The 115,298-nt window shown below is 28.4% G+C and carries 115 protein-coding genes, 4 tRNA genes, 2 pseudogenes, 1 riboswitch and 1 other annotated feature; of the genes and pseudogenes, 21 read left to right on the top strand and 100 right to left on the bottom strand.

All coding sequences use genetic code 11. The annotated features are described in order from the left end of the window. Positions 1 to 49: 49 nt before the first annotated feature. From WAO56_RS04870 to WAO56_RS04855, 4 genes are all read right to left on the bottom strand, one after another. A tRNA-Glu gene (locus WAO56_RS04870) sits at positions 50 to 124 on the bottom strand. A 907-nt stretch (positions 125 to 1,031) separates the two neighbouring features. Then, positions 1,032 to 1,106 (bottom strand) — tRNA-Trp (locus WAO56_RS04865). A gap of 118 nt (positions 1,107 to 1,224) precedes the next feature. Then, complete coding sequence (gene groL / locus WAO56_RS04860) at positions 1,225 to 2,856, bottom strand: chaperonin GroEL (RefSeq protein WP_422145140.1); 1,632 nt, start codon at positions 2,854 to 2,856, stop codon at positions 1,225 to 1,227. 18 nt (positions 2,857 to 2,874) lie between these two features. Further along, complete coding sequence (locus tag WAO56_RS04855) at positions 2,875 to 3,153, bottom strand: co-chaperone GroES (protein WP_422145139.1); 279 nt, start codon at positions 3,151 to 3,153, stop codon at positions 2,875 to 2,877. A 211-nt stretch (positions 3,154 to 3,364) separates the two neighbouring features. Between WAO56_RS04855 and trhA the strand changes: the two genes are divergently transcribed. Continuing rightward, positions 3,365 to 3,997, top strand: coding sequence for a PAQR family membrane homeostasis protein TrhA (gene trhA / locus WAO56_RS04850; protein WP_422145138.1), 633 nt, complete (start codon positions 3,365 to 3,367; stop codon positions 3,995 to 3,997). A 132-nt stretch (positions 3,998 to 4,129) separates the two neighbouring features. On the opposite strand, the gene ligA is transcribed toward trhA, so the two are convergent. The 13 genes from ligA to WAO56_RS04785 form a co-directional block, all read right to left on the bottom strand. Then, positions 4,130 to 6,124: an NAD-dependent DNA ligase LigA gene (gene ligA / locus WAO56_RS04845; RefSeq protein WP_422145137.1), complete on the bottom strand. Its 1,995-nt coding sequence runs from the start codon at positions 6,122 to 6,124 to the stop codon at positions 4,130 to 4,132. Beyond that, a complete protein-coding gene (locus WAO56_RS04840; RefSeq protein WP_422145136.1) occupies positions 6,124 to 8,325 on the bottom strand; it encodes an ATP-dependent helicase in 2,202 nt (733 codons plus the stop codon). The genes ligA and WAO56_RS04840 overlap by 1 nt, the downstream gene beginning before the upstream one ends. A gap of 155 nt (positions 8,326 to 8,480) precedes the next feature. Further along, on the bottom strand, positions 8,481 to 9,302 hold the full coding sequence (locus WAO56_RS04835) for an undecaprenyl-diphosphate phosphatase (protein ID WP_422145135.1): 822 nt from the start codon (positions 9,300 to 9,302) through the stop codon (positions 8,481 to 8,483). Between the two features lie 60 nt (positions 9,303 to 9,362). After that, a complete protein-coding gene (locus WAO56_RS04830) occupies positions 9,363 to 10,436 on the bottom strand; it encodes an ABC transporter substrate-binding protein (protein ID WP_422145134.1) in 1,074 nt (357 codons plus the stop codon). After that, complete coding sequence (locus tag WAO56_RS04825) at positions 10,420 to 11,202, bottom strand: ABC transporter permease (RefSeq protein WP_422145133.1); 783 nt, start codon at positions 11,200 to 11,202, stop codon at positions 10,420 to 10,422. The genes WAO56_RS04830 and WAO56_RS04825 overlap by 17 nt, the downstream gene beginning before the upstream one ends. Next, a complete protein-coding gene (locus WAO56_RS04820) occupies positions 11,196 to 12,020 on the bottom strand; it encodes an ABC transporter permease (RefSeq protein ID WP_422145132.1) in 825 nt (274 codons plus the stop codon). The genes WAO56_RS04825 and WAO56_RS04820 overlap by 7 nt, the downstream gene beginning before the upstream one ends. Next, entirely contained in the window at positions 12,021 to 13,058 is a 1,038-nt protein-coding gene (potA, locus tag WAO56_RS04815) for a spermidine/putrescine ABC transporter ATP-binding protein (RefSeq protein ID WP_422145131.1), read from the bottom strand. Between the two features lie 8 nt (positions 13,059 to 13,066). Next, the gene (locus WAO56_RS04810; protein ID WP_422145130.1) at positions 13,067 to 13,606 is read right to left on the bottom strand and encodes a helix-turn-helix domain-containing protein; all 540 of its coding nucleotides are present in this window, start codon (positions 13,604 to 13,606) and stop codon (positions 13,067 to 13,069) included. A 153-nt stretch (positions 13,607 to 13,759) separates the two neighbouring features. Then, positions 13,760 to 14,398 carry a hypothetical protein gene (locus WAO56_RS04805; RefSeq protein WP_422145129.1) on the bottom strand — a complete coding sequence of 213 codons (639 nt, stop codon included), beginning with the start codon at positions 14,396 to 14,398 and terminating at the stop codon, positions 13,760 to 13,762. An 88-nt stretch (positions 14,399 to 14,486) separates the two neighbouring features. Continuing rightward, a complete protein-coding gene (locus WAO56_RS04800; RefSeq protein WP_422145128.1) occupies positions 14,487 to 15,287 on the bottom strand; it encodes a TPM domain-containing protein in 801 nt (266 codons plus the stop codon). Positions 15,288 to 15,295: 8 nt separating this feature from the next. Then, positions 15,296 to 15,859, bottom strand: a complete 564-nt coding sequence (locus WAO56_RS04795; protein ID WP_422145127.1) for a LemA family protein — start codon at positions 15,857 to 15,859, stop codon at positions 15,296 to 15,298. Between the two features lie 10 nt (positions 15,860 to 15,869). After that, entirely contained in the window at positions 15,870 to 17,039 is a 1,170-nt protein-coding gene (gene thiI, locus WAO56_RS04790) for a tRNA uracil 4-sulfurtransferase ThiI (RefSeq protein WP_422145126.1), read from the bottom strand. Next, positions 17,039 to 18,172, bottom strand: coding sequence for a cysteine desulfurase family protein (locus WAO56_RS04785; protein WP_422145125.1), 1,134 nt, complete (start codon positions 18,170 to 18,172; stop codon positions 17,039 to 17,041). Before WAO56_RS04785 ends, thiI begins: the two co-directional genes overlap by 1 nt. 93 nt (positions 18,173 to 18,265) lie before the next feature. On the opposite strand from WAO56_RS04785, the gene WAO56_RS04780 reads away from it, so the two are divergent. Both WAO56_RS04780 and WAO56_RS04775 read left to right on the top strand, forming a co-directional pair. Next, a complete protein-coding gene (locus WAO56_RS04780; protein ID WP_422145124.1) occupies positions 18,266 to 20,284 on the top strand; it encodes a cell wall-binding repeat-containing protein in 2,019 nt (672 codons plus the stop codon). Then, on the top strand, positions 20,284 to 21,201 hold the full coding sequence (locus WAO56_RS04775) for a ribonuclease H-like domain-containing protein (protein ID WP_422145123.1): 918 nt from the start codon (positions 20,284 to 20,286) through the stop codon (positions 21,199 to 21,201). Before WAO56_RS04780 ends, WAO56_RS04775 begins: the two co-directional genes overlap by 1 nt. Positions 21,202 to 21,220: 19 nt before the next feature. On the opposite strand, the gene uraA is transcribed toward WAO56_RS04775, so the two are convergent. Continuing rightward, positions 21,221 to 22,480 (bottom strand): uracil permease, encoded by a 1,260-nt coding sequence (gene uraA / locus WAO56_RS04770; protein ID WP_422145122.1) that lies wholly within the window; start codon positions 22,478 to 22,480, stop codon positions 21,221 to 21,223. Between the two features lie 127 nt (positions 22,481 to 22,607). Here uraA and WAO56_RS04765 point away from each other — a divergent pair, with 127 nt between their 5' ends. Continuing rightward, on the top strand, positions 22,608 to 23,024 hold the full coding sequence (locus tag WAO56_RS04765; RefSeq protein WP_422145121.1) for a Fur family transcriptional regulator: 417 nt from the start codon (positions 22,608 to 22,610) through the stop codon (positions 23,022 to 23,024). A gap of 39 nt (positions 23,025 to 23,063) precedes the next feature. Here the strand turns inward: WAO56_RS04765 and gpmA are convergent, their stop codons facing one another. The 17 genes from gpmA to WAO56_RS04680 all read right to left on the bottom strand — a co-directional run bounded on the left by gpmA (position 23,064) and on the right by WAO56_RS04680 (position 37,108). Then, complete coding sequence (gene gpmA, locus WAO56_RS04760; RefSeq protein WP_422145120.1) at positions 23,064 to 23,741, bottom strand: 2,3-diphosphoglycerate-dependent phosphoglycerate mutase; 678 nt, start codon at positions 23,739 to 23,741, stop codon at positions 23,064 to 23,066. Between the two features lie 44 nt (positions 23,742 to 23,785). Beyond that, a complete protein-coding gene (locus tag WAO56_RS04755) occupies positions 23,786 to 24,319 on the bottom strand; it encodes a folate family ECF transporter S component (protein ID WP_422145119.1) in 534 nt (177 codons plus the stop codon). Further along, positions 24,320 to 24,823, bottom strand: a complete 504-nt coding sequence (locus WAO56_RS04750; protein ID WP_422145118.1) for an ECF transporter S component — start codon at positions 24,821 to 24,823, stop codon at positions 24,320 to 24,322. A 58-nt stretch (positions 24,824 to 24,881) separates the two neighbouring features. Next, on the bottom strand, positions 24,882 to 25,520 hold the full coding sequence (locus WAO56_RS04745) for a V-type ATP synthase subunit D (RefSeq protein ID WP_422145117.1): 639 nt from the start codon (positions 25,518 to 25,520) through the stop codon (positions 24,882 to 24,884). Further along, positions 25,521 to 26,906: a V-type ATP synthase subunit B gene (locus tag WAO56_RS04740; RefSeq protein ID WP_422145116.1), complete on the bottom strand. Its 1,386-nt coding sequence runs from the start codon at positions 26,904 to 26,906 to the stop codon at positions 25,521 to 25,523. After that, positions 26,899 to 28,671 (bottom strand): V-type ATP synthase subunit A, encoded by a 1,773-nt coding sequence (locus WAO56_RS04735; protein WP_422145115.1) that lies wholly within the window; start codon positions 28,669 to 28,671, stop codon positions 26,899 to 26,901. The genes WAO56_RS04740 and WAO56_RS04735 overlap by 8 nt, the downstream gene beginning before the upstream one ends. Positions 28,672 to 28,686: 15 nt before the next feature. Next, entirely contained in the window at positions 28,687 to 28,995 is a 309-nt protein-coding gene (locus WAO56_RS04730; protein ID WP_422145114.1) for a V-type ATP synthase subunit F, read from the bottom strand. Continuing rightward, entirely contained in the window at positions 28,988 to 29,989 is a 1,002-nt protein-coding gene (locus WAO56_RS04725) for a V-type ATP synthase subunit C (RefSeq protein ID WP_422145113.1), read from the bottom strand. Before WAO56_RS04725 ends, WAO56_RS04730 begins: the two co-directional genes overlap by 8 nt. A 9-nt stretch (positions 29,990 to 29,998) precedes the next feature. Continuing rightward, complete coding sequence (locus WAO56_RS04720) at positions 29,999 to 30,553, bottom strand: V-type ATP synthase subunit E (RefSeq protein ID WP_422145112.1); 555 nt, start codon at positions 30,551 to 30,553, stop codon at positions 29,999 to 30,001. Between the two features lie 11 nt (positions 30,554 to 30,564). Continuing rightward, positions 30,565 to 31,035, bottom strand: a complete 471-nt coding sequence (locus WAO56_RS04715; RefSeq protein WP_422145111.1) for a V-type ATP synthase subunit K — start codon at positions 31,033 to 31,035, stop codon at positions 30,565 to 30,567. 11 nt (positions 31,036 to 31,046) lie between these two features. After that, positions 31,047 to 33,005 carry a V-type ATP synthase subunit I gene (locus WAO56_RS04710; protein ID WP_422145110.1) on the bottom strand — a complete coding sequence of 653 codons (1,959 nt, stop codon included), beginning with the start codon at positions 33,003 to 33,005 and terminating at the stop codon, positions 31,047 to 31,049. Further along, positions 32,992 to 33,318, bottom strand: a complete 327-nt coding sequence (locus WAO56_RS04705; protein WP_422145109.1) for a hypothetical protein — start codon at positions 33,316 to 33,318, stop codon at positions 32,992 to 32,994. The genes WAO56_RS04710 and WAO56_RS04705 overlap by 14 nt, the downstream gene beginning before the upstream one ends. A 194-nt stretch (positions 33,319 to 33,512) precedes the next feature. After that, positions 33,513 to 34,142, bottom strand: a complete 630-nt coding sequence (gene upp / locus WAO56_RS04700; protein ID WP_422145108.1) for a uracil phosphoribosyltransferase — start codon at positions 34,140 to 34,142, stop codon at positions 33,513 to 33,515. Between the two features lie 55 nt (positions 34,143 to 34,197). Beyond that, positions 34,198 to 34,632, bottom strand: coding sequence for a low molecular weight protein arginine phosphatase (locus WAO56_RS04695; RefSeq protein WP_422145107.1), 435 nt, complete (start codon positions 34,630 to 34,632; stop codon positions 34,198 to 34,200). Beyond that, positions 34,633 to 35,670, bottom strand: coding sequence for an L-threonylcarbamoyladenylate synthase (locus tag WAO56_RS04690; protein ID WP_422145106.1), 1,038 nt, complete (start codon positions 35,668 to 35,670; stop codon positions 34,633 to 34,635). It lies immediately after the preceding gene. Beyond that, positions 35,642 to 36,559 (bottom strand): cation diffusion facilitator family transporter, encoded by a 918-nt coding sequence (locus WAO56_RS04685; protein WP_422145105.1) that lies wholly within the window; start codon positions 36,557 to 36,559, stop codon positions 35,642 to 35,644. Before WAO56_RS04685 ends, WAO56_RS04690 begins: the two co-directional genes overlap by 29 nt. An 87-nt stretch (positions 36,560 to 36,646) precedes the next feature. Then, positions 36,647 to 37,108: a YbaK/EbsC family protein gene (locus tag WAO56_RS04680; RefSeq protein ID WP_422145104.1), complete on the bottom strand. Its 462-nt coding sequence runs from the start codon at positions 37,106 to 37,108 to the stop codon at positions 36,647 to 36,649. Positions 37,109 to 37,267: 159 nt separating this feature from the next. Here WAO56_RS04680 and WAO56_RS04675 point away from each other — a divergent pair. Both WAO56_RS04675 and WAO56_RS04670 read left to right on the top strand, forming a co-directional pair. Beyond that, positions 37,268 to 37,354: transfer RNA gene (locus tag WAO56_RS04675), tRNA-Leu, on the top strand. Positions 37,355 to 37,609: 255 nt separating this feature from the next. Beyond that, positions 37,610 to 38,269, top strand: a complete 660-nt coding sequence (locus tag WAO56_RS04670; RefSeq protein ID WP_422145103.1) for a Pr6Pr family membrane protein — start codon at positions 37,610 to 37,612, stop codon at positions 38,267 to 38,269. Positions 38,270 to 38,363: 94 nt separating this feature from the next. On the opposite strand, the gene WAO56_RS04665 is transcribed toward WAO56_RS04670, so the two are convergent. The 19 genes from WAO56_RS04665 to WAO56_RS04575 form a co-directional block, all read right to left on the bottom strand. Next, positions 38,364 to 38,645 (bottom strand): DUF4491 family protein, encoded by a 282-nt coding sequence (locus WAO56_RS04665; protein ID WP_422145102.1) that lies wholly within the window; start codon positions 38,643 to 38,645, stop codon positions 38,364 to 38,366. 115 nt (positions 38,646 to 38,760) lie between these two features. Then, positions 38,761 to 39,018: a hypothetical protein gene (locus WAO56_RS04660; protein WP_422145143.1), complete on the bottom strand. Its 258-nt coding sequence runs from the start codon at positions 39,016 to 39,018 to the stop codon at positions 38,761 to 38,763. A 189-nt stretch (positions 39,019 to 39,207) separates the two neighbouring features. Then, positions 39,208 to 40,449 (bottom strand): DNA polymerase IV, encoded by a 1,242-nt coding sequence (gene dinB / locus WAO56_RS04655; RefSeq protein ID WP_422145101.1) that lies wholly within the window; start codon positions 40,447 to 40,449, stop codon positions 39,208 to 39,210. A gap of 224 nt (positions 40,450 to 40,673) precedes the next feature. Continuing rightward, complete coding sequence (locus WAO56_RS04650; protein WP_422145100.1) at positions 40,674 to 41,927, bottom strand: cell wall-binding repeat-containing protein; 1,254 nt, start codon at positions 41,925 to 41,927, stop codon at positions 40,674 to 40,676. A gap of 131 nt (positions 41,928 to 42,058) precedes the next feature. Then, entirely contained in the window at positions 42,059 to 42,829 is a 771-nt protein-coding gene (locus tag WAO56_RS04645) for a hypothetical protein (protein WP_422145099.1), read from the bottom strand. A gap of 112 nt (positions 42,830 to 42,941) precedes the next feature. Continuing rightward, a complete protein-coding gene (locus WAO56_RS04640; protein ID WP_422145098.1) occupies positions 42,942 to 45,443 on the bottom strand; it encodes an ABC transporter permease in 2,502 nt (833 codons plus the stop codon). Then, positions 45,443 to 46,114, bottom strand: a complete 672-nt coding sequence (locus WAO56_RS04635) for an ABC transporter ATP-binding protein (RefSeq protein ID WP_422145097.1) — start codon at positions 46,112 to 46,114, stop codon at positions 45,443 to 45,445. The genes WAO56_RS04640 and WAO56_RS04635 overlap by 1 nt, the downstream gene beginning before the upstream one ends. A gap of 170 nt (positions 46,115 to 46,284) precedes the next feature. Further along, complete coding sequence (locus tag WAO56_RS04630; RefSeq protein ID WP_422145096.1) at positions 46,285 to 47,199, bottom strand: sensor histidine kinase; 915 nt, start codon at positions 47,197 to 47,199, stop codon at positions 46,285 to 46,287. Next, positions 47,189 to 47,875, bottom strand: coding sequence for a response regulator transcription factor (locus WAO56_RS04625; RefSeq protein WP_422145095.1), 687 nt, complete (start codon positions 47,873 to 47,875; stop codon positions 47,189 to 47,191). The genes WAO56_RS04630 and WAO56_RS04625 overlap by 11 nt, the downstream gene beginning before the upstream one ends. 17 nt (positions 47,876 to 47,892) lie before the next feature. Next, positions 47,893 to 48,255, bottom strand: coding sequence for a YccF domain-containing protein (locus tag WAO56_RS04620; RefSeq protein WP_422145094.1), 363 nt, complete (start codon positions 48,253 to 48,255; stop codon positions 47,893 to 47,895). Between the two features lie 142 nt (positions 48,256 to 48,397). Continuing rightward, complete coding sequence (locus WAO56_RS04615; protein WP_422145093.1) at positions 48,398 to 48,814, bottom strand: GNAT family N-acetyltransferase; 417 nt, start codon at positions 48,812 to 48,814, stop codon at positions 48,398 to 48,400. A 120-nt stretch (positions 48,815 to 48,934) separates the two neighbouring features. Then, on the bottom strand, positions 48,935 to 49,474 hold the full coding sequence (locus tag WAO56_RS04610; RefSeq protein ID WP_422145092.1) for a ClbS/DfsB family four-helix bundle protein: 540 nt from the start codon (positions 49,472 to 49,474) through the stop codon (positions 48,935 to 48,937). 27 nt (positions 49,475 to 49,501) lie between these two features. Beyond that, positions 49,502 to 50,308 carry a MerR family transcriptional regulator gene (locus tag WAO56_RS04605; protein ID WP_422145091.1) on the bottom strand — a complete coding sequence of 269 codons (807 nt, stop codon included), beginning with the start codon at positions 50,306 to 50,308 and terminating at the stop codon, positions 49,502 to 49,504. Positions 50,309 to 50,447: 139 nt separating this feature from the next. Then, complete coding sequence (gene nifJ, locus WAO56_RS04600) at positions 50,448 to 53,999, bottom strand: pyruvate:ferredoxin (flavodoxin) oxidoreductase (protein WP_422145090.1); 3,552 nt, start codon at positions 53,997 to 53,999, stop codon at positions 50,448 to 50,450. 80 nt (positions 54,000 to 54,079) lie between these two features. Beyond that, positions 54,080 to 55,009, bottom strand: a complete 930-nt coding sequence (gene hprK / locus WAO56_RS04595; RefSeq protein WP_422145089.1) for an HPr(Ser) kinase/phosphatase — start codon at positions 55,007 to 55,009, stop codon at positions 54,080 to 54,082. Then, complete coding sequence (uvrC, locus tag WAO56_RS04590) at positions 55,006 to 56,853, bottom strand: excinuclease ABC subunit UvrC (protein ID WP_422145088.1); 1,848 nt, start codon at positions 56,851 to 56,853, stop codon at positions 55,006 to 55,008. Before uvrC ends, hprK begins: the two co-directional genes overlap by 4 nt. A 36-nt stretch (positions 56,854 to 56,889) precedes the next feature. Next, positions 56,890 to 58,662, bottom strand: coding sequence for an aminopeptidase P family protein (locus WAO56_RS04585; RefSeq protein ID WP_422145087.1), 1,773 nt, complete (start codon positions 58,660 to 58,662; stop codon positions 56,890 to 56,892). A gap of 61 nt (positions 58,663 to 58,723) precedes the next feature. Continuing rightward, positions 58,724 to 59,335: a nucleotidyltransferase family protein gene (locus WAO56_RS04580; protein ID WP_422145086.1), complete on the bottom strand. Its 612-nt coding sequence runs from the start codon at positions 59,333 to 59,335 to the stop codon at positions 58,724 to 58,726. Positions 59,336 to 59,343: 8 nt separating this feature from the next. After that, positions 59,344 to 60,279 carry a hypothetical protein gene (locus WAO56_RS04575; protein ID WP_422145085.1) on the bottom strand — a complete coding sequence of 312 codons (936 nt, stop codon included), beginning with the start codon at positions 60,277 to 60,279 and terminating at the stop codon, positions 59,344 to 59,346. Between the two features lie 123 nt (positions 60,280 to 60,402). Here WAO56_RS04575 and ychF point away from each other — a divergent pair, with 123 nt between their 5' ends. Both ychF and WAO56_RS04565 read left to right on the top strand, forming a co-directional pair. Then, positions 60,403 to 61,494, top strand: a complete 1,092-nt coding sequence (gene ychF, locus WAO56_RS04570) for a redox-regulated ATPase YchF (RefSeq protein WP_422145084.1) — start codon at positions 60,403 to 60,405, stop codon at positions 61,492 to 61,494. Between the two features lie 226 nt (positions 61,495 to 61,720). Beyond that, positions 61,721 to 61,897, top strand: coding sequence for a hypothetical protein (locus WAO56_RS04565; protein ID WP_422145083.1), 177 nt, complete (start codon positions 61,721 to 61,723; stop codon positions 61,895 to 61,897). A 272-nt stretch (positions 61,898 to 62,169) separates the two neighbouring features. Here the strand turns inward: WAO56_RS04565 and WAO56_RS04560 are convergent, their stop codons facing one another. From WAO56_RS04560 to WAO56_RS04545, 4 genes are all read right to left on the bottom strand, one after another. Beyond that, entirely contained in the window at positions 62,170 to 62,451 is a 282-nt protein-coding gene (locus tag WAO56_RS04560; RefSeq protein ID WP_422145082.1) for a hypothetical protein, read from the bottom strand. A gap of 13 nt (positions 62,452 to 62,464) precedes the next feature. Continuing rightward, complete coding sequence (locus WAO56_RS04555) at positions 62,465 to 63,445, bottom strand: hypothetical protein (protein WP_422145081.1); 981 nt, start codon at positions 63,443 to 63,445, stop codon at positions 62,465 to 62,467. Positions 63,446 to 63,900: 455 nt separating this feature from the next. After that, a protein-coding gene (locus WAO56_RS04550) for an IS3 family transposase (RefSeq protein ID WP_422145080.1) occupies positions 63,901 to 65,057 on the bottom strand; the annotation gives its coding sequence in 2 pieces (ribosomal slippage) (positions 63,901 to 64,799 and positions 64,799 to 65,057; 1,158 coding nt in all). Positions 65,058 to 65,279: 222 nt separating this feature from the next. Next, a complete protein-coding gene (locus tag WAO56_RS04545; protein WP_422145079.1) occupies positions 65,280 to 65,480 on the bottom strand; it encodes a cold-shock protein in 201 nt (66 codons plus the stop codon). A 394-nt stretch (positions 65,481 to 65,874) separates the two neighbouring features. On the opposite strand from WAO56_RS04545, the gene WAO56_RS04540 reads away from it, so the two are divergent. After that, positions 65,875 to 66,258 (top strand): DUF1989 domain-containing protein, encoded by a 384-nt coding sequence (locus WAO56_RS04540; RefSeq protein WP_422145142.1) that lies wholly within the window; start codon positions 65,875 to 65,877, stop codon positions 66,256 to 66,258. Between the two features lie 151 nt (positions 66,259 to 66,409). Here WAO56_RS04540 and WAO56_RS04535 read toward each other — a convergent pair whose 3' ends face one another. From WAO56_RS04535 to WAO56_RS04520, 4 genes are all read right to left on the bottom strand, one after another. Then, entirely contained in the window at positions 66,410 to 67,756 is a 1,347-nt protein-coding gene (locus tag WAO56_RS04535; RefSeq protein ID WP_422145078.1) for a cell wall-binding repeat-containing protein, read from the bottom strand. Positions 67,757 to 67,975: 219 nt separating this feature from the next. Further along, complete coding sequence (locus WAO56_RS04530) at positions 67,976 to 68,236, bottom strand: HPr family phosphocarrier protein (protein WP_422145077.1); 261 nt, start codon at positions 68,234 to 68,236, stop codon at positions 67,976 to 67,978. Between the two features lie 62 nt (positions 68,237 to 68,298). Continuing rightward, positions 68,299 to 68,844, bottom strand: coding sequence for a rubrerythrin family protein (locus WAO56_RS04525; RefSeq protein WP_422145076.1), 546 nt, complete (start codon positions 68,842 to 68,844; stop codon positions 68,299 to 68,301). 91 nt (positions 68,845 to 68,935) lie between these two features. After that, positions 68,936 to 69,997: a rod shape-determining protein gene (locus WAO56_RS04520; protein WP_422145075.1), complete on the bottom strand. Its 1,062-nt coding sequence runs from the start codon at positions 69,995 to 69,997 to the stop codon at positions 68,936 to 68,938. Between the two features lie 294 nt (positions 69,998 to 70,291). Between WAO56_RS04520 and WAO56_RS04515 the strand changes: the two genes are divergently transcribed. Further along, on the top strand, positions 70,292 to 70,507 hold the full coding sequence (locus tag WAO56_RS04515; protein WP_422145074.1) for a (2Fe-2S)-binding protein: 216 nt from the start codon (positions 70,292 to 70,294) through the stop codon (positions 70,505 to 70,507). A 27-nt stretch (positions 70,508 to 70,534) separates the two neighbouring features. Here WAO56_RS04515 and metK read toward each other — a convergent pair whose 3' ends face one another. From metK to WAO56_RS04470, 9 genes and pseudogenes are all read right to left on the bottom strand, one after another. Further along, entirely contained in the window at positions 70,535 to 71,716 is a 1,182-nt protein-coding gene (gene metK, locus WAO56_RS04510; protein ID WP_422145073.1) for a methionine adenosyltransferase, read from the bottom strand. Positions 71,717 to 71,885: 169 nt separating this feature from the next. Further along, positions 71,886 to 71,979: riboswitch (SAM riboswitch) on the bottom strand. A gap of 38 nt (positions 71,980 to 72,017) precedes the next feature. Further along, entirely contained in the window at positions 72,018 to 72,497 is a 480-nt protein-coding gene (gene ispF / locus WAO56_RS04505) for a 2-C-methyl-D-erythritol 2,4-cyclodiphosphate synthase (protein WP_422145072.1), read from the bottom strand. Beyond that, on the bottom strand, positions 72,475 to 73,179 hold the full coding sequence (gene ispD / locus WAO56_RS04500; RefSeq protein WP_422145071.1) for a 2-C-methyl-D-erythritol 4-phosphate cytidylyltransferase: 705 nt from the start codon (positions 73,177 to 73,179) through the stop codon (positions 72,475 to 72,477). The genes ispF and ispD overlap by 23 nt, the downstream gene beginning before the upstream one ends. An 87-nt stretch (positions 73,180 to 73,266) precedes the next feature. Next, positions 73,267 to 74,367, bottom strand: a complete 1,101-nt coding sequence (locus WAO56_RS04495) for a PIN/TRAM domain-containing protein (RefSeq protein WP_422145070.1) — start codon at positions 74,365 to 74,367, stop codon at positions 73,267 to 73,269. Positions 74,368 to 74,400: 33 nt separating this feature from the next. Further along, on the bottom strand, positions 74,401 to 74,880 hold the full coding sequence (locus WAO56_RS04490) for a CarD family transcriptional regulator (protein ID WP_422145069.1): 480 nt from the start codon (positions 74,878 to 74,880) through the stop codon (positions 74,401 to 74,403). Positions 74,881 to 74,988: 108 nt separating this feature from the next. Beyond that, complete coding sequence (locus tag WAO56_RS04485) at positions 74,989 to 75,258, bottom strand: metal-sensing transcriptional repressor (RefSeq protein WP_422145068.1); 270 nt, start codon at positions 75,256 to 75,258, stop codon at positions 74,989 to 74,991. Beyond that, positions 75,258 to 75,461 (bottom strand): heavy-metal-associated domain-containing protein, encoded by a 204-nt coding sequence (locus WAO56_RS04480; protein ID WP_422145067.1) that lies wholly within the window; start codon positions 75,459 to 75,461, stop codon positions 75,258 to 75,260. The genes WAO56_RS04485 and WAO56_RS04480 overlap by 1 nt, the downstream gene beginning before the upstream one ends. 12 nt (positions 75,462 to 75,473) lie before the next feature. Continuing rightward, a complete protein-coding gene (locus tag WAO56_RS04475; RefSeq protein WP_422145141.1) occupies positions 75,474 to 77,303 on the bottom strand; it encodes a copper-translocating P-type ATPase in 1,830 nt (609 codons plus the stop codon). A 138-nt stretch (positions 77,304 to 77,441) separates the two neighbouring features. Further along, positions 77,442 to 77,774 (bottom strand): annotated as a pseudogene (locus WAO56_RS04470) (cation transporter); the annotation flags it as partial. A 210-nt stretch (positions 77,775 to 77,984) separates the two neighbouring features. Here WAO56_RS04470 and WAO56_RS04465 point away from each other — a divergent pair. Next, positions 77,985 to 79,430 carry a nicotinate phosphoribosyltransferase gene (locus WAO56_RS04465; protein ID WP_422145066.1) on the top strand — a complete coding sequence of 482 codons (1,446 nt, stop codon included), beginning with the start codon at positions 77,985 to 77,987 and terminating at the stop codon, positions 79,428 to 79,430. A gap of 49 nt (positions 79,431 to 79,479) precedes the next feature. Here the strand turns inward: WAO56_RS04465 and WAO56_RS04460 are convergent, their stop codons facing one another. From WAO56_RS04460 to WAO56_RS04440, 5 genes and pseudogenes are all read right to left on the bottom strand, one after another. Next, the gene (locus tag WAO56_RS04460) at positions 79,480 to 79,998 is read right to left on the bottom strand and encodes an adenine phosphoribosyltransferase (protein ID WP_422145065.1); all 519 of its coding nucleotides are present in this window, start codon (positions 79,996 to 79,998) and stop codon (positions 79,480 to 79,482) included. 8 nt (positions 79,999 to 80,006) lie between these two features. Further along, positions 80,007 to 81,313, bottom strand: a pseudogene (locus tag WAO56_RS04455) (TrkH family potassium uptake protein). A 176-nt stretch (positions 81,314 to 81,489) separates the two neighbouring features. Then, on the bottom strand, positions 81,490 to 82,854 hold the full coding sequence (gene trkA, locus WAO56_RS04450) for a Trk system potassium transporter TrkA (protein WP_422145064.1): 1,365 nt from the start codon (positions 82,852 to 82,854) through the stop codon (positions 81,490 to 81,492). A gap of 10 nt (positions 82,855 to 82,864) precedes the next feature. Continuing rightward, entirely contained in the window at positions 82,865 to 83,482 is a 618-nt protein-coding gene (locus WAO56_RS04445; protein WP_422145063.1) for a viroplasmin family protein, read from the bottom strand. After that, positions 83,482 to 83,982 carry a phosphatidylglycerophosphatase A gene (locus tag WAO56_RS04440; protein WP_422145062.1) on the bottom strand — a complete coding sequence of 167 codons (501 nt, stop codon included), beginning with the start codon at positions 83,980 to 83,982 and terminating at the stop codon, positions 83,482 to 83,484. The genes WAO56_RS04445 and WAO56_RS04440 overlap by 1 nt, the downstream gene beginning before the upstream one ends. A 333-nt stretch (positions 83,983 to 84,315) precedes the next feature. Between WAO56_RS04440 and WAO56_RS04435 the strand changes: the two genes are divergently transcribed. From WAO56_RS04435 to WAO56_RS04420, 4 genes are read left to right on the top strand one after another with little or no spacing between them, the layout of a single operon-like run. Beyond that, complete coding sequence (locus tag WAO56_RS04435; protein ID WP_422145061.1) at positions 84,316 to 84,933, top strand: DsbA family oxidoreductase; 618 nt, start codon at positions 84,316 to 84,318, stop codon at positions 84,931 to 84,933. A gap of 2 nt (positions 84,934 to 84,935) precedes the next feature. Continuing rightward, positions 84,936 to 85,781, top strand: coding sequence for an aldo/keto reductase (locus WAO56_RS04430; protein ID WP_422145060.1), 846 nt, complete (start codon positions 84,936 to 84,938; stop codon positions 85,779 to 85,781). Next, complete coding sequence (gene rlmB, locus WAO56_RS04425) at positions 85,781 to 86,518, top strand: 23S rRNA (guanosine(2251)-2'-O)-methyltransferase RlmB (protein WP_422145059.1); 738 nt, start codon at positions 85,781 to 85,783, stop codon at positions 86,516 to 86,518. The genes WAO56_RS04430 and rlmB overlap by 1 nt, the downstream gene beginning before the upstream one ends. Then, positions 86,505 to 87,029, top strand: coding sequence for an NYN domain-containing protein (locus WAO56_RS04420; protein ID WP_422145058.1), 525 nt, complete (start codon positions 86,505 to 86,507; stop codon positions 87,027 to 87,029). The genes rlmB and WAO56_RS04420 overlap by 14 nt, the downstream gene beginning before the upstream one ends. A 26-nt stretch (positions 87,030 to 87,055) precedes the next feature. Here the strand turns inward: WAO56_RS04420 and WAO56_RS04415 are convergent, their stop codons facing one another. Beyond that, positions 87,056 to 87,565: a tryptophan transporter gene (locus WAO56_RS04415; RefSeq protein WP_422145057.1), complete on the bottom strand. Its 510-nt coding sequence runs from the start codon at positions 87,563 to 87,565 to the stop codon at positions 87,056 to 87,058. 153 nt (positions 87,566 to 87,718) lie between these two features. Continuing rightward, positions 87,719 to 87,948 (bottom strand) — a binding site (T-box leader). Positions 87,949 to 88,060: 112 nt separating this feature from the next. Between WAO56_RS04415 and WAO56_RS04410 the strand changes: the two genes are divergently transcribed. The 4 genes from WAO56_RS04410 to WAO56_RS04395 all read left to right on the top strand — a co-directional run bounded on the left by WAO56_RS04410 (position 88,061) and on the right by WAO56_RS04395 (position 92,559). Next, positions 88,061 to 88,136: transfer RNA gene (locus tag WAO56_RS04410), tRNA-Thr, on the top strand. 119 nt (positions 88,137 to 88,255) lie between these two features. After that, on the top strand, positions 88,256 to 90,187 hold the full coding sequence (locus WAO56_RS04405; protein WP_422145056.1) for an aconitate hydratase: 1,932 nt from the start codon (positions 88,256 to 88,258) through the stop codon (positions 90,185 to 90,187). Between the two features lies 1 nt (position 90,188). Next, the gene (locus WAO56_RS04400) at positions 90,189 to 91,184 is read left to right on the top strand and encodes an isocitrate/isopropylmalate dehydrogenase family protein (protein WP_422145055.1); all 996 of its coding nucleotides are present in this window, start codon (positions 90,189 to 90,191) and stop codon (positions 91,182 to 91,184) included. Positions 91,185 to 91,194: 10 nt separating this feature from the next. Then, entirely contained in the window at positions 91,195 to 92,559 is a 1,365-nt protein-coding gene (locus tag WAO56_RS04395; RefSeq protein WP_422145054.1) for a citrate synthase, read from the top strand. A 68-nt stretch (positions 92,560 to 92,627) separates the two neighbouring features. Here the strand turns inward: WAO56_RS04395 and WAO56_RS04390 are convergent, their stop codons facing one another. The 14 genes from WAO56_RS04390 to WAO56_RS04325 form a co-directional block, all read right to left on the bottom strand. After that, a complete protein-coding gene (locus WAO56_RS04390; protein WP_422145053.1) occupies positions 92,628 to 93,011 on the bottom strand; it encodes a VOC family protein in 384 nt (127 codons plus the stop codon). Between the two features lie 13 nt (positions 93,012 to 93,024). Then, positions 93,025 to 94,602 carry a TcaA 3rd/4th domain-containing protein gene (locus WAO56_RS04385; protein ID WP_422145052.1) on the bottom strand — a complete coding sequence of 526 codons (1,578 nt, stop codon included), beginning with the start codon at positions 94,600 to 94,602 and terminating at the stop codon, positions 93,025 to 93,027. 26 nt (positions 94,603 to 94,628) lie between these two features. Beyond that, on the bottom strand, positions 94,629 to 95,237 hold the full coding sequence (locus WAO56_RS04380; protein WP_422145051.1) for a DedA family protein: 609 nt from the start codon (positions 95,235 to 95,237) through the stop codon (positions 94,629 to 94,631). Positions 95,238 to 95,349: 112 nt separating this feature from the next. Next, positions 95,350 to 95,967 (bottom strand): V-type ATP synthase subunit D, encoded by a 618-nt coding sequence (locus tag WAO56_RS04375; RefSeq protein ID WP_422145050.1) that lies wholly within the window; start codon positions 95,965 to 95,967, stop codon positions 95,350 to 95,352. An 11-nt stretch (positions 95,968 to 95,978) separates the two neighbouring features. Further along, positions 95,979 to 97,346, bottom strand: coding sequence for a V-type ATP synthase subunit B (locus WAO56_RS04370; protein WP_422145049.1), 1,368 nt, complete (start codon positions 97,344 to 97,346; stop codon positions 95,979 to 95,981). A gap of 12 nt (positions 97,347 to 97,358) precedes the next feature. Further along, positions 97,359 to 99,125 (bottom strand): V-type ATP synthase subunit A, encoded by a 1,767-nt coding sequence (locus tag WAO56_RS04365; protein WP_422145048.1) that lies wholly within the window; start codon positions 99,123 to 99,125, stop codon positions 97,359 to 97,361. Continuing rightward, positions 99,118 to 99,708 carry a hypothetical protein gene (locus tag WAO56_RS04360; protein ID WP_422145047.1) on the bottom strand — a complete coding sequence of 197 codons (591 nt, stop codon included), beginning with the start codon at positions 99,706 to 99,708 and terminating at the stop codon, positions 99,118 to 99,120. Before WAO56_RS04360 ends, WAO56_RS04365 begins: the two co-directional genes overlap by 8 nt. A 9-nt stretch (positions 99,709 to 99,717) precedes the next feature. Beyond that, positions 99,718 to 100,026: a V-type ATP synthase subunit F gene (locus tag WAO56_RS04355; protein WP_422145046.1), complete on the bottom strand. Its 309-nt coding sequence runs from the start codon at positions 100,024 to 100,026 to the stop codon at positions 99,718 to 99,720. Beyond that, entirely contained in the window at positions 100,027 to 100,449 is a 423-nt protein-coding gene (locus tag WAO56_RS04350; RefSeq protein WP_422145045.1) for an ATP synthase subunit C, read from the bottom strand. Between the two features lie 12 nt (positions 100,450 to 100,461). Beyond that, the gene (locus WAO56_RS04345) at positions 100,462 to 102,402 is read right to left on the bottom strand and encodes a V-type ATP synthase subunit I (protein ID WP_422145044.1); all 1,941 of its coding nucleotides are present in this window, start codon (positions 102,400 to 102,402) and stop codon (positions 100,462 to 100,464) included. Between the two features lie 2 nt (positions 102,403 to 102,404). Continuing rightward, entirely contained in the window at positions 102,405 to 103,424 is a 1,020-nt protein-coding gene (locus WAO56_RS04340; protein ID WP_422145043.1) for a V-type ATPase subunit, read from the bottom strand. Between the two features lie 47 nt (positions 103,425 to 103,471). Then, a complete protein-coding gene (locus WAO56_RS04335) occupies positions 103,472 to 103,744 on the bottom strand; it encodes a hypothetical protein (protein ID WP_422145042.1) in 273 nt (90 codons plus the stop codon). 256 nt (positions 103,745 to 104,000) lie between these two features. Continuing rightward, a complete protein-coding gene (locus WAO56_RS04330; protein WP_422145041.1) occupies positions 104,001 to 104,819 on the bottom strand; it encodes a J domain-containing protein in 819 nt (272 codons plus the stop codon). Then, on the bottom strand, positions 104,816 to 105,205 hold the full coding sequence (locus WAO56_RS04325) for a hypothetical protein (RefSeq protein WP_422145040.1): 390 nt from the start codon (positions 105,203 to 105,205) through the stop codon (positions 104,816 to 104,818). Before WAO56_RS04325 ends, WAO56_RS04330 begins: the two co-directional genes overlap by 4 nt. A 106-nt stretch (positions 105,206 to 105,311) precedes the next feature. Between WAO56_RS04325 and WAO56_RS04320 the strand changes: the two genes are divergently transcribed. Together WAO56_RS04320 and WAO56_RS04315 are read left to right on the top strand one after the other, a co-directional pair. Further along, the gene (locus WAO56_RS04320) at positions 105,312 to 106,226 is read left to right on the top strand and encodes an AAA family ATPase (protein WP_422145039.1); all 915 of its coding nucleotides are present in this window, start codon (positions 105,312 to 105,314) and stop codon (positions 106,224 to 106,226) included. Continuing rightward, the gene (locus WAO56_RS04315; protein WP_422145038.1) at positions 106,226 to 108,004 is read left to right on the top strand and encodes a hypothetical protein; all 1,779 of its coding nucleotides are present in this window, start codon (positions 106,226 to 106,228) and stop codon (positions 108,002 to 108,004) included. Before WAO56_RS04320 ends, WAO56_RS04315 begins: the two co-directional genes overlap by 1 nt. A 22-nt stretch (positions 108,005 to 108,026) precedes the next feature. Here WAO56_RS04315 and WAO56_RS04310 read toward each other — a convergent pair whose 3' ends face one another. From WAO56_RS04310 to nrdG, 9 genes are all read right to left on the bottom strand, one after another. Then, entirely contained in the window at positions 108,027 to 108,566 is a 540-nt protein-coding gene (locus tag WAO56_RS04310; RefSeq protein WP_422145037.1) for a DNA topology modulation protein, read from the bottom strand. Between the two features lie 80 nt (positions 108,567 to 108,646). After that, positions 108,647 to 109,552: a hypothetical protein gene (locus WAO56_RS04305; RefSeq protein WP_422145036.1), complete on the bottom strand. Its 906-nt coding sequence runs from the start codon at positions 109,550 to 109,552 to the stop codon at positions 108,647 to 108,649. A 1-nt stretch (position 109,553) separates the two neighbouring features. Next, a complete protein-coding gene (locus WAO56_RS04300) occupies positions 109,554 to 109,769 on the bottom strand; it encodes a helix-turn-helix domain-containing protein (RefSeq protein WP_422145035.1) in 216 nt (71 codons plus the stop codon). 8 nt (positions 109,770 to 109,777) lie between these two features. Beyond that, the gene (locus tag WAO56_RS04295) at positions 109,778 to 110,767 is read right to left on the bottom strand and encodes a hypothetical protein (protein WP_422145034.1); all 990 of its coding nucleotides are present in this window, start codon (positions 110,765 to 110,767) and stop codon (positions 109,778 to 109,780) included. A 140-nt stretch (positions 110,768 to 110,907) separates the two neighbouring features. After that, positions 110,908 to 112,110 carry an ABC transporter permease gene (locus WAO56_RS04290; RefSeq protein ID WP_422145033.1) on the bottom strand — a complete coding sequence of 401 codons (1,203 nt, stop codon included), beginning with the start codon at positions 112,108 to 112,110 and terminating at the stop codon, positions 110,908 to 110,910. Beyond that, positions 112,110 to 112,787: an ABC transporter ATP-binding protein gene (locus tag WAO56_RS04285; protein ID WP_422145032.1), complete on the bottom strand. Its 678-nt coding sequence runs from the start codon at positions 112,785 to 112,787 to the stop codon at positions 112,110 to 112,112. The genes WAO56_RS04290 and WAO56_RS04285 overlap by 1 nt, the downstream gene beginning before the upstream one ends. Beyond that, a complete protein-coding gene (locus WAO56_RS04280) occupies positions 112,784 to 114,091 on the bottom strand; it encodes an efflux RND transporter periplasmic adaptor subunit (protein WP_422145031.1) in 1,308 nt (435 codons plus the stop codon). The genes WAO56_RS04285 and WAO56_RS04280 overlap by 4 nt, the downstream gene beginning before the upstream one ends. A gap of 6 nt (positions 114,092 to 114,097) precedes the next feature. Further along, entirely contained in the window at positions 114,098 to 114,640 is a 543-nt protein-coding gene (locus tag WAO56_RS04275; protein WP_422145030.1) for a hypothetical protein, read from the bottom strand. 201 nt (positions 114,641 to 114,841) lie between these two features. After that, positions 114,842 to 115,298 (bottom strand): anaerobic ribonucleoside-triphosphate reductase activating protein (gene nrdG / locus WAO56_RS04270; RefSeq protein ID WP_422145029.1); only part of this gene is annotated, 457 nt, incomplete at its 5' end.

The following is a 115,298-nucleotide window of genomic DNA, read 5'->3' as shown; positions in this document are numbered from 1 at the left end:
CCCTGCTTGTAAGGCAGATGCTCTCCCAGCTGAGCTAACCGCCCATATATGGTGACCCTACCGGGATTCGAACCCGGGTTACCGCCGTGAAAGGGCGATGTCTTAACCGCTTGACCATAGGGCCTTATGTGACTAATTTAGTATAACTTATTTTTTTTTAGTTGTCAAATATTATTTATTTTTTTTGCAACACGTTATACTGTTTTGACGACAAAAATAATTATATGATAATTTAAAACAAAATGCAACATAAATAATATAAATTTCTCTTTATTTTATATAATTTTTTCACTTTTCTCTCCTTTTATTTCAAATAATAAGCAAAAACTAAACAATATATATAAATTTTTATAGTCTATGTCTTAAAAAATATACCTAATATATAATTTTAAGTTTAATGCTTTAAGAAAAATTAAAATATTTTGTAATGCTTAAATTACAACTTCTAATCTACCCTTTCCTAGTAAATTATAATCCCTATTTAATGTAGATTAATAAGTAAAATAATAATCAATATATCTTTACTAGCAAATATGCCCTTAGCATATGTAGAAAGTTTTTTATTGCTAAATTATTCTTATACTTGAAGAGCTAGAAACAAATAATAGCTAATAATAACCCCTACTATTACAAATATAAATAAAATTACCAGCAACTTAATTTAAAATACCGATTAGTTAAAAATAGATAATACATCTCTTATTAATAAAAAAATTAATGAAATAAGAATTATATTATGAATATTTGAAATATGAATAAAGATTATAATATTTTGCTACCTTAATTTTTTCCATATCCCTTACCCTATGCTTAAACTATTATAATAATAAGTATGACTAAGTATCGATTTAAATAGTTCAACTAACGTAGTTTTTAGCAGTATAATCAACAAACTAATGATTACAGGATAGAATATGTTAAAACCTAGAACAATTCTCTTAAATCTTAAATATTTAGTATATAAGAAATTATATTATGCTAATAAGCAAAAAATCCATTTAAACCTAACGGTTTAAATGGATTTTTTTATTTGGCAGGGACAAGAGGATTTGAACCCCTGACATCCGGTTTTGGAGACCGACGTTCTACCACTGAACTATGCCCCTTAATCATACTTTATTAGTATAATCTATTATGTTTTTTATGTCAACTATTATTTAAAAATCTAATATTTACAGTAAATATTAAAAAGGAAAAGCTGAAATACGCTTTTCCTCTTCTATATTACATATATCCCATTCCACCTGGCATTCCGCCACCAGCAGCTGCTACAGGATCTTCTTCTGTTACATCTGCTACAGCAGCTTCTGTTGTTAATAACATTGCTGCAACTGAAGAAGCATTTTGTAATGCTGATCTAGTAACTTTTGTAGGATCAACAATACCTGCATCTATCATATTTACATATTCTTCTTTATAAGCATCAAATCCAGTTCCCTTTTCTGAAGCTTTTACTTTTTCTACTATAACAGAACCTTCAAGTCCTGCATTAATAGCTATTTGTTTTAATGGTTCTTCTAATGCTCTTAAAATAATACTAACACCAGTTTTTTCGTCACTTTCAACTTCATCTAATAAGGTTTCAATTTTATCTAGTACGTTAATATATGCTGTTCCACCACCTGAAACAATACCTTCTTCAACTGCTGCTCTAGTAGCTGCTAAAGCATCTTCTAAACGTAATTTTCTTTCTTTTAATTCTGTTTCTGTTGCAGCTCCAACTTGAATTACAGCAACTCCCCCAGATAATTTAGCTAAACGTTCTTGAAGTTTTTCAGTATCGAATTCTGATTCAGTATTTTCTATTTGTTTTTTAATTTGAGAAACTCTATCTTTAATAGCTGAATCTTCACCTGCTCCATCAACTATAACTGTGTTTTCTTTAGAAACATTAACTTTTCTAGCAGATCCTAACATATCAATAGTAACATCTGAAAGCTCATAACCTAAATCTTCGCTAATAACTTCAGTATTTGTTAAAATTGCAATATCTGTTAACATTTCTTTTCTTCTATCACCAAAACCAGGAGCTTTTACAGCTACGCAGTTAAATGTTCCTCTTAATTTATTTATAACTAAAGTTGTCATAGCTTCACCTTCAACATCATCGGCTATGATTAATAATGGTTTGCTAGCTTTTACTACTTCTTCTAATACAGGAAGAATATCTTGGATATTTGAAATTTTCTTATCAGTAACTAAAATTAATGGATCTTCTAATTCTGCTTCCATTTTATCTGTATCTGTTACCATATATGGTGAAACATATCCTCTATCAAATTGCATTCCTTCTACAACTTCTAAAGTAGTTCCCATACTTTTTGACTCTTCTACTGTTATAACACCATCTTTTCCAACTTTTTCCATAGCTTCTGCTATCATTTGTCCTACTTGTTCATCTGCAGCTGATATAGCACCAACTTGTGCAATTGATTCACTTGTTTCAACTGGAATAGAAATATTTTTTATTTCTTCTACTGCTTTATCAACAGCTTTTTTTATACCCTTTTGTAAAACCATAGGATTTGCACCAGCTGCTAAGTTCTTTATACCTTCTCTAATAATAGCTTGAGCTAATAAAGTTGCAGTTGTTGTACCGTCACCAGCAACATCATTTGTTTTTGTAGCTACTTCTTTAACCAATTGAGCTCCCATATTTTCATATGGATCTTCTAATTCTACTTCTCTAGCAATAGTAACTCCATCATTAGTAATTAATGGTGAGCCAAATTGTTTGTCTAGTACAACATTTCTTCCCTTTGGTCCTAATGTAACTTTAACTGTATCAGATAATTTATTAACACCGTCAATTAAACCATTTCTAGCGTCAACACCAAATTTAATTTCTTTAGCCATTTATATTCTCCTCCTTATTTACTCAACAATTGCAAGAACATCTTCTAGTTTTACAATTATATATTCTTCATCATCTAATTTTACTTCTGTTCCTGAATATTTTGAATAAATTACTTTATCTCCAACATTAATTTTTATATTATTTTCATTATTTTCAATAGCATTAGAAACTGCTACAACTTCAGCTACTTGTGGTTTTTCCTTAGCTGAACTAGGCAATACAATACCTGAACTTGTTTTTTCTTCAACTTCTACCATTTTAACAACTATTCTTTCACCTATTGGTTTAAGTATCATTTAAAAAGCCTCCTTAGAATATTAGTCATTGTATTAGCACTCATTAATATTGACTGCTAATAATTACTCTTATATGATAACCTATTTAAAAAAATTTTTCAAGTATTTTATTTTCTGTAACTATAAATATTTGATGAGTTAAGGGAATAGTGATATTATTTATTAATATAAAGTAACTATATTTAAATTTAAAACACAGAAAGGATATAAAATGAAGGATAGTACAAAAATTGAAATTGCAAATGCCATAACCCATGGTTTAGGTGTCATTTTAGGGATATTATTTCTACTACTATTAGTTATTCCCAGTGCAAAGGAAGGAAACGCTTTAAAAGTAACAGCTTTTTCCATTTATGGAGCTTGCTTTATAACTATGTTTTTAAGTAGTACAATTTATCATTCTATAACAAATGAAAAGGCAAAAAAGGTTTTAAGAGTTTTAGATCATTCCTCAATATATCTTTTTATAGCAGGAACCTATATTCCAATTATTTTATTAGTTTTAAAAGGACCTTTGAGAATAATTCTTCTAATTCTAATTTCTGTTTTAGCACTTACAGGAATATTTTACAAAATTTTCACTTATGGTAAATATGATAAATATAAAAGATTATCTACTATTTTATATATAGCTATGGGATGGATTGCAGTATTCTTTATTAAACCTATTATAAATTCAACATCACTTATGTTTTTCTTCTGGATACTTTTAGGTGGATTGTTGTATAGTGGAGGTACTTATTTCTATAAAAGCGACTCTAAGTATGCTCATGTTATTTGGCATCTATTTGTTTTAGCGGCTGCTGTTACTCAATTCATTGCCATTTACTTCTATCTATTATAGTTTCTTTTATTATGATTTATCATATTGCAGTAGACTTCTTCCAATCAAAACTTTGTTTTTCTTGGGAAGTCCTTGTTTTTAATCATTATGAAATAAATTATTATAATAAGCAAAAAGACTAATCTTCTTCGATTAGTCTTTTATAAATTCTTCTAAATCCTCTTCATATATTATTTGTACGCCTAATTCTTGTGCTTTTGTAAGTTTACTTCCAGGATCTGTTCCTACTATAAGAAAGTCTGTATTTTTAGAAACTGATGACCCTGTCTTAGCACCTTTTTCTTTGAATATTTTTTCTAAATCTTTTCTTTTATAATTTTCAAAAGAACCGGTAATTACTATTCTTTTTTCATTAAACTTTTCACTTGCCACAAGTAGGCTTTCTTTTGGATTTTCAATTTTAATTCCTTTTGATAACAAGCTGCTTATTCCATTTACTATTTCTTCATCATGGAAGAATTCTACAATTGCCTCTGCAGTAATCTCGCCTATATCTTCAACTTGTATTAATTCTTCTACAGTTGCTTTTGATAGATTAGAAAATTCCTTAAACTTTTTAGCTAAGTCCTCACTAGTTTTTATTCCTACATTAGGTATTCCTATAGCATATATGAAGTTTTCCAATTTTACATTTTTGCTCTTTTCAATAGCTGTAAGTAAATTATTGGTTTTCTTTTCTTTAAAGCCTGGAATTTCAAGAAGGTCTTCTTCTTTTAAATCATATATTTGTGAAATTTGTCTAACATTTAAAATATCCAACATTTTTTCTACAGTTTTTTCACTTAAACCATCAATATTCATTGCATCTCTTGATGCAAAATGAACAAGTCTACTAACTAATTGAGGCTCGCAACTCATAGAATTTGGACAAAATATATGAACACCATCTTTTATTAAATCCGTATGACAGTAAGGACATTTTGTAGGTAATTCAATTGGAGTAGTTTTCCTACCATCATCTATTACTCCTAATATTTCCGGTATTACATCATTGGAACGTCTTATAAGTACCCTTGAATTTAATTCTACCTTTTTTCTTAATATATCATCATAATTATTTAAGGTTGCCCTTTGTACTGTTACATCTCCAATTTCTACCGGTTCTAGTATGGCAGATGGAGTAACCTTTCCGGTTCTTCCTACATTCCAAATTACATCTTTTAAAATTGTAGTTACTTCTTCCGGTGCAAATTTATAGGCAATTGCCCATCGTGGAAATTTATTAGTATAGCCTAGAACTTCCCGGGTTTTTAAATCATTTATTTTTATAACTGCACCATCTGTTAATATATCTATTGTTTTTCTATATTCATCTATATAGTTTATTGTTTCTTCTATTTCTTCTAAATTTTTAGCTATTCTAAAAAATTTATTAACTTTAAATTTATTTTCTTTTATAAAGTCAACCATTTCCAATTGACTAGAAAATTCTTTCCCTTCAATATATCCTATATTATAGAAAAATGCTGTTAAATGTCTTTTTTCAGTTTCTTTTGGGTTTAAATTTCTTAAGGCACCTGCTGCTGCATTTCGTGCATTTTTCAATTGTATTTCATTATTTTTATTATAATTTTCAAGTTCAGACAAAGGCATTAACCCCTCGCCCTGTACTTCCATAAGTCCCTTAAACTCTATTTCCAAAGGCACCGACCTAATAGTTTTAACTTGAGGTAAAATTTCTTCCCCTATAGTTCCATTGCCTCTCGTTGCTGCCATTTGTAATTTTCCATTATTATATGTTAAATTTATTGTTAAACCATCGAATTTTAATTCTATAATATATTTTAGTTCCGGTAGTTTATCTTCATTTATGGCATTGTAACTATTTACCATTTTCTCACATCTAACTACCCAGTCTTTCAATTCACCAAAGGTTTGGGCTTTATCTAAACTATATAGCGGATTTATATGATTATGCTTTACAAATCCTTCTAAAAGTACTTCCCCTACTCTTTGCGTTGGAGAAGTATCTTTTACATATCCTGTTTCTTTTTCTAAAGCTACTAATTCATCATATAATTTATCATATTCACTATCGGCTACTATTGGCTCATCTAAAGTATAATAATGATAATTAAGTTCTGTAACTCTCTTTATTAGTTCTTCTATTCTAGATATTTTATCCATTATAAAATCTCCAAAGGTGCTAAATTTTTATTTAATCTTTTTATACCCTTTCCATCAAAAGAAATTACTAATTCATCTCCATCGTCTTTTTCTGTTATAGATACTATTGTACCAATACCAAAGGACTTATGTTTTACCTTTTGCCCCATCTTTAAATCAATTCCTTCTAAGGTTTTCTTAGTTTGTTTTGTTTTTTTATAAAAAGGCTCTCTTAAATCATCAGCCATACTTTCCACAGATGAGGAATAACTCTCCCTAAAATTAGTATCAACTATAACCTTTGGTTTTTCTTCAAAAATATTATCTTTCATTTCCTCAATAAACCTCGATTCTTCCTTCATTATAGTTTTCCCAAAGACCCTTCTTGAACTGGAACTTGTTATAAATAACTTCTCTTCTGCCCTAGTAACTGCAACATAACATAGTCTTCTTTCCTCTTCAAGTCCATCTCTCTCATAGATAGACCTCTCACTTGGAAATAGACCTTCCTCCATACCAGTTAGAAACACAATCTTATATTCTAGTCCCTTTGCAGCATGGACCGTCATTAAACTTACTCCCTTGCCTTCTTCGTCGGTTTTGTCTACATCGGACAATAAACTAACAGAAGCTAAGTAGTCTTCTAGGGAAGGATTTTCTGCACCCTTTTCATAATCCATAATAGCTGTAATAAATGAACCTAAGTTTTCTATTCTGGTTTTGTCCTCTCGTAATTTAGATGCTTTTAACATACTTAAATATTCAGACTTTTCTAAAACCAATTCTACAAATTCTGAAACAGAATAGCTATTTATTTGCTCTTTTAAGTTTTCCATCATAAATAAAAATGACCTTAACTTTGCAGCTGTACCTTGTGCAACCATATGCAATAGGTCTCTTTTAATTAATTCATAAATAGAAATTCCAATATTGTTTGCTTCTGCCTCCAACTTTGCAATTGTAGCATCGCCAATTCCTCTTTTAGGGTAATTTATAATTCTTTTTAAAGAAATATTGTCATCTTGGTTAATAATAATTTTTAAATAAGCTATTAAATCTTTTATTTCTTTTCTATCATAGAATTTTAATCCACCAACTACATGATAATTTATACCTTCCCTTAATAGAGTTTCCTCAAAAATACGAGATTGAGAGTTTGTTCTATATAAAATAGCCATGTCTTCAAATTTATAGTGGTTGTACCTTAAATGTTCAATCCAATTTGTTACAACTATTGCTTCTTCTAAGTCTGAGCCTACTTTTTTATATATTACATCGTCACCTTCATCATTTTCGGTCCATAAATCCTTGTCTTTTCTTTCCTCGTTATTTTTAATAACAGAATTTGCAACTTTTAAAATTTTCTTTGTCGATCTATAGTTTTGTTCAAGTAAAATAATCTTTGCATCTTTAAAGTCTTTTTCAAAGTTTAATATATTGGTAATATCCGCTCCTCGCCAACCATAAATAGATTGATCCCCGTCGCCTACTACACAAATATTATTATTACCCTTAGTTAAAAAACGAATTAAATTATATTGACTTTTATTTGTATCTTGGTATTCATCAACGAAAATATATTTGAACCTACCTGAATACTTTTTTGCAATATCTGGACATGTTTCAAATAATTCCAATGTTTTTAAAATTAAATCATCAAAATCTAAAGAATTATATAGTTTTGTCTTTTTCTCATACTCTTCAAATAATTCACCAAAGATTTTAAGTTGAGGATTGTCCTTGTATATACTGTCTAAGTATTCTCTGCCTTCTCCTATATTTTTCGTATTACTTAATACAGATAAAAAAGCGTTAATTGGAAATTCCTTAACTTCTAGATTCTTTTCTCTTAAGATTTCTTTAACTAAGGAAATTTGGTCGGCCCTATCGTAAATTGTAAAATTGGATGTATATCCTATATGGGTTATTTCCCTTCTTAATATTCTTGTACAAATAGAATGGAAAGTTCCTATCCACATATCCGATACATCATATCCTAATAATTTTTCAACTCTATTTTTCATTTCAGATGCTGCTTTATTAGTAAAGGTAATTGCTAATATTTCATATTTATTACAAAGTCCCTGTTCTAAAATATATGCAATTCTTGTAGTTAAAACTTTTGTTTTGCCACTACCGGCGCCTGCTAAAACCAATAAAGGTCCCTCTGTCGTTGTTACAGCCTCTTTCTGTTTTGTATTTAAATTGTCTAATAAATTCATTACTACTCCTATTTTAAATCAAAAAAATAAGGCCTAAAAAGGCTTATTTTTCAAAATATATTCACTAAAAACCCTGCTTTTCCTACTTATTATTATACCATATATCAATTTTAAAATAATATAATATAAGAAAAAAGAGGTAATTTTATAACCTCTTATTGTAATACTGTAAAGTATAATATAACTAAAATACCTAAAGCTATTCTATACCAACCGAATATTTTAAAATCGTGTTTTTTAACATAGTTTATTAAAAATTTAATAGTTGCTACTGATACTATAAATGATACTAGTGAAGCTACTAAAAGTAAAGTAATTTCAAATCCTGTAAATGCAAATCCAAATTTTAATAATTTAATAAAACTTGCACCAAACATAACGGGAATCGCTAAAAAGAATGTAAATTCCGCTGCTATTGTTCTAGATAAACCAATGGAAATACCACCAAGAATTGTTGCACCTGACCTTGATACACCTGGGAATATTCCTGCTATCATTTGAAAAACACCTATTATTATTGCAGCTTGATATGTAATATCATTAATAGAATTAATTTTAGCTGTTTTTTCTGTATTTCTATTTTCAACTAATATAAATAGTATACCTACTATTATTAGTGCTAAAGCTATTGGAATAGGCTTATGGAATAATTCCTCAAATTTATCATCAAAAGGAATAATTAACGCCGCAGGTAAACAGGCAATAACAATTTTTATCCACATTATCATTTTGTTTTTATTAACTAAAATCTTTCCTTCCTTTTTTCTAAAGGGAAAAATCTTCTTCCAATATATTACTACTACAGCTAAAATTGCTCCTAATTGTATTACAACTGTAAACATAGACATAAATTGTTCTGAAACATTCATCTTTAAAAATTCATCTACTAAAATTATATGTCCTGTTGAACTAATTGGTAGCCATTCTGTTATACCTTCTACAATACCAAGTATAATTGCTTTTAAAATTTCTATCATATTTCACCTCTCATACATTTTTACATTATACAACAAAAAGAGCCTTTTGGCTCTTTTTTTCTAAAAATCCGCTGCTTTAACTTCAGCCCATATTTCACTATATACAGAATTTATATCCCTTGGGTTTTTAAATATCTCTAATTTTCCTAAAGTTGATAAGTCCGGATATGCTACCTTACTATTTTGTATTTCTTCATCTAATAATTTTACCGCCTCTATATTTGGAGAAGAGTATCCTATATATTCAGCAATTTTTGCTGCATTTTCCGGTTCCAATATATAGTTAATAAATTTTTCTGCATTTTTTACATTTTTAGCATTTTTAGGAATTGCCATAGAATCGAACCATAAATTTGTACCTTCCTTTGGCACAATATATTTTAAGTCCGGGTTTTCCGACATGGCATCCATTGCATCACCGGAATAGGCCGGTGCTAATGCAGCTTCATTATTAACCATTTGTCCCTTCATTTCATCTACTAAATAAGCTCTTACAATTGGTTTTTGCTTTATTAAGTCCTTTTTTGCAATTTCCAATTCCTTAAGATTTCTACTGTTCATAGAAAACCCATTTTTTATTAAAGCTATTCCTATTGAATCCCTAGTAGAATCCATCATTATTATTTTATGTGCATATTTTTTATTCCATAATATTTCCCAAGAATCTACTTTATCGTCAACTAATTTTTCATTATAAAGTATTCCTACAGTTCCCCAAAAATAAGGTATAGAATATTTTTGTTCCGAATCGTACTCCATGTTTAAATATTCTTTACCTATATTTTTAATATTCGGTATATTATCCATATTTATAGGTTGAATCATACCTTCCTCTATTAATCTTTCAACCATATAGTCTGAGGGAAAAATCAAATCATAAGTTGAACCACCTTCTTTTATTTTCATATACATATCTTCATTTTGAGTAAATTGCTCGTAAATTACCTTTATACCTGTATCCTCTTCAAAGGATTTTAATACAGATTCATCAATATACTCTCCCCAGTTGTATACATAGACCTTTTCACCTTTTATTGTTTTATTATTACAACTGGACAATAAAAAAATAGATAGTATTAATATCATTAGGATTTTTACTTTTTTCAAATAACACCTCCTATAAATTTTTTTCATCTTCAGAATCTTTCGAAGTTTTATATACTATAAACAAAAGTATTAAAATTGATAAAAACATTAAAGTTGATAAAGCATTAATAGCCGGATTTATTCCTCTTCTTGCCATTGAATACACTGTTACTGAAAGGGTATTAAATCCGTTTCCCGTAGTAAAATAAGATACAACAAAATCATCTAGGGATAATGTAAAGGCAAGAATAGCTCCTGAAATAATACCTGTTTTTATTTCCGGAATTATTATTTTCCTAAAGGTATAAAAGGGTGTAGCTCCTAAGTCCATTGCTGCTTCCGGTAAGGATTTACTCATTTGTTTTAATTTAGGTAATATAGTTAAAACAACATAGGGAGTTGTAAACATTATATGGGATAGTAAAACTGTTATAAACCCATTTTCCATTGCAACTAACCTAAATAAAACCATAACCGATACTGCTGTAACTATATCGGGATTTAATACAGGAATATAATTAATATTTAATACTAGGGATTTTTTCCAGTTTTTCATATAGTATATTCCTATTGCTGCCATAGTGCCTAAAGCAGTAGCTACTAATGTTGCTAATACAGCTATTATTATAGTATTGGAAAAGGAAGATAGAATTTCCTCATTTTTAAATAATTCCTCATACCATTTTAATGTAAAGCCACTCCAAGTAGTTTTTAATTTAGAATTATTAAAAGAAAAAATCATTAGAAAAATTATTGGTGCATATAAAAATAAAAAAACTAAAAATATATAAAAATTCTTCAATTTTTTTACCATAATCCACCTCCTATTTTTTCTTCACTACTATCAAACTTATTGGTAATCATCATAATTATTAAAATTATTGCCATTAGTACCATACTAATTGCTGAACCATAATTCCAATCTCCAACTACTCTAAATTGATTTTCTATAACATTACCAATTAAATTTATTTTATTGCCACCTAGTAAAGCAGAAATTTCAAATGTTGATATTGCCGGAATAAACACCATTGTAATTCCGGTTATTACTCCCGGTAGACTCATTGGAAAAATAATTTTCCAAAATGTTTGCATCTGTGTTGCTCCTAAGTCTGCAGATGCTTCCAGTAAGGAGTTATCTATTTTTTCAATTACAGTATAAATTGGCAAAATCATAAAGGGTAGGAAATTATAAACCATTCCAACAATAATAGCTCCCTTAGTGTAAATTAAATTTAAAGGTTCTATACCAAATCTACCAAGGAAGTTATTTATAATTCCATTTGTAGCTAAAATATTCATCCAAGCATAGGTTCTTAATAAGAAATTCATCCACATTGGTAATATAACAAGTAAAATCATAATGGATCTTTTTCTTAAGGATAGTTTTGAAATCCAATATGCCATAGGATATCCAATTATTAAACATACAATAGTACATACAAAGGCAATTTTTATTGAATTATAAAAAACCCTTAAATTAATTGATTTAAAAAATTTTATAAAATTATCTAATGTAAAACCTGCTATTTCACCGGATTTTAATGCATAATATAAAACCATAATTATTGGAATAATAATAAATATAGATATCCAAATAATATATGGATAGGCTAGTTTTCTAAATCTCATCTATATTACCTTCCTCATTATATGAATATTTTCCGGAGTGATTATCATTCCCGTCCTATCATTTACCTCTTTAGATAATGTTGACTGTACTAAATATTTAAATCCCTTTACATCTATATTCATTTCATAATGAACACCTTTAAATACAACAGATTCAACAACACCTACTAACATTCCCTTGTCTTCCGGGACTAATTCAATGTCTTCAGGTCTAACAACTACATCAACTTTTTCATTTTTATTAAAACCCTTATCTACGCATTTAAACTCATAATCTGAAAATGTTACTAGAAAATCCTCATTCATTATTCCATCAATTATGTTACTTTCCCCAATAAAATCTGCAACAAAAGCATTCTCCGGCTCGTTATAAATATCTATTGGACTACCAATTTGCTGAATTATGCCCTTATTTAATACTACAATTTTATCACTCATACTTAGGGCTTCTTCTTGATCATGAGTTACATATATAAAGGTAATACCAATTCTTTGTTGAATATTTTTTAATTCAACCTGCATATCCTGTCTTAGTTTTAAATCTAATGCACCTAAAGGCTCATCTAATAATAAAACCTTAGGTTCATTTACCAAAGCTCTGGCTATGGCAACTCTTTGTTGTTGTCCACCACTTAAGGCCTCTATATTTCTTTTTTCAAATCCCGATAAATTCACTAGCCTTAACATTTCAGAAACTTTCTTATCTATTTCTTTTTTAGGCATTTTTCTTATTTTTAATCCAAAAGCTATATTTTCATAAACATTCATATTTGGAAATAAAGCATATTTTTGAAAAACGGTATTTATATTCCTTTCATAAGGAGGTATATTACTAATATTTTTCCCTTCAAAAATTACTTCACCACTATCTGGTGTTGTAAAGCCCGCTATAATTCTTAAGGTAGTTGTCTTTCCACAACCACTAGGGCCTAATAAAGTTAAAAACTCCCCTTGTTTTATATTTAAATTCAAATTATCCAATATTAAATCATCATCAAATTTCTTTGAAATATTTTTTAACTCAATAGTATTATTCATAATACCTCCTAAAAATTTGGTGGATTTGTAATCCAAATTAATTTTGCTTTCTTTTCATTATTGTTAAGAATAACCCTTGTCTTATTACCCTTTGTATAAAAACATTCTCCACTATTTACAATATATTCCTTATTGTTTAAACAAAGTTTTACTTGACCTTCCAAAACATAACCAAACTCCTCTCCTTCATTAGGAGAATAGGTTTTACTTTTACCCTTTGCTTCAATTTCCAAGATTATTGGTTCCATATTGTTTTTTTGTGCATTTGGAACAATCCATTTAATTAAATTTAAATTTTCATCATCTATATTTTCAATATAGTCATCCTTAGTAAATACAATTTGTTCTTCCTTTTCCTCTTTGAAAAATTCCGACATATTAGTACCTAAAGCTTCCAATATTACAAAAAGAGAATCTACTGAGGGCGAAGTTAAATCCCTTTCAACTTGAGATATAAACCCCTTAGTTAAGTCTGCTCTTTCCGCTAATTCTTCTTGAGTTAAATTTAGCGAAATCCTTCTATTTTTTATTTTTTCTCCAATTTCCATAACAACCTCACCATATTAAACTTTTTGTATAATTTATTAAATTACAAGAATATTATAGCAATGAAAAATTTTTTTGCAATAGTTTTTTAAATTTATTATTTAATATATTAAACTTTTAAGAAATAAAAAATATTATAAATAAGAAAAAGCTTCTTATCTATAATATTTTTTAAGTTTTGAGTTTTTTGACCTTCTTCTAGTTTTAGGACTAACACTATTAGCAAGGTCCTGAACGTATTTTACTACTACTTCTTTTTTATCTATTTTTACATAGAAAGTTTCAAAAAACCTTATAATATCAAATTTTAATTGTTCCTTTTGTTTTTCCTTATATGTCCAAATATTATCTATGTTTAAATAAATATCTGTAAGTTTTTCAATATATTTGTCATTAACCTTAGAAATTCTAGTAATATTTTTTATAAACACCTGGGAAGTCTTAAAATATTCATCATTAATATGAGAAAAATATTCCTCTGCTATTTCATTAAAGAGATTTTTTTCATCTACAGAAATTAAGTTTGCTATTAGAGTTGAACCTATATTCCTATAATTATAATCCTCATTTTTAATTAAAGAATAAAATTCATTCCAATATTCATAAAATAGTTTTGGATTTTCTAAACTAGCCTTATTTAATATTTCATAACAATGTAAAACAATTTTAATGTCTGAATTATTTAATAATTCTTTTACAATCCTATCTCTTAAAATTTTCTTTTCTTGTACTTCTTTTACAAAATATTCTAAGTTATAATCATCTTTTTTTAATTCTTCAATAATTTCTACCATATCTAATCCTTTATTTATTCCTATAATTTAAAAATATTAAACAATAATAAAAAGGCAAATATATTTTATAATATACTTGCCTAAGTCTTTAAAAACTTCTTCCAGCTCCTCCACCACCAGATGAGCCTCCTCCTCCGGAGAATCCTCCACCGGTACCTCTGCCACCGGAGCCTCCAAATCCTCCAAAGCCACCGTAATAACCACCACGGTAGTATCTTCTTCTACTTCCACTACTAGGACCATTAAAATTATTGCTGCCAAATATAGAGCTAATAACAATTATAACAATTATTATTCCAATAATTTTACCTACAGAAAAATTATCCTCTGACGTTTTCTCTAAGTCTTCTACATAGTCTGAATAATTTCCCTCTATTTCAATGTTATATTCCTGTATTACCTGAGAAACAACTGCATTAAACCCTTCTTTTAGACCTTCATCAAAAGTGGATTTATTATCTCTGTCAAAATATGGAAGCATATATTCATCTATTATACGACCAACTTTTGCATCATTTAATATTCCTTCTAAACCATAGCCTACTTCTATTCTAACTTGGTATTTGTCATCTAAAGGTTCATAACCTAGTAGAATTAAAACTCCATTGTTTTCTTCCTTATCACCTATACCAAATTTCCTATACATTTGTAATGCATAATCTTCTCTGGGGATTCCTTCTAAATCATTTATAGTAGCTACTACTATTTGTGCCTTAGTTTTTCCTTCAATTTCTATATTTGTATTCATAATATGTTCTTTAGTGCTATTAGAAATAACATTCATTTCATCATAAACATAAAAATCGCTAGTTGGATTAGGAATAGCAAAAGATACATTGCTAATAAAAATAGTTAATAGCGTTACTAAGATAACTAATTTCTTTTTCATAAAAAATCCTAGTCGAAATTAACTTCCGGTGCGTCCTGTGCTGATTCCGGTGCTTCAAAATATTCAGCTTTTTCAAAACCCATTATTCCGGCGATTATTGATGTAGGAAATCTTCTTACTTTTGCATTATATGTTTTTACAACAGCATTATAGTCTTTTCTTGCTACAGCTATTCTATTTTCTGTTCCTGCTAGTTCATCTTGTAAACTTAGAAAGTTTTGATTAGCCTTTAAATCTGGATAAGCTTCAACTGCTATATTAATAGCCCTTGTTAAATTTTCATTTGCCTGTGCTAGTTCTTCCGGTGATTTTGCCTTATCGATTCCTGACCTTGCTTCAGTAATATTTGTTAAAGTCTCTTCCTCATGAGTAGCATATCCCTTAACTGTATTAACTAAACTCGGTATTAAATCAGCCCTTCTTTGAACTGCCGTTTGAACATCTGCATAGGAGTTATTTACATTTTCATCTAAGCCTACTAAGTTATTATATGGCCCAATAAGCATTAGGCCTATTCCAGCAAGTATAACCAAAATAATTATTATTGGTACTAAAATCTTCTTATTTTTCATTACTTTCTCCTTATTCCTCTATTTTAAATATTTCCATTTTCTCTATTGCATCATCTACTAATTTATCTATATCCAAATTCTTTTCACTTGCTTGTATATCTCTAAGTCTAGGTTTTGTTACAGGTCTTCTTGGTAAAAATACAGTGCAACAATCTTCAAAAGGTAAAATTGAAGTTTCATATGTTCCTATTTCTCTGGATATTTCTATTATTTCTGTTTTATCCATTGCAATTAAAGGTCTTAATATCGGCATTTCTACAGCTTGGTTTATTACAGAAACCCCTTGAATAGTTTGACTTGCAACTTGACCTAGGCTTTCACCTGTAATTAATGCATCATATTCATATTTTTGTGATAGTTTTTCACCTATTCTCATCATAAATCTTCGGGATAGTATAGTCATTTCCCTTTCTCTACATTTTTCATTAATCTCTTTTTGAATAGGTAGTAAATTAATACTATACATAGTAATTTTCCCTGTATAGTAGGATAATTGTTTAGCTAAATCCTTAACTTTTTCTACAGACCTATCTGAAGTAAAAGGATAACTGTGAAAATGTAGTGCCGATATTTCCACCCCTCTTTTAGCAAGTAAAAAACCTGCAACAGGACTATCTATTCCACCGGATAAAAGTAAAAGTCCTCTTCCGGAACTTCCTATAGGCAAACCTCCCCAGCCTTTAGTTCTATCTGAATAAATATAAACATTTTGTTTTACATCAACATAAATTTTAAAATCAGGATTATGAACATCTACCTTTAATAGATTTCCAAATTGTTTTAAAACCGCTCCTCCTAATCTAGGATTTAATTCCGGCGATTTAAACTTAAAACTCTTATCAACTCTATTTACTTCTACTTTAAAGCTAGCTTCCTCTGTAAGATTTTTTTCCCTTACAAATTCTACAATTCCTTTTTCCATTTTTTCAATGTCTTTTTCAACCTTTAAACAAGGGCTAATATATATTATTCCAAAAACCTTTTTAATTGATTTTATCATTTCCGGAAAATCTTCTTTATTTGCCTTAATATAAAGTTTCCCCTGTTCCTTATAATGTTTCTCAATATTAAATTCCTTTATAGAATTTAACACCTTCTTTACTGCTCTATCTTCAAAAACTCTTCTATTACTTCCCTTTAAGGTTAATTCCCCAAAACTAACTGATATATACCAGTCCATTAATTCCTCCTAATAATACTTCTAATTTCTTTAATATATTTTACCAAACTATTATAAAAAATATCTATTTCTTCAATTCTTGTATATTTTGAAAAAGATATTCTTATTGTACCATCTTCATAGCCTTTAGGTAAATTAATAGCTTCAACTACTCTGCTTTTTTTATTTCTTCCACAAGCAGAACCTGTTGAAATATATATTTCTTCCATTTCTAAATAATGTAACAAAACCTCTGCTCTTATATCTTTAAAAGACACACTTAAAATATAGGGACTGGAGTTTTCTAAAGTTGAATTTATAATAGTATCTTCTATATTTAATAACTTTTCCATTAAATATTTTTTAATATTATAAACTTTGTCAAAATTACTGTTCATATTTTCATATGCTACTTTAGACATTTCCCCTAAAGCAACTATTCCCGGAATATTTTCAGTACCGGGAGAAATATTTCTCTCCTGACCACCACCAAATAATATTGGTTTTATTTTTAAACCATCTTTTATATATATGGCGCCTATTCCTTTAGGTCCATGTATCTTATGGCCACTTATTGTGTATATGTCAATTTTACATTTATTAATATCTATAGGAATTTTCCCAAATCCCTGAATTCCATCAACATGAAAAATTGTGTTTCTATTTTTTCTTTTAATTATTTCGCCAATTTTTTCTAAATCCTGTATAGTTCCTAATTCATTATTAACATGCATAATTGAAACCAATTTAGTATTTTTATTAATTGCCTTTTCTAAATCTTCTAAATTAATATAACCCTTAGAATTTACTTTCAAAACAATAACTTTTCTTTCACTAATTTCATGGTATGGATTAAAAACAGAAGAATGCTCTATTTCAGTAGTAATATATTCATCATTTTTATTTCCTGAATAATTTCCTAAAATAGCAATATTATTACTTTCTGTTCCAGAAGAGGTGAAATAAATTTCCTTTTCCTTTACACCTAACGAATCTGCTAATAATTTTCTGGCATTATTTAAAATTTTTTCTGCCTTATGACCAAAATCATATAAGGCAGAGGGATTTCCGAAATTATTTTTCATTACATCTATCATTTTTTCTATTGCAATATCATCAACTTTTGTAGTTGCTGCATTATCTAAATATATCATAACTACCTCTTTATATTCTATAATATTATATTTTTTTAATGTTATAATAACTATATGTATTATACTACTAAAATAACACTTATGGAGGTTTAAATGAAAAAGAAAAAAATATTATCATTACTTTTACTATCAACTATTTTAGTTAATTCCTTTAATATTTCATATGCAGATGAATTGTCCGATGTAGAAACAAAGGACAAGACTGTTTCTACCTATGAAGAATTTTCAGACGAGAATGAAGAAGAAACCTTAGAAACAACAATTAAGGATGAAATATCCCCTACTAATCCTACTAATGCTAAAGAAGACTTAAGTCCAAATGAAAGTCTATATGGTGCAAATGTAGATAACTCTGTTGATGAAGGTTCTGTTTTAGAGGATTTTTTAAATTCCAGTAATATAATTAAAAGAATTTCCGGAAGTACCAGAGTAGAAACAGCCATATCTATAAGTAAGTTTCAAAATATTCAAGCAGATAAGGTAATAATTGCCGATGCAAGAAAATATGCAGATGCTTTAAGCGGCTCTAGTTTAACCTTTGGAGAATATCCTATACTTTTAGTTGATGGATCAATTAATAATTCCATTATAAATGAAATAACAAGATTAAAGGCTAGTGAAGTTATTATTTTAGGTGGAAAAAACTCAATTAGTTTAAGTGTGGAAAACCAATTAAATAATATAGAAAATGTGGAAAAAGTAACTCGTATTTCTGGAGCTGATAGGTTTGACACTTCTGTTCAAATAAGTAAGAAAACCCTTAACAACAATTTAATAATAGCTTCTGGTGAATTTTTCCCAGATGCACTATCAGCTTCTATATTAGCTAAAAACAAGGCTGATTTAGTACTTACTACTAAAAATAAAATTTCTAATAGTCTTCTATATTCTCTTCAGGAATTTACTGGAAATAGTATAAATTTAGTAGGTGGAACTTCAACCATTAGTAATGATGTACTAAATAAGGTTAAAAATACTACAAATTTAAACACTATTAATAGAATATCTGGTTCTAATAGATTTGACACAAGTGTAAAAGTTGCATCTAGCGTTACAAATAATGGAACTGTAATAATAGCTTCTGGTGAATCTTTTCCAGACGCATTATCGGCTTCTACATTGGCACAAAAGATTAACGCACCAATACTACTAGTAGAGAAATATGTTATTGATAATTCAGTTATTAACTATATTAAAAATAATGATATTACAAAGGCAATAGTACTAGGTGGTGTTAACACTATTGCTGCAAATACTATGAATAATATTGAAAGGCTTATTTTAGGACAGGACATAGTAAATAATGCAAAACCTATAAGTCTTGGTGAATATGTTGTAATTAACAGCGAACAAAATACCTATATTTCTCCGGATTTGAATTCTAAAGTAGTTGGAAAATTTACTAATAATTTAATCCTTAAAGTTTTAGAACAAAATGATACTTGGGCAAAAGTAAATTATGATACAACTACCGGTTGGGTAGAGAAAAAATATTTTTCAAACTATTCCCCAACAACTTTTGGAAAAGTTGTCAATAAGGTGCCATATATAAGTCAATTAAAACCTGTATATGCCCCAAATGGTTGTGAGCCAACCTCTCTTCTAATGGGACTACAAGGTAAGGGCTACACAGATACTGGATTAAGAGCATTTTTAGATAATATGCCAAAACATTCTAGTAATCCACAAAAAGGATATGTTGGAATACCTTATAATTCTGTATCTGATAAATTCCAAACAATAGATCCTGAGCCTTTAGCTAATTATGGAAAGAAATATGGTAATGTTGTTAATATTCAAGGTGCAACTATTAACGATATAATTCGAGAAATCCAAAATGGTAATACTGTTGTTGCTTATGTTACATTATTTTGGAATAATCCAACCTATAAAACATTGCCTATTGAAGGTAAAAATACTAGAAGGATTTGGAATAATCATGTTGTTTTAATTACAGGATACGACCCTAAAGCCGATTCTTTTTACATTGCAGATCCTTATAATCATGAAAAAGCTGGAGCTAATAGAAATAAATCATTTTATTATTGGAAAAATCGTAGCACTGTAGAAAGATTATATAATTATAGAAAGTTTGCAGTAGTAATAAGATAATGAAATATAGTAACGAATTTATAAATAATTTAAAAAAGGACGAAATTGTTCTTTCAATTAATACAACAGGTATTAATCGTAAAAAGAATAAAATATTTTTAATTAATTTAATAACAGGTGAAAATCAAATTATCCAATATTTTATTGATGAAAATTCTAAAGAAGACTTAGAAGAATTTATTAATATTATCGATAATAGAAAATTAATAACTTTTAACGGTGAATCCTTTGACCTACCATTTTTAAAAGAGCTGTTAAAGAAGAATTCTTTAGATTTAATATATAGGAGCAGTTTTGACACTTATTTATTTTTAAAAAAATATAATTTTAATCCTCTAAATAGTTATAGTATAAAAAATGTATATACAAATTTATCTAGTAAAAATTATAACTTAGGAAATATTAAGGATAATATAAAATTATACAAAACTTATTTAGAAAACAAAGATTCTAATTTTTTGGAAAAACTACTTTATGAAGGCAGACTATCTGTAATATACAGATACGAAATATTTAATTCTTTAATGGAAAAATTAATAAAAAATACTATAGATTTTAGTATTTATGGACTAAACTTTAAAGTAGCTCCTTATAATTTTAAAATAAGTAAAAATATTTTAAATATTTCCTTATATAATTTGCAAAAAAATACTTTAGACTTGGAATTTAATTCTAAATATTATTCAATTGCTAATAGTGAAAATTTTTTAATTTTAAAATTTAAAGCTCTTACTGGTTTAATTGATTTTAAAACAAATGCTACTTGTGTAATTTATCCAGATGTTTTTAATATAAAAAACATCTATCCTAATATTAAAGATAATCTTATACCTATATTTATAGATGAAAAATATAATATAGAGCTTATTAAAAATATTGTAATTAACAGTTTAAAAAATATAAAAAACTATGCCTAAAAGCATAGTTTTTATATTTTTATTCATTCATTAAACCTAATCTATCAAATATATAAAATAAAAGACTTAAAATTACCGCTACTAATGAGGACAATACCATTCCTGATAATTGTATTCCTGCAAAATTAACTTGTAAACCACTTAATCCTGTTACAAACACCACTGATGTTAATATTAAATTCTTAGATTTACTATAATCAACTTTTTCATCTACTAATAATCTTATTCCTGATGAACCTATCATTCCATATAATAAAAATGTAACGCCACCTATAACATCTCCTGGTATTGTTTGAATTAAAGCTGATAACGGCCCTATAAACGCCATTAAAATAGATATAACTGCAGCACCGGCTATAACATAAACAGAATATACTCCTGTAACTGCCATTACTCCAATATTTTCTCCATAAGTAGTAGTTGGTACTCCTCCCACCATTCCAGATACAGCAGTTGAAAAGTTATCTGCAAATATACTTCTATGAAGTCCTGGGTCCTTTATTAAGTTTTTACCAATAATATTACTAGTAACTACCTGATGACTAATATGTTCCGATGTAATAACTAAAATAACAGGTAACATTGTAAGTATAGCCTTCATATCAAAAGCCGGTAATCTAAATGTAGGTAGAGTAAATAACTTAGCTTCTAAAACAGGTGTAAAGTCAACTAAATCTAAGGCAAAAGCCACTAAGTATCCTACTATAATAGCTATTAAAATTGGAATAGTAGCTAAGAATTTTTTAAATATTACCGAGCCGATTACAGCTACCAATAAAGTAACTAAAAATACAACTATGTGCTCCATTGAAGCATTTTCAGTCATAATTTCTGCACCAATTTGTCCACCTTTAACTGTAGCTCCTGCAAGTTCAAAACCTATTAACGAAACTACTGCTCCCATTGCAGCTGGAGGTAGAACAACATTAATCCAATCAGTTCCAAACTTATAAATAATTAAAGCTAATAAACAACCTAAAATTCCAATAGCAACAAAAGCCCCTTGAGCATACTCTGCTCCCATTGAATTAATTATTATTCCAGCTGGTCCTAAAAAAGCAAAACTGGAGCCTAAGTAAGCTGGTGCTTTCTTTTTAGTAATTAGAATAAATAATAATGTTCCTATACCATTCATTAATAAAACAATAGCTGGATCAAATTTCAAAACAATAGGAACTAATACCGATGCACCAAACATAGCAAATGTATGCTGTATACTTAGTGGCACCAACATTCCAAAAGGTACTTTTTCATCTACATCTATAATTCTCTTTGACATATTTCCTCCTTTAATATTCTTTAATCTTTATCATTTTACAATGTAATATTGATTTTTACAAGCTTTCAATTTGACTTTCCATTTATGTAATGATAGACTTATTGTAATAATTACAAAGGGTGATAATATGGATACTAATAACTTGAAAAATATGTTGATTGACGCAAATATTAAGCCTACATTTCAAAGATTAAAAATCCTAGAATATCTTAATTTAAATCATACACATCCTACTGTTGATGAAATATATATTAATCTATGCCCTATTATTCCAACACTTTCTAAAACAACAGTATATAATACTTTGAAATCATTTGTTAAGGCAAAAATTGTAGATGAAATTAAAATTGAAAATACGGAAATTAGATACGATATAGTAACTGATCCCCATGGACATTTTAAATGTAAGAAATGTGGTACTATATATAATTTTAATTTTCCTTATAATTTAATAGATTCTGAAGAATTAAAGGATTTTGAAATCGATAGTAAAAATGTATATTTAAGTGGTACTTGTCCAAAATGTCAAGAAATTGAAATATAATAAAAAATCCAGTTGCAAATTTGCAACTGGATTTTTTATTTATAGATAATATTTTTTACTTACTGTTAAATCATCATTTAATTCTAATACTAAAGGTTCACCTGTTGGTATTTCCAATTTCATTATTTCATCATCAGAAATGCCTTCTATATGTTTCACTAACGCTCTTAGTGAATTTCCGTGAGCCGCAACTAAAACTGTTTTATTATCTAGTACTAAAGGAGCTATCTGATCTTCCCAAAAAGGTATTACTCTTTCCAGTGTAACTTTTAAATTCTCACCAAGTGGAACGGTTCCTTTTGGTAAATTTGCATATTTTCTATCAAATACCTGTTCTTCAGTACTTAATAGTGGAGGAAGTACATCATAGGATCTTCTCCATTGATGAACTTTTTCATCACCATATTTTTCTGCAGTTTCTTTTTTATTTAATCCCTGTAAAGCGCCATAATGTCTTTCATTTAATCTCCAAGATTTGATTTCTGGAATCCATAGTTGATTTGACTCTTCTAGCACAATATGACAGGTTTTAATAGCTCTCTTCAAAACTGAAGTAAAAGCTAGATCAAATTCAATTCCTGCTTCTTTAATTTTTTTACCAGCATTTTCTGCTTGTTTATATCCCTCATCACTTAAATCTACATCGACCCAGCCTGTAAATTTATTTTCTAAATTCCATTCACTTTGACCATGTCTAACAAAAACTATTTTTTTCATAATATCTGCTCCTTAATAAAATTATATAATTAAATAGATATTTATTACTTTAATACCCCACTTTTATTTAATATTTTCAAAAATAAATAAGTGATTAATACATCTATTGGATATTTCCCAATTTTAGTTATATATATTGCCTTAGTTAATAATAAATTTTTAGAATATAATATATAAATCCAAGTTGGTGTCATTATAAAAGAAACTAATATAAGTTGTATAAAAAATGCAACAACTATTCTTTTAAGACTAATTTGTTTCTTATGAAAAAACACACCATATATAAACCCTTCTACCATAGCATTTAAGGTAAATCCTATAAAAAATAAACCTTTAGGAAACATTACTGCTCCTATAATATCACCTATTCCCCCTACTATTACTGCCGGCATAGGTCCATATAAATAACCTACAACAACTAAGGCTAAAAATTGAAAACCTATCATTATAGTATTTCCAAATAAGGGTATTTCAAATAGACTCAACACTACATTCAAAGCTATCATTATTGCACATATAACTAAATTTCTTACATTTTTAAGCTCTTTAATATTAAACCACTCTTTTATAATTGACATTTACTCACCTTTTTTAAACTTCAATTTTAATATTCTTCTACCTATAATAAAATATATAACAGAGGAAATAACTCCTTGCAATAAATCATAAGGTATTGATGTTAAACCAGTAATAAAACTTCCTATTATTAACGATCCAGATATATAATACCCAATAACGAGAATAATTATCGCTAAAATTATTCCAATTAAATTTTTAATTCCATAAAATTTACTCTTATAGGCAAATTGTCCTACAATAAATCCCATTAATCCCTTTATAATTAAGGAAAATATTGCCCATTGTGCTCCACCGGACAAAATATCAGCTAGGGCTGATCCTATTCCACCAGATAAAGCTCCTATGGCAGGTCCAAATAAACTTGCTCCTAAAAAGATGAACAAATCTCCAAAATTTATGTATCCTGAAACTGCTGGAATTGGAATTCTTATAATTATTGTACCTATTATTACCAATGAAGTTAATAAAGCACAATAAATTAATTTTTTTAATTTATTATCCATAAACAAACACTCCAAATAATTCAAGAAAAAGCAAACACAACACTAAGTGTTGTGTTTGCTATTTTTCTTGAATAATATCTTTAACCTTCATTAATCTTGTTATTGTTGCTCTTTCATTTTCGTCTAATTTACTACGAATATATTTTATAGTTTCCTCTAAGTCTGGAATTGTTCTATATTCCAATGCATTTACTCTTCTTCTTGTCTTTTCTAGCTCTTTTGCCATTAACTGACAAGCTTTTTCTACTTCTGCTAATTCTAGAAGTTTATCCATAACCTTGTCTAAACCCTCTATTGCATAATCTAAATCAGCTGAAGTTTGAGCATAACCATAAGGATAAATACTTCCTGTATCATCTATTTCAGTCTTAATAAATTTCATAACAGGTATATTCACACTCATTATATTTTTTGTAGTAATATCAACATCTATATTTTCTTTTGGAAAAGAAACAGCTTCATCAAGAAATTCCGGACTCATTATAGCAGATGCAAGCAAAAAATCTTTAAAGGAATTACTTAACTCTTCTTCTACTTCAAGTCTTAATTCCTTATTTTTCCTAATTAAGCTAATAAAACGTCTCATTAACTCATCTTGCTTATCTTTCAATAATTTATGTCCCCTAGTAGAAGTAGCTAGTCTTTCTTTTAATTCCGATAAGACCATTCTAGTAGGATTTACATTTAGCTTAGCCATCTAATCATCCCCTTGAGAGTCATCCAAATATTTATCTAAATATTCATCCCTTATTCTCTTTAGTTCAGATCTTGGAATTAATCTTAATAATTTCCAACCAAGATTTAATGTTTCTTCTATGGATCTATTGTTATAATAACCTTGATTTACATATTCTTTTTCAAATTCTTCAGCAAATTTTGAAAAGGCCTTATCTGCTTCAGATAATGCACTTTCTCCAAGAATAACAGCTAAGTCTCTTGCTTCTCTACCAGATGCATATCCTGCATATATTTGGTTCATTGTATCAGCATGATCTTCTCTTGTTTTGCCTTTACCAATACCCTTATCTTTCAATCTTGAAAGTGAAGGAATAACAAAAATTGGAGGCTCAATACCGGACTTATATAAATCTCTTGATAATATTATTTGTCCTTCTGTAATATAACCTGTTAAGTCTGGAATAGGATGTGTAATATCCTCTTCAGGCATTGTTAAAATTGGTATTTGAGTTATTGAACCATTTCTTCCTTTAATTCTTCCAGCTCTTTCATATATTGTAGAAAGGTCGGTATATAAATATCCTGGATAACCTCTACGACCTGGAACTTCCTTTCTAGCTGCTGAAACTTCACGAAGTGCTTCTGCATAGTTAGTCATATCTGTTAAAATAACAAGAACATGCATTCCTTTTTCAAAAGCTAAGTACTCAGCACATGTAAGTGCCATTTTAGGTGTTGCAAGTCTTTCTATGGCAGGGTCATTTGCCAGATTCATAAATAATACAGCTCTATCAATAGCTCCTGTTTCAGTAAAATCATCTATAAAGAATTGTGCTTCCTCAAAAGTAATTCCCATTGCAGCGAAAACTACAGCAAACTTGTCACCTTTACCTAAAACTTTAGCTTGTCTAGCAATTTGTACTGCAACATTGTTGTGTGGAAGTCCTGAAGCTGAGAATATAGGTAGCTTTTGTCCTCTAACTAAAGTATTTAATCCATCTATAGTGGAAATTCCCGTTTGAATAAATTCAGAAGGATAATCTCTAGATACTGGATTAATAGGTGAACCGTTAATATCTATTTTCTTTTCAGGTATGATTTTAGGTCCATTATCCATTGGAGAACCTAAACCATCAAATACCCTACCTATCATATCGCCTGAAACACCTAACTCTAAAGGTCTACCTAAAAATCTAACAGTTGTGTCCCTTAAGTTAATCCCTGAAGAACCTTCAAAGATTTGAACCATTGCTTTATCTTCTTCAATTTCAATAACACGGCCTCTTCTTTTTTCACCATTTTGTAATTGAATATCTACAAGTTCTTCATATTTAACTCCATCAACACCTTCTACTACCATGAGAGGGCCTACTACTTCCGTTACAGATTTATAATCCTTAAGCATTTACAGTCCCTCCCTTTTCCACTAATTTTTTAAATTCAACTTTTAAATCTTCTTTTAATTCATCAAATTTATTTAATTCATTTTCTGGAATATTTTTAGCTCTTGCTATTCTATCTTTAATTGGCATAGTTTCTATTTCAGAAGTATAAACACCTTTATCTAAAGCTTCTAATGCTAAATCATAAAATTCTAAAATAACATCTAGCATTTTATACTGTTTATCCAATGAACAATAGGTGTCTACTTCATGGAAAGCATTTTGTTGTAAAAAGTCTTCTCTAATGGATTTAGTAATTTCAAGTTTTAATTGATCTCCATCTGAAAGTGCATCTCTACCTACAAGTCTAACTATCTCTTGAAGTCCAGATTCTTCTTGTAACAATGCCATAGCTCTAATTCTATCTCTTGAGAAATTCTCATTTACATTTTCATCTAAATATTTATCAACTTTAGTTTGGTATAGAGAATATGAGTTTAACCAGTTAATAGCTGGGAAATGACGGCTATAGGATAGTGCATAATCAAGTCCCCAGAAAACTTTTACAATTCTCAATGTTGATTGAGAAACAGGTTCAGAAATATCTCCTCCAGGAGGTGATACAGCTCCGATTACTGTTAAAGCTCCGATTCTATCATCATCACCTAAGCATTCAACTTTTCCCGCTCTTTCATAAAAGTCTGCTATTCTTGATGCTAGGTATGCAGGGTAACCTTCGTCACCAGGCATCTCTTCAAGACGTCCTGACATTTCTCTAAGAGCCTCTGCCCATCTTGATGTTGAATCTGCCATCATTGCTACTGAATATCCCATATCTCTAAAGTATTCTGATATTGTTATTCCTGTATAAATTGATGCTTCCCTTGCTGCAACAGGCATATTTGATGTATTTGCAATAAGTACTGTTCTTTTCATTAGTGATTCGCCTGTTTTTGGGTCAATAATTTCCGGGAACTCCATAAGTACGTCAGTCATTTCGTTTCCACGTTCTCCACAACCTACATATACAACTATTTCAGCATCGGCCCATTTAGCCAATTGATGTTGAACTACTGTTTTACCTGAACCGAAAGGTCCTGGTATAGCTGCAGCTCCCCCTTTAGTAACAGGGAAGAATGTGTCAATAACCCTTTGTCCTGTAACTAATGGTTCTGTTGGATCCAGTTTTTTCTTATACGGTCTACCTTGTCTAACTGGCCACTTTTGAATCATAGTTAATTCTTTTTCACCATTTTCAGTTTTAATAACAGCTACTACCTTATCAACTGAAAAACTACCTTCTTCTATTTTAGTTAAAGTACCTTCTACTCCCATTGGAACCATTATTTTATGATTAACTATAGGTGTTTCTTGAACAGTACCAATAACATCACCTGGCTTTAAAGTATCTCCTACTTTTGCAACTGGAACAAAATCCCATTTCTTTTCTCTGTCTAATGCATTTACCTCTACACCTTTTGTTAAGAAGTCTCCTGCTGCATCTTGAAGAGCTTGTAAGGGTCTTTGAATTCCATCAAACATCTGCTCAATTAAACCTGGTCCTAATTCTATTGATAACGGAGATCCTGTTGTTATAACGGTATCTCCAGGTCCTATACCAGTAGTTTCTTCATATACTTGAATAGAGGCTTTGTCGCCTCTCATTTCTATAATTTCTCCAATGAGCTTATCTTCTGAAACTTCAACAACATCATATACGTTTGCATCTTCCATTCCTTCAGCTACAACTAAAGGTCCGGAAACTTTTATTATTTTTCCTGCTTTCAATATAAGCTCTCTCCTTTATAAAATATTAGATCCAACCGCTCTTTCTACGTTTTTATTAATATTTTCCATACCAATATTCAAAGTTCCTTGATTTGATGGTATTAATATTACGGCTGGCGTAATTTCTGCATTATATCTTTCAATAGTCTCCGGTATTAAACTAGCTAGTTGCTCTGTAATAAATATTACACCGTAACCATCTTTTGCTATACCGTCAACTACTTTTCTAGCTTCCGTAGCTTCATAAGCTATATATACATGAACTCCTAAAGCTCTAAAACCAAGAACTGAATCTCTATCTCCTACTACGGCTACTTTATACATAACACTCACGTAACCTTTCTCTAGTAAATTTTGCCGGTAGATTATTAAGCTTAGAAACAAAAATAATTCTTAGGTTCTTAACTTCATTTTCCTTTGCCAGTAAATAAGCAAAAGCAACTTCAGGACCATATGTAATTTTTTTTGCCTCTTTTATAACTTCTACCAGATAATCATCCATACTTTTTTCAAAATCTGAAAGACTTTTTGTCATATTATATTCTTTTAGACTTTCTCTTAAATGATAATAAATTCTAGAACTTTTAAACAAAGCACTGTTTTCATCAATTTTACTAAAAAGGAAATCTCTATACTTATCCTTCGGTATAGCCCCACCTTCGATTATAACTCTGTCTAAAAAATTCAAATCTCTCTTTTGATTCTGACATCTTAATAGTGTTCTAATATTAGTAAAATCTATTAAATCTTCAACATAGATTTTAAATAAATCAATATCTAATTCTTCTGCTACTTCCTTTAGATTTTTAAAATATTCCTTATCTATTAAAATATCTATATTTTGTGGATCCTTATATTCTAAGAACTCATCATATACTGCATTTATAACTCCAGAATATCTATCATCTAGAGATGATCTATCACCTGTTGCAAATTCTTCTTTTAATTTTTCAAAATCAAAATTTCCAAAATTAATATACATTCTAGAATAATTTAATCCACTTATTTTTTCTTTAAGAATAACTTTTAAATTGTGATACTCATATTTCATTGATATTAAATCAACTACTTCAGGACTAGGTAATAATTCATAAAAAGTTCTGAAGGTATTATTTAATGCATCCTTTAATGCAATTTCATAATCTTCACTTCTTTCTAGCTTACTTACACTAGCTTGATATACGGTATCGTTTAAAAGCCTTAAAGCATCATCTAAGGAGTCAGATTCTATCATTCTTTCTAATTGACTTTTAGTAAGTAGGCTTTTTTCATAGATTCTTGTTGTTGTAGAACTTTGGATAAACTTATTTCTATCCATCATTCCCTCCTATTCCGAAAATAACTTTTCAGCTATATAGCTTTCCAAGTCATCTTTCATATAGTCTACTAAACTTGAAAAGTCATTATTTAATACAGAATTTCCCTCTAATATAGAAAATCCACTTTCTACATATTTATCTGAAATCTTATTTTTTAATCCTAATGATTTTACAACATCTACTCTGTTTTTTTGAACCATTATTTCAACATCATCTCCAACATTTGAAGATTTTATTGTTTTAAGTAGAATATCTGTATAGGATTTATCATCAATATTTTTAAGTTTTTCTTTAACTATATCTATTATTTTAGAAATTACCTCTTGTTTAGCTATAAGTAAAGAATCCCTTGCCTTCAAATTAGCATTATTAGTTGTTTTATCAACTAATTGTTCAGCTTCTTCATTAGCTTTGGAAATTATTTCCTCTTTTCTTTCCTTAGCTTGTTTTTCCATTTCAGATATATGTTTATTTTTATTATTTTCAGCTTCATTCAAAATCTTTTCACTTTCAGCTTCAGCATCTTGTAAAATAGTTTGAATAATATTGTCTAAATTTGACATTTTCTCACATCCTATATTTGTTGTGAAACCATTAAGAATGAAATAGCAAATGCTAATATTGCATACATCTCAACCATTACTGCAAAAACTATACCTTTAGCTTGTTGCTCTTCATTTTTAGCTAATATATTTAAACCAGCTACTGATACTTTAGCTTGTGCTATTGCTGAGGTTAAACCACCAATTCCAACAGGTAATGCTGCTCCAACATAATATAATCCTTGTGCTAAAGTAACTCCTTCAGGTATTTTAAATAAGATTAAAAGTCCAATTACGAAACCATATAAACCTTGAGTACCTGGTAATAATTGAAGTACTAAGGACTTACCAAACTTTTCCGGTTCTTCTATAACTATACCTGCAGCTGCTTCCCCTGCCATTCCAACACCTTTTGCTGATCCCATACCAGATAAAAATACTGCTAATGCTACTGCTAATGCTGTAAAAACAACTCCACCATTTTCAATAAAAAATTCAGTCATTATAATTCCTCCTAATTATTTTCTTTTTTAATATTAAAATATTTAGATTTTTCTACTAATCCCTTAAAGGCTTTACCTCCACCTTCATAGAATTTATTAAACATTTCTACATAAATAAGTCTTGCTGAGTGAACATAAGCACTTAAGTATGATAAGAATATATTGAACAATTGGAAAACTAGGAAAATTACTACACCTGCTAATATCCCAGCTATTCCTGCTCCAAATAACATACCAACTATTTGGTTTACTGCTAATGCAATAAAACTTCCTGAAAGTCCTAATGCCATTAATCTTAAATAAGATACAAAATCTCCAACATAACTTGTAATACCATAAACCTCGTTTAAACCTAGGAAAAATTTTCCAACAGGTGTTTTAGCTTCCCTACCATTTGTTAATAGTATACCTATTAAGCCAGCAATTAATAATCCTGCACCTATCTTAGTTATAGAGCTACCTACAACTCCAGCATATCCTAATAGGGCCATAATCATTCCAATTAATGCCATATACCAAAAACCAACATCAAATATTGCTCCTAATACATCTTTATCTCTAATTTGCATATAGGCTTTGATACCTAAGGCGAAAAATATATGAATTCCTCCAAATATTAAAGATACAATTATTACTGGCATCGGTTGTTCACCTGGATTTAATAATGCTTTATAAGGTAAAGACATACCAAATGCAGAAGCATATATTAACCCCCAGAACATTGTTGTAATACTTAGGTAATTGAAAAATTTAATATTATTTCTCATACCCTCTTTAAGATTGAAAAATTTCAATGCTATTAAGGTACCTATAAATAAGAAAGCACCATATCCAAAATCGCCAACCATCATACCTGCAAAAAATGCATAAAATGGTGCAAATAAAGGTGTAGGATCTATTTCATTATATTTTGGTAAAGAGTACATTACTGTTAAAGATTCAAAAGCTCCTGCAAATTTTCCATTCTTTAATATAATTGGAACATTTGGATCATCTTTATCTGCTTCTTCTACTTCTAAATAATACCTATCTTCTAATATTTTATTTACTCTTGTTTTAAATTCTTCTTCTAAATCTGTAGGAACATAACCTTCTATTACATTTACTCTGTCTGTTTTAACAAAGTTTTCTACTGAAGTTTCTCTTAATCTTACATTTGTTAAAAATTCATAGTAAACTTCAATATCTTCTAAAAATTTGACATTATCTTTAATAATATCCTCTTGTTGTAATATTATTTTATTACTATTTTCTAAATCTTTTTGTAACTTAGAAATATCTTCTTTAACTATGCCACTAGTATTTATTCTTACGCTGTTAAATCCATTTTTTCTTAATATTTCTAAATCCCTACTTTTTTCTTCCAAGTTGCTAATAAATACAATATAGACATTTCCCTTGTCTTCGCTAACAACCTCAATTACAGCATTGTCTATATCCTTATAGTCATTTCTTAAATTCTCCATATAACGACTTGGAACAACACCGGTAGTTACAAAAACCTTTTTGAATCCATATAGTTCAGCTATAGGAATATTAATTGAACTCCAAACTTTCAACTCATCTATTTTGAGTTTCTTATTATGTATCTCTTGTTTGTTGTTCTCAATAATATCACTTGCTCTTAGTAGATTTTTATAAATTGGTTTAAAATCAAACTTACTACCTTTTTCTTTAATTTCTTCAAAGGAATAGGTAGCCACGCCTTCTTTTAAAGATTTAAGCATACCATCTTTTTCCTTATATTTCGATAATAGATCAATTGACCAATTTACTTTAGTAAGCTCTTCATTTACAGCATTTACTTCATTATCTACTATAACCTGTTCTAGTGATTCAAATTTTTCTTCATCTGACTTAGACAAATTATTAAAATGTACAAATTCAAAGTCTTGAAGTTCTTTTAGAAGATTACTCCTATCATAATTAAATGCAAGTAAATTAAATTTACTCATTTTAACTATTGCCATAATTCTTCACAATCCTCTCTACAATAGAATCTGCAATACTATTTAAATCATCACCATTTGTATTTAAAATTTTTTGAGATTCATTTTCTGCATTTTTCAATATAGGAGCTTCTATTTCTTTACTTTTCTTCTTAGCAAGCTCAAGAATCTTTTGTCTTTCAAGTTCAGCTTCTTTAACAATTTCATCGTATTTTTCCTTACCTTGAACTTTCATCTGTTCTTGAATTTCAAACGACTTATCCTTTGCATCATTAACTAAAGTCTCAGCTTTAATCTCAGCATCTTTAATTTTATTGATTGCATTGGATGACATATATTCACCCCCTTGTTGATAACGATTTCAGAATTTTACATACTTATGGCAATGACTAGATTACAACATTTGTAGAAGTATGTTAAAATAAACATCCCCCCCCCATTATAAATCATTACCATAAATAAATATTAACACATTAAAAACTAATTATCAATTTTAATTTTTCATACCAATTACAAATATATTTCATATTATTTTGTTCCAAATAATCTATCACCAGCATCTCCTAGTCCTGGTAAAATATATCCATGGTCATTTAATCTTTCATCTAAACCTGCTACATAAATAGGTACGTCCGGATGTGCATTATGAACTACTTCAATTCCTTCAGGAGCTGCTATAATATTAACTAATTTTATAGACTTAGCACCTCTGTTTTTTAAGTATTGAATAGCGGCAGCTGAAGAACCTCCTGTTGCTAACATTGGATCAAGCACTAATACTGTTCTATCTGCTATATCTGTTGGAAGTTTGCAGTAGTATTCTACCGGTTCTAAAGTTTCAGGATCACGATATAAACCAATATGACCTACTCTAGCTGCAGGTAAAATACTTAATATTCCATCTACCATTCCTAAACCAGCTCTTAATATTGGAACTATTGCCACCTTTTTTCCTGATAAAACTTTTGCCTTTGTTTTTTGTAAGGGAGTTTCTATTTCGATTTCCTTTGTTTCAAAATCCCTTGTAACTTCATATGCCATTAACATGGCTATTTCAGAAACTAAATCCCTAAATTGTTTTGAACCTGTATTTTTATCTCTTAAATATGTTAATTTGTGAGTAATTACAGGATGATCAAAAATCGTAACATTATTCATACTATTCCTCCTTTTTTAAACACTAACTATATATTATCACTTATGCTTTATAATGTTAAAGCTTTGTTAATAATTTTTTTATTAAACTATATATTTCATCTCTTGTTATATCATAAAAAGATTTGTCATATCCATAAGGATCTGTTATTTCTCCCTTTTCATCATCTACAAATTCTTTTAGTAAAAATATTTTTTCCTCATTTGGAAAATATTGTTTTAATATATCTAAATGACTATTACCCATAACTAAAACAATGTCAGCCCAATCGATTTTTTCTTTGGAAACCTGTGAAGAAATATGTCCTGTTATATCTATTCCTATGTCAGACATTGACAATATTGCATTTTTACTAGCATAATCTCCACTTGCTGCTATACCGGAGGATTTTGCTATATGAGTTAAGCCACTTTTTTTTGACATATCATTAAAGATGTATTCAGCCATTGGACTTCTACATGTATTTCCGGTACAAATAAATAATATATTCAATTATACTCTCCTTATATTATATGAAGAGGACTTTTTAAGCCTGTTCATAATACCTATTCCAATACCTTTTTCTTCTATACCTTCACAAATAATATGCTCTACTTTTAATTTATCAGCTAATCTTAAATTTCTAAATAAATTATGTGCCATTTCATTTAATCTATCTTTACTTCCTAAACTAAGAAAAATATCATGTTCTTTTAAAACACTACTATTCTCTTCAAATAGAAGATAAGCTATTTTCCTATTTGTATTTTTAGAATAGTTGTTTATATAATCTTTAACACCTTTATTATCCCCAATAATAACCTCCATACTAGCCTTTGGAGCATAGTGTTTATACTTTTGGCCAGGTGACTTTGGGATAATATCTTTAGAAAGTAATGAATTATCGTACACCACTTCTGCTAAATATTCTTCCAAATCATCTTTATCATAAAATCCTGGTCTTAGTATTGTATATGGTTTTTCAGTAACATCTAATACAGTAGACTCTATTCCTATACTCGATTGTCCACCATCTATTATTAAAGGTATTTTACCCTTTAAATCCTCATAAACATCATTTGCAGTAGTAGGAGATGGCCTACCTGAAATATTTGCTGATGGAGCAGCTACAGGTACTTTTGAAGCTTTAATTATCTTTCTTGCAACAATATGACTTGGCATTCTTATAGCAACGGTTTTTCCTCCTGCTGTAACAACTAAAGGAACAATTTTACTTTTATTGAAAATAACTGTTAAAGGTCCTGGCCATAAGTTTTCCAATAAGATTTTTACATCCTCTGGTAATTCCAAAATTAAATTATCTAATTCCCCAATTTCAGAAATATGAAGAATTAATGGATTATCTTGAGGTCTTCCCTTTACTTCAAAGATTTTTTTACAAGCCTCACTTGAAAGTCCATTTGCCCCTAATCCATACACAGTTTCTGTTGGTATTGCTACTAACTCATCTTTTCTAATTAAATCCGCTGCTTTTTCTATATATTTATAATTACTTTTTAAATTATCGACTTTTAGTATTTCTGTTTCCATTACTATCACTTTCTAAACAATTTATTGGATCCATATGAATTACAATTCTAACACCACATTGGTCTAAAATCTTATTTTCCAATTCATCAGCAACATCATGTACTTCCTTAAAAATTAAATTACATGGAAAATCTAAATGAACTGAACCAAAAACATTACCCTTTCCATATTCATGTAATTCTAAACTATGGACTCCTTGAACATTTTTCCCACTTAATAATATTTTTTCTATTTTATCTTCTAATTCATCAGGTGGGGCTTCTCCTAAAATTACATTTATAGAATCCAATGCAATATCATAACCGGATTTTAATATAATTATAGAAACTATAACTCCAATAAAGCCATCAAGATTAATATCCCCATATTTATATATTAAAATCGAAATAATAATTCCAGAAGTTGAAAAAATATCGTTTAGAGCATCTTTTGCCACACTAATAAGAGCTATTGAATCAATCTTCTTACCAATATGTTTATTATATCTGTACATGAAAAATTTAACACATATAGAAAAAACCAAAATTATTATCGATAGTAGATTAGTTTTAATTTCTTCCGGATAAACTATTTTTAAAACCGATTCCTTTAAAAGACTTATTCCTGTGAACAAAATAAAAAAGGAAACTACTAAAGAAGAAATGTATTCCGATCTTCCATGTCCATAAGGATGCTCCTTATCTGCAGGCTTTGCCGATAAAAAACTACCAATTAAAGTTACTATTGAACTCATTGAATCGGCTAAATTATTAAAGGCGTCCGAAACAACAGCTACAGAATTTATTACTAAACCTATAATTAATTTTGTTGTAAACAATAATAAATTTAAAAATAAGCCTATTATTCCTGACTTTTTAATATATCTATTTCTAATTTCCTTATTTTTCACATTTAACCTTCCTAAATTATATTTAAGCAATTTTATCATTACTTTTGCATAATAAAAAACCTAAATTTTTTAGGTTTTTATTTAAGATTATTTACTAATATCTACCCATGAAATATAGTTAGATAAAGTTTCTAATTCTTCAATTGTTAATTCTATAGAACTATTTTTACTTCCACATGCAGGATGAACCATGTCATATTCCTTTAATGAATTATCTAAATACACCTCAACATTATCCTTAATTCCAAAAGGACAGACTCCTCCTACTTCATGGCCTATTCTTTCTAAAGTTTCTTCTGGACTAAGCATTTTAGCCTTAGTTTTAAATTCATCTTTAAACTTTCTATTGTCTATTTTTTTATCTCCTGCCATAACTACTATTATAGCATTATCATTAACTTTAAAGGCTAATGACTTAGCAATTTGTCCTTCTCTACACCCTATTTGTTCAGCTGCCATTGAAACTGTTGAAATCAATTCATCATGAACCGATATTCTACTATCTAAATTAAATTTTTTAACATATTCCCTTGCCTTATTTAAACTCATAATTCCTCCGAAATATTATACCATATCTATAATTTCTAATTAATTATTTTCTATATACTATTTATATAATTGAACATTATTTATAAAATATTATATCACACCTATACTTTTTTATTGTAAAAAATATTGGTATATGCTATTATAATAAAGTATTGATTTGCCGGAGTGGCGGAATTGGCAGACGCGCGGGACTCAAAATCCCGTGGTGGCAACATCGTGCGGGTTCGACCCCCGCCTCCGGCACCATTAAACAACTAAATGTTGGAATTATAATAAATAAAATTGTAATTCTTAAAAAAATTTGTAGTAAATTATAAAAGACACGATTTTAAAAAATAGTGTCTTTTCTTATGCTTAAATACTATTTTCCATATTTATATAAAAATGTTTTCCCCTTATTTAATAACTTTTATCATTTTTACTTTTTCATCTATAGAAAGTATAATATATTTAATAGTACTTATAATATAAATTATATTTACAATACTAAAGGGTGATATTATGAATTCCAAAGCTGTCAGTAAAATTTCTTTAATCTACAAGATAATTTTTTCCCTTATTATTATTTCAGGATTTTTAATACGCTCACAATTCAATATATTGGTACTTTTTTCCTTTACAATTCTAAGTAATATATTTGTACTTGTTCTTACAATAGCAACTATTTATTTTAATTTTCAATCTAGAAACAAATATAGTGAAAATTTCCAAAAATTACGCTCCTTAAGTGTTATGTTAATTTTAACTACAGGTCTTATTTACCATTTTGTTATTTTACCTGAAAGCATTTCACAAGATTCTAATTATAATGTTTTTTTATACCATAATATTGTAGGACACTATGTCGTACCTTTAGGTATGTTTATAGATTGGCTACTTTTTGACGATAAAGGTCATATTTCCAGAAAAGAACCTTTAATATGTTTAAGTATTCCAATAGTTTATTTTCTACTATATATTATTTACTATACAGTTGGAAGCCTAATAAAAAGTAGTAATCTTTCTGCAATTTATTTTTTTATGGATGTAAATACTTTAGATTATATTCATCTTATAAAATGGGCTTTAGCCTTACTTTTATGTATTTTATTAGTTAACTATTCTATATATTTTCTAGATAAATTTCTATATAAAAAAGAAAATAAAAAACTAATAAACTAACTATTTCCAATGATTGTTCAAATATTACAAAATGAAACCATATGAAAATTACTCTCATATGGTTTTTATTGTCCCCATATACTCTTTTCTTGTTTTACTTCTTCTTTTTTGGATTTTTGGGAAACCACCCTTTTCTTACTCTTTCCCTTTGTTCAAATAATTCCAATATGCTCCATAAGCAAGTAAACCCCAAGACGCTTAAAATTGCTGACCAAAAGATTTCTTCAATATAAAAACCAAGAGCTATAAATATAAGACCTAAAATTGCAAAAATAGGCCAAATTTTTACTCCAAAATAGTATTCACCTTTAATAACTATTGGATGAAATATTCCTATAATTAAAAAAGTAACTAGTCCTATTACTACACCTTTCATTATGACCTCCTAAAAAAATAGTTACTATAATTTTACCCAGTATAGTAAATGATAATTTAAAACTTATAATTCTTATAAAGTTTCCTAACTAATTACCATATCTTTCTCTTCCCCACTAATTTGGAAGTAATTCTTTTAAGGTAATAATTTTCTTTAAGTCATAATCTACCATAATTTCCATATTTTCATTTTCAATATTTAATTGCATTAAAAATTCTCTACAGGCACCACAAGGCATTCCTCCCAAGTCCTTAGGTCTTTCATTTCGAAATACTATTAAACGATTTATTTTACTTTGCCCACTATTCATATACATATTTAAAGCTGCAACCCTTTCAGCACACAAGTCCATTACACCACAGGTACTTTCAATACAAAAACCCCTATAAATTTCTCCATTTCCTGCTTCAATAGCACAAACAACATGATGGGCATATACAAAAGGAGAAACTTCCCTTGGTTTATATTGTTTTTTGCTTCATAATAAAGTCTTTTCCATATTTCCATAAATTATTCCTTTCTATTTTTGAATTTCACTATATATTATTATAGTATATTAATACTAATTAAAAGTATAAGGCATAATAACCTTTTCTCTACTATCTGTTGGCATTTTTGAATTTTGCAAAAGATTACAGTAGGTAATACAATTTGTTCCATGTTTTTTTCTTATTGAATAAATAGTATTTTCTAATTTTATATTTCTTTCATGTTCTTTTATATTTTCGAACATACATACTTGAAAGGCATAATTATCATCTATTAAATCTATTGCCCTTATTGTAATAGTACGCAAATTACTACTCCAATCATATTGTTTAAACAATTCCATTGCAGCATTTGTTAATTCTAAAGATGAAAATGTAGGATAGGCTAATTTCTTTTGAAATGTTTTTCTAGTTAATAAATTACTTCTTATATTTATTGCAACTCCTGTTGCTAATAATTTATATTCTATTAACTTTCTTGAAATGTCTTGGGCTAGTTCTTGAAAAACATCCCTTACTTCGTCATTATTTACTAAATCAGATTTAGTTGTTATTCCATGTCCTATAGTTTTTACCGGTGGCTTGTAGTGGTAATCCCTTACTTTAGAATCATCTATTCCATTAGCCCATTTCCATATTTTAACCCCATTTATTCCTAAGATATTTTTTAATATATTAGGCTTTGTTTTAGCTATGTCTCCAATTGTTTTTATTCCGATTTTATTTAATTTATTTTTAGTGGACTTTCCTACCATTATTAATTCATCACATTTTAAAGGCCAAACAATATTTTTAAAATTTTCCTTATTAATAATAGTTATTGCATCTGGCTTTTTCATATCACTACCTAGTTTTGCAAAAACCTTATTAAAACTAACTCCTATACTTACAGTTAAACTTAGTTCTTTTTTTATTCTATTTCTTATTTCCTCTGCAATTTTTTCTCCCGATTCAAAGAGTTTAGTCGAACCTGTAACATCTAGCCAGCATTCATCCATTCCATAAGGCTCTACTTGATTTGTATAATCATAATATATATTGTGGGCTTTTCTTGAATAATATAAGTACTTTTCATAATGTGGAGGTAAAATTATTAAGTTAGGACATTTCTTTTTTGCCTCCCAAATAGCCTCGCCTGTTTTAACTCCCATTTTTTTAGCTTCTAAAGTTTTAGCAAGAATAATACCATGTCTATTTTCCTCGTCCCCTCCTACAGCTAAGGCCATACCCCTATACTCTGGATAATCAATTAATTCTACTGATGCATAAAAAGAATTCATGTCGCTATGTAATATTATCCTATTATTTTTCTTCATAGAATCATTCCTAAATAAAATTATCGAACATTTGTTCGTATATTTATTATATAATATTTGCTATAATATTCCAATAAAAAAGAGCCATTCTGACCTGAACCCCCAAATCCTTGTCCGGATTTAGGGGTTCAGGTCAGAATGGCTCTTTTTATAACTTATTTACATGTATGTTTTTTTATTATCTCCATAAATCTTTCATCATTAGAGTCCTCTTGTAGTTCATACTACACCTTTGAATCTCCATTTAACCCTATTATTTTAAAGCCTCTTTCTAAATCAATATTAATTGTTAATTTATCATTTATGGAAATTTTATCAGGTAGTATAGATTTAGTAATGTTATCCCCTTCAAGTTTTCTATAGTTTAAACTTTTCAATATATCTGAAATTTCTTTTATTTCTTCTTTGTCCCCTATTTCCAAAATACATTCACTTAAGCGATGAGTTATAGAGATATTATCTGTTGTTAAGTCCAAAGTTGCAAATATATTTTTTTCTACTATATCTTCTAATTCTTTTTCAACATTTTTTGAAACAGAATTTTCTCCACCAACAATTATTATATTTTTAATATTTTTATTGGTATTAATATATTCTTTAGTTTCTTTTGACAAGTTTTTTGGATTTGTAAGTAATATAGCTCCATTATTCATACTTGCCACTGATGCGGAAGCTAATCCATCTGGGTAATCTGTTCCATCAACTAGAACAATAGTGTCTATATCTTGATTTAAATAGGTTTTATATGCTTTCGCCACTTCTACAGCTGTACCATACCTATTAGAACCTGCTAATCTATGATATTCACTAATATTCGGAACAGATTCTAAGCCTCCAATTACCATATAGGAACCTTCCCAGCCACCATATGGCATTAGTGATGTTATGTTATTATAGTATAGATTTTTATGTATCATTTGCCCAATAAAAGGTGCGGAAGATAAGGAATCTGCAAAATTATAAGCATTTATTGACGCCACACTACCAGAACCGCCTGGTGAAGTATTTCCTATTAGTTTGTCTCTTTCTTTGGAAATGGCAACTGCTGTTTCTAATCTATCCTTACCAGCCAATCTTTTTATAGTTACAGCTAATTTTCCAATATCATTTTCTACTTTTTCACCAATAGTACCTGTACCACCAAGTAAGTAAATTGTTTCTACCTCAAGTCTCTTTATCTCATTTCTCACTAAATTTGGTAGTGAATTTTTAGAAATTAGTAGAATAGGAGCTTCTATTTGCGTAGCTAAGGTTCCACCAACTAATGCGTCCGGAAAATCTTCTCCACTGGCAACTATTACATATTTACTTCCTTTTGGAAAGGTTTTTCTACTAACCTCCACAGCTGTTTCGTACCTATCAGCTCCAGAAATTCTTGAAATATTTAAATCCCTTTCATTAGCTAATGATATTTTAGGGAATACCATTCCTAGAACAAACACTACAGATATAATTATTTTAAACAATCTCTTTTTCATTTTTCTTTCCCTCCTTGAATTATAGAAGATTAGACTATCAAATCAAACATTCCTAATGATTTAAATATAATACTTTCATAATGATAAATTTAAAATCTCCTCCTTTATAGTGAATATATATTCTAGGAATATTATTTAATATATTTGTCTAAAATTCCCTTAAGTCTATTTACTTCTGTTTCAAAAATATTGTTTAGTAGATACTGGGATTTTTCATCATTTATTTTAATAACATCTAAATTTCCACTACAGTATATAGAAAGATTTTCATTAAATTTTATTTTATACTCCATAGCGATTTCAAGAGGAGCATCATCTAATTTTCGATATTTAAATAATTTAAAATTATCTATTATTTCATTAATATCTTCCTTATTCCTAATTTCAGATATAATGTTTTCATCATACAAAACAAATAATTCTATTTTATCTGTAGTGAAATCATACTCCTTTAAGTCAGTTCTATATTCATTATATTTTTCTATTTCTTTAATATAGTCTTTCAAAAGACTGTTAATTTCTTCTACATCCTTATCTTCTGCTTCATATTGAATTCCTTCTTCACCTTTTATTGAAATAATTCTAAGTCCGGTACTTGGTTCAAAATAAATGGATATTTCATCATTAAACTTCATTTCATAAGGCATGGCTAATTTATAGATATTCTCTCCTGTTAATTTTGTGTATTCAATTTTTTTAAGGGCTTTTGTTATATTTTCAATCTCTTTGGCATCAGTTAGCTCTATTCTTTTTCCGTCTTCCAAAAACCAATCCGACAATACTATTTTTTCAGTTTCTAAATTATAATCTTTAAATATTTTTTTAGCCTTATTATTTATACAAGAAACCAATATCATAGAAATAATCAATAAAGTTATTAGTAAAATAAATCTTTTTTTCATAGCCTTTCTCCTTATTATATTTATACCCTTTATAATAAAAACAAGAAAAACTATGATTTTGTGACAAAAAAAGAAGAACTTTTTTAGTTCCTCTTTTTTTAAATATAAAGGTTTATATATCTAAATCATTTAATTGGTCTATTAGGCTTTCCTTTTGAGAAAATTTATATATAATTGGTGGTACTACTACACTTACTATTATTATTATAGTAAATAATATTACATTCATTAAGATTGGAAGAGAATATTTTAGTAGCATATACTCATTTGTGCTTTTAAAAACAAAATATGATAAAGGAATCCCTATTATTGCTGAAATCATAAGTGAAATTATTCCATAGGCAAAACCTTCTCTACTCAGCATTTTTATTATTTGTTTTCTAGTCATACCTATACTTTCCAAAATAGCAAATTCCTTCAGCCTATTTTCTATATTTGCAGCCATCATATTTATATAGTTTAGTATTGCCAAAGATGCTAATATTATTCCCATGCTATAGCCGAGAATTTTAACTTGCTTTTCCTGGTCTTTCATTTCATTATAGCTATCCAATTTAGAATTAAAGGATATATCCTTAACATCTTTAAATACTGATTTAACTTCTTCCTCCACTTCTTTAGAATAGGGCTCTTCATAGTCTACATATAACAACTCTACAACTGGATTTTCAACTATTTTATCATAATAATTTTCGCTGATTATTATGACAGGATTGTAACCTCCGGCAAAGGAAGACGGATTTCCATCTGTATCTGCTACTTTAACTATCTCTTCTTTTTTTATTTCATTTTCTATTAGTGAAAACCTAATTTCTTTATCTTTAACATCTTTTATTTCTACAAATAGATGTTCATTTTCTAAAAAAGCTAATTTCCCTTTTTCAAAAGCTTCCTTATCTATTTTCTTATCCTTCTTTTCATTTATTTTATTAAATGCATTTTCATCTATTCCAACTAATCTAGTATTAAATTTACCCTTAATATTTGAAATAACTTCCTCTCCATTTTTATAGGCCTTAATGTCCTCTTCATAGTTTCCCGGAGAATATCTGGAACTATATAATTCCTTATAAAATTCTCCAAGTAGCTTTTCTTGGTAAGGAAGTTTAACCTCTGTGGATTTTATTGCTCTTACTTCCTTTACACCCTTAATATGTTCTACTTGTGAAATTTTATCTTCAGTAATTAAATTCTCCCCTTCCTCTATTCTTTCATTACTAATATCTATATCGTCGGAAACTATGGCATTTAAAACTCTTTTCCCATCATTTCCTCTTACAATAACATTTATATTAATAAATATTATTATGGACAAAACAAATGACGCTATAATAATTACCGATTGTTTTTTATTTCGAAAGATACTTCGTAAATTTAAAGATTTTATTTTCTTTGAATTTTCTTTTCCTTTGGAGCTTAGTATGAATTTCATAGCTTCTACCGGAGAAATTTCCCCGGCTATTTTCGCCGGTTTTCTTGTGCCAATTAAAACAACAATTATTGAAAATAAGGTAGCTATAATATATACTAAGGGATTTATATTTCCAATAACTGTAGTACTTAAGTCTTGATTTATTAATTTAATAGCTTTGGATATTAATAAATTTGAAACTATAAAACTCGCTACTAGTCCTATAGTAATTCCTATAAGACAATTGAATATCGCCTGCATATATATTATTTTCTTAATCTGTTTCGATGTTGTTCCAATGGTTTTAAGTTGTCCATAAAACCGTATATCTCGAGAAATTGATATATACAAGGTATTGTAGATAAACAAATAACCTGAAAGGAATATCATTATTAATAGACCAAGTAATATAACAACTGTCTTAATAAAATCTAGGATTAAATTCTCATCTGATTCTAAAAACTGATTTTCTTTCATATCCAATTTATTTACAATATCTATAATTTCTGATTCTCTATAAAGATTATTTTTCAAAGATATTTTTAAACTTCCCTGGGTAAAATCCGTTTGCCTTGCTCCTGTAGAGTCATAGAATTCCTTAGAAATATAGGCTTTTGATTTACCGGTGTAATCCTTATAATAACCTGATAATTTAAAGTTAAAATCAGTTGACTCCTTTTTATCGACTTTAGATGATAAGGGATAATAATTTGCATTTATATCCATTCCAATTTTCGGATTTCCTATTCCCAATTTATTTAAATTTGCTGTAGATAGAATAATTTCATCCTTGTTTTTCGGGTAATTTCCTTTTACAAATTCAAATGCCGGTATATGCTGTTTTTCCCAAGAAATATCATCCGCCCAATACAATTGTATTCCTGAAACTTTTTCATTGTCAATCTTATCTATTATTCCGCATTTTACAACTAAACCGGCATATTTTACCTTATCCATTTTCTTAATGATTTCCACTTGGTCTTCTCTTGGTTCTGAAAGGGCAATATTGTAATCTATTCCCGCCATTCTAACCTGTCTTTGAGAAATACTCTCCCAATAGGTTATTCCTATTCCAATTATAGAGGTTATTAAAAAAGTTGTAAGAATAATTGCTATTATAGTTAAAATATTTCTCTTTTTATTACCTCTATAGGACTTTTTTGCAATATCACTAATAAATTTTCTGCTATCTACTTTGTACATTATTGTCCTCCTAGAATTCTACCATCTTCTATTCGAACAATTCTATCGGCCATTTGAGCAATTTCTTCGTTGTGAGTAATCATAACTATAGTTTGATGAAATTCCTCACTGGATATTTTAATAAGTCCCAAGACATCCAAACTTGTTTTACTATCTAAATTACCTGTAGGTTCATCTGCAAGTATTATAGATGGTTTTGAAGCTAAGGCCCTTGCCAGTGCAACTCTTTGTTGTTGACCGCCTGAAAGCTGATTAGGCATTGCAGTTTTCTTATTTCCTAAACCTATTAAGTCAATAATATTATTAATATAATTCTTATTAGGTTTTATTCCATCAAGTTTAATTGGAGCTACAATATTTTCATAGACATTCATAATTGGCAACAGATTGTAATTTTGAAATACAAATCCAATTTTTCTACGCCTAAATATGGTCAGTTCATCTCTTTTCATTTTTGAAATATCCTGTCCTTCTACCATCACCTTCCCGGATGTTGGTGTATCTAAACCTCCCAACATATGTAATAAGGTAGACTTACCACTTCCCGAACTACCTACTATTGCTAAAAATTCTCCTTTATTAACGGAAAGATTTACTCCATCTAATGCTTTTACAGTAGATTCACCTAGTTTATAATATTTTTTCAAGTTTTCTGTTCTTAAAATTTCCATATTTTCATCTCCTTTGTTAATAACAATATATCAGAGAAATCTTTCCACATTCTTTCCAAAATATGACAACTTTGACATATTCAATAAAAAAGAACGAGTCTACAAAATTAAAACTCATTCCCTAAAATATCTAAATTTTTATTTTTTTTAATTCACTTTGGCACTATATTTTATTTATTGTCTCTTAATAAAAATATAGAGAAAATACTTCCCTTATCTTTTTCTGAAAATACCTTTATATATCCTTTTTGTTTTCTTATAATTTCTCTAGATAAATATAAGCCAATCCCAAATCCTTCTTTTTGTGAAACTTGAGAAGATCTATAAAATCTTTGAAAAATTGCTCCTTGCTCCTCTTCTAAGATACCTATTCCTTCATCTCTTATATTTATAGATAAAAAACTTTCATATGGGATTACATCAATATAAATATTACTTTTTTCCGGAGAATATTTAATTGCATTTTCTAATATATTTATTAAAGCTTCCTTAGTCCACTTCATATCAAAAAACGCTTCTTCTCTTGTATCTTTATAATGAATAATTATTTTCTTTTTTAAAGCTTTAATTTCTATTCCTTGACAGGATTGATATACAAGTTCATCAATAGGACATTTTTCTATTTCAACAGATATTAAATCCGTTTCTAAATATGATGTTTTTACAAGTTCTTTTATAAAAAATTCCATTTTTTCAGATTGTTTATAAATCTGATTTGCCATTTTAACCTGTTTTTCATTTAATTTCGTTTCTTTTAATAAATCCGAATACATCATAATACCGGTTAAGGGATTTCTTACTTGATGAGAAATATCGGAAATTAATGTTTTTATTTTATTTTTTTCAACTTTTGAGGCTTCTTTATTGTTTGTGTAAATATAAACCATTTTATTTAATCTTTCAGCAATAGCAGAATTCATTGACTCATCAAATTCTAAATCTTGTTCTTGACCATTTATGGCGTAGTCAATAGTCTGTAAAGTAGTTTTTAATATTTTCTTACTCTTTTTGTTCTCTATAATTCCATAGCAAATTGAAGAAAAAGATATAATTAATAAAATAATAATTACAAAGTTATTCTGCATAATTATTCTCCCAAACATATCCTTTTCCATATATTGTCTTAATGAATTTAGGTTTTGATGGCGTATATTCCAATTTATCCCTTAATCTTCTAATTCCAACTGACAATGCATTATCGTCAACATATTCCGTCCCATCTGGCCAAACCCATTCTAAAAGACGCTCTCTTGTAAGAATTACATTTTCATTAAAAACCAACAAATATAAAATTTTTTGTTCGGTTTTACTTAAGTCAACAAGTTTACCTTCCTTATAAAATTCCATAATAGAAAATTTGAAATTAAATATTCCCTTACTATATTCTTTTTCTTCATCTTGAGAATATCTTCGAAGTAAGGCCCTTATTCTTGCTCTAAGTACCATAACACTAAACGGCTTTACTATATAATCATCTGCTCCTGATTCTAATCCCCTTACTACATCAAGTTCTAAATCCCTTGCTGTTAATAAAAGTATAGATACACCATTTGTCTTTCTTATTTCTTTACAAAAATCAAAACCACTTCCATCAGGCAAATTTACATCAAGAATTAATAAATCAAATTCTATCTTCTCCATTATATTTCTAGCTTCTTTTATATTTGTACAAAGAAAGAACTGTAATTCATCTTTACCCAATGCAATTTCTATTCCCTCAGCTAAATCTATATCATCTTCTACAATTAATATTTTTTTCATCTATTCTTCCATATTCTTTAATATACTCTTGTTCCAAAAGGCATTAAGGCTAATTTTGCAAATTTAAAACACTGTAATCCAAAGGGAATTCCTATTATTGTAATACACAATAATATTCCATTTCCTATTGCAGCAATAGCTAGTGGAATTCCACTAATTATTATCCATAATATATTTGCAATTGTTGACATTACCGTACCTGAGCCATATTCTACATCTTTACCAAAGGGAAAAAAAGCCAAACCAGCTATTTTAAAACACTGTCTTCCTATTGGTATTCCAATTATGGTTATACTCCAAAGGATTCCGGCTAAAGTCCAACTAAGTCCTTGCCAAAAACCACCAAAAATAAACCATAATAAATTTCCTAAACATCCCATATTATCCCTTCCTAATAATTAGTTATAAATTTTATATTCCTAATTATATTATAAGGGTTTATTTTATGATTTTGTTACTACAAATATTACAATTAATCTACATTTTAATATTTATTACTTTTATAGGTATTAATAGCAAATTCTATAAAGTTTTCACCATTTTTATATGAGGGCACCACTCATCATAATAAATATCTCCAATTTCCTTAAAACCACATTTCTTATAGAAATTTTCCACTTCTTTTTGTGCCGATAGTTTTATTTTATTTCCTCCCAGTTTCATTACCTTTTCTTCTAATATTTTTATGATTTCTTTTCCTACTCCATATTTCCTATACTCTTTTAAAACTGCTACTCGTCCTATAAAATATTCATTTTGATTTTCTAAATCTTCATAAAGCCTAGCAGTAGCAACCGGATTTTCATTATAATAGTATAATATATGTAAGGAATTTTCATCTATTTCATCAAACTCATCATTAAACTCTTGCTCCTTTATAAAAACCTCTTCTCTAATTTTGATTATATCCTTATTTAATTTACTGAAAAATTTATACATATTCCCTCCAAAGTCCATTATGTAAAAACAAACAGAACAACTTATAAATCACCGGTTATTCTGTCTTAATTATACTATATTCTTCTTTATACCTAATAATTCTCTTTTTAGCAAAAAGTTTTATTTATTTCTTATTACTTTTAAAGATTTTTTCAATTTTTTTATTGCCCAAGTATAGTGACTTAAAGTTACTGATACTGCATAACTTCCTAATGTAGAACCACCTGTCCATGAATATACGTTTTTCATAAATAATTCTTCATTTGAAAATTCATCTATTAATTTCATAACATCATTATGGCTTTTCTTTAAGATTTCTTCTGAATTCTCTAAGCTGGTATTTTGATGTTTTTCCCACAATTTTATATTCATTTGGCCATAATTTCTCCAATTATAAGGAAGTGGTAGAAAGGATTTTTCCCTACCCTGTAAATTACTATTTACCCAGTTTAAAAATAGTTGATGCCATTCATATAGATGAATTAAAACATCTCTAAGATTTTTATCTCTCTCCCAGTGAGCTTCTTTTCCTATAAAATCTCCATAGTCTAAAGCTCCAAGTTTTTCTTCTTCTGTCATTGTATTTATTATATCCCATAAATTTCCATATTGTTTTTTTGAAGATTCGATTAAATCTTTTTTGCTTGTAGGTCTTGCCATGAATTTTCCTTCTTTCTAAAAGTTTCACTATTTAATAAAATAGCAGGCCTCTGTAACATATTCTTCTTCATTTTGTGTTTGTGCCGGAGAAACATGAAAAATATTTGCCATTTTACCGGTTAAACTTAAATTATTTTGTTCTATATAATAAGCAACCGCCTCTGCAACTTTTGGCATTTGTTCATATGAACCTGAAAAAGTTACTGATACTACTTTTTGTTCTTTTGTCCTTGTTAATTCTATACCATTAGAATCATCTTTATCTTCTACTGTAACTTGAATTTCTACATCTATATCTTCTTCTTTGTATTCATCATCATGATAAATAGCCATGGTATAGCCATCGTAAATAGGTTTTATATTATTTTTAGTAATAATTTCATATATTTCATTCCAAAGTATTCCTTCATCATAATAAGTTGGTATTTTCTTTCTTAGAGAAATTACCTTACGTTGTGGAATTATTTTTTCTACTACATTATATTTAATCATATTTAGATTTTTATTTATATCAGATACTATTTTAAGTTTATGTATTTGTTTTTCTAGTTTTTCCTGTTCCTCTTTTATTTCCTCTATTCTTAATTTATAATAGGTTAATAATTCCTCTTCTTTATGCTCACTGTCAATTAGGCTTTTAATCTTTTTTAATGAAAACCCTAAATCCTTATATATTGTTATTTTAGCTGCTTTTTCTAATTGCTTTGCTGAATAATACCTATAATTTGTATTTTCGTCTACCTTGTCAGCTTTTAAGAGCCCTATTTCATCATAGTGCCTTAACATTTTAATTGTAATATTTGAAAGTTTTGAAAATTCACCAATTTTAAACATAACCCACCTCTTTCCTATTACTTTTATTATAACCTCTCCCATTATAGGAGAGTCAATAAATATTAATTTAAATTTTAGGATTTTATTTCTTTTAAAGATAAACAAAAAAAGAACCATGCACTTGCATGGCCCTTAAATTTTATTCTTCTGTTTTACTATAATCGTAGCTTGCCATTCTCTTATAGTTAGCATATCTTTCGTTAGCATCTCTTTCTGCTTCAGCAAATAGAATTTCTGCTTCTTCAGGGAAAGATCTCTTTAATGAAGTATATCTAACTTCTGAGTTAATAAATTCTTGGAAGGAAGCTTTTGGTTCTTTTGAATCTAATTGGAACGGATTCTTTCCTTCTTCTTTAAGTCTAGGATCGAATCTGTATAGATGCCAGTAACCAGCTTCAACAGCTTTCTTTTCTTGTTTTTGAGATTTACCCATACCAGACTTAATACCATGGTTAATACATGGAGCATAAGCTATTATTAATGATGGACCTGGATAACTTTCAGCTTCTCTTATAGCTTTTATTGTTTGTGCTTGATTTGCACCCATAGCTATTTGTGCTACATAAACATAACCATAAGTTGTAGCCATTAATCCTAAGTCTTTCTTTCTTATTCTCTTACCTGCTGTTGCAAATTTTGCTACAGCTGCTGTAGGAGTAGATTTAGATGATTGACCACCTGTATTTGAATATACTTCTGTATCCATTACTAAAATATTTACGTCTTGTCCAGAAGCAATTACATGGTCTAATCCACCGTAACCTATATCATAAGCCCATCCGTCTCCACCAAATATCCAAACAGATTTTTTAATTAAGTAATCTTTTCTTGATTCTATTTCCTTAATTATTCTATCTGCATCGTTATTTCCTGTATTAGCAACTAAGTTAGGTAAAATATCGCCAGTTGCAGCCTTAGAAGCTGTTACATCGTCCATTCCTTCTATCCAAGCTTTAAATGGATCGTTTAGTGGTGAATCTATATTTAATTCTAAGAATTCTTCCATTAAGAATTTGATTTTTTCTCTAGTTTTTTCAACACCTAAATGCATTCCAAAACCATATTCAGCATTGTCTTCAAATAATGAATTAGCCCATGATGGTCCTTTTCCTGTTGCTGAATTTTGACAGTATGTTGTTGCTGGAGCTGAACCACCCCAAATAGATGAACAACCTGTAGCATTGGCAATCATCATTCTGTCACCAAATAATTGAGTAATTAATTTAGCATAAGGAGTTTCTCCACAACCAGCACAAGCTCCTGAGAATTCTAATAATGGTTGTTTAAATTGACTACCTTTTACAGTTGTATCTGCAACTAAATCTTCCTTATATCCAACTTTTTCATGTGCATAATCCCAGTTATCTTTTTGTGCTTGATATTGCTCTTCAAAAGGTTTCATTATTAAAGCTTTTTCTTTTGATGGACATACGTCAGCACAGTTACCACAACCTGTACAGTCTAATGTACTAACTTGAATTCTAAATGTATAGTCTTCTAATCCCTTACCAATTGCTTTTTTAGTTTCAAAACCTTCTGGTGCATTAGCTTTTTCTTCTTCTGTTACTAAGAAAGGTCTAATTACTGCATGAGGACAAACATAAGCACATTGGTTACATTGAATACAATTATCTATTTGCCATTCTGGCACTTCTAAAGCTATTGCTCTTTTTTCATAAGCTGAAGTTCCCATTGGGAATTCTCCGTTAGCTCTATCTGCAAATTTTGATACTGGTAAGTCATTTCCTTCTTGAGCATTCATAGGAATTACTACTTCTCTTATGAATTCTGGAAGATTTTCATCTTTAGTATCATCTGCATCTAAGTTAGCCCAAGCTGCAGGAACATCAATTTTTAATACTGAATTAACTCCTTCGTCTACAGCCCTGTAGTTCATGTTTACAACATCTTCACCTTTTCTACCATAAGCTTTTACTATTGCTTCTTTTAATCTTGCAACAGCTTCATCTAATGGTAATACTTCAGAAAGTTTGAAGAATGCTGATTGCATAACCATGTTAATTCTTCCACCTAATCCTATATCTGCTGCAATTTGAGATGCATTAACTATATAGAAATTAATGTCATTTTCAGCAATATATCTTTTCATTGAGTTAGGTAAGTGAGTTTCTAATTCTTCAGGTGACCAAATACAGTTAAGTAAGAAAGTACCACCTTTTTTAAGACCTCTTAATAATTTATATTGGTTAACATATGATTGTTTTGAACATGAAATAAAATCTGCACTGTCTATATAGTAAGTTGATTTTATTGGTTGGTTACCAAATCTTAAGTGAGAAATTGTAACTCCACCAGATTTTTTAGAATCATATTCAAAATAACCTTGAGCGTACATATCTGTACCATCACCTATAATTTTTATAGCTGATTTATTAGCCCCTACTGTACCATCTGAACCGAATCCCCAGAATTTACAGTTAATAGTTCCTTCAGGAGAAGTATGAATACCTTCTTTAACTTCTAATGATCTATTTGATACATCATCTTTTATACCAATTGTAAATCTTTTCTTTGGTTCTTCGCTTATTAAGTTGTCATAAACTGCAACTATTTGTGCTGGAGTTGTGTCTTTTGAACCTAATCCATAAATACCACTTAAGATTATTGGTTGATTTTCTTCATCATAAAATGCAGATTTAACATCTAAGTATAAAGGTTCTCCAAGGGAGCCTTTTTCTTTAGTTCTATCTAATACTGCAATTCTTTTTACAGTCTTTGGTATTACATTTAACATATGCTCTTTTGAAAATGGTCTGTATAAATGAACTTTTACAACACCAACTTTTCTTCCTTGAGCTGCTAAGTAATCAATAGTTTCTTCTATTGTTTCAGTTACAGAGCCCATAGCTACTATTATATCTTCTGCATCTTCTGCTCCATAATAGTTAAATAAGCCATAGTTTCTACCTGTAATTTTATTTATTTCATTAATATAATCTTCAGCTACACCAACTATATCATCATAGTAATTGTTTGAAGCTTCAACAGATTGGAAATATATGTCTGGATTTTGTGCTGTTCCCATTGTCTTTGGTCTTTCAGGGTTTAATGAATTATTTCTAAACTCATTAATTGCATCATAGTCAACTAATTTTGATAACTCATCATAATCCATAACTTCAATCTTTTGTATTTCATGAGAAGTTCTAAAACCATCAAAGAAATGTAAGAATGGCACTTTACCTTTAATTGCTGCTAAATGTGCTACTGAACCTAAGTCCATAACTTCTTGAACAGAACCTGAAGCTAATAAAGCAAATCCTGTTTGTCTTGCTGCCATTACGTCTTGGTGGTCTCCAAATATACTTAATGCATGAGAAGCTAAAGCTCTAGCTGATACGTGGAATACACCAGGTAATAATTCCCCTGCTATTTTGTACATATTTGGAATCATTAATAATAATCCTTGAGAAGCTGTAAAAGTAGTAGCTAATGAACCTGCTGCTAAAGCACCGTGCATTGCTCCTGCTGCTCCTGCTTCAGATTGTAATTCTGAAACTAGTACTCTTTGACCAAATATGTTCTTTCTTCCATTCGCAGACCATTCATCTACATATTCCGCCATTGTTGAAGACGGAGTTATTGGATAAATTGATGCTACATCTGTGAATGCATACGCAACATGGGCTGCAGCCATGTTTCCATCCATAGTCATCATATGTTTTGCCATTAATTATACCCCCTATAAAGTATCTATATATTTTAATAATTTATATCCCGAGTAATTATATACTCTTTTTAAAATTATTGTCAACTTTTTGACTCATTTTCCATATCTGCAATAAGTCTTTTATTTAATTCCAATGCTGCATTATAGCCGAAGGATCTTTGTCTAAAGTTTCTTACAGCAACCTCTACAATCATAGCAACATTTCTACCTGGTTTAACAGGTACGGTTATTTGGTTAACTTTTACTCCTAGAATTTCTGTGTATTCATCATCTATTCCTAAACGATCATACTCTTTATCATTATCCCATTGTTCTAAAGCTATAACCATATCTATTTCAGTTTGAGATTTAACGCTTCCAACTCCATATAAACGTTGAATATCCAATATTCCAATTCCTCTTATTTCAAGAAAATGCCTTATGTTTTTAGGAGCTTGTCCCATTAAACCTCTTTCTAGTTTTCTAACTTCTACAACATCATCTGCTACTAATCTGTGACCTCTTATAATTAAATCCAATGCAGTTTCAGATTTTCCTACAGAGCTTTTTCCTATAATTAAAACTCCTACACCATAAATCTCCATTAAACCTGCATGTATACTAATTTCTTCACTTAAAACGTATTCTAGTTTATCATCTATTTTAGAAATCAATCTTGTAGTAGATCTTGCAGATCTAAGTAATGTCCTGTCATAATAATCAGCTAAGTCTATTATTTCTTCATTAATTTCCTGATTATGAGAAAATATTAAACATGGAATTTTATACGATAAAATACCTCTAATTCTTTCATATCGCATTTGCTTATCCATAGATTTTAAATAAACATTTTCAGTTTTACCTATTATTTGCAATCTTTTAAATGGAAATTGTTCGTAAAAACCAGCTAGCTGAATACCAGGTCTATTTACTTGTGCATTTGTTATAAAAACTTCATCAAAATCCGAACTTTTTTTAATAATTTCTAAATCAAGTTCTTTACATAAATCACTAAGTTTTATACCTTTCAACTTTTCTCCTCTTTAAAAAAATTATAAATATTCTCCGCAGTTGATTTATTAATCTTATCTACTTCCATCAACTCTTCAATTGAAGCTTTTTTTATTTTATCAATCGATTTAAAATGCTTTATTAAAGCCTTTTTTCGTATACTTCCTATTCCTTCAATTTCATCTAATAGCGATTTTTTCAAATCTTGCTCTCTTAACTTTCTATGATAGTTAATTGCAAATCTATGTGCTTCCTCTTGAATTTGGAAAAGCATTCTGTATAAAGCCGAAGATACCTTTAATGGATATTCTTGATTTTCATAAATTATCCCTCTTGTTTTGTGAAAATCATCTTTTACTAAGCCAATAACAGGTATTGCTAAATTAAATTCTTTAAGAACTTCTTTTGCAATATTAACTTGACCTTTCCCTCCGTCCATAATAACTAATGACGGTCTTTTTCCAAATCCGGAAATATTATTTCCCTTTTTATTTTCAACTACAAATCTAGAAAATCTCCTTGTTAATACTTCCTTATGACTTGCATAATCATCTGCGCCTTCTACTGTCTTAATTTTAAATTTTCTATATTCCTTAGGTGCCTTTTCCCCATTTTCAAAAACAATCATAGAACCTACTGATTGTACTCCTGAAATATTGGAAATATCATAACACTCTATTCTGCTTGTATCATCTATACCTATTAATTCTTTTAGTTCCCTATTTGCAGCATCCTTATTTCTTTCTCTTCTTTGTTTGCTAGTTATATGTTTTTCCAACATTTCCTTAGCATTTGTTTCTACCATTTCAACAAGTTTTACTTTTTCTCCTCGTTGGGGCTTGTAAATTTTTACCTTGCTTCCCTTTTCATTACTTAGGTATTCTTCTAGAGTTTCTAAATCCTCAGGAAGAATATCTACTAAAATTTCTTTCGGAATAAAGGCCATGTCTAAATAAAATTGCTTTAAAAAGGAACTCATAATTTCACTATTATTTTCATAGAATTCATCTTCTATTGAAAAATGTTCTCTGTCAATTATTTTTCCATTTCTCATTAAAAATACCTGAACGCATATATCCGGACCATTTCTTGCTAATGCAATTATATCCATATTTGTTCCCTTAGCATTTCTAACCTTTTGTTTTTCTATAATTGCTTCTATATTTTGTAAATTATCCCTATATCTTGCTGCTAGTTCAAAGTTCAACTCTTTACTAGCCTGCAACATTTTTTCCCTTGTTTCATCTATTATTTTACTTTCCTTACCTTTTAAAAACAATTCAACTTCCCCTATGTTTTTTAAATATTCCTCTTCAGAAATATTCTTAATACAAGGTGCACTACATTTTTTTATATAGTAGTACAAACAAGGTCTTTTTAAATATTGATTTTTGTCAAAGTTTAAACTGCATCTTCGAACTTTAAACATATCCTGTAAGATTTCTATAATCTCTGTAACAGCATATGCATTGGGAAAAGGACCAAAGTACTTAGCTCCATCCTTTTTAATTACCCTATCTTTAACTATTCTTGGAAATTTTTCTTTATTTATTTTAATAAATGGATATTTCTCTCCATTTTTTAATAAAATATTGTATTTTGGTTTCTTATCTTTAATAAAATTAGATTCAAGAATTAATGATTCTACTTCATTATCTACAATAATATATTCAAATCTTTTTATATGCTTAACCATTTCAACTACTTTTTCAGTTTGGTTGCTAGTACTTGTAAAATATTGTCTTACTCGTTTTTTTAAGTTTTTAGCCTTACCAACATAAATAATTTCATTATCTTCGTTAAACATCATGTAGACACCAGGTTTATCTGGTAACCGTTTTAATTCTTCTCTTATATCAAACATTAAACTCCTTACTACCTACAATAACATTCTAGATTTTTATATAGCTTTTGTTTTTTCTTTTAAATATTCTAAATCTTTTCCATCTAGATATTTTGATAATTCCTTATAACATCTATTATGATATTCATTTAGCCATTGTACTTCTTCTTCTCTTAGTAATTCTTTAATTACTGGTTTAGTATCAATAGGACAAAGAGATAGAGATTCAAAACCATAAAAATCTCCAAATTTTGTTTGAAATTTGTCAATACATAGCATTATATTTTCTATTCTAATACCATGACTACCTTCAATATAAACTCCAGGCTCATTTGAAGTTATCATTCCAGGAATCATATCTATATTATTATGTCTAGGTGAAATGTTTTGTGGACCTTCATGACAAGCTAAAAAGTATCCTACTCCATGACCTGTACCATGATTAAAGTCTATACCCTTTTCCCATAAAGGTTGTCTTGCAATAATATCTAAAGCCGAACTCTTTGTTCCCTTTTTAAATATTGTTAACATTAAAAGAATGTGGGACCTTAATGTTAAAGTATAGTGTAATTTTTCATCTTCTGTTAAATCACCTAAAGCAATGGTTCTTGTAATATCTGTAGTACCATCAAGATATTGACCCCCACTATCTACCAAGTATAGTCCCTTACTTCTTAAATATACAGGACTTTCGTCACTTGGAGAGTAATGTGGAAGAGCTGCATTTTCACCATAAGCTGATATTGTTTCAAAGCTAGGTTCAATAAATAACTCCTGTTCCTTCCTAAATTCCAACAGTCTTCTTGAACAATCCATTTCTGTAATTTCTTTATTACTAGAAACATTTTCTTCTACCCAATTTAAGAATTTTACAAGGGCAACACCATCCTTTATATATGCATTTCTTTGATTTTTTATTTCTGTAGTATTTTTAACAGCCTTCATACTAGTTGTAAAATCAATTCCTGTTTTTTTATTAATATTTTCTGGTATAGAATTAAATAATCTTACATTAACTCTATTCGGATTAAAGTAGATGGTTTTTGTAGGGTCTAAGTCTTGAAGTTGTTCAAAAATAGCTTCATATTCCTCTACTTCAACACCATTTAATTTTAAATTAGAAATTATTTTTTCATCTAATTTTTTCAAATCTACAAATAATCTAGCTTTATCTTTATTAATTAAAACATAGGATAGAACAACTGGATTATAATCTACATCTAATCCTCTTATATTTAATAAATAACTTATATCATCTAAACTGGAAAGTAGATAATAATCTACCTTGTTTTTTTCCATAAAATCTCTAACTTCAGATATTTTTTCTTCAGTTGTAGCTCCGGCATAATTAACATCATGTAAAAAGACTTTGTCCGAAGGTTTATTAGGTCTATTTTCCCATATTTCATCAATTAAATCCCTGTTAGACTCTATTTTTTTATTAACTAAACTATTTTTCAAATTTAAGTAATCTGCATAGCTATAGGTTTCTCCATCAAAAGCAACTACACCATTTTCTTCTACTTCATTGTTTACGAATTCTATAATTGTAGGAGTTCCTTCTAATCCCATTTTATATAAATCTATTCCTGAACCTTCTAGTTCCTTTGCTGCCTGAATAAAATATCTGCCATCTGTCCAAAGTCCTGCCTTGTTCTTTGTTATGGCAAAAGTACCTGCTGAACCAGTAAAACCGGATATATATTCTCTAGTTTTATAATACTTTGCAATATACTCAGATTGATGAGGATCTGATGTAGGCACAATATAAGCATCTATATTATATTTAATCATTAAATCTCTTAAGTTTTTTATTCTATCTTTAACCATAAATTACCTCTCTGTTTTTTAATTATCAATGTAATTATATCATAATATTTGCAAATTATTACTATTCCAACATTGTTAAATAGTCTAATAATCTATTTAAATCCTCTTTTGTATCAACATCTATATTTGCACCTTCATCATCGACTTGTACAGTTTGAATTTTATTTTCTATCTCATTCCAGAAACCTCTAAGACCATTTTCTCCCTTATAATTTAAAATTAAAGGTATACATTTGCTCTTTATAAGAGGAGGATGTTTCCTATATTGTTTATATAGGGGAAAAACCACTAAATTTCCCCCATTGTCTTTTTCAATAATTGTTTTATAACTATTTTCCCCAATAGCTGGCATATCTCCTGGAATTAAAAATACTCCATAACAATCCCCTAAATTTCTAAGTCCTTCCTTTATTGAATCTATCATTTCCAAATTTTTATAATTCTCATTTAATATAAATCTTATTTTTTTACCATAGTGTTTTTCTGTAATTTTTTTAATTTCTTCAGCCTTGTTTCCTAATACTATTATAATTTCATCAATACCACCATTAAACATATTATCTATAGTATGAAAAATCAATGGTTTTCCTTTTAAGTCCATTAACAATTTGTTTTCTCCCATTCTAGAAGAAAGTCCTGCTGCTAAAATTAAGCCCTTATATATTTTTTTCATAAAGCTCCTTATTTATTTTCCAATTTTTCATTACCAACAAAAATTTCATTAAATTTCCTATTGGCAAAACGTCTTACTTCTCTATCAAATTCCATATATTTATCTAAATAATCCTTTCCTTTTTCAGTTAAAATACTATTTCCACCTTGTTTACCACCATGACGTCTTTTTACAACTTCAAACCCTAGAGCTTCTTCAACTACCTTTATCATATTCCATGCTTTACTATAGGATAATGCCATGTGGTTACAAGCTTGTTTAACAGATCCAACTTCATTTATTAATTGAAATAACAACTTAGTTCTTGAATCAAAAAATAAAACTTCCTTCTCAATATTAATTCTAAGAAAGGGATGTAAAATTTGAGTATTATGTATTGCTAATAGTTCTGAAACCGACTCCATTTCATCAATACTATGTATAATTCCTTCATCCTTAACATTTAAAAATCTTCTTCTATTTTGTAGACTTCTTACAGTTTCCCTCATAGTTAGATTAGAGTTAAGAAAAATATCAAATATATTCCTATCCAATAAAATAGGATGTCCACTTTTTCTTTTAAATGAAGGTGAAACAATATCACCTTCTGTATTAATTAATTCCAGCAGAGTTTTAAATTTAAACATAGGTACAGAAACAGGAGTAATTAATACCCTATCGACTTTGTCATATAAATACTCTAAACCAATTTTAACTAAATTTATCATTGTAGGCTGAACATTATCTTTATTATGTAAAAATATTACATCATAATCCCATAAATGACGTTCTAAATCATAATTTTCTTTACCTAGCACTATTATTTTAGGATACACCTCGGCCTGTTGAAAAGTTAGAACTTCTCTTTTAATTACCGATATTGAACCTATAACAGACAATGGATCAATTGACCTACCAGAATCGTTTTCATTTCCTACAACAATAATTCCACCAATTTTTTGCATTGACTACTCCTCCACATCTAGTATTTATTCTACCATAAGTTATTATAATTATTTACAATAAATATCCCCTATGGTAGAATTTATAAGGGTTTTGTAATAACAATATTAAGAAAGAGTGATTAAATGAAATTAGGTATTGTAGGTTTACCAAATGTAGGTAAAAGTACTCTATTTAACGCAATAACTAAAGCAGGAGCAGAATCTGCTAATTATCCGTTTTGTACAATAGATCCAAATATTGGAATAGTAAATGTTCCTGATGAAAGACTTGCAAAATTATCTGCAATTAGTGGTTCTAAAAAACTTTTGCCTGCAAATATAGAATTCTATGACATAGCAGGACTTGTAAAAGGTGCTAGCAAAGGCGAAGGACTGGGAAATAAATTCCTTGCTAATATAAGAGAAGTTGATGCAATAGTAGAAGTATTAAGATGTTTCCAAGATGAGAATATTGTCCATGTAGATGGAAATATTGACCCATTAAGAGATATAGAAACAATTAATTTAGAGCTTATTTTTTCCGATATGGAAATGGTAGAAAAAAGACTGGATAAATCTAGAAGAGCATTAAAGGGAAATAAGGATTTACAAGAAGAAGTAAATTTATTGGAAAAATTATTAACAGTATTAGAAGAAGGAAAATCTGCAAGGGTTTTAGATTTAAATGACGACGAGAAAAAACTTTTAAAAAGTTTTAACCTATTAAGTGATAAACCAATAATATATGTTGCTAATGTTTCCGAAGAAGAAGTTGCCGATGCTGATTCAAATGAATTTGTAAAACAAATCAAAGAATTTGCCGCAACAGAAAATGCTGAAGTAGTTGCTATTTCTGCACAAATTGAACAAGAAATTTCAGAACTTGAAGATGATGAGAAAAAAGAATTTATTGAAGCTATGGGATTAGAAGAATCTGGAGTAAATACATTAATAAAAGCTAGTTATTCATTACTTGGACTAATGAGCTTTTTAACTACAGGTGAACAAGAGACTAGGGCCTGGACAATAAAAAAAGGAACAAAAGCTGTTGATGCTGCCGGAAAAATCCATACCGATATTTCAAGAGGATTTATTAGGGCTGAAATTGTTAGCTATGATGATTTAGTTGAATTAGGAAGTATGAATGCAGCAAGAGAAAAAGGACTAGTAAGACTAGAAGGAAAAGACTATATAATGCAAGATGGAGATGTAGTCCACTTCCGATTTAATGTGTAAGAAATTTATAAAAGGCTAGATATCAACAAAGGTTGATATTTAGCCTTTTTCTTTTATTTTATTTGTACTTGTTTACACCTTAATATATGCTTTTATACATATTTTTCCCTTCCCGTTGCACACGCATTGCACACGCTGTGCACACGATTATGTTTATTAGATTTAACTTCAAACATCTGTTATAATTTATTTATCGAACGTTAGTTCTTCTAGCGAGGTATATATTTTGAAAGATTTAGATATAGAAAGATTAGTATTCAATGAAGCATCCAGAATTAAAGAAGTTGTAAATTTACTTATTGAAAACAATAAAAAGGATTTTAAAGTTTCATCCATGCTTGAAAAGGATTATGAAAATATGATTGATGAATTTTATCTCATTATAGAAAAAATAATAAATTAGATGATGATGTATTTGAAAGGTATTTATCAAAAATAACGGATAGCTACAGCATAAATGGATTAGATAACAGCATAATACATATTAATAGGAAAAAATACTAGGAGGATAAATAAATCCTCCTGTTTTGTTACCTAACTCTACCTAACTTTACTCCTCACTTCTCCATTCTACTTCGCACTTGGCTATTTCAAGCCATTCCTTTTAAAATCGCCGTATAATCGACTTAGAAAGGAAAAAGGTGTCAACATATGTCGTAGTTGATTTCAATTTTACTAAAATATAGTATAATCTTCATATTGTTCACTATCTATTATATTTTTTAATGGAATATTGTCTATAGTCAAATTATCAATAAATTCTTGTAATCTACTATTATCTTCAAAGCTACAAATCAAAGATGATATAGTCATCTCGGACTCCACAATAAAAAACCATGAATAGTTATGCTTACTTTTATCATTTACTATGGCAAATTTTACACCTTTATAATTTATCTCGACTTCACGGTTAATTGATAAATCTTTCTTTAAGTCTTCAAATGTATACTTCCCCATAAATTTCTCCCTTTTAATGTCCAGATCTCTTACCATCTTTCCAAGTATGTCTGTGTGGAAATTTCATCTTGCCAGCATGTCTATAATCAATATCAACATCCGCCCTACCTCTTTCATCATAATATCTTCTTTGTTTCAGTCCTTTGCTATCTCGCAAATCTCTTGAAGAACGTGGTTTTCCGTTAACTGGCAGACTACTCCCCTTGTGTACACTATGTTTTTTTGTTGGAGAACCATTTCTTTTTGCAACATCATATTCATATTTTTCTTTTACCGAATTAGCTTTAGGCTTTAAAAAGTTAACTGTTGAATTCCAAATTGAGGAACCCACTTTTACTATTTGTTTCCTATTTTTATATACTAAATAAGCCCCACCACTTATGACTAATACTGGACCTACATAAGGTATTACATACTTTATACCGGCTATAAATGCAAACAAGGCTTTTAATGCACTAGGTACAGCTACAGACATATCACTTAATGTTACAGTGTAATCTCCTAATCCATCTTCTAGTATATCCTCTTCGAACGTTTCATCTATATTATTTATGATATCAGTTAATTCATCTGTTTCAACAACATTTATAAAATCTTTAACTTCTTCTATATCTTCTATAGTAATATCTTCTATATCTACATGCTCATCTATTATATCAGTTTCCTTTGATAATTGTATAATGTCATACAAATCAGCGGAATCGATTTCATCTGTAATGTCTTTTATTATTTCCACATCTTCTACGGTTAATTCTTCTTCAACCACATCTTCTATATCTACCATGGAAAAAAGTTCTTCCAGCTCTTCTGCCGTTACAATTCTACCGTCTTCCAACTCTATACTTTCTCCATCAATATGATTTAATCCTATTAAATCATCACCGGCATTTTCTTCGCTTGCAAAACTTATCGATCCTACATTTAAACTAGTAACAGTCATAACAAGTAACAATATATATGCTGTAACTTTCTTAAATATATTTTTCTTTTTCATAATACTTTCCTCTCTATTCTATTTAATATTTCTTCCTTGCTTAAGCATGTTAAGTATAACATTTCTATCCTTGTCGAATATTAATTTTGACTAACAAAAACATTACAATATTGTTAGTTGATTATTAAAAATAGGTGGAAATTAATCCACCTTGTCAATCTTATTTATTTAGAATTGTTTTAGCTTCTGGTATTTTATCTAAACAAATTAATAACAGATTCAATAATAAAATAAAAAATGGCAGCTATTCCTCCCAATGCAAATTGAGGAATAGTTAATAAAAAATAAAGATAAACAATCCAAAAGATTGAGTAAACACCTATCAAAATTTTTGATTTTATGGCCTTCTTATTATTAATCCTTATAATTTTATATGTGGTAAAGATAAATAGGCAAATCATAAAAACAATAGCTAAAACCATAACTATGGAATGGCAACCCTTTTTAGTACAAATTTATACCAAACAAAACTTTGAGTTATTGTTTAATCTCCTGTATTCAATAGGACTTATATATCCTATTGAACTATGAATTCTCTCGTTATTATACCAACTTATATACTCTTGCAACTCATCTTGTAATTGTTCTAAATTTTCAAAATTATTTTGATAAATAAATTCTGTCTTCAATATTTTGTTTGTGGCTTCACTTACTGCATTATCGTAAGGATTTCCTTTTCTACTAAGGGAACGCTCTATTTCAAATGTTTCCAATATTTCATCTATTAATTTATTATCATACTCATTACCTCTATCTGAATGAAAAAGTTTTATTTTTTTCAGTGAATATTTACAATTTAATAAGGCCTTTTCTATTAACTTTGAATCCTTATTTTTCCCTGATGAATATCCAATGATTTCTCTATTATATAAATCTATTAATAAACATATATAATTCCAAGATTTACCTACTCTTACATATGTTAAATCACTTACTACTACTTCTAGATTATCTCTTTTGTCAAATTTTCTATCAATTATATTTTTTGTTTTTGATTCATTATATTTATTACTATGTACTCTAAATTGGGCGACTGTATAATTGGAAATTAAAGCATTTTCTTTCATAATTCTAGAAATTTTACGTCTAGAAACTTGATAACCTAATTTTTGTAGCTCCTTCTTTATTTTTCTAGAGCCATAGTTATTTCTACTATTTCTAAATATTACTTTTATTGTTTCTGTTAATTTAGAATTAGGATTATTAACTATTATTCTATTAATATGATAATAGACTATAGATCTATGTATATTTAAAAACTTACACATAGCACTAATACTGTATTTATCTCTATTTGAAATTATTAATTCTACTTTTTGCCTAGTAGTAGTGCAGCTTGCTTCGTGTGCCCTTCAGGGTATAAAATATCATTTTCCATTCTTAGTTGTTGATTTTCTTTTTGAAGTTTGATTAATGCTTTTTCTTCCTCTGTTCTATTCTCCTTTATATCAAATGATTTGGATTGATTATATCTTGTTACCCAACTTCTTAAAGCTGCTGTTGAAACCCCATATTCTTCACTTAAACTACGATAGGTATGGTTTCCTTGATTATAGATTTTCGCTATTTGTTCTTTAAATTTATCATCGTATCTCTTACTTTTACCATTCATGATTTCACTCCTTGTTTTTTATTTAGATTTTATCATGTTTGGTATTAAACTGTCCTATTTAGTGTAGCCTATCCAACAAATAAGCTATTCCCATCTAAAACGTCGTATAAAGCGATTTGACAACAAATAGGTGCTAAACTATAGCTTGGTTTAGCCATAAAAAAAAAGAGGTGGATTTTATCCTACCTCTTTTAATATTATAGTTTACTCTTACATGCTAACCTATATTTTGTTAATATTAGTTGCTTGTAATCCACGAGTTGACTCTTCAGTATCGAAAGTAACTTGTTGACCTTCGTCTAATGTTTTGAAACCGTCTCCTTGAATTTGTGAAAAATGTGCAAAAACATCTTCACCATTGTCTTGAGTTATAAACCCAAAACCTTTTTCAGAATTAAACCATTTAACTGTACCTGTGTTCATAAAAAATACCTCCTTTTAAAATATTGCAATAATCATAAACTTATAAAGGGGTATTTAAATACACTCAATATTAGATTTAATAAAAATTACTATTTAAGTATAACACATACTAATACTTAAAACAATAACAATATATAAAATAAAAATTTCTTTTTTTTATAATATAATCTTCCTTACTAATTAGCCTATGGAGGAAAATGAAACATGAATTCATAATAAATGCTTGTAGTGGAAAAGGTATCAATATATTAAAAAATCAAAGATAACCATTATGGATATTGAGGATGGTCAGGTAGTTGATTTTTTTGCAGAATGCTCAGAAAATTCAAATGAATTTTTATCAACAGGGGTTTCTATTGATTGTAATGAATCTTTAAGACTTAGTATTTAAGATATAATCTATTCAAATCTTTATCGTCCAATGTTTAAAATTATATATGATGATGTTGGAGAATACGACCTACTACATCCTTGTTGCTCTATAGAAATGTATGATTTTTTTTATAAAAATGGAAAAGTACATCCAAATTGTCTTGATAATATAAATAATAGCTTAAAAGAAATAAGGCCTATTATTCATCCTGTAAATCTATTTATGCATACAAAAATTAACAACGATGGCAGTATAACCGTTAATCCTCCCCTATCAAAAGCTGGTAGTAAAATAATTTTAGAGGCAAAAATGAATATGTCTTTAGAAATTGCAGCTTGTAACGTTTCTGAAAGTGATTGTAATAATAAGAAATGTACACCAATAAAAGTAATAGTCCAAAGTTGAATTTCCTTTTAAAAGACTTTGTGAAATCTTTTTATATAAATTAATTTTTCTATTAAAAATATAATTTTTTAGACTAAAAATCCGTCTTATTTATTTTATAATACCTTTATGAAACACAAAAACTTAGGCTTTTAAACCTAAGTTTTTTATATTAATTGTTTACAATTATAACCAGAGCCCAATAATGTCCATTAGGAATATTTGATGTATGATAATAACCTACATTCATACCTTCTGCGTAGGGATGTAAGATATTCGCCTTATGCCCCTCTGAATTCATCCAGGCATCAACTACCGCTTGTGGTGTTCCTTGGCCTACTGCAATATTTTCACCTAAGGAATAGAAATCTAACCCTTCAAATGCTGTAAATATGCTAGAGCCATCTGGTCTTGAATGTGAGAATTCTCTTGACAATTCTTCCGCTCTTACTTGCATACCTTTTGAAAAATCCTCTCTCCATTCAAAATTTGCTAAACCAACCTTTTTTCTCTCTATATTGACTAATCTAAAAACTTCTTTCCTATATTGTTCTATTTTTTCTTCAGTTGATCCTACTTGAGCTTCGGATTCAGGTTCTGTCGGCTCTGTTGCCGTTGCTCCATTTGGATTATAGATTGGTACTCCGCCACCTATATAAATTACATCATTTGCTGCATTTATTAATCTTATATCCTCATTTGTTAAACCATTTGTATTTACTAGTAAGATATTTGCATTTAATACTCCAGCTAATGTAGACGCTGCTAATGCATCTGGATAATCATTTCCTTTTACTACTAATAGTTTATCTGTTTTAAATACTTCTACTACTTTTTGACTTGTTCCGTACCTATCTCTTCCTGATATATTTCTTCCTGTATCTCCAAGGCTACTTGCAACTATTTTACCAGGTACTCTGCCACCTACTGTTATATAAAATTGATTATTTGAATTATTAGATAGTCTTAACAAACTTCCGCTTTTACTTGCAAGGGGTATTGCAGATAAGGCATCTGGGAAATCATTACCTCTTACTCCTACTTTATCGTATTTTGCTATACTACTTAAACCTTCAATATAGTTTATTACTGCATCACTTGTTTTATATCTATCTGCTCCAGCAAGTCTTTTAAACCCATATTTTCCTTTAAGTCTTTGTTCCAAAGAACTATCTTTAACTACTGTATTTTTACCACCTACTACTATTACATTTGTTGGATTATACTTGGCTACTTTTTGTTCTAAAGAACTATCTTCTAGTATTAATGGAAACTTTTCCCTATATGCAATATTGCCTGCACTTAAGGCATCTGGATAATCCTTCCCACTTACAATTACCACCGTACCTGTTTTCGCTCCTAATTTTACAGCTTCATCTATTATTTTTATATTAGTGTCGTATCTATCTTTTCCAGATAAATGTAAGTTTGATGATGCTTCAGATACATTTATTAATACTAAAAAATTTAAAATTCCCACTATTAATATTGAGCTAATTTTTTTCACTAAACTATTCATATATAACCTCCATATTTTATATATATTTACTATAACATAATAATTAGAAAGTTTAAATTAAATATGTTTATATTATTTAAGCAAAAAAAATAGAGAGTCTAACTCTCTTATTAACTAAAATATCTTATAAAAATAATTTTATACACCAAAAATAGACAAAACTATCTTTCTGAATAAAATTTTGTCTAATTCAAATATGTAATTTTTTAATAATATGTATTAATGTAATTCATTTTCTATAAAATCTTTTAAATTCTCTAATGCAGCTTTTTCATCATCACCATTACATCTAATAACGATTTCCGAACCTTTAAATGCTCCCATACTAAGGATTGATAGTATACTTTTTCCGTCATACTCAACATTATCTTTTATTAAAGTTATATCACATTGATATTTTATTGCTTCTTGTAAGTATCTAGCTGCTGGTCTAGCATGTAACCCTTCGTCGTTTACTATAATAACCTTTTCCTCTACCATGAAAATTAACCTCCAAATATTTTAAATTGGAATGCTCTTTCAAGCATCCCAATTATTTAATATTAATACGCTACAAATTTTGAAGATAACGCCCCACAAATTGGACATTTTTCTTCTTCACCAGTTATGCTTATAAATCCACATACTGGACATAATAAAATCTTTTCTGCATCTAAGTCCTTTGCTTGGTCAACTGCTTCTTTAGCTTTACCAAATAATACAGCGTGAACTTTTTCAGCTTCAATTGCAAATCTCATTGCTCTAACAGCTTCTTTTTCTTCTTGCATTTCTGCTACTGCTATATATGCTGGATACATTTCAGTATATTCAAAAATTTCTCCACCTCTAGCAGCTTCTAAGTTTTCAGAAGTTGTTCCTATTCCAAAACCAGCCATACTAGCAACTAAAAAGTCACCTTTTACATCTTTCATTGCTTTAAAATGTAAACCTGCATGTATTTTTTCTGCATCAGCTGTACAATGAAAAAGTCTTTCTACATTAGGAAAACCGTCTTTTCCTGCACATTCTCCCCAAATATCATATCTGTTTCTAGCTTGTGATTCCCCACCATAAGCTGAACGTAAATTTGCTTGTGTCATATCTTTCATAAAAATTACCCCCCTTGTTTATACATTAACTATAATAACATATTTTTAAAACTGAGTCTATGGTATGAATATATTTTTGAACTCATTACAGTTAATAATTAAAATTATTCTTCATTCTTTCTTCTATTGCTTTTTTTCTGCTACTTTCTTCTCCCATTTCACTAGAATCTAATTTATCTATCCAGTTTAAAGCCTTTCCTGTTCCTCTAACAACAGCTGTTACTGGTCCCTCTGCCACTTGAACCTTTATTCCTATTTTTTCTTGAATTTTCTTATCTAGTCCAGCAATTAAACTACTACCACCTGTCATTATTGCACCTCTTTCAAATAAATCAGCTGCAAGTTCTGGTGGTGTTTGTTCAAGAACGCTATGAACTGTGTCTACAATTTGAGTTAAAGGTTTTTCAAGGGCTTCCGATATATCTGACGCTGTTACAAAAACATGCATAGGCAAACCATTAATTAAATTTCTTCCCCTTACTTCAAAAAGGTCATTATCATCTCTTAAGTTTGCAGCAGCTATATTTATTTTTATATCCTCTGCTGTTCTCTCCCCAATAATCATATTATATTTTTTCTTAATATAATCAGATATAGCTTTATCACACTCATCTCCTGCAACTGGAATTGATCTATTAATTATAATACCACCTAAAGCAATTACAGCTACATCTGTAGTTCCTCCACCTATATCTATAATCATATTACCGCCAGCATCTCCAATATCTACTCCGGCTCCTATTGCTGCAGCTAAAGGTTCTTCTATTAAATATGTTTTATAGGCCCCTGCGAATTTACTAGCTTGTATTACTGCTCTTCTTTGAACTTGAGTAATTTCACTTGGAACGCATATTACAACATTTGGTTTTATAAATGATTTACCTAAAGCTTTCTCAATAAAATATGACAACATTTTTTCAGTTGTATTAAAATCTGCAATAACACCATCTTTCATTGGTCTTGTTGCAATAATATTTCCTGGTGTCCTGCCTAGCATTTTCTTAGCTTCCTTTCCTACTGAAAGGACTTTCCCAGTATAACTATCCATAGCTACTACTGAAGGCTCATTAATAATAACACCTTTGCCACGCATATACACCAATACTGAAGCTGTTCCTAAATCTATTGCTATGCTTTTTCTTAAATTAGCCATTATATTTCTTCCTCTCTATATCTATTAAATAATATAACATAAATAAGCCATTTCTGACTATTCTTTATGAAAATATAAATGGGAATATTTTAATAAGGTCTATAATTTATTTATTCTCCTATTAATATTAAACTATAATCTATTATAGCCTATTTGTTTAAAATACAGGAGCGATTAAATTAGCTAGTAAAATAAATTTATAAATTCTTTCTAATTATTAAATCTACTATTTATCTTTTTAATATATTATAATTATGCTAATATATTATTTATAAAAATAATTTAGGAGATTTTATGGATAATAAAGAAAATATAATAATGGATAAATTAACTAAGGTTTGCACTTGTAAATCCATATCGAAATATAAAATTAAACATGCTATTGAAAATGGTTTTGATGATATTGAAGCCGTTCGTAAAAAAACAGGTGCTGGTTCTGGCTACTGTAAAGGCAAAAATTGTACAGAGCCAATTCAAGAACTAATTGATGAATATTGGGAAAAAAAATAAGTAGGTGTTACACCTACTTATTTTTCCTTATTTTAATTCTTTTTTCAATTCTTCAACTTTATCTAATTTTTCCCAAGACAAGTCCAAATCATCTCTTCCAAAATGTCCATATGCTGCTGTTTGTTTATAAATCGGTCTTCTTAAATCTAAAATATCAATAATTGCAGCAGGTCTAGTATCAAAATATTCATCGACAATTTCAGCTAATCTTTCTTCGCTAATTTTTCCTGTACCAAAAGTATCTACATATATTGACACTGGTTTTGCAACTCCTATTGCATAGGATATTCCAACTTCAGCTTTATCTGCAAGTCCTGCAGCAACAAGATTTTTAGCAATATATCTTGCCATGTAAGCTCCTGAACGATCTACTTTTGTAGGATCTTTTCCAGAAAATGCTCCCCCTCCATGTCTTGCAAAACCGCCATAGGTATCAACAATAATCTTTCTGCCTGTTAATCCGGAATCTCCCATTGGTCCACCTATTTCAAATCTACCAGTTGGATTAATAAATATTCTTGTATTTTCATCCATTAATTCTGCAGGAATAACTTTTAAAATCAATTTATTTTTTATGTCTTCCCTTAATTGCTCTGTTGTTACATTTGGATCATGCTGTGTTGAAACTACTATAGCATCTACTCTTACAGGCTTGTCGTCTATATATTCAACTGTTACTTGAGATTTTCCATCAGGTCTTAAATACTTTAATGTTTTGGATTTCCTTAATTCTGTTAATTTTCTTGTTAACTTATGAGCAAGACTAATTGGTAAGGGCATATATTCCTCTGTTTCATTACATGCATAACCAAATACCATTCCTTGGTCTCCTGCTCCTATTTCGTCATATATGTCATTGTCTCCTTCTTTATATTCTAAGGAAGCGTCTACTCCTAAAGCAATATCCTTAGATTGTTCATTAATTGAGGTAAGAACAGCACAAGTATCACAATCAAAGCCGTATTTTCCCCTATCATAGCCAATTTCCCTTACTGTTTCTCTAACTATTTTTTGAATATCGACATATGAAGATGTTGTTATTTCTCCCATAACAAAAACCGTTCCTGTAGTAGTTGCACACTCACAAGCAACCCTAGCATCCTTGTCTTCTTTTATTATTTCATCTAATATAGCATCAGAAATTTGGTCACAAATTTTATCTGGATGTCCTTCTGTAACTGATTCTGATGTAAATAATCTTCTCTTCATTTTTCCTCCTCTTATATTTACCTAAACACTATTTTATTAATACTATATACTTTACTTTTTATATATTTAGTTTGAAAATTAAGTCTATTATATTTATATTTGTTTTTATAATTAATAATCATTATTATCATAAATCATAAAAAAACCTTGCCGAAAAGCAAGGCTGATAAACTTATTTTTCAGACAATCTGCAGGATTTAGCACCTAATTAAATAGGTTGCTGGGTTTCTTAGGGCCAGTCCCTCCACCACTCTCAATAAGGTATATTATATTTTCTTATATGCTATCACTAAAAAAATCTTTAGTCAACTATTTTATCTAGCAAGACAACTGAATATGTTGAAATCCCCTCTTCCCTACCTTCAAATCCCAACTTTTCCGTTGTTGTTGCTTTTATAGAAATATTATTTATTTCCGTATTTAATATTTCTGCTATAGTTTTTCTCATATTATCAATATATGGCGATAGTTTAGGCTGTTGAGCTGCTATAACAGTATCTATATTTCCTATTTTATATCCTTTTTCCACCATTAAATCATATACTTTCCTAAGAAGTATTTTTGAATCAATATCCTTATACTTCATATCGTTATCGGGAAATAATTTCCCAATATCTCCCAAAGCTAAAGCCCCTAGTATAGCATCCATTATTGCATGTATACAAACATCTGCATCTGAATGACCTAGTAGCCCTAAATGGTAATCTATTTCTATTCCACCTAATATAAGCTTTCTATTTTCCACTAATTTATGAACATCATAACCTATTCCTATTCTCAAGTTCGTCCTCCGATTTCGCTATAATTTCCCCAAATACCAAATCCTCTTTTGTAGTAATTTTTATATTCGAATAACTTCCATCTATTATTTTTACTTTCTCACCTATAATTTCCATTAAAGATGAATCATCAGTAACTTGAATATCCTCAGTAAAACACTTATTATAGGCATCTAATATAACCTGTCTTTTAAATACTTGTGGAGTCTGAGCCTGGTATAAATATTTTCTTACTGGTGTAAAAGCTATTGTTTTGTCTTCTCTTATGCTTTTTATTGTATCCTTTACAGGTACTCCTACTATTACAGCATTATAATCTTTCATATTTCTAATAGCTTCTAATATTATTTCTTTTGTTACGAAAGGACGTACACCATCATGACAAATAATAATATCACTGTTGGCATCAGTTTTTAATAATCCATTATACGTGGATTTTTCTCTTGTATTTCCTCCTATGGCAATTTTTATTTTTTTATTATACTTTTTTGTTAATTTATTATAAAAATCCAATTCTTCTTTTCTTACAATGACTATTATTTCATCAATAATATCTATACTAAAAAACTTTCTTATAGTTCTTTCTATTATTGGAACTCCATTAATCTTTAAAAATTGTTTAGGTATCTTAGAAGCCATTCTAGAACCACTTCCAGCAGCTGTTATAATAGCTGAAATTTTCATTTTTTTAATGTTCTCATTCAAACTATCCATATTAAAAATTATATCATATATAAAATCTTTCCAATAAAAAAATGCAGTTATATATAACTACATTTTTCCATTATTAAAATTAATTCTTACAAATATCATTTTTCCTGCTGCTGTTTGTAAAACTGAAGTAACTGTTGTTTCAACAGTCTTTCCTATATAGTTTTTCCCGTCTTCAATTACAACCATAGTTCCATCATCTAAATAAGCTAAGCCTTGATTTGCCTCTTTACCATCTTTTAAAATTGTAACTGTCATTTGTTCCCCTGGTATTACTATTGGTTTCATAGCATTTGCTAATTCATTAATATTTAAAACTTCAATATCTCTAACTGTTGCTACCTTATTTAAATTATAATCATTTGTAATTACCTTTCCTTTAAATTCCTTAGCTAACTGTAATATTTTCGAATCAACCTCTTCTATATCAGGGTATCTTTTTTGAGATATTTCAACATCTGTAGCTGTAATATTTTGAATCATCTTCAAAATATCAAGTCCTCTTCTACCTTTTTGTCTTCTTAGGTCATTGTCAGAATCTGCTATATGTTGTAATTCTTCAAGAACAAAAATAGGAACTATAATTTTTCCCTCTATAAATCCAGCTTCAATAATGTCTTTTATTCTACCATCAATTATTACAGAAGTATCAAGTATTTTTATTGAATCATTTGTTGCCTTTTTACTGGCTTTTTCTTTAGGTGCTTTAACCTTTTGAAAAATATTATTTAAATCACTTTTATTAGTTCGTCCAAGTCTTAAGCCTAAATAACCTAGGGAAATAAATATGATTATAGACAATATTACCATTGGAATGTTACCTACATAGGGTAGTTCTAACTGCAGTAATGGATAAGAAACCAATAGTGCAACTATAAGTCCAATTATCATCCCTACTACACCAAGTAAAACCTCACTAATAGGTAATTTTGCAATTTCTGATTCAACATTTTTTGTTGATTTGTCGATTCCTTTTATGATTTTAGGAAAAATCAAATAAAAAATAATAGAAAATAGAATAATACCAGCAATATAAATTATAGTTTTAACAGTTCCTTCAAAGCTAGTTAATAACTGTACCTTGTCTAATAAGTAAACAATTGTAAAACCACAAATCCCACCTAATAAAATCATAAAAACATTAAACACTTTTTTCGCCATCTTCTCACCTCCTTATTAAATATAATAATATTATTATATTTTAATAGAGTTTAAAATCTTAAATTCTACTTCGGAGGCTAATTCGTCTTCAACAACGGAGATTTCTGAAATTAACATTTTTTTTGAAGTGTTCAATATTTTCTTTTCAGCCATAGATAATCCTTTTTCACTATCTAATATATACAGGTCACGGAAAACTTTTGATATCTCATATAAATTACCAGTTCTTAATTTTTCAAGATTATCCTTGTATCTTTGATTCCAATTAGATACAATTTCTCCTTGCTCTTCTGATAGTATTTTAAAAATATCTTCAACAACATCATTGTCTACAATATTTCTAATACCAACTTCATTTATTTTATCTATTGGAACTGAAATCTTCATATCTCCAACTGGCATTTTTAGTATAAAATATTCTTTTTCAGTACCTAAAATATCTTTTTTTTCCTTTTCTATAATTACACCTGCTCCATGCATAGGGTAAACTATCTTATCACCTATATCAAACATAACTTCACCTCACAATATCATTATATAACATATTTTAAAAATGGTAAACAAAATTTAAATTATATCACAACTCAAAACATTGTCAAGTAAAAAAGTAAGACCTAAGTCTTACTTTACATATTTATCTATTATATTTACTATTTCATTTATTTTTTCATCCCGGTCGTTTTCATCATTTTTTATTGCATCTGTAACACAGGTTTTTAAATGATCTGCTAGAACATCGGTGTTAGCCTTTCTTATTTGACCGATTATTGCAAGTAATTGGGTTGAAATATCGACACAGTATCGGTCCTCTTCCAACATTTTAATTACTCCATCCATTTGTCCCCTAACTATTCTTAGCTTTTTTAAGGCCTTTTTCTTTCCTTCTTTCATTATTCTATACTATCTACATCAAAACCTATATCTTCTACTGCATCTTTTAATACAGCATCTTCTAGGTTGTCTCCTTCTACTACAACAACCTTAGTGTTTAAATCTACATCTACACTTTTAACTCCTTCTAAACTTCCTAAAGCTTCTTTTACAGATTTTTCACAATGGGAACAAGTCATTCCTCTTACTATTAATTTTTTCATTATTTTCTCCTTTTATTTTTTAAAATTTTTAAGTCTTAATGAATTTGAAACTACAGAAACAGAACTAAATGCCATTGCTGCTCCAGCTATCATTGGGTCTAAAAATCCAAGAGCTGCTATTGGTATTCCTATTGCGTTGTAGAAAAACGCCCAGAACAAGTTTTGTTTTATAGTTCTCATAGTTCTTTTACTTAATTTTATACTAGTTACTACTGAACGTAAATCACCATTTATTATTGTAATATCAGATGCTTCTATGGCAATATCCGTGCCTGTTCCTATAGCAAATCCTATATCACTTTCAACTAATGCAGGAGCGTCGTTTATGCCATCTCCTACCATACCAACGATTTTTCCTTCTTTCTTAATTTCTTTTACTTTTTCAGCCTTTTCGTTTGGTAAAACCTCTGCTAATATATTTTTAATTCCAATATTTTTTCCAATTGCATTAGCTGTTCTTTTACTGTCCCCAGTAATCATATAAACGTCTACACCCATTTCTCCAAGCTCATCTATTGCTTCTTTCGATGTAGGTTTTACTTCATCTGCAACTGAAATAATACCTAAAAGATTTTTTTCGTCAGATATTAACAAGGGAGTTTGACCTTTTTCTTGGAAATTATTAATATCTTCTTCATCATATATAATATTTTTTTCATTTAAAAGCTTTTTACTTCCAATATAATATTTTTTATTGTCGATTTTACCTTCAATTCCCTTTCCTGTAATTGAATTAAAGTCTGTTACTTCTTCTATATTATAATTATTGTCTATTGAATATTTTACTACAGCTTCTCCTAATGGATGTTCACTTATTTTTTCTAATGATGCTGCTATTGAAATCAATTTATTTTCTGAAACTATATTATAATTTTTTATTTCGACTACTGAAGGTTTTCCTTCTGTTATAGTACCTGTTTTATCAAATACTATTGCATTCATTTCATAAGCTTTTTCCAAATATTCGCCAGATTTTATTAAAATTCCTAATTCAGCACCTTTTCCTGTTCCAACCATAATTGCCGTAGGTGTTGCTAGTCCTAAAGAACATGGACAAGCTATAACTAAGACTGCTACTGCATTCATAATAGCATTATCAAAACTACCCTTTGTAAAGTATGTCAATATAAAGGTAATTAGGGCTATTACTATAACTGAAGGAACAAATATACCGGATATTTTATCTGCCAGCCTTTGTACAGGAGCTTTATGCCCTTGAGCATCCTCTACTAATTTTATAATTTGTGCTAGCATTGTATCTTTACCAATTTTAGTAGCCTTGAATTTTATAAAACCATTTTTATTTATTGTTGCACCAATTACTTCATCATCAACTGTTTTTTCAACAGGGATAGACTCCCCAGTAATCATAGATTCATCTATATTTGTATTACCGAAAACTATTGTTCCATCAACTGGTATTTTTTCACCTGGTTTTACTAATATAATATCATCTATTACAACCTCTTCTACAGGTATTTCTATTTCCTCTCCATTTCTCTCAACAACGGCGGTTTTTGCCTGTAATTCAAGTAATTTATTAATTGCATCTGTTGTTCTGGTTTTAGCTCTTTTTTCAAAATATTTACCTAATAAAATCAATGTAATAATTACAGCACTTGACTCAAAATAAAGTTCTGAAGAACCAATTATTACATGATAAACAGAATAAAAGTAAGCAGCTGAAGTTCCCATTGTTATAAGTACATCCATATTGGCTCCGCCACCTCTTAAGGAATTATAGGCAGCCTTATAAAATCTTCCACCAATAAAAAATTGTACCGGTGTTGCAAGAATAAATTGGAACCATCCTTCATTTAAAATTATATGAATTCCTGCCATATGGAAAAACATTGCAGAGAATAAAGGAATTGTAAATATTGCAGAAATAATTAAATCCCTTTTTAATTCCTTCAATTCTTTTTCATCATTACTTACAATATTATCATCTTCACTTATAACTTTAGCTTTAAAGCCTGCTTTTTCCACAGCCTTTATTATTTCGTCCTCAGTTACAAAACCATTTTTAAATCTTACTGTACCCATATTTTGTAAAGAGTTAATAACAGCTTCTTCTATTGGAAGCTTCGACAAAACCTTCTCTATTCTTTTTGAACATGCTTCACAGGTCATTCCCTCTATATTTAATTTTATGGTTTCATCCGGAACTTCAAAGCCTATGGATTCTATTTTTTCTATAATATCCTTTACATTAACATCTTCATCTATATTCATAGTTCCTATTCCGGTAACGGAATTAACGTTAATGTTTGATACACCTTTAATTTTTGACAATACCTTCTCTACCCTAGAGGAGCATGATTGTCAAGTCATTCCATTGATTTTTATATTTATACTTCTCATAAGACCTCCTATATAATATACCCCCTATGGGTATATTATAATTATAAATCCATTGATAATTGTTGTCAATACAAATATGTCTTCTTTCATATTTTTACAAAATCCTTTATAATCATAGTGTATATACTTGTAAATATAACTTCTGAAGGAGGAGTAATTTTGATAAACTGGAAAGATGAATACAATCTTGCAATGTTAGCCGATTTTTATGAATTTACTATGGCTAATGGATACTTAGAAAAAAATAAAGAAGATACTATTACATATTTTGATTTATATTTTAGAGACGTTCCAGATAATGGTGGTTTTGTAATATTAGCAGGACTAGAGCAATTAATTAGCTATATTGAAAATCTAAAGTTCTCAAATGAAGACATTGAATATTTTAAAAACAAAAATATTTTTTCTCAAAAATTTATAGACTACCTAAAAGATTTTAAATTTGAAGGAGATATTTGGGCAATGCCTGAAGGTTCTATTGCTTTCCCAAATGAACCTTTAGTAACAGTTAGAGCACCGGCTGTACAAGCTCAACTAATAGAAACAATGGCTTTATTATGTATAAATCATCAAACTTTAATAGCTACTAAAGCCAATAGAATCGTTAGAGCGGCAAACGGAAGATCTGTAATGGAGTTTGGTGCTAGAAGAGCACAAGGTGCAGATGCTGCTACACTTGGTGCTAGAGCAGCCTATATTGGTGGTGTTAATGGTAGTTCAAATACCTTAACTGATAAAATATTTGGCGTTCCTGCTTTAGGTACAATGGCTCACTCCTGGGTAATGATGTTTGAAAATGAATATGAGGCCTTTAAAGCATATGCTGAAACTTTCCCTGATGACACAACCCTATTAGTAGATACATATAATACTCTAAAAGAAGGAGTTCCCAATGCTATAAAGGTCTTTGATGAAGTTTTGAAACCTTTAGGAAAAAGACCTAAGGGAATACGTCTAGATAGTGGTGATATTGCCTATCTTTCAAAACAAGCAAGAATTATGCTTGACGAAGCAGGTTACGAGGATTGCCAAATAGTTGCATCTAGTTCTTTAGATGAGTTTAAAATTAAAGCCTTAATTAATCAAGGAGCAAAGGTAGACTCCTTTGGTGTTGGCGAAAGACTTATTACATCTAAATCCAGTCCTGTTTTTGGTGGTGTATATAAATTAGTTGCAATTGAAAAAAATAACGAAATTATACCTAAAATTAAAATCAGTGAAAACGTAGAAAAAATTACTACTCCAGGATTTAAACAAATATATAGACTTTATGATAATGTAACAAAAAAAGCTGAGGCTGATTTAATTTGTTTATTTGACGAGGAAATTGATACAAGTAAACCTTTGGAGATTTTCCATCCAGTTCATACTTGGAAAAGAAAAACCATTGAAAACTTTTCAGTGAAAAAATTACTGCTTCCTATTTTTAAAAATGGAAAATTAGTTTATAATCTACCAAAATTAGATGAGATTTCCAATTATAGGAAATCGGAACTAAATTCATTTTGGGATGAAATTAAAAGGTTTGACTATCCTCATCTATATATTGTTGACCTATCTTTAAAACTATGGAATTTAAAAAATACTTTACTACAAAATAGATAATTATAAAAAGCATTTAGATTTACAACTTAAAATCTAAATGCTTTTTAATTTAACTATTATATTTAACAAGAGCCTTAATATCGTATTCACTATTTATTTCTCTACCTTTTAAGTCTTCTAGTTCTATTAAAAACTCCATTCCCACTACTATTCCACCAGCTTTTTCAACTATTTTAGCCAGTGCATTAGCTGTTCCTCCAGTAGCTAGTAAATCATCTACTATTGCAACTCTCTCCCCTATATCTATAGCATCTGAATGCATTACTAATTCATCTTTCCCATACTCTAAATCATATTCAAAGCTAATTGTTTCTCCTGGTAGTTTTCCAGGTTTTCTTATTGGAATAAAACCAATACCTAAGGCATATGCAACTGCAGAGCCTAAAATAAAACCTCTTGCTTCCGGTGCAGCAATGTATTTTATATTTTTATCCCTTAAATTATCTGCCATAGTATTAACAACATATTTAAAAGCTTCTCCATCCTTTATTAATGTTGTAATATCTTTAAAACTAATTCCCTTTCTAGGAAAATCTTCTATTACTCTGATTTTATCGGATATATTCATAAATCCCCCTATATTTTTTTCCAAGTTCTAGGTGAAAACAACACTAGAATTGGTATTATTTCAAGTCTTCCTGCTAACATACTCATTGATAAAACAAATTTATTAAAATAACTAACATTAGCAAAATTCAATGTTGGTCCTACTTTTCCCAAACCTGGTCCTACATTATTAAAAGTAGTTGCAACGGCACTAAATGATGTTAAAAAATCATCAAAAGATAAACTTACAATAAATAAAATAATTAAAAAAACCAATATATACACAGCTAAGTAATTTAAAATATTTTCTTTAGCATCATCACTAAGTCTTCTTTTGTTAATTCTAACTAATTTAACCCTATTTGGATTTGCAGATTTTGCAAATTGTGCAAAACTTGATTTTATGTAAACAACTACTCTGAAAATTTTTAATCCTCCTGCTGTTGAACCTGCACATCCTCCAATAAAGGTTAAAAATAAAATTATTATTTTTGAAAATAAAGGCCACTTATCATAATCAACTATTGTAAACCCTGTAGTAGTAATTGTTGAAGAAACTGTAAATAAAATATTTCTTAGGGCCTCAAATATTGTATCATAATTTTCATATATGTTTAAGAAAATTAACATAATAGAGCAACCAATAATACCTAAATACCATTTTAATTCCTCATTATCTAAAGCTTCTCTTACTGAACCTACAATAATAAGATGATAGATATTAAAATTTACTCCAAATACTATCATTCCTATAGATAAAACCATTTCTATATATGCACTATTATACTGGGCTATTCCTGCATTTGAAATACCAAATCCACCAGTTCCAGCTGTTCCAAAGGCATATAGCAGGGAGTCAAAAACTTTACTCCACCTAATAACAGCAAAATAACCAGGACAAAGGTCATTGCAAAATAAATAATATACAGTACCCTTGCACTATCTCTAGCTTTTGCAACTACCTTACCAAATATTGGACCTGGTACTTCTGCCTTCATAATTAATGACGACTGACTGTTTTCTCTAGGAAGTATAGCTAGAGCAAATACCAAAATTCCCATACCACCAATTAGGTGGGAAAAAGATCTCCAAAATAAGTTGGATTTGGAAATTACATCTAAATTCGTAATAATACTTGAACCAGTTGTAGTAAAACCACTTACCGACTCAAAAAATGCATCTATAAAATTTGGTATATCGCCAGACAAAAACAAGGGAACAGCTCCTAAAATAGAAACTATTAGCCAGCCTAAGGCTGCAATTACAATTCCTTCCTTTGTATAAAACCTATCTGTTTTTTTGCATTTTTTAGATAAAATAGTTCCTAATATTATCATTACTATCATAGGAATAAAATAAGCTAACTGATAATTTAACTCTTCTTTGAAGATTATACTAACAATTAATGGTAATGCCATTAAAATACCTTCAATTTTTATTATTTGTCCTAAAATATAACCTAATATTCTATAATTCATAAATTCTCCACGTTTTTTACACAATATAAATCATATTATACAATACTAGAGTCAATAATATCCTCTATTACTTTAAATGATTTATTAAGTGTAATAATTACCACCTTATCTCCTGGCTTTATAACATCATTTCCATAGGGAATAATAACTTCCCTATCCCTAATTATAAAAGATACCAGTGTATTCTTTTTTATATTTAAATCCTTTAAAGGAATATTACATACTGCATTATTTGATTGTATTTCAAATTCTATAGCTTCGACTTTATCATTTGCTATTCTGTGAAAGGCTTCTATTCTAGAATTTGTAAATTTTATATTCGTCCTAATAAATTGTACTATTTTATCAGATATAACCTTTTTTGGAGAAATTGTTGTGCCTATTTCCTCTAGGTCTATTATATTTAAAATTCTAGTCCTATCTACCTTTGTAATAGTTTGTTTTACTCCCTTTTGGTTGGCAAAAATAGATGCTATTATATTTTCCTCATCTATACCTGTCATGGAAATAAAAGTATCAAAATTTTCAATTCGCTCTTCTTCTAATATATCTTGATTTGTACCATCTTCTCTTATTATATCAGCATCTGGAAAAGTAAAGCTTAGGTAGTCTGCAATATCCTTTTTTCTTTCAATTACCTTTACATTGTAATTTTGCTTTAATAATCTGCTAATTAAGTAGAAGGAAATTCTTCCTCCACCAATTATCATAATATTTTTATTTTTCTTAATGTTGCCTATAAATTTAAAAAATTCCGTTAAGGCATCCCTTTCACCTAACACATAAATAATATCATCTTTTTTTAATACAAATTCACCATTAGGAATATACACTTCTTCATTTCTAAGAACCGAACAAACTAAAATATTCTTATTTATTTTATTTTGAATTTCCAACAAGGACATGTTGTTTAATATATTCTTATCCCTTAACTTAAAAGATATTAACATTACTTTACCATGAGCAAATTCTTCTACATCTAAAACATCTGAAAAACTTAATATTCTAACAATTTCCCTAGCTGTTTCAAGTTCAGGGTTAATCATTAAGTCTATGTCCATTGTTTCACTCATAAAATCAACATGATTTGAATATTCAGGATTTCTAACTCTAGATATTGTATATTTTGCTCCTAATTTTTTTGCCATAACACAGGCTACCATATTTAACTCATCTTGATTTGTTACAGCAATAAAAATATCGCACCTGTCTATTCCAGCCTCTTCTAAAATATAGGTATCAGCTCCATCTCCTGCTATACCTAAAATATCATTATACTCTAAAATTCTATCTAGTACTTCCTTGTCCTTTTCAATTAGAGTTATATCATATCCTTCTTTAGACAAATCCTCACTTAAATATTCGCCGACCTTACCTGCTCCAACGATTATTATATTCATACTTCCTCCATTATAGTATTCCTACTGCTTTTTTTGCTAACTTATCAGCTTCCTCATTATATTTATCACCTGAGTGGGCTTTAACTTTTATAAAGACTATTTCTATTTCCTTTTTTAGACAGTCAAATTGATTTTTATAGTATTTTGTTAAATCGTTATTGGTTTTCCAATTTCCCAAAGCCCAATTGCTAATACCGGTATAATCATAATGAACAAAAATTTTTTTTAATCCATATTCAATTGCCTTATTTATAACATACAAAGAACCAAAAACCTCTCCTGTTACATTTCTAAATTCAGAATAGTTTTTATTTGCCACTACTTGAGAAAATTGTTCTTTTCCCTTTTTAGTAAATAAGACTGCTCCAAAACCGCATTCCTTACTTACTATATTATAACTACCATCTACAAAAGCAATAGCTTCATCTTCCTTAATTATCTTCTGGCTAATGTCCTTTGAAATAGCTTTTTTTTCTTCTAAAATAAATTCTTTAGCATCTTCTAGTTTTTCAAATTTTTTATATATTGCACCTTTAAATCCATTTACTTGGTTTTTACAATCATCCCAATTAAAATAAATACCTGGAGTTTTTCCTTTTTTAACTGCGTAATAGTATTTTTTAGCCATTATGAATGCGCCAATCTACTTGCAGCTGCTGCAGCAATAGCAGCTACAATATCATCTAGAAAAGTATTTACTTCATTTAAACCCTTATTCCTATCTAAATCATTTATAATTCCAATTTTTTCCTTGTCCAAATATCCAAAATTAGTCAAACCTATTGAGCCGTAGATATTTACTATTGATAAGGGCAAAATTTCATCGATTCCATATAAGCCTTCATCATCCTTTATAATTGACCTTAAAGGTTCATCTATTAAGTCCTTTTCTGCCAATTCATCTAAAGCTATTCCCGTTAAAATCGCATGACATACTTCTCTTTTTTTTAATACTCCTAGAACATTTTCTCTACAAATTTCTAGTGTAAGATTTGGAAAATAATCCTCCTGTAATCTATATACGATTTGTGCAATATCCTTTATATGAACGCCCCTACGATGTAGGGATTCTCTTGTATAGTGAATTAATTCTTCCATAGTATGGTTAGTTTGTATATTCTTTCTCATTTATTTACACTCCCAACTAGTATCAGTTAAATTATATTAGTAACCTTATTATAACTTGTAATTTATACTAAGGTTGTTAATATACTGCTAGACCTTTTTTATTTTTGGCTATATTTACTATTTTCTCATAAAAATTTTAAAGTTGCTATACTATTAACTAGATATAACAACTTTGTTTTTTATAATCTATCGAATATATATATTTTTAATAAGAGAAAATTAACCTTGGTATTTCTAATAACCCTATTATCTATTTTATAGTATGTCTTTAATTTTTCAAAGAAATTAATGGTATAATTTACTTTAGAATGAAATTTACTGGAGGTTTTAATTATGTTAATTTGGATAGATTTTACTTGTCCCTTTTCTTATTTAGGAATAAAAAAATTATTTTCTATAATTAAGGACAATAATTACAATATAGATTTAGAGATAAAATCACTTCTACTTAATCCGCAATTAAAGGGAAAACAAGATTATATAAAAAGTCTTAGTGAAAAATACAATATTCCATATAGTAAGGCAGAAAACATGGCTTATGGAGCAACAAAAATGGCTTTAGAGGACAATATAAAATTAGATTTTAAAAATTTAAGAATGGTAAGCTCTACTAATGCCCATAAATTAATTAAATATTTTGAAAATAATGAAATATATTATGATTTAATTGTAAGTATATTTGAAAAATACTTTTTAGAGCAAAAGAATATTAGTAATATAAATGTCTTAGAAGAGATTTTAACTGAATTAAATCTTAGTAATTTCTCTGTAAAAGATATTATTGAAAATAACAAGTATTTAGAAGAAATCAATAAAGATATGTACCAAGCGTCGACTTTTAAAATTAATAGTACCCCTACTATTCTCTTAAGAAATGGTAAAAAATTTATTGGCTCTAGAACAGAAGAGCAGTATATAGATATAATAAAGCAATCATTGGAGATGAATTAATAATGAATTATATAGTTTTAAATAACGGTTTGAAAATTCCACAAATAGGAATTGGAACCTATAAAGTTAAAAATATTCAAGAAATAATAAATCTTATGGAGTATGCTAAAAAAGCAAATTATGAAATGCTAGATACTGCTTCCTACTATAATAATGAAAAACTAATTGGCCAAGTTTTTAAAAATAATCCTAGCCTTAAAAAACAATTTCTAGTTTCTTCTAAAGTATGGCCTAGTGATTTTGACAAGGATAATACAAAAAGATCCATTGAAAATTCCTTAAATAGTTTAAATCTAGATACAATTGATATTATGTTTATACACTGGCCCAGTGAAGGTTTTTTAGAAGCATGGAAAGTTTTTGAGGACTATTATGAACAAGGGGTTTTAAAATCCATTGCTGTATGTAATTTTCAAATAAAACACATGGATAAATTACTTGCCAATGCCAACATACCACCTTCCATTAATCAAATAGAGCTACATCCCTATTTAATTCAAGAAGAGCTAAAGGATTATTTAAAAAAATTTAATATTAAAATTCAAGCATGGGCACCACTTGGAAGAGCTAGCCAAGAAATGTTTAATGAAAAAACATTAGTTGAACTAGCTAATAATTATAATAAAACAGTGGCTCAAGTAATATTAAGATGGCATATAGATAAGGGACATATTGTTATACCTAAGTCTGCAAAAGAATCTAGAATAAATGAAAATATGAATATTTTTGATTTTTCTTTGCAAAAAGATGAAATAACTACTATAGATAAATTAAATAAAAATCATAGATTTTCGCAAAATCCCGATGATGAACAATGGCTTACTAAAATTAGAAAGGGTTTAAACTAATGGCAGAATATATTTTTGGCAGAAATGCTGTTTTAGAATTATTGAATTCCAATAAAGTTGAAATTTTATATATACAAAAAGGAAATTTAAAAGGGTCTATTGAAAAAATAATAGGCAAAGCTAAGGACAATAAAATAATAATTAAATATGTAGATAAAAACAAATTGGATTCTCTTTCCCAAGGTGGTAGCCACCAAGGTGTAGTTGCCTCAGTTCTTGAATACAAGTATTTTCAAGTTGATGATATTTTAAATGAAGCTCATAATAAAAAAGAGGACCCTTTTATAATAATTTTAGATGAAATTGAAGATCCCCATAATTTAGGAGCTATTATTAGAACAGCAGAAGTTGCTGGCGCTCATGGAGTTATTATTCCTAAAAGAAGATCTGCTACAGTAAACTCTGTAGTTCACAAAGCATCAGCTGGTGCTACAAATTATTTAAAAGTTGCCAAAGTTACAAATATAACTGAAACTATTAAATATTTAAAATCTAAAAATATTTTTATTTATGGTGCAGATGGTGAAGCTAGAAGTTTTTATAATAAAACGAATTTAACAGGTCCTATAGGCATTGTAATAGGAAACGAAGGCAAAGGAATTACTAAACTTGTTAAACAAAATTGCGATGAATTAATAAAAATACCAATGTTTGGAAATATTAATTCTCTAAACGCTTCAAATGCTGCTGCTATTATCCTATATGAAGTAGTGAGACAGAGAAATGAAGAGAATTAAATATCTTTTTGTCGATGGATATAACGTAATAAATGCCTGGCCTAATTTAAACACTATAAAGAATGAAATTGGACTTGATGCCTCCAGAGAAGAATTAATTAATATTCTTTCAGAGTATCAATCACTATCAGAAGAAAAAATAATCCTAGTTTTTGATGCTTACCTTGCTAAAGGAGAAAGAACTACCGGAGAAAAAAAAGTTAAAAATATAATAGTTTATTTTACAAAAGAAAAGGAAACAGCAGACCAATATATAGAACGTTCACTGGATAAAATTGGTAAAAAAAATAGGGTCAGAGTAGCTACTTCAGATAGCCTAATTCAACAAACAATTTTAAACCGTGGTGGTACAAGATTATCATCAAATGAACTGTTAATTGAATATCAGGGTTTAAAAACTCAAATAAAGCGAATTGAATGTAAGTCCCGTAGTTACAGTTCCAAAAACCTAGTAACAATGAATAACGAAAACCTATGTAAACTTGAAGAATTAAAAAAGGATTTAAATTAATAAATCCTTTTTTCTTCTTATAATAATTATGCTTTTCTTAATTTTTTAGATAATTTTAAAGATTTTGACAATATTATTCCTAAGACAGTATTCATAATAGCAGCTGGTAATACAACAGTTCCTACTAAAACAAAGAAACTGTCCTTCATTGAAGGTGTAAATACAAAAACTGCAAATGCTAAAAATACCAATCCACTTGTAAAAGTACCTATAAAGTTAATTATTCCTGATTTTACTGTATTTAAATCAAACTTAAATATATATTTATATATAGCATATACCACTATACCTGAAACTAACTTATCTATTATAGAAGGGATTTGTCCACCTGGAAATTTTGTAGTTAACATTGCTAACACACCTGCTACTAAAGAAATCACAACTGTTGAAGAAAAGTTTTTAACTATAAAAATTGCTAAAAACATAGTAGCTAATAACATATCTGGTGTAACTCCATAAATCGGTGGTGTAATTGCGTGTAATATAGTTCCTAAAGCTAGTAAAACTGCTGCTAATATCATATCTTTTGTTTTCATAATCTATCTCCTTTTTGTATTTAAATTATTTGAATTGATTTTTTATAAATTTTTTACTACCTTTTCTCTTCAAGTCATTAAATCATCCCCTATATATTTCTATAAAATATTTTATAAAAATTATTTTATAAATAAAAAAAACACCTACTCCCATAAAGGAGCAAGTGTTAACTCGCGGTGCCATCCTAATTATACATAAAAATGTACATCTCTTTTCAGATACTAACATATCCTATCCCTATAAGGTGAGAAACACCCTCCAGCTACTATAATTCGCCTTCGATCTCATAGACCCATTCATAAAACTCTTCATGAAAATTTTCACCAAACATTTTCTCTCTACAAATTCAAGCCTTACTACTCTCTCTATTCAACGATTTATTATTAAATTTAATTATAATTCTATTTTTCTATTTTGTCAATAAGATAATTAAAAATAGATTTTCTTATTCTAAATTGACAGATTTATCAACAAAAGTTATAATAATCTTACTTGCTCTCTTAGCTCAGTAGGTAGAGCGCTTCCATGGTAAGGAAGAGGTCGCCGGTTCGATTCCGGCAGTGAGCTCCATAGACACCAGTTGGTGTCTTTTTTGTATATAATAGTAATAGACAATAAGTGCTATTGTGATAAAGTGTAAAATCCTATATAATTATAGTATTTTAATAACAATATTAGAGGTGAAAAATTTGAAAGGAACATTAGTTTATAAAATTCTTAAAGATCATCTAATTGAAGGTGATTTAGAAATTGGAAAAGAAATAGCTATTAAGCTAAATCAAACATTAACCCAAGACTCTACAGGAACTATGGTTTATCTACAATTAGAGGCTATGGGAATAGATAAAATTAAAACTGACTTATCTGTAGCATATATAGATCACAATACTATACAAGCAGGATTTGAAAATGCAGATGACCATGAATTTATAAGAACAGCTGCTAGAAAATATGGACTTGTATACTCTAAGCCTGGTGGAGGCATTTGTCACCAAGTACAACTAGAAAGATTTGCTAAACCAGGTATTACACTAATTGGTTCTGATTCCCACACTCCTACTGCCGGTGGTTTAGGTGCATTAGCCATTGGTGCCGGCGGCTTAGATGTAGCTGTTGGTATGGCAAATGGTTACTATTATATAACTGTACCTAAAGTATATAATATTAAATTAACAGGAAAATTAAGCGATAAATGTAATGGTAAAGATGTTATTTTAACTGTACTACAAAAACTATCAGTTAAAGGCGGCGTTGGATATATTATGGAATATACTGGTCCAGGTATAAAGTCTTTATCTGTTACCGATAGGGCAACTATTTGTAATATGGGAGCAGAATTAGGAGCTACAACTTCTATTTTCCCTAGTGATGAAAATACCCTAGATTTTCTAACAAAACAAAATAGACCAGAAGATTATATTGAACTATCTCCTGATGAAGATGCAGAATATGAAAATATTTTAGAAATTAATTTAGATAATATTGTACCAATGGCAGCTAAACCACATAGTCCAGATAATGTTATAAAAATTGATGATGAAAAAATAAAAGTTGATCAAGTAGCTATTGGCTCTTGTACAAATTCTTCTTATGCTGATATGATGAAGGTTGCTAAAATCCTAGATGGCAACAAGGTTGATCCATCTGTAAGTTTAGTTATAGCTCCTGGCTCAAGTAATATACTAAGACTTCTTAGTGAAAATGGTGCTTTAAAAATATTTATTGAAGCAGGTGCAAGAATACTTGAGTCAGCTTGTGGTCCTTGTATTGGAATGGGACAAGCACCAAAATCTAAAGGAGTAAGCTTAAGAACATTTAACAGGAACTTTAAAGGAAGAAGTGGAACTATGGATGCTGAAGTATATCTTGTAAGTCCAGAAACAGCTGCTGCTTCAGCTATTACAGGATATTTAACCAATCCAAATACTTTAGATTTAGATTTAACTATTGAAGAGCCAAGTAACTATGGAAAAAGCGATAACTATTTCATTTTCCCTAATGAAGAGGATTTAGGAAAAGATGTTGTAATGGGACCGAATATTAAACCATTCCCTAAGGCTGTTCCATTATCTGATACTATAAGTAAAAAGGTAATTCTTAAAACAGGAGATAATATTACTACAGATGATATCTGTCCATCAAATGCTAAATTATTACCATTTAGATCTAATATTCCTTATTTGTCACAGTTCTCTTTTAAAACTATAGTAGATGACTTTTATAATAGAGCTATTAATAATGATGGTGGAATAATAGTTGGTGGAGACAATTATGGTCAAGGTTCTTCTAGAGAGCATGCAGCACTTGTTCCCCTATTTTTAGGAGTAAAGGCAGTTATTGCTAAGTCCTTTGCAAGAATTCATCGTTCAAATTTAATTAATAGTGGTATATTACCTTTGGTTTTCGTAAACAAGGATGATTATGAAAAAATTGATGAGTATGATGAACTTGAATTAAATAACACTATAGAAGCTGTAACAAATGGAGAAGTTATTAATTTAATTAATAAAACTAAAAATATAGAAATCCCTGTTATATTTGAAGGGTCACCAAGAGAAATAGAAGTTGTATTAAATGGTGGATTTTTAAATTACGCAAAAAATAATAAATTAGAGGTGTAAAATGCATAGAGTTACAATGTTAGAAGGAGATGGCATAGGTGTTGAAATCTGTGCTTCTTTAAGAAAGGTATTTAGAGCAGCAGAAGTAGATATACAATGGGATATTTATCAAACTGGAGAAAAACATTTTGAAAAACATGGAGAACTAATATCTGATGATTGTTTTAATAGTTTAGAAAAAAACAAGGTTGGAATTAAAGGACCTATGACCACTCCTATAGGAACAGGATTTAGATCGGCAAATGTATTTTTAAGAAAGAAATATGATTTATTTGCAAATGTTAGACCTGTAAAATCATTAGGTAAAATCGATAGTAAATTTGATAATATCGACATTACAATATTTAGAGAAAATACTGAAGATCTTTATCAGGGAATTGAAGAAATGGAAGATAAGGACACTGCTAAAAGTATAAAAATAATTACTAGAAAAGGTTCTGAAAGAATTGCAAAAGAGGCTTTTGAATTTGCTAAGAAGAATAATATAGCTAAAGTAACAGTAGTTACTAAAGCAAATATTATGAAATTTACAGATGGACTATTTTTAGAAGTTGCTAGGGAAGTAGCTAAAGATTATCCAAGTATTGAATTAGAAGAAGTTCTCGTTGACAATATGGCTATGCAATTAGTAATGTATCCAGAAAAATACAAGTTAATTTTAACTGAAAATCTTTATGGAGATATATTATCAGACCTTTGTGCCGGACTTGTTGGTGGTCTTGGTTTAATACCAGGAGCTAATATAGGAAAAGATATTGCAATTTTTGAACCAGTACATGGTTCTGCTCCAGATATAGCAGGAAAAAATATTGCTAATCCAACAGCATTAATTTTAAGTGGATGTTTGATGTTAGAATATTTAGGTGAAATTGAAGCAGCTACAAAAATAAAAAATGCAGTGAACAAAGCGTTAAGTGACAAAAATAACTTTACAAGAGATTTAGGTGGAAATAAATCAACAGAAGAATTTACCGATGCTATAATCTCTAATCTTTAGGAGGTATTCTATGGTTGTAAATAATTCTCAAGGAAAATCAATTGTCCAAATAGAACAAGATTTTTTAAAAACACTTGATGACAATAGTTATATTGATCCTTCTTTATACTCAAAATACAATATTAAAAGGGGTCTAAGAAATTCTAATGGAACTGGTGTTTTAGTAGGAATTACAAATATAGCTAATGTAATTGGCTATGAAATTAAAGATGGAGTAAAAGTACCAGTAGATGGTAAGTTATTCTATAGGGGTATTAGATTAACTGATTTAGTTAATGGTTTCCAAAAAGATGATAGATTTGGATTTGAAGAAACGGCATTTCTTTTATTACTTGGTAAATTACCAACTAAAGATGCTTTAGAAGAATTTAATAGAGTTATTAGTTACAACTTAGAATTTCCTAAATTTTATAAAGAGGACCATATAATTAAATATCCTAGTAATAATATTATGAACATGCTGCAAAAACAAGTCTTAACACTATATACCTACGATAAAAACCCGGAAGATATTTCCTTACTTAATACATTTAGACAATCCTTAAGTTTAATTGCAAAATTACCAATACTAATGGCTTATTCCTACAAAGCAAAAAAACATTATTACGATAATGATTCCCTTGTTTTACACAGGCCATTAGTCAATGCTTCTATTGCTGAAAATATTTTGCATATGTTAAGACCTGACTGTAAGTTTACAAAAGAAGAAGCCAGACTTCTAGATCTTTGTTTAGTAGTACATGCAGAGCATGGTGGTGGAAATAACTCAGCTTTTGCAACCCATGTTGTATCTTCTACAGGAACAGATACCTACTCAGCTATTGCTACAGCAATAGGTTCTTTAAAAGGACCAAAACATGGTGGTGCTAATATTATGGTTAGGGCTATGGTTAATAATATTATGGAAAATTGTAATTGGAAAGATTACGAATCTCTTTCAAATTATATTGATAAAATCCTAAATAAAGAAGCCTTTAACAACAAAGGATTAGTTTATGGCATGGGACATGCTGTATATACAAAATCGGACCCTAGAGCCGTTCTTCTTAAGAAAAAAGCTAGGGAATTAGCTGAAATAAAGGGTTTTTCAGATAAGTTTAAGCTACTTGAAAATATTGAGAATTTAACTATAGAAAAATTTAAAGCTAGAAAAGGTCCAGAATTTGAAATATGTGCAAATGTTGACCTTTACGCTGGATTGGTTTATGAAATGTTAGGAATTGAGCCAGAGCTATACACTCCAATATTTGCTGTTTCCCGAATAGCAGGCTGGTGTGCCCATAGACTTGAGCAAACAAGAGATGAAAAAATCATGCGTCCTGGCTATATTTCTATATCCGGTGAAAATGAATATACAAATATTAACAATAGATAATTTTCAATAAAAAAGTACTGTATAATAAATTTAAATTTTATTTATATACAGTACTTTTATTTATATATTTATTTTTTTCTTACTATTTCAATATCATATCCGTCAGGGTCTGTTATAAAATAAAATCCTGGTTTATTTGAATCTGATAAACCACTTAAATCCGTTACCTTATAACCCATTTTCTTATGTTCCTCATGGGCTTTTTCTAAGTCTTCAACTTCATAAGCTATATGACTATAACCATTACCTAATTCGTATGGTTCATGGCCAACATTATATGTTAATTCAATTTCATGACCACTTTCCTCATCACCTAAATATACTAAACTAAATTTATCCTCTGGATAATCCTTTCTTTTAGTTACTTTTAAACCTAGAGCTTTTTCATAAAATTCTATAGATTTTTCTAAATCATAAACCCTTATACATGTATGAATTGCCTTCATCTTCATAACTTTCACTCCTTTAGTCTAATTTTAACAAAATAGTATTGTTAGTTTCAATATTTCTATAGGTACTACCCCATAAATCTACATACCAGCTTTCAGTATCATCGTTAAATTTAAAATGAAAACCTACTTTTTTATCTATATTATCTTCTAATTTATCCTTATTGACTTCTTCGTCCTTACTAAAGCGACCTTCCTTGTAACTTAAAAATCCACCAATATATGCAGTTTCATTAAAGTCGGATATATTCACTTCAAAAGAGCTAAGGTCAATTAAATAGGACATATAATTTCTTACATAGTATTGATTATACCCAATATTACTCTTAATCCAACCTATTGCCGTATCTAGAGCCTCTCCACCAATGGTGGAAAATAAATTAATGTCAGAATTTTCAAAGGCCATTTCATTTTCCTTTAAAGTCTTTTTTATAATATTAATAAAATGATCTAAATAAAAGTTATTTTCATAATTCATTTCTAAGTCAACATAATCATCTACATTTTCTAAAGATACTGAATTAGATAAGGCGTAACCAAATTTACTTTTCTCAACTACTGCTATAGAATCTTGTTTTGAAAGGTTCTTGTTTCCAAATTCATTAAATTCTTCTACTGTCATATTTGTATTTTTCCCATTTACAAATACTATTGCATCTTCATCTACACTGTCAATTACTAATTCAAAATCTCCTTCTATAATTTTAAAGTTCTCATTTGCTAATTTAGAATTTTTAAAATCCATTAAGATGTTAAAATTATTTTCCTTATTTTCATATTTTATCTTAACTACATCACTTAACTTTAAAAACTCAAATTCTGATTTAATCTTATATATTCCTGGTAATAAAGTTAAATCTTTAGTTTTATAGAGCTTTCCAATTTCTACTTCTTTTTTTACTATAGATTCATCCTTAATATTTATTGGTGTTATTTTTATTTTATAATCTTTTGAAAATAAATTCCCTCTATTAGATTTAACCACCCCTATTAGGTTCTCTGTTGAATAATTTTCATTTTCCTTTATGTTTTTAATATCACTAGATATTGAATTTTTAACATAATCGGCAAAATCCTTATCATTTTCATATAAATCTATAAAATTATTAAATGATTCCTTGTAATACTCTTTCTTATCCCCTTCTATATAGGTAAGTTTCTCAAGCTTGTTAATATTGTGGTCTTCAATAGCTGAAATATATTCTCCTTCTATTTTATCAATATCTGTAACTTTAAAATTAATAAATAGTAAAAAAGCAATTATAGCCAGGCATATTATTGTTACAAATATTAATAGAAACTTTAATTTTCCATCCTTAGGGCTTGTTTCTAGATTACTATTTATTTTATTTACTTCTTTATCTTTTTCAAGATTATTACTGTTCTCTATTAAAATCTTTCTTCCCGACAAGGGATTATTTTTATCTTTTAATTTTACTAATTTTTCATCTTTTACTTTTTTATCTTTTTCCTTCTTTATAATTTCCTTTATATTAATTTCTTCATCTTCAACTTTGTGAAAGTCTAATTTATCCATTAGTCTATGAAAATAACCTTTAATATCTATTTTCTTATTATTATCATCATTTGACAAATATAATCACCTCCTAAGAAACTAAATTATACTTTTTTATTTAATTTTCGCTTTATTATGAAATATGCTACTATAGCTAGAATACCTACAATTACAACTATTACTGAGTATTCTTTTACTAGAACTTCTACATATTTCCAGTTATCTCCTAAATAAACACCTAAATATGTAATTATACTATTCCAAATTAAAGATCCTAGTGCTGTATAAACAATAAACCTTATAGGATTCATCCTAAACATTCCTGCTGGAATAGAAATTATAGATCTTACTATTGGTAACATTCTACAAAGAAATATAGAAATATTTTCATATTTCAAATATATATTTTTAGCTCTCTTAAGATTAGTTTCGTCAATTTTAAGAACTTTATTTCCCTTTCTAAATATTTTTCTAATTTTTACATTATTTATATAATATCCTATATAATATAGAATAATTGCCCCTACTACTGAGCCTAATGTTGCTGAAATAACAACTCCTAAATACTTTAAACTTGTAGTAGTTGTAAAAAAACCTCCTAATCCTAAAATTATTTCTGACGGGATTGGAGGAAATATGTTCTCTATTAATATAAGGAAGAAAATTCCAAAATAACCATAATTATCTACAAAATGTATTATAAAATCTTCCAAATTCATCACCTATTCAATTATAACATAGAATTATATTCTATAATATTACAAAGGTATTACAATAAAGTCTTATTAAATAAAAAGAAGTAAGATAGTAAAATCCTACTCCTTGTTAATTCTTAGATTTGATTTTTTTCAATCTGAAAAATTCTTCTATATTTTTTTCTTCGAGAATTTCCTCTGTTTCCTTGATAATATTTTTATACCTTGGTATTTGAATTTTATCAAGAGCATTTGCCCGCTTCTTAGTCTTTTTTATTTCTTTAGCTAAATTATAGACAGTATTTTCTATTTCTGCTAGCTCATAAATAATATCCTTTATTTTTATAAATTCTTTTATTGCCTTATCAAAGGCTGGATTAGTATTGTACATTCCAAAATCTATATAGTTATCATTGTCTTTTTTATAAAAAACAGTTGGAACCATTGCTCCCATTATAGATTTGTAAATTATGTTATAATTTTCTTCCTTACTTATTCCTTCAGCTATATTTCCTAGATTTTCCCTACCCATTGTTATAGTAGCTTCTTTTAAAAGACTATATGCATTTTCAAATTCTACTGCTATTTTTTCTTGAAGCTCTTTAGACTTATCTACTAATGACATCATTTCTTTTACTAATACCACTCTTTTTCTATCCAATAGGTCATAGCCTTTTTCTGCAAAATCCAATGATTTCTTTACCTTTATTAAGTTTCCCTTTGTAGGTGTAATTTTATAAACAGCCATAACATCATCACCTATTTAAGATACTTATTCTTTAATTCTGGAGCTATTCTATCTAAATCCTCTTTAGGTAAAATTTTTATTAAATCCCAAGCTAAATTTAAAGTGTCAAAAATACTTCTATTATCATATAGATCTTGCTTTATAAATTTATTTTCAAACTCCTTGCCAAATTCCAGATATTTCTTATCTGAGTCAGATAGGTCATCTGCTCCAATAATTTGAGCTAAATCCCTAACCTCCTGTACTTTTGAATAGGAAGCAAATAATTGATTTGCTATACTTTGATGGTCTTCCCTAGTAAACCCTTCTCCTATACCGTCTTTCATTAATCTTGACAAGGACGGTAATATATTTATATTAGGGTAGATGTCCTGTTGCATTAACTCTCTCGATAAGGTAATTTGTCCTTCTGTTATATATCCTGTTAGGTCTGGAATAGGATGGGTTATATCATCATTTGGCATAGTTAATATAGGAATTAAGGTTAAGGAGCCTGCTGAATCTTCAATCATGCCTGCTCTTTCATAAATAGAAGCTAAATCTGAATACATATAACCTGGATACCCCTTTCTACTAGGAACTTCTTCTCTCATAGAAGAAATTTCCCTTAGGGCTTCTCCGTAGCTTGTTATATCTGTCATAATTACTAAAACATGTTTTCCCTTTTCAAAGGCTAAATATTCTGCAGCTGTTAAAGCACATTTTGGAACAATTACCCTTTCCATTATTGGATCATCTGCATAATTTATATACATAACAACATTTCCTAAAACTCCAGAATTTCTAAATTCATTTTCAAAGTATAAGGCTTCATCATGTTTTACTCCTATAGCAGCAAAAACTATGGAGAATTCTTGACTTTCATCTCCAATTATCTTTGCTTGTCTTACTATTTGAGCTGCTAATTTATTATGGGGCATACCGGCTCCTGAAAAAATCGGTAATTTTTGTCCTCTTATTAAGGTTGTTAAACAATCTATAGAGGAAATTCCCGTTTGTATAAAGTTTCTTGGATATACTCTTGATACAGGATTAATTGGCCTACCATTAATATTGTAATTATTTAATGAATATATTTGACCTAATCCATCAATAGGTTCACCAACTCCATTAAATTTACGTCCTAAGATTTCTTCAGACAAGGGTAATTCAAAAGGTTTAGCACTAAAAGAAACTTTAGAATTTTCACCACTAATACCTGTTGTATCTCCAAATACCTGAATTACACCAGTGTTTCCAATAATTTTTACCACTTGTCCTAAATAATTACTTTCTCCTGTCTGTACTTTTACAACTTCACCAAAGAAAATATCGGAGACTTCATTAATTTCTATTAAAGAGCTTTCTATTTTACCTAATTTTGTATATTCTTTTAACATGAATTCTCCTTTCTAATAATTTGACATTAAATCTTCAAAGTACATTTTAATTTTTTTATTTATACTATCTATTTGTGACAAGTCATCATTTGAAATATTATATTTCATATTTACAATTTCGTTATAAATCTCGCCACTAATTATTTTTGAAATTGGTATATTTTTATTTACAGCCTTTATTCCCTCTTCATAATAATTGTCAATAATTTTCAACATTTCGTATTGTTTTTTTATAGGAACATAGGTGTCTATATTATGAAAAGCATTTTGTTGTAAAAATCCTACTTTCACCATTTTCGCTATAAAAATAATTAAACGTTGGTCGTCTGGTAGAACATCTTCTCCAACTAACATTACAATTTCTTGTAATTTATCCTCTTCAAATAATAATTTCAAAATTTTATTTCTTAAAGAAACAACATCTGCTCCTATGCTTTCTTCATAATTTTCCCTTAAATCTTCAACATATTCTGAATATGATGTTAACCAGTTTATAGCAGGGTAATGTCTTGAATAGGCTAGCTCCTTGTCTAATCCTAAAAACACATTAACATATCTTTTTGTGTTTTCTGTTACTGGCTCAGAAAAATCTCCTCCTGGTGGAGATACAGCCCCAATTATTGTTACAGACCCCTCTCCGTTTCCTAATGTTTCAACATATCCTGCTCTTTCATAAAATTGTGCAATTCTTGATGGTAAATATGCCGGATAACCTTCCTCTGCCGGCATTTCCTCAAGTCTTCCTGAAATTTCCCTTAGAGCTTCAGCCCATCTTGAAGTTGAGTCTGCCATAATTGCAACATCATAACCCATATCTCTAAAATATTCTGCAATTGTAATTCCTGTATATATAGAAGCTTCCCTTGCTGCTACAGGCATATTAGATGTATTTGCAATTAAAACAGTTCTTTCCATTAAAGGTTTGTTGGTATTTGGATCTATTAATTTAGGAAAATCTTCCAGAACTTCTGTCATTTCATTTCCTCTTTCACCACATCCAATATAGACTATAATATCGGCGTCAGAATATTTTGCTAATTGATGTTGAGTCATGGTCTTTCCTGTACCAAATCCTCCTGGTATAGCAACTGTTCCTCCTTTTGCTATAGGGAAAAATATATCTAAAACCCTTTGACCTGTAGTAAGAATTTTGTCTACCTTTAATCTATTTTTTATTGGACGAGGTTTTTTTATTGTCCATTCCTGGTATAGTTTTAAAGCTACTTCTTCACCTTTTTCTGTAACTAATACAGCTATTGTTTCATTTATATTATAATTTCCATTTTCTTTTACTTTCTTCAAAGTACCAGATAAGCCAACAGGTACCATAATCCTATGGGTAATTATATCGGTTTCAGGAACTTCTGCTATAATTTGACCTTCTGAAACAAAATCTCCATCCTTTACCTTGATTTTAGTTTCCCAAAGTTTTTCTTCATCAATGGAAAGTAGTCCTACGCCTTCCGGTATAAAAGTTCCGTACTTTTCTTTTAATAAATTTAATGGTCTTTCTATACCATCAAACATATTTCCAATTAATCCCGGTCCTAATTTTAAAGATAAAGGTTTATTTGTATGAAGTATTTTGTCGTAAGGTCTAAGCCCTTCTGTTTCTTCATAAACCTGTATTATTCCTTCATTGTCCTCTAGACTAATAACTTCCCCTATTAACTTTTTTTCTCCTACAAGAACCATTTCTTTAGCCTTAAAACTTTCCATATTGTTGCCGGTAATAACCGGTCCATTAATAGATTGAATTATTCCATTTTCATTATTCAATTTCATCACCTACTTTATTGATGAATTCTTGAACATATAGGCCTATTGTATTTCTATCTTCCTTAATAGCTTCTTTAATACTATTATTGTAGATAATATTTTCTTTTTTGTTTAATACAATAAACCCACCTATTTCTGATTCATCTAATACTTCAAATCTTTCCATATTAGAGTCAAATCTTTTTATATCATCTTTTAATAAAAATATAGTATTGTTCTCATCGCCTAAAAAATCTTTTAGTTCCCTTTTCAGATTTTCAAAATATTTTTCTGTCCTAGTATATTCCCTGTATTTTTCCTTCAATTCCTTTGAGATTTCCTCAATTAGTTCTTCTCTTAATTTTAAGACAGATTCTTTTTCCGTATTTTTTATTAGTTCTATTTCTTCATTCTTTTTAATTTCAAGCTTATGTTTTTCCCTTTTTAGCTTTTTATCAAATTTTTTTCTTAACTCTTCTTCATAACTAGTTAAATTTTTAGCTAAAGTTTTATTATACTCTTCAAGTTCCTTATTGAAAAAATTCAACTTTTTATCGTAAGTTATCTTTTTAAAAAGATCGTATTTATTTTCTAGTAAAAGCATAATTAACCTCTAATCTATTTTTACTCCTAAGGATTCCTTAACATATTTCATAATAAAATCCTTATCTTTTAAGCCAGCTTCTCCAGGTATAGTAACTATTAAAGGCAATTTACCTCTTTCCCTATGGGATAAGATTAAGTCAGATAATAAATTATTAATACCTTCTGTAATAATAACTATTCCTCTATTTTCATCTTCTATACTATTGGTAAACAATCTTCTAAGCTCATCCTCATCTTCAGAAAAGCCTGTTTCTATACCTGCTAACTCCATTCCTAAAATTACATTTAATTCATTTGAAATTGCTATGCTTTTCATTTAAAGTTTTCCTAATATTAAGATAGAAATAACTAAGCCGTAAATTGGTATCCCTTCTGCCAATCCTACATATATCATAGTTTTACCAAGTATTTTAGGATCTTCTGAAACGGCACCTAAGGCTGCTGAACCAACAACGCCTACTGCATAGCCTGTACCAATTGTGGCCATACCAGTAGCTAAAGCTGCTGCTAAAAGTCCTAAGCCATTTACCTCAGTTGCTCCTGTTGTAGCTGCAAGTGAAGAAGAAGGTGCTAATAGAACTATTGTCATTAATAATAAAGGTACAAAACTAAATAAATTAATCTTTAAAGCTTTCTTGATTTTTTTCTTTGAATTATCGGTGTTTTTATATATTAAATAAACTCCTGAACTAATAGTTAATATAACTACTATTATTGCTGATGCTAAAATAAAATACATATTACATTCCCCCTAAAATTTATTTTTACTTGGAATAAAATCTATTCCATCACCTTTATAATACTTACTAAACATTTCATAATACTCAAGCCTTAAAGATTGAATAAATACTATTAAGCCCTCTAGACCCATAATTACAATATTACCAATTATAATCATAGTTAAATTTCCCACCTTGGTACCTATCATATTTCCAATTGTAGTAAAAGCTATAAACAAACCAATATGGTTAATTGCAAAAGCTCCTACTCTTATAAATGAAACTGTTCCACTAAATATGGATATTAGAGTTTCTATAATAGAAAATGACCCTTCAATGTAATAACTAGATGCTGCCTCACCATTATATAAATTTTCTTTTTTCTGTAATTTATTTGCTAGTGGTTTTTTCAATACTATAATTAATATACAAAGTCCTATTAAAATGGCATTTAATTCTATTGGCATTATTTTAAAAGATAAGGCTAAATTTAAAGCAAGACTTAGAATAAGCAAGTAAAGAATTAACCCTGTAATTCCCTTTTCTCCAAAAGCCAATTCCTCTAAGTTTTTTTCTCTTTTTAAATTATAAATACCTAGGCCATAGGACATAAGTAGTAATATAATCCCCATTACTATTGCCATAATTAAAATTGTATTAATACTTTCATAAGGTCTTATTAGTAAGGCCGGAATAACAGTTTCAAGTCCAAAAAATGAACCATATAGAAAACCAAAAATCACCGAACTAGAACCTAATCTAACTATTAATCCACCAAAATCCTTGTTTTTAATTTTTGATAGGAGAATTCCTGCAAGGACAAAAACTAAACCCTGCCCAACATCTCCAAACATTGCTCCAAATAAAATCATATAGGTTATTGCAAAAAACGGAGTCGGATCTAATTCTTCATAATTAGGTGTGCCATACATTTTTACTAGCAGCTCAAAAGGCTTAAAAAAAACATTATTTTTTAATTTGGTTGGTGGTGTAATTCCTTCATGGTCATCCATATTATTAAATTGAATAAGTATTTTATACTTACTTTTCAATTCCTTCTCTAATTTTTCACTATCACCTTTTCCAATCCAACCAGCTAAATAAAAATAATGGTCACTTATGGCTATATTATTTTTTAAGTTTTCTATATTTAATTTATTATACTTTTCAATTAAAAATGTTCTTAATTCATTAGAATATTCCTTTTTAAATTTTTCAATTTCTTTTAAAATGTTGTTTTTTTCATTTAATAAATTCAATTTTTCATTATTTATTTTTTCTATAATTTCTAAAGGAGTACCTAAATAATTCTTAGGTAAGACCATTTCTTGGAAATTTAAACTTCTTAAAGTTCTGTTTATATCAACTTCCATATCTGTAGGATAAATAATTAAATACACTTCTCCTTCTTCCATAGAACTTAAATGAAAAATAGCAGCAAAAATATTCTCATAGTTTTTCTTTAATTTTAATCTGTCATCTTTTCCTAAAATTCCAAACCTATATTTAAAGTTATTCATATTATACAAGTCTTCAATTTTAATATTTAAATTTTTAAATTTAGAAAAAAGATTTGAAAGTTGATTTTTTTCTGCAATTTTACTATCTATTTCTTGAAGCTTTTCTGTGTTTTCAAGAAGTAATTCATAATAACCTTGAATTTCATTTTCCTTATATTTTTTTAGCTTTGCCTTGTTTTTTTCTAAGTTAAATTCTAAATAGTCATTTATTCTATTTAATTTGTTTTCTTCTTCCCTTGTATTAATTTTAGATTTATATTTTCTAATATAATTAAAATCAACTGCCATATTTACATTTTCATCATTTATTGGAAAAAGAAATTCACTATGGGATATTAGGTCATTTGCATCGACTATCTGGACAAAGTTTTTTTCAACTATATCTGATATAACATTATCCATATCTGAAATATTGCCGATAATATTCATCATTAACATTTTTTCAGATTTCATATTTAACTCCTTTCTATATTTCTAATTAAATAATTTCTAGTTTCATTACTGCTAAGATTATAATTTTTAGATTCTAGAATTGCGCCAATATCCTTAATATCAAAGTCGGTCATTACAACTATTCCTAGAGTCTTTTCAAAATTAAATTTATTACTTTTTATTAAATCCTTTGATTCATAATATAAATACCTATTAATTCTCCTTTCCATATAAATATCTATATTATGTTCAGAGTCAAATAAAAAACTATACTTAGTTTTTAAAATACTATCGACAAATTCCTCAAGTTCCATATATGATAAATTTTTAATATCTGTAATATTAAATAAATCGCCTCCTATTATTGTGTAATTATAAATAATAACCGGCTCAATATTATAGAATTTTTTTCCTCTATATATCCAACTTAAATTGTATAAATCTATGAACTGTCCATAAAACTTTTTAATAATTTTCTCATTTTCCTTATTTAAACATCTACTTTCAAAGAAAATACTAGAATAATAATTTCTATCTAAAGACATTTCTACAAAAAACAACAAATCTCTAATTTCTTGGTTTTTATAGCCTCTTAGATATTTATAAAATTTTGTTTCTTTAAGGCTTTCATAAAATTCCTCTAAAGTTATTTCTTCCCTTACTCTTTCATAAAAGTCATCTCTTACAATTAAACTTTCCCTAGAAAAGTTTTTGTTTTTTGTAACAATATTTCTAGTTGCTTTCTTTATATCTTCTATTTCATATTTATCTAGAATAAAATCAAGTAAATTCTTATAATTTTTAGATAAAAAATAACTTAGTTTATTTAAAACGTTTAATCTATTCTTTTTTAAATCTGATTCAATTTCATTTATAGAATTGTATTTTCTATTTATAATAAATTTTCTTTCAAATAAATAGTCTACAACTTCTTCTATATTCTTGAAATTAATAAGATTTTCATAATCTTCTTCTTGTAAAAGATAATTTTTCATAGAAGATATTTTACTATTTAAAGCAGAGAATTCTTTTGCTGAACCCATTTAATCACTTTCCTCTGAAAAATGTTTTTCAAATACTTTTTCAATTATCAAGCTTTTATTTTTTTAAAAGCCTCAGTTAAATTATTAATGCGATTATTATTTTTCTCCTTTAAAGCCAACTGCTTCTTTTTTATACTGTCTTCAATTTCTTTCCTATATTCCTCTAATTTGAAATTATAATCTTTTTCATAATCATCAAATAACTTTTCTTTTTTTTTATTAAATTCTACAAGCCCCTCATTTTTTTTATTATTGAAGTCAATATCTAAATTATTAATTGACTTATCTAAATCTATTATTTCTTTAATAAAATTATCCATATAATCTCCTGCCCTTAACACATAATAAATTATAGTACTCCTCTAAGAGAAATTTGTCACGTTTTTTCCATATTTAATTTATAAATATTTAAAAATATTAATATTTAATAAAAATTCATTTTTTATTCATTTTTGTATTTTAAAGGAATAGGTCTATTATTTTTAATATTACACTGTATTTTTCAAAGTTTTATTAAATATAAACACAAAAAAACTCCAGTAGTATCTACTACTGGAATTTTCGAATTTATAAATATTAATTTTTATTCATTTGTTTATATCTATTTATATTCTCTTCACTAAGAAACTCATAGGCTTCGTTAATTTTTTGAAACATCTCTGTTGCACCTGGATCCTTATTAATATCAGGATGGTATTTCTTAGCCATTTTTCTATAAGCTGTTTTTACTTCATAAATATTAGTGTCTTCTGGTATTCCTAACACTTCACAGCTCTCCTTATACTTTGTTTTAAAATCATTTAAAGGATTTGTATAAGAGCCTTGACCATAGCCACCATAGCCTTGTTGCTGACCTTGGTAGCCTCCAAAAGTCCTTCTAAAATCTTCATCATTCATATTGTAGTAATGGAAACCTCCACTACCTTGTGAAAAGTTTTTAAATATTTCTTCCCAAAAATCATTTTGTGCTTGCTGTTGCTCTTCCCTTTCTCTTTCTTCCCTTTCCTTCCTATCTTTATAGTCCTTAGAGAATTCACTATAGGATTTAAAGTTTTCCTTATTATTTATTAAAAAATCACCATAGTTTCTTAAAAATTCTACAGCTGAAAAATTAATATACTGTAGCCAACTAACAAATTTTCTTCCTAATATAGGAACTAGGACGAAAAATGCTATAATAATTATTATATAGGGCGATAGTAGAACACCTGCACCACCAATAACCCAAGGAGCTATTAAGAAGGCACTACACCCTACAAAAACCAAGGAAAGTAAAGCCTTACCTAATTGTGACACTACACTTACTACAACTTCCATTATATTTATTAATCCACCTATTAAAATCTCTAAAAAATTAGCTAGTCCTAAGATGAATTTTCCCCAAATTTTTCTCATTTACCATACCTTTCCAAATACTTTCTAATATATTCCTTATCTTCTTTAATTAAAGAAAAATCATTACATTTAAATTCAATATGATGTCTTAATTCATGAATTAGTACCTCTTCCAATTTATCCTTAAATTGTTCTCGAGGTAGATGTCCTCTAGTTTTAATTATTGACCCATAATAAATCCTAATAAGATTGTACATACGATTTCTTACATATTCACCATTAATATACAAAGTATTATTAATGCTTTTAGGATGCATTTTTGCAGATTCAATTAATACAATCCCCCCTTGTAAATCTTCAAGTAAAACTTCAGGAATTGTACTGGCAATTTCTTCCAACATATCATGAACATCATCTATTGTATATTTTTCATTTAAATTTTCCATACTATACTCCAAATAATTATAATTATACCATAAAATAATTAATTTATTCTTAATAAAATGATATAATAATTCACTATGCTATAATTATTTTGAAAAGGAGAATTAAATGATAGAATTTTTAAGAGAACAAAATATAAGTAATGACTTAATTGATAAAGTCTTGGATTTTAGAAAAGAAAATCAATTAGATAATAAATATATAAACCGTATACCTACACCACACTATAAATACTATGGAAAAGAGGTTTGGGAACAAAGTATTACCGCTATACTTCAAGGTTCTAATATCTTACTTAGCGGTCCTAAAGCTACAGGTAAAAATGTCCTAAGTGATAATTTAGCTGCCTTGTTTCAAAGACCTACTTGGAATATATCCTTTCATGTAAACACCGACAGTACAAATTTAATCGGAACAGATACCTTTAAGGACAATGAAGTTACCTTTAGACCTGGTCCTATTTATGATGTAGCACTAAATGGTGGCTTTGGCATATTAGATGAAGTCAACATGGCTAAAAGCGATTCTGTAGCAGTTATTCATTCCCTACTTGACTATAGAAGAATTATTGATGTACCAGGATATGAAAAAATAGATTTAAATAAGGCCACTAGGTTTATAGGAACAATGAATTATGGGTACGCCGGCACTAAGGAATTAAATGAAGCCCTAGTATCTCGTTTCCTTATAATAGATATGCCTAAGGCCAATAAAGAAACTTTAAAACATATTTTACTTACTGATTTTGACTTAAAAGAAGAAGCTTTAGACTTATTTATAAGATTATTTTTAGACTTACAAGAAAAGAGTATGAATTCTGAAATCTCTTCAAAATCCATTGATATTAGAGGTTTAATAGCTGCAATTGGTGCAATGAAAATAGGACTAAATATAAAGTCAGCTTTAAAAATAAGCTTAGTTAATAAAACTTTTGATCTTTTTGAAAGGGAGATTATTCAAGATGTTATTAATAGTCTCTTTAAAAACGATTTAACAAAAGAAGATATTTTCAAGGTATTGTAATGGAAAATAATCTAATGGATTTAAGCACTAATAGAATGAATAATATTACTTGGACCATTGCTGATAATTATAATTTTATACCAGACTACAAGATTTTTAAATTTGAAAATAATGATAAAATCAACATTTATAAATCAGCCTTAGCCGGCTTTAGCTATAATAAATTTCAAATAGAGGAAGTCTATAATTTCTTGGCAGTATTAACTAAAGACAACCCCTATCCTGACGATTATTATAAAATAACTGAATTAATATTAGAGGAATATTTTTGGTCCTACTACGATAAATATAGACCGGGAATAGTAGAGTTTAGAGACTATACCTCCAAAGAAAAATTTAATAATTACAAATTTAGACCACCTAGAAATTTAGCCCAGGAATTAGAATATGCATACTATAGTAGAAAATTATCCCATGTACCTAAAACTAGACAAATGGTTGTTTTATTATTAAATGACATTATGAATGTAAAAAATATAGAAAACACTTCAGACCTTATATTAAAAATAGATGAAATAATAAAAAGACATTTTCATATTCATTTAAATATTAATTATGAACAAAATTTAGAAAAATCCTTAAAAACTGCTAAAGAAAAAGATAATCTACCTAAGGATTTAAAACCTAAAATAGAGTTTAAAAAAAGAAATTTAAATATTCTAGATAAGGATGAAGTTGAAGCTGCCGAATTTAATAAATCCAGTTTTTTATTTGAAGACAAGGAAATAGACTCTGAATTAGACGAAAATAATATTATTACAGAAAACTTTACTAAAGATAACTATTTAAAAGATCTAGCTGAAAAAGTATACGGTAAAAGTATATTAAATAAATCTAATAGCTTAAAATTGGAAAATAGATTATGTACTGGCATACATGATGGAATACAGTTACTTCTTACAAATGGAGAATTTGGAAAAACTTTAAACGAACAGTTTAGGGAAGCTGAAAAACAGGAAATAAAAAAAGAAAATTTAGAGCATTTTAATAAAAATTATTTAATCTACAAAAGGTCAATTACTAAATTAAGGGAAGTTATAAGAAGGGAAATTCTAACAGATTTAAACGAAAGTAGACACCTGTCTACAAATGGTCAGTTAGTTCCATCTTTACTTTGGAAACCTAAATATATAAATAACAATAAGATTTTTTATAAGGAAAAAAAGGATGAAATTGGTACAGTTTCAGTAGATATCCTGTTAGATAGTTCTGCCTCTCAAATAGAAAGACAAGCTTTAATAGCTTCACAAGGTTTTATAATTGCCCAATCCTTAACGGATTTAAACATTCCAACTAGAGTAATGTCCTTTAATAATTTTTATAATGTTTTAGTATTAAGAATTTTTAGAGACTACTTTGATTCAGATAACAAAAATCAAAATATTTTTGAATATACACCTTCTGGTTCAAATAGAGATGGATTAGCTATTAAAACTGTTAGTTATTTTATGAATAATACAGAATTTGAAAGAAGAATTCTTATAGTTTTAAGTGATGGAAAGCCCAACGACAAAATAAATTTAAAAATCATTGGAAACATTAATAAAAAAGCTAAGGATTATATAAAAGAAGATGCCGTTAAGGATTCCTCTAAAGAGGTGTTCTTAAGTAGAAATTCCGACAATATAGTCCTAGGTGTATTTACCGGCGAAGAAGAGGATCTTCCAAGTGAAAAAAAGATATATGGCAATGATTTTGCCTATATTTCCAATATAAACAGGTTTTCTGATATAGTAGGTAATTTCTTGAAAAAGGTATTAATTAATGAGCTTGATTAAAAAATAAGTCCAAAATATAAGTTTATTTTGGACTTATTTTTTCTATTTTAATATGACTATCTAAATTTTCCATAAACAAATCTAATTGTTTTTGATTTTTTATTATAATTACCTTGTCCCTATATTTATCTAATAGTTTTTTATAGTGTATTTTTGTTTCCTTATTTCTTCCCTTATGTAAAATCCAATAAATAAATTCTAAGTCTATTTTTTCATTACAGCCTTCTGCCATACTATCCCTTGTTGTATTTTTAAATTTAAAATACCTTTTTATGGCTCTCCTAAGGCAAGAAAATCGATTAAATTTCATATAAATTATTTTATCTGCTAAAAACAATCTTTCTTCCTGATAAAAACTAGTATAGTTACCATCTATTACCCAAGACTCCTTATTAATAAAATCTAAAACCAAGGACTTAGCTTCTTTCCTGTCCCTCAGCTCCCAATTAGGTAAAAATTGAACAGTATCAAGATATAAAAGAGGAATCTTGTATTTTTTACTTAAATATTTAGAAAGTGTCGACTTTCCACTACCACTATACCCTAAAATAGCTATTTTCATTTTCTCTCCAAGTTAAACTGTATATTTTTTCTATAATTATACAATATATCATAAAAACTAATAAATTTTAATATTTTAAATTAAATATCTTTTTCAATTTTTATATTTTTAATTTCTGCTATATTTCCATTATTAAATATTGGAAAAGTTATAGTATTATCTCCGAAAGTAAACTGTTTTGATTTCTTATCTATATAATTAACAATTTCTCTTACACTTAAATTATTGTTTGAAATCTCTTCTATAATAATATATTCTGAATTAGGATTAATTACTATCCTATATGGTAAATTAGAATAATTAAACTCTTGAATATTTAACATATTATTATTTTTATCCATTTCTATTATTTTTATTTCCTTTTTTCTTAATATTTTTCTTACTTCTAATTCTACAGTGTTAAATTGTTCGTCTTGACTTACTTTATTATTCAAGTTTTCTGATATTGAAATTTTTTCATAATTTCCTTCTTCGAAGTTATAAAAATATTTTCCATCTAAATCTAACCCAAAGATATATTCATTATCACCTATATAATATTCATTATCAGCTGTTAAATATATAGGATATAATTTTATACTTCCTTTAGTTTCTGCATCAAGGTAAATTTTACCCTTTAAATTAATTTGAAATCTTGATTGTCCTTCTTCATAATTATAATCTGCCTTTGTTTCTATATATGAACTACCTATTGTTTCCGTTGCACTATTTCTGTTTTCCAAATCAACTGTAGCTATTGTCAAAAATGCATAACCTTCAGCTCCCTCTACCTCTATATATTTATTTGTATCTTCACCCTTAACTTCAATTTTTACATCTTCAATATCTCTTATTCTCTCCTCTTTTCCATATTCAACTAACTGAACAAATCCTCCAACTAATATATCATTTACCGGATTTTTAACTGTTTCTTCCTTTGCCAATCTACATCCATTAAGAGAAAGAACCATTAGCAAAATTAATAAACCTACATTGAACTTTTTCATATTAATCCTCCAATTCTCCATCAAATTTTAATATGTCACCAATATCACAATCTAAATAATAACAAATTTTATTTACAGTATTAAATCTTATTCCTTTTGCCTTACCTGAACGTAAAATAGATAAATTAGCCTCAGTAATATTAATTAATTTTGCTAATTCTTTTGAAGTCATATTCCTATCTTTTAATATTTCATCTAGATATACTTTTATTGCCATAATACACCTTAAATAAACATTTCATTTTCTTCTTTTATTTCTTTAACTTTTATTAAATATTGCACAATTAAGCTAATAAATAAAAAGTAAACTAACAATTCCAAATTAAAATTTGTTTTTATAGTTATATTATAAAAATACTTCTCAAAAATTATATAAACTAAATTTATAATTATATTTATAAAAATCGACATTAACAATCCAACCTTTATTTTGTTTTTTAGTGAATATAGTTTAGTAATTACGATATTTTCATTAAATTCGTTTTCCATATCAATAAGAATATATATTAAATTCATATTCAAGAAAATATATACCATATTAAAAATATTATTATTTATAAAATCCAACATAATCCTAACTAATTCATAATTCTCTATTGCAAACATATATTTTTCTTTTAATCTATTTAAATACTCAAATATGGACATTGCGTTACCATAATAATTTAAGGTTTCCATATTATTTAAATTATCCTTTAAACTAACACCAAAAATATTAATTATTGCAATAACATTAGTTAAGAATAAAATTCCTATAATATATTTTATTGAATTTGTTCTATTTATATTTATTTTTAAAAATCTCCATATAATATACAACAAAATTAATTGATTTGTAATAATAGAAAATGAAGCTTGTAAACTAATATTCTGTTTTAAAATTATTTCTATAATATTTGGATTTATTCCTAAATAGATAGTTGAAAATATTAGTAATGAAATTAAAAATAACAAGTAATCAATATTTTTTAAATTATTTTTCTTTTTTATCCTAATAAATAATATTATTGGAATTATAGATATTAATATATATATAGCCCAAGATACTATATTTCCAATATTTCCACTTAAAGACATTATTCTTAGCATATTACTTATTTGATAATATGGAAAAAATATTATTTGTTTCATATTAAAAATATTTGCTTTAAAAATATTTAGAATAAAAAGTATTAAGACTTCCATTATTAAAAATATCGTTAATTTCTTTTTCATATTTTAATACCCCTTTAATAATTATTGTTTTACAATAATTATACCAAATTAATTATCGTAAAACAATAATTAATTGAATAAAAAAATCAAATATACCTATTAGATATACTTGATTTTTAAAATATTTATTAAATTTTACACTAGGCTAATATTTCAATAACATTTTTATTTGCTGCAGCTTTTGCAGGGCTATAACTAAATATTATTCCTATTGCTAAGGAAATAAATAGGGAAATAAGTACAGGACCTGCTTCTATTGAAATTGAAAATGGTAAAAATATTGCTATTATCATAGCAAATAGAAGTCCAAAGAAATATCCTAATATTCCACCTATTACAGTTATTATTATTCCCTCTAATAAAAACTGTACTGTAATATTCTTCTTTGTTGCTCCTAAGGCCCTTCTTATTCCAATTTCCTTAGTTCTTTCAGAAACTGATATAAACATCATATTCATTATTCCAATTCCAGCTATTAGAAGTGAAATACCTCCTATTAAGGCTATAAAAGTAGTTATGCTATCTAGAATATTGGATATACCATCCATTATTCCTCCAATGTCTATAAAGGTATATTGACCTAAATCCTTCATACTTCCATTGTCAGCTAAGAAATCTACTACTTTTTCCGATACATCAGAAACTTGAGCTCCTTTTTCTAAATATAAGGTAATTGAAGAACTTGCAAATTTTGACTCATTGTAAAACTCATAGGTGGCTTTTGGAATAGATAAAGAATAATCCATCATTGCCATCATGCCAGTAGCACCTTTATAAACACCTACTATTTGGTAATTCAATCCATTTATTTTTACATTTTTTCCTAAATACGTATTTTTACCCTCAAAGAGTTTTTTCGCTACATAGTCACTAATAACAACTACTCTGTTTTTAGTTTTATCATCTACAGATGTTAAATTCCTTCCTTCGATTAATTTTTCATCTGTGTTTTTTACTAATTTTGCAGTAGTATTTTCTGTAGTTTTATCTGACTCCAAAATCATTGATGCACTATTTGAATCCGGATTTACACCGGCTATTTCTACATTTTTTACGCCTTTTATTTTTCTTATTCCTATTAAGTCCTGAGCAGAATAAAACTTTATATTTGCATCATATGCCAGGGACATATCATTAGGCTGAAATGTAATATTACTGGTAATCTCCTGTGTTTCATCTTCTGTAAGCTCATCTACTACATAATTTTCAAAACCTTGACCAATAGAAATTATAGCAATTACTGCACCGATTCCAATTATTATTCCTAACATTGTTAATATACTTCGCTTTTTATTTCTTTTTATAGCATTAAATGCATCTGAAAATAATACCGAAAATCTCATTACAAATCAAACCTTTCTTCTAAATTTCCATCAACCATAAAAAGAACTTTTGAACAGTAAGAAGCTAAACTTCTATCGTGGGTTACCATAACTACAGTTGTTTTATTTTCTATATTTAATTTTTTAAATATTTCCATAATTTCTTTAGAAGTCGCCGAGTCTAAAGCACCTGTTGGCTCGTCTGCAAGAATAAATTTAGGATTGTGAACTATTGCCCTGGCAATTGCAACCCTTTGTTTCTGTCCACCTGAAAGTTGTGTAGGATATTTATTTATTTTTTCAGGTATTCCTACAGATTCTAAGGCTTTTAAGACGACTTCTTTAGTTTTCCTAGGTGTTAATCCTGCATATAATAAGGGTAGTTCAATATTTTCCCTAACTGTATAATTGTCTATTAAATTGAAATTTTGAAATACAAAACCAACGGACTTATTTCTAATATGGGAAAGTTTATCATCATTTTCATTTTTTGTTAGTTTTCCATCAAAAAGATATTCTCCCTCATATTTATTGTCCATAAATCCAATTATATTCATTAATGTGGATTTACCTGAGCCTGATTCTCCCATAATCCCAACAAATTCGCCTTCATGTACTTCAAAGGACACATCTTTTAAAACATGTAATTTTTCTTCCCCTGTAATATATGTTTTGTTGATCTTTCTAACCTCTATCATTCTTGCGTCTCCGGATTTATAGAGTTTTCCTGAGCTTTTACCTCTTTTGTAGCTTCTGTACTACTACTTTCACTATTATCTGTTACCTTTACTTCCATATTTTCAGTAATACCTTCAATATTGGAAATTATTTTATCACCAAGCTTTAAACCACTAATTAATTTATATATACCATCTTCCAATTCTACTTCTATTTCTTCTTTAACTGTTTTTCCATTTTCCACTTTAAAAATATAATATTTTTCTTTTTCTTTTAATACTGCTTCTAGTGGTAAATAAATTTTCTCTTGAGGTAATTTTATATTTACAGAAAATCCATAATGTATATTTTCATCAGGTACAACTGTAAAATTATAATTTGTAATTGATGTTGTTTGTTGATTCATAGAAATTTGGCCCTCATTACTAATTGGCATTTCATCAATACTTTTTATAGTCCCACCTATTTCCTCTCCAGAATTTGCAACTATTATTTTTACTTTATTATCAACTTCTAATTTGTCATAATCGTATTCTGAAACTTGTCCCTTTATAATAGTATTAACACTTGTTATTGTTATAACTGGACTTGCTCCAGTCATACTAATTGCTGCCTCAGCAGCTTCTTTATCAAGTTTGACTTTTCCGGAAATTTTTGCTTTTTCTATATAGTTTAAGCTTTCTTTAACAACTTTTCTTTGAGAATCTATTCCTTTTATTTCTGCATTTGCTTGACTAACTGCAGACTCTAAACTTGGAATTGTAGACTCTAAACTTTGAACCTCCATCTTTGCTGCTTCCAGTTCCATTTGTAACTGCGTAAGTTCTCCTGAACTTTGACCGATATTATTTGAATTATTGAAATCCTCAATATCTGTTGGTAGAGTAATACTAGAAGAAATATTTTTTATTTTATTTGTTAAGTCAGTTACTTTCTTATTTGCTGCCGATAAACTGCCTTTTGCCTTACTTAACTGTGAACTAGTGGCATTTTTTGCATCTACGGCTAAATTATACTGTGTATTTAACTGTTCTACTTGAGTTTTAGCAGTATCATTTTCATAAATAAATAAGTTTTGTCCTTCTTCTACAGAATCTCCATCTTTTACATAATATTCCTTTATTTTCCCCTTTGTAGAATCTAAGTATACTTCCTGCTTTTCACTAGCCTCTACATTTCCTGAAAAGGAAATAGGATCTTGTTCTATTACTTCGTATAGTTCTACAGTCTTTTTAGTGTCCCTATTTAAAAACATCGTTAGTGCAACAATTATAAGTAGAATTATGGAGACTACTGCAATGATAATTTTATTCTTTTTTGACATAATTTATTAATTTTCCTCTTCTAATTTATTTAGTTTATTACTAAGCATTAATAGCCTAATTGATGGTAATAATGCAAAAATAAAATATATTACAAACAATATTGATAAAAATATTACTATAAACATCATAGCTCCACTTGCTTCTTTAGGAAGCATATCTAAAAAACCACTTGAAATTATAACACTAATTACAAAAGTAAATACAAACAATATTAATTTCAAAATATATGGTAATGTATTAATTGATTCCTTATTATTGATTTTTGTATTATTTTTTACGGCTACTAGTACAATATAAACCATTATTAATAAGCTAATTACTTCTTGAACTATTTTAAATGCAGACGGTTTAAATGCCTCTACGCTTAAACTAGTAGTACTAAGTCCTGCTTGTTCATATAGTTGTTTCATGCTTACTACATATTCGTCCCAATCTGTAGTTAAATCTGATATTAATCCGTATACAGAAAATAATATAGCAATAATTCCAACGATTATTAATATCATATTCCAAGTTTTCATTTTTTTAAATATTCTTTCTTTATCCATTTTTTCCTCCCTTATTGTGCATTAATAAACTAATACATTATATTATACCAAAATGAATTGCTTTTAACAATTTTACTTTTAAATATTATTTAAGTTTTCATAAGTTCATTTTAATAGTGTATATAATGTTTATATGCACTATACTCGTTTGTAAAATATTTGTCAATTTAAAATACAAAAAGAATAGAAGCAAAGCTGCTTCTATTCCATATATTTTACTATTTGATTTTCTTTAAAGGTTTCTTTCAAATCTATTATTCTCTGATTTTCAGAACCCCTAAATTTTAATCTAAGATTTTTTAATTTCTCTACAAAAGGTCCATCAACAAGAACATCACATAATTTTAATAACTCAGTATTTTTCTCATTTTTTATTAGTTTTTCAAAAACATATCCTGAAAAAATCCAAATATTTTTTTCTGTACCCTTTTTTATATCAGAAACTATTTTTATAAGATCTTCTGTATTATCGAAAGGCTCTCCACCTAATATAGTTAAACCTTCAATAATATCGGACTTTAAATATTCTAATATTTGATTAGTCTGATTTTCAGTCCAAATATCACCATAGTTAAAATCTTGATATTCCTTATTAAAACAATTTTTACAACCTAAGGTACATCCTGTTACAAATATTGTTGTTCTAACACCTGGTCCA

It is taken from the genome of Miniphocaeibacter sp. (assembly GCF_049276255.1).
Taxonomy (GTDB): domain Bacteria; phylum Bacillota; class Clostridia; order Tissierellales; family Peptoniphilaceae; genus Miniphocaeibacter.
Note: the sequence above shows the minus strand (reverse complement) of the source record. Positions and strands in the feature narration are given on the sequence as shown.

Excerpts from the sequence above, each read along its gene's own strand:
- WAO56_RS04400 (WP_422145055.1), top strand. The coding sequence starts at position 90,189 with ATGCATAGAGTTACAATGTTAGAAGGAGATGGCATAGGTGTTGAAATC.
- trkA (WP_422145064.1), bottom strand. The coding sequence starts at position 82,854 with ATGAATATAATAATCGTTGGAGCAGGTAAGGTCGGCGAATATTTAAGT.
- WAO56_RS04645 (WP_422145099.1), bottom strand. The coding sequence starts at position 42,829 with ATGAAAAAAAGATTTATTTTACTAATAACTTTATTGATTATTTCTATG.
- WAO56_RS04650 (WP_422145100.1), bottom strand. The coding sequence starts at position 41,927 with ATGAAAAAGAGATTGTTTAAAATAATTATATCTGTAGTGTTTGTTCTA.
- WAO56_RS04805 (WP_422145129.1), bottom strand. The coding sequence starts at position 14,398 with ATGGTAGAAATTATTGAAGAATTAAAAAAAGATGATTATAACTTAGAA.
- upp (WP_422145108.1), bottom strand. The coding sequence starts at position 34,142 with ATGAATAATGTTACGATTTTTGATCATCCTGTAATTACTCACAAATTA.
- WAO56_RS04840 (WP_422145136.1), bottom strand. The coding sequence starts at position 8,325 with ATGAATTTATTAGACAATTTAAATACAAAACAGAAAGAGGCTGTAACA.
- WAO56_RS04725 (WP_422145113.1), bottom strand. The coding sequence starts at position 29,989 with ATGGATAGAAATAAGTTTATCCAAAGTTCTACAACAACAAGAATCTAT.
- WAO56_RS04285 (WP_422145032.1), bottom strand. The coding sequence starts at position 112,787 with ATGATAGAGGTTAGAAAGATCAACAAAACATATATTACAGGGGAAGAA.
- WAO56_RS04325 (WP_422145040.1), bottom strand. The coding sequence starts at position 105,205 with ATGGAAAATTTAAATGAAAAATATACAATAGATGATGTTCATGATATG.
- WAO56_RS04810 (WP_422145130.1), bottom strand. The coding sequence starts at position 13,606 with ATGGAAATTGGAGAAAAAATAAAAAATAGAAGGATTTCGCTAAATTTA.
- WAO56_RS04435 (WP_422145061.1), top strand. The coding sequence starts at position 84,316 with ATGTTAATTTGGATAGATTTTACTTGTCCCTTTTCTTATTTAGGAATA.
- WAO56_RS04430 (WP_422145060.1), top strand. The coding sequence starts at position 84,936 with ATGAATTATATAGTTTTAAATAACGGTTTGAAAATTCCACAAATAGGA.
- WAO56_RS04360 (WP_422145047.1), bottom strand. The coding sequence starts at position 99,708 with ATGCTTTTACTAGAAAATAAATACGATCTTTTTAAAAAGATAACTTAC.
- WAO56_RS04635 (WP_422145097.1), bottom strand. The coding sequence starts at position 46,114 with ATGGAAATTTTAAGAACAGAAAACTTGAAAAAATATTATAAACTAGGT.
- WAO56_RS04335 (WP_422145042.1), bottom strand. The coding sequence starts at position 103,744 with ATGGATAATTTTATTAAAGAAATAATAGATTTAGATAAGTCAATTAAT.
- WAO56_RS04520 (WP_422145075.1), bottom strand. The coding sequence starts at position 69,997 with ATGGCTAATTTAAGAAAAAGCATAGCAATAGATTTAGGAACAGCTTCA.
- trhA (WP_422145138.1), top strand. The coding sequence starts at position 3,365 with ATGAAGGATAGTACAAAAATTGAAATTGCAAATGCCATAACCCATGGT.
- WAO56_RS04300 (WP_422145035.1), bottom strand. The coding sequence starts at position 109,769 with ATGGCAATAAAAGTATATCTAGATGAAATATTAAAAGATAGGAATATG.
- WAO56_RS04740 (WP_422145116.1), bottom strand. The coding sequence starts at position 26,906 with ATGCTTAAGGATTATAAATCTGTAACGGAAGTAGTAGGCCCTCTCATG.
- dinB (WP_422145101.1), bottom strand. The coding sequence starts at position 40,449 with ATGAAGAAAAATAATAGGATAATATTACATAGCGACATGAATTCTTTT.
- metK (WP_422145073.1), bottom strand. The coding sequence starts at position 71,716 with ATGAAGAGAAGATTATTTACATCAGAATCAGTTACAGAAGGACATCCA.
- WAO56_RS04715 (WP_422145111.1), bottom strand. The coding sequence starts at position 31,035 with ATGACTGAATTTTTTATTGAAAATGGTGGAGTTGTTTTTACAGCATTA.
- nifJ (WP_422145090.1), bottom strand. The coding sequence starts at position 53,999 with ATGGCAAAACATATGATGACTATGGATGGAAACATGGCTGCAGCCCAT.
- WAO56_RS04530 (WP_422145077.1), bottom strand. The coding sequence starts at position 68,236 with ATGGTAGAGGAAAAGGTTATTATAGTAAACGACGAAGGGTTACATGCT.
- WAO56_RS04795 (WP_422145127.1), bottom strand. The coding sequence starts at position 15,859 with ATGAAAAATAAGAAGATTTTAGTACCAATAATAATTATTTTGGTTATA.
- WAO56_RS04820 (WP_422145132.1), bottom strand. The coding sequence starts at position 12,020 with ATGAGATTTAGAAAACTAGCCTATCCATATATTATTTGGATATCTATA.
- WAO56_RS04580 (WP_422145086.1), bottom strand. The coding sequence starts at position 59,335 with ATGAAAAAAATATATAAGGGCTTAATTTTAGCAGCAGGACTTTCTTCT.
- WAO56_RS04445 (WP_422145063.1), bottom strand. The coding sequence starts at position 83,482 with ATGGCTAAAAAATACTATTACGCAGTTAAAAAAGGAAAAACTCCAGGT.
- WAO56_RS04835 (WP_422145135.1), bottom strand. The coding sequence starts at position 9,302 with ATGATAGAAATTTTAAAAGCAATTATACTTGGTATTGTAGAAGGTATA.
- gpmA (WP_422145120.1), bottom strand. The coding sequence starts at position 23,741 with ATGAAAAAAATAGTTTTTGTTAGACATGGTCAAAGTGAATGGAATTTA.
- WAO56_RS04345 (WP_422145044.1), bottom strand. The coding sequence starts at position 102,402 with ATGAAATCTGAAAAAATGTTAATGATGAATATTATCGGCAATATTTCA.
- WAO56_RS04305 (WP_422145036.1), bottom strand. The coding sequence starts at position 109,552 with ATGAAAAAGTTCAATGTAGGTTTATTAATTTTGCTAATGGTTCTTTCT.
- WAO56_RS04765 (WP_422145121.1), top strand. The coding sequence starts at position 22,608 with ATGGATACTAATAACTTGAAAAATATGTTGATTGACGCAAATATTAAG.
- WAO56_RS04490 (WP_422145069.1), bottom strand. The coding sequence starts at position 74,880 with ATGTTTGATATAGGTGATAAGATAGTTTACCCTATGCATGGAGCAGGT.
- WAO56_RS04665 (WP_422145102.1), bottom strand. The coding sequence starts at position 38,645 with ATGAAAGGTGTAGTAATAGGACTAGTTACTTTTTTAATTATAGGAATA.
- WAO56_RS04295 (WP_422145034.1), bottom strand. The coding sequence starts at position 110,767 with ATGAAAAAGAAATTAACGATATTTTTAATAATGGAAGTCTTAATACTT.
- WAO56_RS04460 (WP_422145065.1), bottom strand. The coding sequence starts at position 79,998 with ATGAATATATCCGATAAAATCAGAGTAATAGAAGATTTTCCTAGAAAG.
- WAO56_RS04560 (WP_422145082.1), bottom strand. The coding sequence starts at position 62,451 with ATGGGGAAGTATACATTTGAAGACTTAAAGAAAGATTTATCAATTAAC.
- WAO56_RS04710 (WP_422145110.1), bottom strand. The coding sequence starts at position 33,005 with ATGGCAATAGTTAAAATGAGTAAATTTAATTTACTTGCATTTAATTAT.
- WAO56_RS04350 (WP_422145045.1), bottom strand. The coding sequence starts at position 100,449 with ATGTATTTTATTTTAGCATCAGCAATAATAGTAGTTATATTAACTATT.
- WAO56_RS04315 (WP_422145038.1), top strand. The coding sequence starts at position 106,226 with ATGGAAAATAATCTAATGGATTTAAGCACTAATAGAATGAATAATATT.
- WAO56_RS04730 (WP_422145114.1), bottom strand. The coding sequence starts at position 28,995 with ATGTATAAAGTAGCCGTAGTAGGAGATAGAGATTCAGTTCTTGGTTTT.
- WAO56_RS04355 (WP_422145046.1), bottom strand. The coding sequence starts at position 100,026 with ATGAAAAGCATAGCAATTTCAAATGAATTAAATGTAATTTTAGGAATG.
- WAO56_RS04420 (WP_422145058.1), top strand. The coding sequence starts at position 86,505 with ATGAAGAGAATTAAATATCTTTTTGTCGATGGATATAACGTAATAAAT.
- WAO56_RS04680 (WP_422145104.1), bottom strand. The coding sequence starts at position 37,108 with ATGAGTTTAAATAAGGCAAGGGAATATGTTAAAAAATTTAATTTAGAT.
- WAO56_RS04755 (WP_422145119.1), bottom strand. The coding sequence starts at position 24,319 with ATGTCAATTATAAAAGAGTGGTTTAATATTAAAGAGCTTAAAAATGTA.
- WAO56_RS04415 (WP_422145057.1), bottom strand. The coding sequence starts at position 87,565 with ATGAAAACAAAAGATATGATATTAGCAGCAGTTTTACTAGCTTTAGGA.
- WAO56_RS04480 (WP_422145067.1), bottom strand. The coding sequence starts at position 75,461 with ATGAAAAAATTAATAGTAAGAGGAATGACTTGTTCCCATTGTGAAAAA.
- WAO56_RS04640 (WP_422145098.1), bottom strand. The coding sequence starts at position 45,443 with ATGTACAAAGTAGATAGCAGAAAATTTATTAGTGATATTGCAAAAAAG.
- WAO56_RS04485 (WP_422145068.1), bottom strand. The coding sequence starts at position 75,258 with ATGAAAGAAGGAAAGAAAAAGGCCTTAAAAAAGCTAAGAATAGTTAGG.
- WAO56_RS04390 (WP_422145053.1), bottom strand. The coding sequence starts at position 93,011 with ATGAAGATGAAGGCAATTCATACATGTATAAGGGTTTATGATTTAGAA.
- WAO56_RS04440 (WP_422145062.1), bottom strand. The coding sequence starts at position 83,982 with ATGAGAAAGAATATACAAACTAACCATACTATGGAAGAATTAATTCAC.
- WAO56_RS04370 (WP_422145049.1), bottom strand. The coding sequence starts at position 97,346 with ATGTTAAAAGAATATACAAAATTAGGTAAAATAGAAAGCTCTTTAATA.
- uraA (WP_422145122.1), bottom strand. The coding sequence starts at position 22,480 with ATGTCAAAGAGAATTATAGATGTAGATGAAAAAGTACCTTTTGGAATG.
- WAO56_RS04310 (WP_422145037.1), bottom strand. The coding sequence starts at position 108,566 with ATGAAAATAGCTATTTTAGGGTATAGTGGTAGTGGAAAGTCGACACTT.
- rlmB (WP_422145059.1), top strand. The coding sequence starts at position 85,781 with ATGGCAGAATATATTTTTGGCAGAAATGCTGTTTTAGAATTATTGAAT.
- WAO56_RS04705 (WP_422145109.1), bottom strand. The coding sequence starts at position 33,318 with ATGTCATCCAATGCAATCAATAAAATTAAAGATGCTGAGATTAAAGCT.
- WAO56_RS04585 (WP_422145087.1), bottom strand. The coding sequence starts at position 58,662 with ATGGTTAAAGATAGAATAAAAAACTTAAGAGATTTAATGATTAAATAT.
- ychF (WP_422145084.1), top strand. The coding sequence starts at position 60,403 with ATGAAATTAGGTATTGTAGGTTTACCAAATGTAGGTAAAAGTACTCTA.
- WAO56_RS04605 (WP_422145091.1), bottom strand. The coding sequence starts at position 50,308 with ATGTTTAAAATTGGTGAATTTTCAAAACTTTCAAATATTACAATTAAA.
- WAO56_RS04275 (WP_422145030.1), bottom strand. The coding sequence starts at position 114,640 with ATGGATAAAGAAAGAATATTTAAAAAAATGAAAACTTGGAATATGATA.
- groL (WP_422145140.1), bottom strand. The coding sequence starts at position 2,856 with ATGGCTAAAGAAATTAAATTTGGTGTTGACGCTAGAAATGGTTTAATT.
- WAO56_RS04800 (WP_422145128.1), bottom strand. The coding sequence starts at position 15,287 with ATGAAAAAGAAATTAGTTATCTTAGTAACGCTATTAACTATTTTTATT.
- WAO56_RS04330 (WP_422145041.1), bottom strand. The coding sequence starts at position 104,819 with ATGAGAAAAATTTGGGGAAAATTCATCTTAGGACTAGCTAATTTTTTA.
- WAO56_RS04625 (WP_422145095.1), bottom strand. The coding sequence starts at position 47,875 with ATGAAAAAAATATTAATTGTAGAAGATGATATAGATTTAGCTGAGGGA.
- WAO56_RS04290 (WP_422145033.1), bottom strand. The coding sequence starts at position 112,110 with ATGAGATTTTCGGTATTATTTTCAGATGCATTTAATGCTATAAAAAGA.
- WAO56_RS04775 (WP_422145123.1), top strand. The coding sequence starts at position 20,284 with ATGAAATATAGTAACGAATTTATAAATAATTTAAAAAAGGACGAAATT.
- WAO56_RS04620 (WP_422145094.1), bottom strand. The coding sequence starts at position 48,255 with ATGGGATGTTTAGGAAATTTATTATGGTTTATTTTTGGTGGTTTTTGG.
- WAO56_RS04855 (WP_422145139.1), bottom strand. The coding sequence starts at position 3,153 with ATGATACTTAAACCAATAGGTGAAAGAATAGTTGTTAAAATGGTAGAA.
- WAO56_RS04690 (WP_422145106.1), bottom strand. The coding sequence starts at position 35,670 with ATGGAAACAGAAATACTAAAAGTCGATAATTTAAAAAGTAATTATAAA.
- WAO56_RS04780 (WP_422145124.1), top strand. The coding sequence starts at position 18,266 with ATGAAAAAGAAAAAAATATTATCATTACTTTTACTATCAACTATTTTA.
- WAO56_RS04525 (WP_422145076.1), bottom strand. The coding sequence starts at position 68,844 with ATGAAAGATATGACACAAGCAAATTTACGTTCAGCTTATGGTGGGGAA.
- WAO56_RS04615 (WP_422145093.1), bottom strand. The coding sequence starts at position 48,814 with ATGTATAAATTTTTCAGTAAATTAAATAAGGATATAATCAAAATTAGA.
- ligA (WP_422145137.1), bottom strand. The coding sequence starts at position 6,124 with ATGGATAAAATATCTAGAATAGAAGAACTAATAAAGAGAGTTACAGAA.
- WAO56_RS04575 (WP_422145085.1), bottom strand. The coding sequence starts at position 60,279 with ATGCAAAAAATTGGTGGAATTATTGTTGTAGGAAATGAAAACGATTCT.
- WAO56_RS04745 (WP_422145117.1), bottom strand. The coding sequence starts at position 25,520 with ATGGCTAAGCTAAATGTAAATCCTACTAGAATGGTCTTATCGGAATTA.
- WAO56_RS04555 (WP_422145081.1), bottom strand. The coding sequence starts at position 63,445 with ATGAAAAAGAAAAATATATTTAAGAAAGTTACAGCATATATATTGTTA.
- WAO56_RS04340 (WP_422145043.1), bottom strand. The coding sequence starts at position 103,424 with ATGGGTTCAGCAAAAGAATTCTCTGCTTTAAATAGTAAAATATCTTCT.
- WAO56_RS04495 (WP_422145070.1), bottom strand. The coding sequence starts at position 74,367 with ATGGCGAAAAAAGTGTTTAATGTTTTTATGATTTTATTAGGTGGGATT.
- WAO56_RS04825 (WP_422145133.1), bottom strand. The coding sequence starts at position 11,202 with ATGGTAAAAAAATTGAAGAATTTTTATATATTTTTAGTTTTTTTATTT.
- WAO56_RS04610 (WP_422145092.1), bottom strand. The coding sequence starts at position 49,474 with ATGGCAAGACCTACAAGCAAAAAAGATTTAATCGAATCTTCAAAAAAA.
- WAO56_RS04670 (WP_422145103.1), top strand. The coding sequence starts at position 37,610 with ATGAATTCCAAAGCTGTCAGTAAAATTTCTTTAATCTACAAGATAATT.
- WAO56_RS04720 (WP_422145112.1), bottom strand. The coding sequence starts at position 30,553 with ATGTCAAATTTAGACAATATTATTCAAACTATTTTACAAGATGCTGAA.
- WAO56_RS04630 (WP_422145096.1), bottom strand. The coding sequence starts at position 47,199 with ATGCAGAATAACTTTGTAATTATTATTTTATTAATTATATCTTTTTCT.
- WAO56_RS04395 (WP_422145054.1), top strand. The coding sequence starts at position 91,195 with ATGGTTGTAAATAATTCTCAAGGAAAATCAATTGTCCAAATAGAACAA.
- thiI (WP_422145126.1), bottom strand. The coding sequence starts at position 17,039 with ATGGACTGGTATATATCAGTTAGTTTTGGGGAATTAACCTTAAAGGGA.
- WAO56_RS04475 (WP_422145141.1), bottom strand. The coding sequence starts at position 77,303 with ATGGCAGGAATTCATATAATTTTAAATGAAGGATGGTTCCAATTTATT.
- WAO56_RS04320 (WP_422145039.1), top strand. The coding sequence starts at position 105,312 with ATGATAGAATTTTTAAGAGAACAAAATATAAGTAATGACTTAATTGAT.
- WAO56_RS04535 (WP_422145078.1), bottom strand. The coding sequence starts at position 67,756 with ATGAATAGTTTAGTGAAAAAAATTAGCTCAATATTAATAGTGGGAATT.
- WAO56_RS04280 (WP_422145031.1), bottom strand. The coding sequence starts at position 114,091 with ATGTCAAAAAAGAATAAAATTATCATTGCAGTAGTCTCCATAATTCTA.
- WAO56_RS04830 (WP_422145134.1), bottom strand. The coding sequence starts at position 10,436 with ATGAAAAAAATTTATAGGAGGTGTTATTTGAAAAAAGTAAAAATCCTA.
- WAO56_RS04750 (WP_422145118.1), bottom strand. The coding sequence starts at position 24,823 with ATGGATAATAAATTAAAAAAATTAATTTATTGTGCTTTATTAACTTCA.
- uvrC (WP_422145088.1), bottom strand. The coding sequence starts at position 56,853 with ATGTTTGATATAAGAGAAGAATTAAAACGGTTACCAGATAAACCTGGT.
- ispD (WP_422145071.1), bottom strand. The coding sequence starts at position 73,179 with ATGAAAATTTCAGCTATTATAACAGCTGCTGGAAGTGGTTCTAGAATG.
- potA (WP_422145131.1), bottom strand. The coding sequence starts at position 13,058 with ATGAATAATACTATTGAGTTAAAAAATATTTCAAAGAAATTTGATGAT.
- WAO56_RS04375 (WP_422145050.1), bottom strand. The coding sequence starts at position 95,967 with ATGGCTGTTTATAAAATTACACCTACAAAGGGAAACTTAATAAAGGTA.
- WAO56_RS04785 (WP_422145125.1), bottom strand. The coding sequence starts at position 18,172 with ATGATATATTTAGATAATGCAGCAACTACAAAAGTTGATGATATTGCA.
- WAO56_RS04515 (WP_422145074.1), top strand. The coding sequence starts at position 70,292 with ATGGATAATAAAGAAAATATAATAATGGATAAATTAACTAAGGTTTGC.
- WAO56_RS04545 (WP_422145079.1), bottom strand. The coding sequence starts at position 65,480 with ATGAACACAGGTACAGTTAAATGGTTTAATTCTGAAAAAGGTTTTGGG.